The sequence below is a fragment of the Pseudomonas sp. UME65 genome (assembly GCF_014170225.1).
Taxonomy (GTDB): domain Bacteria; phylum Pseudomonadota; class Gammaproteobacteria; order Pseudomonadales; family Pseudomonadaceae; genus Aquipseudomonas; species Aquipseudomonas protegens.
On sequence record NZ_LZZQ01000016.1, the window covers coordinates 459391 to 573324 of the forward strand.

109 protein-coding genes and 1 pseudogene (1 of these 110 only partly in view) are annotated in these 113934 nt (G+C 64.6%); 77 read left to right on the plus strand and 33 right to left on the minus strand.

What is annotated here, in order from left to right:
- The first annotated feature begins 72 nt into the window (after window positions 1–72).
- The 4 genes from A9971_RS27180 (at window position 73) to A9971_RS27195 (ending at window position 4561) form a co-directional block, all read left to right on the plus strand.
- Entirely contained in the window at window positions 73–849 is a 777-nt protein-coding gene (locus A9971_RS27180) for a metalloregulator ArsR/SmtB family transcription factor (RefSeq protein WP_103290191.1), read from the plus strand.
- Window positions 849–2321 (plus strand): carboxylesterase, encoded by a 1473-nt coding sequence (locus A9971_RS27185; protein ID WP_202945056.1) that lies wholly within the window; start codon window positions 849–851, stop codon window positions 2319–2321. The genes A9971_RS27180 and A9971_RS27185 overlap by 1 nt, the downstream gene beginning before the upstream one ends.
- A 177-nt stretch (window positions 2322–2498) precedes the next feature.
- Window positions 2499–2933: a hypothetical protein gene (locus A9971_RS27190; RefSeq protein WP_041752756.1), complete on the plus strand. Its 435-nt coding sequence runs from the start codon at window positions 2499–2501 to the stop codon at window positions 2931–2933.
- A gap of 137 nt (window positions 2934–3070) precedes the next feature.
- The gene (locus A9971_RS27195) at window positions 3071–4561 is read left to right on the plus strand and encodes an aldehyde dehydrogenase (protein ID WP_041118221.1); all 1491 of its coding nucleotides are present in this window, start codon (window positions 3071–3073) and stop codon (window positions 4559–4561) included.
- A 44-nt stretch (window positions 4562–4605) separates the two neighbouring features.
- On the opposite strand, the gene A9971_RS27200 is transcribed toward A9971_RS27195, so the two are convergent.
- Window positions 4606–5076, minus strand: coding sequence for a hypothetical protein (locus tag A9971_RS27200; RefSeq protein WP_011061324.1), 471 nt, complete (start codon window positions 5074–5076; stop codon window positions 4606–4608).
- Window positions 5070–5525, minus strand: a complete 456-nt coding sequence (locus A9971_RS27205; RefSeq protein ID WP_015635634.1) for a glucosaminidase domain-containing protein — start codon at window positions 5523–5525, stop codon at window positions 5070–5072. The genes A9971_RS27200 and A9971_RS27205 overlap by 7 nt, the downstream gene beginning before the upstream one ends.
- 301 nt (window positions 5526–5826) lie before the next feature.
- Here A9971_RS27205 and A9971_RS27210 point away from each other — a divergent pair, with 301 nt between their 5' ends.
- The 4 genes from A9971_RS27210 to A9971_RS27225 all read left to right on the plus strand — a co-directional run bounded on the left by A9971_RS27210 (window position 5827) and on the right by A9971_RS27225 (window position 9838).
- Complete coding sequence (locus A9971_RS27210; protein ID WP_015635635.1) at window positions 5827–6840, plus strand: iron ABC transporter substrate-binding protein; 1014 nt, start codon at window positions 5827–5829, stop codon at window positions 6838–6840.
- A gap of 4 nt (window positions 6841–6844) precedes the next feature.
- Window positions 6845–8455 carry an iron ABC transporter permease gene (locus tag A9971_RS27215; RefSeq protein WP_183000204.1) on the plus strand — a complete coding sequence of 537 codons (1611 nt, stop codon included), beginning with the start codon at window positions 6845–6847 and terminating at the stop codon, window positions 8453–8455.
- Complete coding sequence (locus A9971_RS27220) at window positions 8452–9516, plus strand: ABC transporter ATP-binding protein (RefSeq protein WP_053158558.1); 1065 nt, start codon at window positions 8452–8454, stop codon at window positions 9514–9516. Before A9971_RS27215 ends, A9971_RS27220 begins: the two co-directional genes overlap by 4 nt.
- A gap of 109 nt (window positions 9517–9625) precedes the next feature.
- Window positions 9626–9838 carry a DUF4880 domain-containing protein gene (locus A9971_RS27225; protein WP_065364077.1) on the plus strand — a complete coding sequence of 71 codons (213 nt, stop codon included), beginning with the start codon at window positions 9626–9628 and terminating at the stop codon, window positions 9836–9838.
- 12 nt (window positions 9839–9850) lie between these two features.
- Here A9971_RS27225 and xerC read toward each other — a convergent pair whose 3' ends face one another.
- Entirely contained in the window at window positions 9851–10792 is a 942-nt protein-coding gene (gene xerC / locus A9971_RS27230) for a tyrosine recombinase XerC (protein WP_125063225.1), read from the minus strand.
- A 462-nt stretch (window positions 10793–11254) separates the two neighbouring features.
- On the opposite strand from xerC, the gene arnB reads away from it, so the two are divergent.
- The 11 genes from arnB (at window position 11255) to A9971_RS27285 (ending at window position 23241) form a co-directional block, all read left to right on the plus strand.
- Window positions 11255–12394 carry a UDP-4-amino-4-deoxy-L-arabinose aminotransferase gene (gene arnB, locus A9971_RS27235; RefSeq protein WP_011061331.1) on the plus strand — a complete coding sequence of 380 codons (1140 nt, stop codon included), beginning with the start codon at window positions 11255–11257 and terminating at the stop codon, window positions 12392–12394.
- Between the two features lie 5 nt (window positions 12395–12399).
- Window positions 12400–13419 (plus strand): undecaprenyl-phosphate 4-deoxy-4-formamido-L-arabinose transferase, encoded by a 1020-nt coding sequence (arnC, locus tag A9971_RS27240; protein WP_011061332.1) that lies wholly within the window; start codon window positions 12400–12402, stop codon window positions 13417–13419.
- Window positions 13416–15422, plus strand: a complete 2007-nt coding sequence (gene arnA / locus A9971_RS27245; RefSeq protein WP_011061333.1) for a bifunctional UDP-4-amino-4-deoxy-L-arabinose formyltransferase/UDP-glucuronic acid oxidase ArnA — start codon at window positions 13416–13418, stop codon at window positions 15420–15422. The genes arnC and arnA overlap by 4 nt, the downstream gene beginning before the upstream one ends.
- Entirely contained in the window at window positions 15422–16306 is an 885-nt protein-coding gene (arnD, locus tag A9971_RS27250; protein WP_015635642.1) for a 4-deoxy-4-formamido-L-arabinose-phosphoundecaprenol deformylase, read from the plus strand. Before arnA ends, arnD begins: the two co-directional genes overlap by 1 nt.
- Window positions 16303–17952 carry a lipid IV(A) 4-amino-4-deoxy-L-arabinosyltransferase gene (gene arnT / locus A9971_RS27255; RefSeq protein WP_183000205.1) on the plus strand — a complete coding sequence of 550 codons (1650 nt, stop codon included), beginning with the start codon at window positions 16303–16305 and terminating at the stop codon, window positions 17950–17952. Before arnD ends, arnT begins: the two co-directional genes overlap by 4 nt.
- Window positions 17949–18293, plus strand: a complete 345-nt coding sequence (arnE, locus tag A9971_RS27260; protein WP_011061336.1) for a 4-amino-4-deoxy-L-arabinose-phosphoundecaprenol flippase subunit ArnE — start codon at window positions 17949–17951, stop codon at window positions 18291–18293. The genes arnT and arnE overlap by 4 nt, the downstream gene beginning before the upstream one ends.
- A complete protein-coding gene (gene arnF, locus A9971_RS27265; protein ID WP_053151695.1) occupies window positions 18290–18703 on the plus strand; it encodes a 4-amino-4-deoxy-L-arabinose-phosphoundecaprenol flippase subunit ArnF in 414 nt (137 codons plus the stop codon). Before arnE ends, arnF begins: the two co-directional genes overlap by 4 nt.
- Window positions 18700–20064 (plus strand): UDP-glucose/GDP-mannose dehydrogenase family protein, encoded by a 1365-nt coding sequence (locus tag A9971_RS27270; RefSeq protein ID WP_183000206.1) that lies wholly within the window; start codon window positions 18700–18702, stop codon window positions 20062–20064. Before arnF ends, A9971_RS27270 begins: the two co-directional genes overlap by 4 nt.
- Window positions 20065–21690, plus strand: coding sequence for a glycosyltransferase family 39 protein (locus A9971_RS27275; protein ID WP_183000207.1), 1626 nt, complete (start codon window positions 20065–20067; stop codon window positions 21688–21690).
- Between the two features lie 41 nt (window positions 21691–21731).
- Window positions 21732–22247 carry a GNAT family N-acetyltransferase gene (locus tag A9971_RS27280; RefSeq protein ID WP_183000208.1) on the plus strand — a complete coding sequence of 172 codons (516 nt, stop codon included), beginning with the start codon at window positions 21732–21734 and terminating at the stop codon, window positions 22245–22247.
- 289 nt (window positions 22248–22536) lie between these two features.
- The gene (locus A9971_RS27285; RefSeq protein ID WP_015635647.1) at window positions 22537–23241 is read left to right on the plus strand and encodes an HPP family protein; all 705 of its coding nucleotides are present in this window, start codon (window positions 22537–22539) and stop codon (window positions 23239–23241) included.
- Between the two features lie 91 nt (window positions 23242–23332).
- Here the strand turns inward: A9971_RS27285 and A9971_RS27290 are convergent, their stop codons facing one another.
- The 8 genes from A9971_RS27290 to A9971_RS27325 all read right to left on the minus strand — a co-directional run bounded on the left by A9971_RS27290 (window position 23333) and on the right by A9971_RS27325 (window position 30085).
- On the minus strand, window positions 23333–24196 hold the full coding sequence (locus A9971_RS27290) for a LysR family transcriptional regulator (protein ID WP_015635648.1): 864 nt from the start codon (window positions 24194–24196) through the stop codon (window positions 23333–23335).
- 59 nt (window positions 24197–24255) lie between these two features.
- On the minus strand, window positions 24256–25290 hold the full coding sequence (astA, locus tag A9971_RS27295; RefSeq protein WP_015635649.1) for an arginine N-succinyltransferase: 1035 nt from the start codon (window positions 25288–25290) through the stop codon (window positions 24256–24258).
- Complete coding sequence (gene ctlX / locus A9971_RS27300) at window positions 25287–26225, minus strand: citrulline utilization hydrolase CtlX (RefSeq protein ID WP_011061343.1); 939 nt, start codon at window positions 26223–26225, stop codon at window positions 25287–25289. Before ctlX ends, astA begins: the two co-directional genes overlap by 4 nt.
- 257 nt (window positions 26226–26482) lie before the next feature.
- Complete coding sequence (locus A9971_RS27305; protein WP_011061344.1) at window positions 26483–26962, minus strand: Lrp/AsnC family transcriptional regulator; 480 nt, start codon at window positions 26960–26962, stop codon at window positions 26483–26485.
- Between the two features lie 12 nt (window positions 26963–26974).
- Window positions 26975–27736: an ABC transporter ATP-binding protein gene (locus A9971_RS27310; protein WP_123473411.1), complete on the minus strand. Its 762-nt coding sequence runs from the start codon at window positions 27734–27736 to the stop codon at window positions 26975–26977.
- 64 nt (window positions 27737–27800) lie between these two features.
- Entirely contained in the window at window positions 27801–28511 is a 711-nt protein-coding gene (locus tag A9971_RS27315; protein WP_011061346.1) for an ABC transporter permease, read from the minus strand.
- Window positions 28508–29233: an ABC transporter permease gene (locus A9971_RS27320; RefSeq protein WP_053151708.1), complete on the minus strand. Its 726-nt coding sequence runs from the start codon at window positions 29231–29233 to the stop codon at window positions 28508–28510. The genes A9971_RS27315 and A9971_RS27320 overlap by 4 nt, the downstream gene beginning before the upstream one ends.
- Before the next feature lie 72 nt (window positions 29234–29305).
- A complete protein-coding gene (locus A9971_RS27325; protein ID WP_011061348.1) occupies window positions 29306–30085 on the minus strand; it encodes a transporter substrate-binding domain-containing protein in 780 nt (259 codons plus the stop codon).
- A gap of 460 nt (window positions 30086–30545) precedes the next feature.
- Here A9971_RS27325 and A9971_RS27330 point away from each other — a divergent pair, with 460 nt between their 5' ends.
- Window positions 30546–31652: an enoyl-CoA hydratase/isomerase family protein gene (locus A9971_RS27330; protein ID WP_053158594.1), complete on the plus strand. Its 1107-nt coding sequence runs from the start codon at window positions 30546–30548 to the stop codon at window positions 31650–31652.
- 4 nt (window positions 31653–31656) lie between these two features.
- Entirely contained in the window at window positions 31657–32808 is a 1152-nt protein-coding gene (locus A9971_RS27335; protein ID WP_011061350.1) for an acyl-CoA dehydrogenase family protein, read from the plus strand.
- A gap of 161 nt (window positions 32809–32969) precedes the next feature.
- Here A9971_RS27335 and A9971_RS27340 read toward each other — a convergent pair whose 3' ends face one another.
- The 6 genes from A9971_RS27340 to A9971_RS27365 all read right to left on the minus strand — a co-directional run bounded on the left by A9971_RS27340 (window position 32970) and on the right by A9971_RS27365 (window position 39917).
- Entirely contained in the window at window positions 32970–33743 is a 774-nt protein-coding gene (locus tag A9971_RS27340) for an enoyl-CoA hydratase (protein WP_011061351.1), read from the minus strand.
- A gap of 20 nt (window positions 33744–33763) precedes the next feature.
- Window positions 33764–34891, minus strand: coding sequence for an acyl-CoA dehydrogenase (locus A9971_RS27345; protein ID WP_015635656.1), 1128 nt, complete (start codon window positions 34889–34891; stop codon window positions 33764–33766).
- Window positions 34892–34903: 12 nt separating this feature from the next.
- Complete coding sequence (locus A9971_RS27350; RefSeq protein ID WP_011061353.1) at window positions 34904–36094, minus strand: acetyl-CoA C-acyltransferase; 1191 nt, start codon at window positions 36092–36094, stop codon at window positions 34904–34906.
- Window positions 36095–36106: 12 nt separating this feature from the next.
- Complete coding sequence (locus A9971_RS27355; RefSeq protein ID WP_011061354.1) at window positions 36107–36868, minus strand: SDR family NAD(P)-dependent oxidoreductase; 762 nt, start codon at window positions 36866–36868, stop codon at window positions 36107–36109.
- A 14-nt stretch (window positions 36869–36882) separates the two neighbouring features.
- Complete coding sequence (locus tag A9971_RS27360; protein WP_183000209.1) at window positions 36883–38547, minus strand: AMP-binding protein; 1665 nt, start codon at window positions 38545–38547, stop codon at window positions 36883–36885.
- A 347-nt stretch (window positions 38548–38894) separates the two neighbouring features.
- Entirely contained in the window at window positions 38895–39917 is a 1023-nt protein-coding gene (locus A9971_RS27365; protein ID WP_041120647.1) for an AraC family transcriptional regulator, read from the minus strand.
- A gap of 385 nt (window positions 39918–40302) precedes the next feature.
- Between A9971_RS27365 and A9971_RS27370 the strand changes: the two genes are divergently transcribed.
- From A9971_RS27370 to A9971_RS27400, 7 genes are all read left to right on the plus strand, one after another.
- Window positions 40303–41574, plus strand: coding sequence for a sugar ABC transporter substrate-binding protein (locus A9971_RS27370; protein WP_259652304.1), 1272 nt, complete (start codon window positions 40303–40305; stop codon window positions 41572–41574).
- A gap of 157 nt (window positions 41575–41731) precedes the next feature.
- The gene (locus A9971_RS27375) at window positions 41732–42658 is read left to right on the plus strand and encodes a carbohydrate ABC transporter permease (protein ID WP_011061358.1); all 927 of its coding nucleotides are present in this window, start codon (window positions 41732–41734) and stop codon (window positions 42656–42658) included.
- A 10-nt stretch (window positions 42659–42668) separates the two neighbouring features.
- Window positions 42669–43499: a carbohydrate ABC transporter permease gene (locus tag A9971_RS27380; protein ID WP_011061359.1), complete on the plus strand. Its 831-nt coding sequence runs from the start codon at window positions 42669–42671 to the stop codon at window positions 43497–43499.
- 23 nt (window positions 43500–43522) lie between these two features.
- Window positions 43523–44626, plus strand: a complete 1104-nt coding sequence (locus A9971_RS27385; protein WP_093403273.1) for an ABC transporter ATP-binding protein — start codon at window positions 43523–43525, stop codon at window positions 44624–44626.
- A 16-nt stretch (window positions 44627–44642) separates the two neighbouring features.
- Window positions 44643–46124, plus strand: coding sequence for a mannitol dehydrogenase family protein (locus tag A9971_RS27390; protein ID WP_183000211.1), 1482 nt, complete (start codon window positions 44643–44645; stop codon window positions 46122–46124).
- A 181-nt stretch (window positions 46125–46305) separates the two neighbouring features.
- Window positions 46306–47802, plus strand: coding sequence for a xylulokinase (gene xylB, locus A9971_RS27395; RefSeq protein ID WP_065364091.1), 1497 nt, complete (start codon window positions 46306–46308; stop codon window positions 47800–47802).
- Window positions 47803–47815: 13 nt separating this feature from the next.
- Window positions 47816–48754 carry a carbohydrate kinase gene (locus A9971_RS27400; RefSeq protein ID WP_065364092.1) on the plus strand — a complete coding sequence of 313 codons (939 nt, stop codon included), beginning with the start codon at window positions 47816–47818 and terminating at the stop codon, window positions 48752–48754.
- A gap of 90 nt (window positions 48755–48844) precedes the next feature.
- Here the strand turns inward: A9971_RS27400 and A9971_RS27405 are convergent, their stop codons facing one another.
- Entirely contained in the window at window positions 48845–50146 is a 1302-nt protein-coding gene (locus A9971_RS27405) for an OprD family porin (protein ID WP_183000212.1), read from the minus strand.
- Between the two features lie 645 nt (window positions 50147–50791).
- Between A9971_RS27405 and A9971_RS27410 the strand changes: the two genes are divergently transcribed.
- The 17 genes from A9971_RS27410 to A9971_RS27490 all read left to right on the plus strand — a co-directional run bounded on the left by A9971_RS27410 (window position 50792) and on the right by A9971_RS27490 (window position 69222).
- A complete protein-coding gene (locus A9971_RS27410; protein WP_011061365.1) occupies window positions 50792–52144 on the plus strand; it encodes a UDP-glucose/GDP-mannose dehydrogenase family protein in 1353 nt (450 codons plus the stop codon).
- Complete coding sequence (locus tag A9971_RS27415) at window positions 52141–53160, plus strand: NAD-dependent epimerase (RefSeq protein WP_011061366.1); 1020 nt, start codon at window positions 52141–52143, stop codon at window positions 53158–53160. The genes A9971_RS27410 and A9971_RS27415 overlap by 4 nt, the downstream gene beginning before the upstream one ends.
- 57 nt (window positions 53161–53217) lie before the next feature.
- Window positions 53218–53970, plus strand: a complete 753-nt coding sequence (locus A9971_RS27420) for a sugar transferase (RefSeq protein WP_019093969.1) — start codon at window positions 53218–53220, stop codon at window positions 53968–53970.
- A gap of 1 nt (window position 53971) precedes the next feature.
- Window positions 53972–54616, plus strand: coding sequence for a CpsD/CapB family tyrosine-protein kinase (locus A9971_RS27425; protein WP_011061368.1), 645 nt, complete (start codon window positions 53972–53974; stop codon window positions 54614–54616).
- Window positions 54617–54638: 22 nt separating this feature from the next.
- Window positions 54639–55658 carry a polysaccharide biosynthesis/export family protein gene (locus A9971_RS27430; RefSeq protein WP_011061369.1) on the plus strand — a complete coding sequence of 340 codons (1020 nt, stop codon included), beginning with the start codon at window positions 54639–54641 and terminating at the stop codon, window positions 55656–55658.
- Between the two features lie 11 nt (window positions 55659–55669).
- Entirely contained in the window at window positions 55670–57262 is a 1593-nt protein-coding gene (locus tag A9971_RS27435; RefSeq protein ID WP_041118261.1) for an LPS biosynthesis protein, read from the plus strand.
- Between the two features lie 11 nt (window positions 57263–57273).
- A complete protein-coding gene (locus A9971_RS27440) occupies window positions 57274–58374 on the plus strand; it encodes a glycosyltransferase family 4 protein (RefSeq protein ID WP_169891601.1) in 1101 nt (366 codons plus the stop codon).
- The gene (locus A9971_RS27445) at window positions 58371–59741 is read left to right on the plus strand and encodes an O-antigen ligase (RefSeq protein WP_011061372.1); all 1371 of its coding nucleotides are present in this window, start codon (window positions 58371–58373) and stop codon (window positions 59739–59741) included. Before A9971_RS27440 ends, A9971_RS27445 begins: the two co-directional genes overlap by 4 nt.
- A gap of 144 nt (window positions 59742–59885) precedes the next feature.
- The gene (locus A9971_RS27450; RefSeq protein WP_183000214.1) at window positions 59886–60851 is read left to right on the plus strand and encodes a glycosyltransferase family 2 protein; all 966 of its coding nucleotides are present in this window, start codon (window positions 59886–59888) and stop codon (window positions 60849–60851) included.
- Window positions 60844–61980 carry a glycosyltransferase gene (locus tag A9971_RS27455; protein ID WP_015635674.1) on the plus strand — a complete coding sequence of 379 codons (1137 nt, stop codon included), beginning with the start codon at window positions 60844–60846 and terminating at the stop codon, window positions 61978–61980. Before A9971_RS27450 ends, A9971_RS27455 begins: the two co-directional genes overlap by 8 nt.
- Before the next feature lies 1 nt (window position 61981).
- Entirely contained in the window at window positions 61982–62980 is a 999-nt protein-coding gene (locus A9971_RS27460) for a polysaccharide deacetylase family protein (RefSeq protein WP_161467123.1), read from the plus strand.
- Window positions 62977–64287 (plus strand): lipopolysaccharide biosynthesis protein, encoded by a 1311-nt coding sequence (locus A9971_RS27465; RefSeq protein ID WP_125063365.1) that lies wholly within the window; start codon window positions 62977–62979, stop codon window positions 64285–64287. The genes A9971_RS27460 and A9971_RS27465 overlap by 4 nt, the downstream gene beginning before the upstream one ends.
- Complete coding sequence (locus A9971_RS27470; RefSeq protein WP_183000215.1) at window positions 64284–66212, plus strand: hypothetical protein; 1929 nt, start codon at window positions 64284–64286, stop codon at window positions 66210–66212. Before A9971_RS27465 ends, A9971_RS27470 begins: the two co-directional genes overlap by 4 nt.
- Entirely contained in the window at window positions 66209–66913 is a 705-nt protein-coding gene (locus tag A9971_RS27475; RefSeq protein ID WP_011061378.1) for a GNAT family N-acetyltransferase, read from the plus strand. Before A9971_RS27470 ends, A9971_RS27475 begins: the two co-directional genes overlap by 4 nt.
- Window positions 66910–68034, plus strand: coding sequence for a GNAT family N-acetyltransferase (locus A9971_RS27480; protein ID WP_183000216.1), 1125 nt, complete (start codon window positions 66910–66912; stop codon window positions 68032–68034). The genes A9971_RS27475 and A9971_RS27480 overlap by 4 nt, the downstream gene beginning before the upstream one ends.
- Entirely contained in the window at window positions 68031–68810 is a 780-nt protein-coding gene (locus A9971_RS27485; RefSeq protein ID WP_041118275.1) for a carbohydrate deacetylase, read from the plus strand. Before A9971_RS27480 ends, A9971_RS27485 begins: the two co-directional genes overlap by 4 nt.
- Window positions 68811–68964: 154 nt before the next feature.
- Window positions 68965–69222: a DUF2790 domain-containing protein gene (locus tag A9971_RS27490; protein WP_011061381.1), complete on the plus strand. Its 258-nt coding sequence runs from the start codon at window positions 68965–68967 to the stop codon at window positions 69220–69222.
- Between the two features lie 124 nt (window positions 69223–69346).
- Here the strand turns inward: A9971_RS27490 and A9971_RS27495 are convergent, their stop codons facing one another.
- Window positions 69347–69610 (minus strand): DUF1652 domain-containing protein, encoded by a 264-nt coding sequence (locus tag A9971_RS27495; RefSeq protein ID WP_183000217.1) that lies wholly within the window; start codon window positions 69608–69610, stop codon window positions 69347–69349.
- A 517-nt stretch (window positions 69611–70127) separates the two neighbouring features.
- On the opposite strand from A9971_RS27495, the gene eco reads away from it, so the two are divergent.
- Both eco and A9971_RS27505 read left to right on the plus strand, forming a co-directional pair.
- A complete protein-coding gene (gene eco, locus A9971_RS27500; protein WP_015635680.1) occupies window positions 70128–70604 on the plus strand; it encodes a serine protease inhibitor ecotin in 477 nt (158 codons plus the stop codon).
- Between the two features lie 27 nt (window positions 70605–70631).
- Window positions 70632–70937 carry an NIPSNAP family protein gene (locus A9971_RS27505; protein WP_011061384.1) on the plus strand — a complete coding sequence of 102 codons (306 nt, stop codon included), beginning with the start codon at window positions 70632–70634 and terminating at the stop codon, window positions 70935–70937.
- A 62-nt stretch (window positions 70938–70999) separates the two neighbouring features.
- Here the strand turns inward: A9971_RS27505 and ilvA are convergent, their stop codons facing one another.
- The gene (gene ilvA, locus A9971_RS27510) at window positions 71000–72037 is read right to left on the minus strand and encodes a threonine ammonia-lyase, biosynthetic (protein WP_077934158.1); all 1038 of its coding nucleotides are present in this window, start codon (window positions 72035–72037) and stop codon (window positions 71000–71002) included.
- A 295-nt stretch (window positions 72038–72332) separates the two neighbouring features.
- Here ilvA and A9971_RS27515 point away from each other — a divergent pair, with 295 nt between their 5' ends.
- Both A9971_RS27515 and map read left to right on the plus strand, forming a co-directional pair.
- Window positions 72333–72533, plus strand: a complete 201-nt coding sequence (locus A9971_RS27515) for a ParD-like family protein (RefSeq protein ID WP_011061386.1) — start codon at window positions 72333–72335, stop codon at window positions 72531–72533.
- Window positions 72530–73294 carry a type I methionyl aminopeptidase gene (gene map / locus A9971_RS27520; RefSeq protein ID WP_011061387.1) on the plus strand — a complete coding sequence of 255 codons (765 nt, stop codon included), beginning with the start codon at window positions 72530–72532 and terminating at the stop codon, window positions 73292–73294. Before A9971_RS27515 ends, map begins: the two co-directional genes overlap by 4 nt.
- Before the next feature lie 6 nt (window positions 73295–73300).
- Here the strand turns inward: map and A9971_RS27525 are convergent, their stop codons facing one another.
- Window positions 73301–74887: a RimK family alpha-L-glutamate ligase gene (locus A9971_RS27525; protein ID WP_015635682.1), complete on the minus strand. Its 1587-nt coding sequence runs from the start codon at window positions 74885–74887 to the stop codon at window positions 73301–73303.
- Window positions 74888–74980: 93 nt separating this feature from the next.
- On the opposite strand from A9971_RS27525, the gene A9971_RS27530 reads away from it, so the two are divergent.
- Window positions 74981–76087 (plus strand): GNAT family N-acetyltransferase/peptidase C39 family protein, encoded by a 1107-nt coding sequence (locus A9971_RS27530; RefSeq protein WP_019093958.1) that lies wholly within the window; start codon window positions 74981–74983, stop codon window positions 76085–76087.
- 296 nt (window positions 76088–76383) lie between these two features.
- Here the strand turns inward: A9971_RS27530 and A9971_RS27535 are convergent, their stop codons facing one another.
- From A9971_RS27535 to lpxO, 3 genes are all read right to left on the minus strand, one after another.
- Complete coding sequence (locus A9971_RS27535; protein WP_011061390.1) at window positions 76384–77535, minus strand: PQQ-dependent sugar dehydrogenase; 1152 nt, start codon at window positions 77533–77535, stop codon at window positions 76384–76386.
- 77 nt (window positions 77536–77612) lie between these two features.
- On the minus strand, window positions 77613–77981 hold the full coding sequence (locus A9971_RS27540; RefSeq protein ID WP_065364103.1) for a hypothetical protein: 369 nt from the start codon (window positions 77979–77981) through the stop codon (window positions 77613–77615).
- Window positions 77982–78203: 222 nt separating this feature from the next.
- A complete protein-coding gene (gene lpxO, locus A9971_RS27545) occupies window positions 78204–79103 on the minus strand; it encodes a lipid A hydroxylase LpxO (RefSeq protein WP_011061392.1) in 900 nt (299 codons plus the stop codon).
- 359 nt (window positions 79104–79462) lie between these two features.
- Between lpxO and A9971_RS27550 the strand changes: the two genes are divergently transcribed.
- From A9971_RS27550 to A9971_RS27560, 3 genes are all read left to right on the plus strand, one after another.
- Window positions 79463–80197: an alpha/beta fold hydrolase gene (locus tag A9971_RS27550; protein WP_183000218.1), complete on the plus strand. Its 735-nt coding sequence runs from the start codon at window positions 79463–79465 to the stop codon at window positions 80195–80197.
- A gap of 249 nt (window positions 80198–80446) precedes the next feature.
- Window positions 80447–82033, plus strand: coding sequence for an ABC-F family ATPase (locus tag A9971_RS27555; protein ID WP_011061394.1), 1587 nt, complete (start codon window positions 80447–80449; stop codon window positions 82031–82033).
- A 330-nt stretch (window positions 82034–82363) separates the two neighbouring features.
- Window positions 82364–83551 carry an MFS transporter gene (locus A9971_RS27560; protein ID WP_183000219.1) on the plus strand — a complete coding sequence of 396 codons (1188 nt, stop codon included), beginning with the start codon at window positions 82364–82366 and terminating at the stop codon, window positions 83549–83551.
- 1 nt (window position 83552) lies between these two features.
- Here A9971_RS27560 and A9971_RS27565 read toward each other — a convergent pair whose 3' ends face one another.
- Window positions 83553–84590, minus strand: coding sequence for a dienelactone hydrolase (locus A9971_RS27565; protein ID WP_011061396.1), 1038 nt, complete (start codon window positions 84588–84590; stop codon window positions 83553–83555).
- 254 nt (window positions 84591–84844) lie between these two features.
- Window positions 84845–85456: an FMN-dependent NADH-azoreductase gene (locus A9971_RS27570; RefSeq protein WP_011061397.1), complete on the minus strand. Its 612-nt coding sequence runs from the start codon at window positions 85454–85456 to the stop codon at window positions 84845–84847.
- Between the two features lie 133 nt (window positions 85457–85589).
- Here A9971_RS27570 and A9971_RS27575 point away from each other — a divergent pair, with 133 nt between their 5' ends.
- Window positions 85590–86498, plus strand: a complete 909-nt coding sequence (locus tag A9971_RS27575; RefSeq protein ID WP_152686225.1) for a LysR substrate-binding domain-containing protein — start codon at window positions 85590–85592, stop codon at window positions 86496–86498.
- 11 nt (window positions 86499–86509) lie between these two features.
- Window positions 86510–86854: an MmcQ/YjbR family DNA-binding protein gene (locus A9971_RS27580; protein ID WP_169891849.1), complete on the plus strand. Its 345-nt coding sequence runs from the start codon at window positions 86510–86512 to the stop codon at window positions 86852–86854.
- On the opposite strand, the gene A9971_RS27585 is transcribed toward A9971_RS27580, so the two are convergent.
- A complete protein-coding gene (locus A9971_RS27585; RefSeq protein ID WP_011061400.1) occupies window positions 86851–87273 on the minus strand; it encodes a DUF1294 domain-containing protein in 423 nt (140 codons plus the stop codon). The two genes, A9971_RS27580 and A9971_RS27585, sit on opposite strands and share 4 nt — an antisense overlap.
- Window positions 87270–88100, minus strand: coding sequence for an undecaprenyl-diphosphate phosphatase (locus A9971_RS27590; RefSeq protein ID WP_011061401.1), 831 nt, complete (start codon window positions 88098–88100; stop codon window positions 87270–87272). Before A9971_RS27590 ends, A9971_RS27585 begins: the two co-directional genes overlap by 4 nt.
- A gap of 384 nt (window positions 88101–88484) precedes the next feature.
- On the opposite strand from A9971_RS27590, the pseudogene A9971_RS33365 reads away from it, so the two are divergent.
- From A9971_RS33365 to A9971_RS27635, 10 genes and pseudogenes are all read left to right on the plus strand, one after another.
- Window positions 88485–89171: pseudogene (locus tag A9971_RS33365) on the plus strand (cache domain-containing protein); the annotation flags it as partial.
- 123 nt (window positions 89172–89294) lie between these two features.
- The gene (locus A9971_RS33370) at window positions 89295–90029 is read left to right on the plus strand and encodes a methyl-accepting chemotaxis protein (protein ID WP_370059502.1); all 735 of its coding nucleotides are present in this window, start codon (window positions 89295–89297) and stop codon (window positions 90027–90029) included.
- Between the two features lie 89 nt (window positions 90030–90118).
- Window positions 90119–90682, plus strand: a complete 564-nt coding sequence (gene pnuC / locus A9971_RS27600; RefSeq protein ID WP_011061403.1) for a nicotinamide riboside transporter PnuC — start codon at window positions 90119–90121, stop codon at window positions 90680–90682.
- Entirely contained in the window at window positions 90679–91203 is a 525-nt protein-coding gene (locus A9971_RS27605) for an AAA family ATPase (RefSeq protein ID WP_041752268.1), read from the plus strand. The genes pnuC and A9971_RS27605 overlap by 4 nt, the downstream gene beginning before the upstream one ends.
- Before the next feature lie 328 nt (window positions 91204–91531).
- Complete coding sequence (locus tag A9971_RS27610) at window positions 91532–91975, plus strand: hypothetical protein (RefSeq protein ID WP_183000220.1); 444 nt, start codon at window positions 91532–91534, stop codon at window positions 91973–91975.
- Window position 91976: 1 nt separating this feature from the next.
- Window positions 91977–92555 (plus strand): hypothetical protein, encoded by a 579-nt coding sequence (locus A9971_RS27615; protein ID WP_047286697.1) that lies wholly within the window; start codon window positions 91977–91979, stop codon window positions 92553–92555.
- Between the two features lie 63 nt (window positions 92556–92618).
- Entirely contained in the window at window positions 92619–93605 is a 987-nt protein-coding gene (locus A9971_RS27620) for a heme utilization protein (RefSeq protein WP_183000221.1), read from the plus strand.
- A gap of 63 nt (window positions 93606–93668) precedes the next feature.
- Entirely contained in the window at window positions 93669–94349 is a 681-nt protein-coding gene (locus A9971_RS27625; RefSeq protein WP_183000222.1) for a C39 family peptidase, read from the plus strand.
- A gap of 46 nt (window positions 94350–94395) precedes the next feature.
- Window positions 94396–95136 carry a hypothetical protein gene (locus tag A9971_RS27630; RefSeq protein WP_183000223.1) on the plus strand — a complete coding sequence of 247 codons (741 nt, stop codon included), beginning with the start codon at window positions 94396–94398 and terminating at the stop codon, window positions 95134–95136.
- Window positions 95137–95183: 47 nt separating this feature from the next.
- Window positions 95184–96479 carry a hypothetical protein gene (locus A9971_RS27635; protein ID WP_183000224.1) on the plus strand — a complete coding sequence of 432 codons (1296 nt, stop codon included), beginning with the start codon at window positions 95184–95186 and terminating at the stop codon, window positions 96477–96479.
- 70 nt (window positions 96480–96549) lie between these two features.
- On the opposite strand, the gene A9971_RS27640 is transcribed toward A9971_RS27635, so the two are convergent.
- Entirely contained in the window at window positions 96550–97875 is a 1326-nt protein-coding gene (locus A9971_RS27640; protein WP_053151755.1) for a sigma-54 dependent transcriptional regulator, read from the minus strand.
- Between the two features lie 353 nt (window positions 97876–98228).
- Here A9971_RS27640 and A9971_RS27645 point away from each other — a divergent pair, with 353 nt between their 5' ends.
- A complete protein-coding gene (locus A9971_RS27645; RefSeq protein WP_015635695.1) occupies window positions 98229–98495 on the plus strand; it encodes a hypothetical protein in 267 nt (88 codons plus the stop codon).
- Window positions 98496–98673: 178 nt separating this feature from the next.
- Here A9971_RS27645 and A9971_RS27650 read toward each other — a convergent pair whose 3' ends face one another.
- The 4 genes from A9971_RS27650 to paaY form a co-directional block, all read right to left on the minus strand.
- Window positions 98674–100821 carry a phosphocholine-specific phospholipase C gene (locus tag A9971_RS27650; RefSeq protein ID WP_011061413.1) on the minus strand — a complete coding sequence of 716 codons (2148 nt, stop codon included), beginning with the start codon at window positions 100819–100821 and terminating at the stop codon, window positions 98674–98676.
- 331 nt (window positions 100822–101152) lie between these two features.
- Window positions 101153–102163: an adenylate cyclase gene (locus A9971_RS27655; protein WP_183000225.1), complete on the minus strand. Its 1011-nt coding sequence runs from the start codon at window positions 102161–102163 to the stop codon at window positions 101153–101155.
- Between the two features lie 288 nt (window positions 102164–102451).
- Window positions 102452–103375 carry a phenylacetic acid degradation operon negative regulatory protein PaaX gene (gene paaX, locus A9971_RS27660; protein ID WP_011061415.1) on the minus strand — a complete coding sequence of 308 codons (924 nt, stop codon included), beginning with the start codon at window positions 103373–103375 and terminating at the stop codon, window positions 102452–102454.
- Between the two features lie 64 nt (window positions 103376–103439).
- Entirely contained in the window at window positions 103440–104033 is a 594-nt protein-coding gene (gene paaY / locus A9971_RS27665; protein WP_011061416.1) for a phenylacetic acid degradation protein PaaY, read from the minus strand.
- Window positions 104034–104459: 426 nt separating this feature from the next.
- Here paaY and paaG point away from each other — a divergent pair, with 426 nt between their 5' ends.
- The 11 genes from paaG to paaZ all read left to right on the plus strand — a co-directional run.
- Window positions 104460–105251 carry a 2-(1,2-epoxy-1,2-dihydrophenyl)acetyl-CoA isomerase PaaG gene (gene paaG / locus A9971_RS27670; RefSeq protein WP_123473423.1) on the plus strand — a complete coding sequence of 264 codons (792 nt, stop codon included), beginning with the start codon at window positions 104460–104462 and terminating at the stop codon, window positions 105249–105251.
- 27 nt (window positions 105252–105278) lie between these two features.
- Window positions 105279–105728, plus strand: a complete 450-nt coding sequence (gene paaI / locus A9971_RS27675; RefSeq protein ID WP_183000226.1) for a hydroxyphenylacetyl-CoA thioesterase PaaI — start codon at window positions 105279–105281, stop codon at window positions 105726–105728.
- 218 nt (window positions 105729–105946) lie between these two features.
- Window positions 105947–107269: a phenylacetate--CoA ligase PaaK gene (paaK, locus tag A9971_RS27680; protein WP_011061419.1), complete on the plus strand. Its 1323-nt coding sequence runs from the start codon at window positions 105947–105949 to the stop codon at window positions 107267–107269.
- A 177-nt stretch (window positions 107270–107446) separates the two neighbouring features.
- The gene (gene paaA, locus A9971_RS27685) at window positions 107447–108436 is read left to right on the plus strand and encodes a 1,2-phenylacetyl-CoA epoxidase subunit PaaA (protein ID WP_123473424.1); all 990 of its coding nucleotides are present in this window, start codon (window positions 107447–107449) and stop codon (window positions 108434–108436) included.
- Window positions 108437–108505: 69 nt separating this feature from the next.
- Window positions 108506–108787, plus strand: coding sequence for a 1,2-phenylacetyl-CoA epoxidase subunit PaaB (gene paaB, locus A9971_RS27690; protein WP_183000227.1), 282 nt, complete (start codon window positions 108506–108508; stop codon window positions 108785–108787).
- A gap of 8 nt (window positions 108788–108795) precedes the next feature.
- Window positions 108796–109557, plus strand: coding sequence for a 1,2-phenylacetyl-CoA epoxidase subunit PaaC (paaC, locus tag A9971_RS27695; RefSeq protein WP_183000228.1), 762 nt, complete (start codon window positions 108796–108798; stop codon window positions 109555–109557).
- Entirely contained in the window at window positions 109544–110074 is a 531-nt protein-coding gene (gene paaD / locus A9971_RS27700; protein WP_011061423.1) for a 1,2-phenylacetyl-CoA epoxidase subunit PaaD, read from the plus strand. Before paaC ends, paaD begins: the two co-directional genes overlap by 14 nt.
- A 29-nt stretch (window positions 110075–110103) precedes the next feature.
- On the plus strand, window positions 110104–111180 hold the full coding sequence (gene paaE, locus A9971_RS27705) for a 1,2-phenylacetyl-CoA epoxidase subunit PaaE (RefSeq protein WP_103290159.1): 1077 nt from the start codon (window positions 110104–110106) through the stop codon (window positions 111178–111180).
- 100 nt (window positions 111181–111280) lie between these two features.
- Complete coding sequence (locus tag A9971_RS27710) at window positions 111281–111589, plus strand: DUF485 domain-containing protein (RefSeq protein ID WP_011061425.1); 309 nt, start codon at window positions 111281–111283, stop codon at window positions 111587–111589.
- Complete coding sequence (locus A9971_RS27715; RefSeq protein WP_183000229.1) at window positions 111586–113232, plus strand: cation acetate symporter; 1647 nt, start codon at window positions 111586–111588, stop codon at window positions 113230–113232. The genes A9971_RS27710 and A9971_RS27715 overlap by 4 nt, the downstream gene beginning before the upstream one ends.
- Before the next feature lie 60 nt (window positions 113233–113292).
- Window positions 113293–113934, plus strand: the 5' portion of a protein-coding gene (paaZ, locus tag A9971_RS27720; RefSeq protein WP_183000230.1) for a phenylacetic acid degradation bifunctional protein PaaZ. The gene runs 1413 nt beyond the window's last position; only the first 642 of its 2055 coding nucleotides appear in the window; the start codon lies at window positions 113293–113295; its stop codon lies beyond the right edge, outside the window.

The window sequence follows — 113934 nt, forward strand, 5'->3', positions numbered from 1 at the left end:
TGTAATACACAAGCAAATACTTTGATAATTGTTTTTTCCAGCCGTTCCGGCAATTCCCCCCAGCAGCAGGCAATGGATCGACAAGCTGCGAGCCCCTGCGCCCGAGCCTGTTATGCTTGCGTGGTTGCCGGCGTCATGGACGCTCCTGATACCCCACCTGTGCATTGGTTAATGGCCCAGATGTCTTCGATTTCCCCCTCCACCGATAAGAAAAGCCCCGGGGCTACCGCCGAGCGGATCCTGTTTCTGCTGAAAACCCGCGGCCCGTTGAAAACCGCCGATCTGGCGCCGCTGCTCAAGGTGTCCCAGGAAGCCGCGCGCCAGCAATTGCAGAAGCTGGTGGACAGCGAACTGATCGTCGGCCAACTGATGCCGGCCCAGGGCGCCGGGCGGCCCTCACAGAAATGGGTGCTCACCGAGCTGGCCCAGGCGCGCTTTCCCGACACCCACGCCAACCTGACCCTGCAGTTGATCGATTCGATCCGCGCGGTGTATGGCGCCGACGGCGTGGAGCGCATCGTCAGCGATATGGAGCGGGCCAACAGCGCCGAGTACCTCAGCGTCTGCGCGCCGTTGCCGACCCTGGAGCAGCGGGTCCGGGCCCTGGCGCAGATCCGTGAAGTGGCCGGCTACATGGCCAGTGTCGAAGCCGACGGCGATGCCTGGCTGCTGATCGAGAGCCATTGCCCGATCTGCGTCGCGGCCCAGCAGTGCCAGGGCTTCTGCCGTTCCGAGTTGCAAGTGTTCCAGGCCGCCATCGGCGAGTTGGGCCAGGTACAGCGCGTGGAACACCTGATTACCGGCGATCGACGCTGCGTCTATCGCATCCGTGCCACCCCAGTGAGTTGATGCCCGTGCCCCTGCCAGTCCTGTCCCGCCTGCTCAAACAGGGCGCGCTGATCCTCGGCGTCGCCACCCTGACCCTGCTGGCCTGGCGGGCTTATGACAGCGAGCGCGGCCCGGCGCTGCAGCCCTGGCACCTGAAGGTGCCCCATGAACTGAGCGTGGAGCAGTTGGACCACGCCGACTGGGGCGCCTGGCTGCAGGCCGAGGACCGGGTATTCACCGAGGTCCGGCAGCAGGTCAGCGAGCGGCTGGACCCCGGGCAGGTACCGCCCTTCAACCGCTACCGCCAGGACAGCCGGGCCTACCCGCCACGCTTTGCCACGAACTGGAACCGTTCCTACCTGTTGCGCCCGGCGGGTACGCCCCGGGGCGTGGTGGTGCTGCTGCACGGCCTGACCGATTCGCCCTACAGCCTGCGGCATGTCGCCCAGCGCTACGTCGAGCACGGCTACCTGGCCATCGGCTTGCGCCTGCCCGGCCATGGCACGGTGCCGGCGGGGCTGACCGATGCCCAGTGGCAGGACTGGCTGGCCGCCACCCGCCTGGCCCTGCGTACCGCCCGGGCCGAAGTGCCGGCGCCGGCTCCGCTGCACCTGGTGGGCTACTCCAACGGCGCCGCACTGGCAGTCAAGTACACCCTGGATGCCTTGAGCGACCCGCAGTTGCCCCAGGCCCAGCGCCTGGTACTGATTTCCCCGATGATCGGCGTCGCCTCGTCCGCCCGTTTTGCCGGGCTGGCCGCCTTGCCTGCGGTGTTCCCGGCCTTCAGCAAGGCGGCGTGGCTCAACCTGCGGCCCGAATACAACCCGTTCAAGTACAACTCGTTTCCAGCCAATGCCGCGCGCCAGTCCTGGCTGCTGACCGACACCCTGCAAAAGCAGCTGCTGGCCCTGGTGGGCGATCCACGACTGGCCCGGTTGCCACCGATCCTCAGCTTCCAGTCGTTGACCGATGCCACCGTCAGCACCCCGGCCCTGGTCAGTGGGCTGTACCGGCAACTGCCGGCCAACGGCAGTGAACTGGTGATCTTCGACCTCAACCGCGAGCGCGATTTCGAAGGGCTGCTGGACCCGGCCAGCGTCACCTCCCTGGCCAGCCTGCTACCGCCCGCGCCACGCAACTACACCACCCGCATCCTCAGCAACGAAGGCACGGGCAGCGCGGCACTGGAAGAAGTGAGCACCCCCGCCCTGAGCCCGGACAGCAGCCGGCGGCCCCTTGGCCTGGCCTACCCGCCGGGGGTGTTTTCCCTGTCCCATGTGGCATTGCCCTTCCCCGTCGATGACGGCCTGTACGGCACCCAGCCCAGCCCCGATGAGGATTTTGGCGTGCACCTGGGCACCATTGCCGCCCGTGGCGAACGGGGTGTGCTGGTGGTGCCCATGGATGAGCTGATGCGCCTGAGCGCGAACCCGTTCTACCCCTACCTGATCCAGCGCATCGAGGCGCAGATAGATAAAGCAACAGTTCATTGATTGATCCCGTGAATGCCCGAGTGGTAGTTTCGCCGCCCCCTACCCTCCTTGATTTCCGAGGGGGCGCAACTGCCGCCATGGCAGGGAAAGCCCATGATCTACATGCTTCAATTTCCGGCCCTGGGCCTGCCAACGCCCAAGCACCGCACCCTGAAAGCCGCCGCTGTGGCCCTGCTGATGCTGGGCGCGGCCGCCAGTGCCCAGGCCGACCAGCAACAGGACTTCTGGTACGTACAGACCAGCGTGTACACCAACCACTGGAGCAACGACCCCGACCACAACAACCACCAGGACCTGATCGGCCTGGAGCGCAACTACGCCGACGGTGAACTGTGGGGCGTGAGCACCTTTCGCAACTCCTTCTCCCAGCGTTCCTACTACGCCTATGTCGGCAAGGCCTGGGAAAATGCCGACTGGCCGGTTTACGCCAAGCTCAGTGGCGGCCTGATCCAGGGCTACAAGGGCGACTACAAGGACAAGATCCCGCTGAACCACTTTGGCGTGGCGCCGGTGCTGATCCCGGCCATCGGCACCCATTACGGCCCGGTGGGCGCAGAGCTGGTGGTGCTGGGGGCCGCGGCGGTGATGGTCAACGTCGGCTACCGCCTCTGAGCACCCGGCCCTCGCACAATCGTACAAGACGCCTCTGCACTCCCCTTCCTAGACTCCCCGCTGAATGACCACCGCGCCGCGGTGGCCCGGCGTTGCCATCGTTGCCAGTCCCGGCACACTTGGAAAGGGATCTTCCAATGCACGGTTTTCAACCCTGGAACCCGCAGTTCTATATCAACCCGCTGTACCTGCCGGCTTCCGGCGATGCCCCGCACCAGGTGTTCAACCCGGACACCCGCGAGCCCATCGGGCTCAACCCCAGTTGTACCAAGGACGATGTGCACACCGCGGTGGCGGCGGCCAACGTTGCCCACACCCTGTGGCGCCTGCTGGATACGGATCAGCGTCAGGCGCTGTTGCTGCAACTGGCGGACAGCATGGCCGCCGACAGCGAACTGAACCGGCAGATCATCCGGCAGATGACTCGGGAACTGGCGCTTTGCGTGGCCGAAGCCCGGGCCGAGCTGGATCACTGCGCAGCCGTGTTCCGCTATTACGGGGCACTGGCCGACAGCGATGTCCCGGCCCCGAGCCCGAGCGGTGCAGCGCAGTGCCGGCTACGGTACGAGCCCTATGGCGTCAGCGTGCATATCCTGCCGTTCACCCTGGGCATTGCCCTGCTGGGGCGCACGTTGGCCGCGGCCCTGGCGGCCGGTAACAGTTGCCTGGTCAAGCCGGCGCAGAACGCCAGCCTGTCCACCCTGGCCTTCATGCAGCACTTCGCTGGCCTGCCGGCGGGGCTGGTCTCGTGCATTCCCGGGGACGCCGCCACCGGGCAATGGCTGCTGCAGTCCAGCGGCACCCATGCCGTAGCCTTCACCGGCAGTGTCGGCGCTGCCAGCGCGGTGGCGGTGACCTGCGCCGAACTGCTCAAGCCCTGTGCGATCGAGAGCACCGGCCGCGGCGCGATGATCGTTGCCCAGGACGCCGACGTCGCGCTCGCCGCCGCCTACGGAGCTCGCGCCGCCTTCAGCCGCGGTGGCCAGAGTTGCCTGTCGATCCAGCATTTTTTCGTCGAGGCGCAGGTTCATGACCAGTTCGTCCGGCACTTCATCGAGCACACCCGCCACCCGGGCCACGACTCCAGCAGCGCTGTGCGGCCGCTGATCAGCCAGGCCGCACGGCACAAAGTCCGGCGGCTGGTGCGTGACGCCCTGGCCAAGGGCGCCGCACTGCTGGCCGGAGAACAGGCACTCGAAAACCCGCTGCCCGGCAGCCTGCAACCGCCGGTGATCCTCACCGAGATCGACGACGACATGGTCATCACCCAGGAAGAGTGCCTGGGCCCGGTGGCGGTCATCCGACGGGTGAGTGACCTTGGCGCAGCCGCGCAACTGGCCAACGATTGCCCGGCAAGCTTTGAGGTGACCCTGTTCAGTAAAGATCCGGCGCACGCGGTGCAGCTGGCCCAACGCTTACTGAGCGCCCGGGTGCGGATCAACCCGCCGCCCGTGCCGAACCACCCCGACAGCGAGCACCACTGGACCCTGTCGCAATTGGCCGGCGACCTGTCTCCCAGGGCCCTGGATGCTTTCCGGCGGCCCAAGCGCCTATTGCTCGGTGCTGCAGCGGCCCCGGCCACGCAGCAGGCGCCGGTGCAAGCCTTTGCCGCAGGGCTGCCCGAGTGATGAGCCAAAGGTTGGAAGAGCACGCGGCGACGGTGCTCCTAGGCTTATTGTTGGTCTTCGCAGCCCAGGCCCTCGCGCTGGCTTTTTTCATCCGCCAGGCTCTTGCCGGTGCGGGCCATCACCCGCCGCTGCAAGGCTCGCAGCTCGGCGCCATCAAGGCGCTTGCAGCTGTTGATTTCCCAGGTATCGCCCGTGTTCAGGCTGACCGAGAACAGGCCCCAGTACTCGGTGGCCCCGGCCTTGGGATCGTTGTAGCCGAGGCTGAAGTCGTAGTACCCGGGATGGGGCGGCTTGCCGTTTTCGTCCTGCAGGTCGCCGTCGATGAACACCCCGGGGCGCTGCAACTGATAGTCCTGGTGCTTGAGGGCCACCCGCAGGACCTGCTCCGCCTGTTCGCGGGTCAGGCCGCTGTCCTTGATCCGCGCCGGCTGCAGGCTATCGGTGGCGCAGGCCACCAGTGTGGTGCAGGCCAGGGACAGGCCAAGCACCCAGGAAGGGCTCTTTAGTTTCAGCACGCCATGCGCCCTCTGACCGCGATGATGATGTCCGCCAGGTAGCGGGCGAAGCCATCCCGGCCGCCGGTCTTGGCGTTGCCGGTGTTGTAGCCGCTGCGTACCAGCGCCTGGGCGAATGCCATGGGGTCACGCTGGCCACGTACTGCCGTGCCAAAGCTCGAAGCAAAGGACTGGGCGGACTTCTGGAAGGAGTCGAACTTGGCCACCTTGATGCTGGCGTTGCCCAGGGGCGCCTCGGCGCCGATCTGCAGGGGGGCCGGTGCGTGCATGGAAAAGTAGTTGTTCAGTTCCCGGGCAATGCGCCCGGTGCCGTACTGGCTTTCCTGGGCGGCCAGGCCCAGCAGGTTTTCCACCGGCAGGTCCAGCTGGTCGGCAATCGGCTGGCACACCGCCTTGTACTTGCTGACAAAGGTCACGGCACTGATGTTGTTGCAGAGTCTGGCGCTCACGTTTGTTCCCTCGGTTGACCGGTCAATTCCATTTACTGCGGTTTTCGCCGCGTGATTATAAAGCAACCCGGGGCCCACGCTGTCGAGTGCGTCACAGCCTCAAGGCAGACGCGTGACCGGCTACCGCGAGAACCTCCGGGCATCACGGGAATTCACCATAAATTTGACGATTTTTTCTTGTTTGCCGCTCTACATTGCGCGCAGTTTTCATTTGCAAATGATTCCTATTGTTCGGGCTGCCCGACGGCTCGATTCTTCCGGCTTGATGCATCCAAAAACCACCGCAGGAGCTGCCTTCTCCATGACCCCACGTATCCCCTCACGCTTGAAAGCCGGCCTGCTGGTCGGTGCCTTGCTGACTGCCGGCCATGCCTATGCGGCCGATGCCGACGGCCTGCTGGTGTACAACGCCCAGCACGAAGGCCTGACCAAGGCCTGGGTCGAAGGCTTCACCCGGGACACCGGGATCAAGGTCACCCTGCGTAACGGTGATGACAGCGAAATGGGCAACCAGCTGGTGCAGGAAGGCCAGGCTTCGCCGGCGGACGTGTTCCTCACCGAGAACTCACCGGCCATGGCCCTGGTGGACAACGCCGGGCTATTCGCCAAAGTGGCTCCGACCACCCTGGAGCAAGTGGCCGCTGCCTATCGTCCAACCCATGGCAACTGGGTGGGCATCGCCGCGCGCTCCACGGTGTTCGTCTACAACCCCGCCAAGCTGCAGCAGGCCGACCTGCCCAAGTCCCTGCTCGACCTGGCGAACCCAGCCTGGAAAGGCCGCTGGGCCGCGTCCCCTGCCGGAGCCGACTTCCAGGCCATTGTCAGCGCGGTGCTGGAACTCAAGGGCGAAGCCGCCACCCTGGAATGGCTCAAGGGGATGAAGAGCAATGCCAGCCTCTACCGGGGCAACAGCGCGGTGCTCAAGGCGGTCAACGCCGGTCAGGTGGACAGTGGTGTGATCTATCACTACTACAGCTTCGTCGACCAGGCCAAGACGGGGGAAAACAGCAAGAACACCGCCCTGCACTACTTCAAGCACCAGGATCCAGGGGCGTTTGTCAGCCTTTCCGGCGGTGCGGTTCTGGCTTCCAGCAAGCACCAGGAGCAGGCCCAGGCTTTCCTCAAGTGGATCACCAGCGCCAAGGGCCAGGCAGTGCTCGGCAGCGGCAAGTCGTTCGAATACGCGGTCGGCCTGGGCGCGCAGTCCAATCCCAAGCTGGTTCCCCTGGCCGAGCTGGACGCGCCCAAGGTTGACGCCGCCAGGCTCAACAGCAAGAAAGCCGTGGACCTGATGACCCAGGCCGGCCTCCTGTAAACCCATGGCCGACGACCTCTCACGCTTGCCCGCCGGGGATACGACCCGGGTCGCTGCCGCGACCCACACTGGCTTTCGCCGCCACGGGCCGGGACGGCGGGCCGCCCCCTGGCTGTTGGGCGCGGCGCTGCTGGTGTCGCTGGGGGCGCTGCTGCCCCTGGGATTTGTCGTCGGCATCTCGATCCAGACCGGTTGGGCGACCATCGCCGAGCTGGTGCTGCGCCCGCGAGTCGCGCAGCTGCTGGGCAATACCCTGTTGCTGCTGGTGCTGACCCTGCCGCTGTGCGTGCTGCTGGGGATTGCGCTGGCCTGGCTGACCGAACGCAGCGACCTGCCCGGGCGGCGCATCTGGTCGCTGCTGGCCGTGGCGCCCCTGGCCGTGCCGGCGTTCGTCCACAGCTATGCCTGGGTCAGCCTGGCGCCCGCGCTGCACGGCTTGCCGGCGGCGGTGCTGGTGTCGGTGATTGCTTACTTCCCCTTTGTCTACCTGCCGGCGGCGGCCACCCTGCGCCGGCTGGATCCGGCCCTGGAAGACGTGGCCGAGGCCCTGGGGCTCGAACCCTGGGCCCTGTTCCTGCGGGTGGTACTGCCACAGTTGCGCCTGGCCGTGGGCGGCGGTGCCTTGCTAGTGGGCCTGCATTTGCTGGCCGAGTACGGCCTGTACGCAATGATCCGCTTCGACACCTTCACCACCGCCATCTACGACCAGTTCCAATCCACCTACAACGGCCCGGCGGCGAACATGCTGGCGGGCATCCTGGTGCTGTGCTGCCTGGTGCTGCTGGGGGTGGAGTCCGCCAGCCGTGGCCAGGCGCGCTATGCCCGGGTCGGCTCGGGCAGCCCGCGGCCCCAGCGCATCCAGGCCTTGCGCCGCGTGGCCCGGGCCGCCGGGCTGTTGCTGGCGGCGCTGACCAGTGCTCTGGCCCTGGGCGTGCCCCTGCTGACCCTGGGCAACTGGCTGCTGGCCGGCGGCCTTGAGGTCTGGCAGGTGCCGGAGCTGCTGCCCAGCCTGCGCCAGACCCTGATGCTGGCCAGCCTGGGGGCGCTGTTGACCACCTGTGCGGCGATCCCCGTGGCCTGGCTGTCGATCCGTGCCCCGGGGCGCCTGCTGCGGCTACTGGAAAGCTGCAACTACCTCACCAGTTCCCTGCCCGGCATCGTGGTGGCCCTGGCCCTGGTGACGGTCACGGTGAAATTCGCCAGGCCGATCTACCAGACCAGCTTCACCGTGCTCCTGGCCTACCTGCTGATGTTCCTGCCCCGGGCCCTGGTCAGCCTGCGGGCGGGTATCGCCCAGGCACCGGTGGAGCTGGAAAACATCGCCCGCAGCCTGGGCCGCTCGCCGCTCCAGGCGCTGTGGCGGGTCACCCTGCGCCTGGCGGCACCGGGAGCGGCAGCCGGCGCGGCGCTGGTATTCCTGGCCATCAGCAATGAACTGACCGCGACCCTGCTGCTGGCGCCCAACGGCACCCGCACCCTGGCCACCGGCTTCTGGGCCAGGACCAGCGAGATCGACTACGTCGCCGCGGCGCCCTATGCCCTGATCATGATCCTGCTGTCCCTGCCGTTGACCGGCCTCCTCTACCATCAATCCAGACGTACGGCGGGCCGATGAACGCTCTCGAACTCCACGCAGTGCACAAATCCTTCGGCGGCGTGCCGGCGGTGCAGGACATCAGCCTCAGCATGCCCGCCGGCAGCCGCACGGCTATCGTCGGCCCTTCGGGCTCGGGCAAGACCACCTTGCTGCGAATGATCGCCGGCTTCGAGTTTCCCGATCGCGGGCGCATCAGCCTCAATGGCCAGGTGCTGGCGGACGCTCAGGGCGCGGTGCCGGCCCATCAGCGCCTGATCGGCTATGTACCCCAGGATGGCGCGCTGTTTCCGCACCTCAACGTGGCGGCTAATATCGGCTTCGGCCTGACGGGCAAGAATCCGCAGAGGCAGCAGCGCATTGCCGAGCTGCTGGACATGGTGGCTCTGGATAGCAGCCTGGCCGCCCGTTGGCCCCACGAGCTTTCCGGCGGCCAGCAGCAGCGGGTTGCCCTGGCCCGGGCCCTGGCGCAGCGCCCGCGGCTGATGCTCCTGGACGAACCCTTTTCCGCCCTCGATACCGGCCTGCGGGCCTCGATGCGCAAGGCCGTGGCACGGCTCCTGGCTGAGGCCGGGGTGACCACCATTCTGGTCACCCATGACCAGGCCGAGGCCTTGTCCTTTGCCGACCAGTTGGCGGTGATGCGCCAGGGCCGGCTGGTGCAGGCCGGTGCGCCGCTGGAGCTGTACCAGCACCCGCGGGATGCCCAGACTGCGCTGTTTCTCGGCGAGGCGGTGCTGCTGCCGGCGCAGCTGGACCAGGGGCTGGCCCAATGTGACCTGGGGCAGGTGCCGATCCGCGAGCGCTCGCTCAAGGGCCCGGCGCGGATCATGCTGCGCCCCGAGCAACTGCAGGTGCTGGCGGACGACGGCGATGGCGCCGGCAGTTGCCCGGGAGTGGTCAGGGACTGCGACTTTGCCGGCAACACCTGCACCCTGAGCATCGGCGTGGCCGGTGCCGGGGGCCATGAACAACTGGTGCCGGTCCGCAGTTCCGGCCTGCATGCGCTACCGGTCGGCAGCCGGGTGCGCATCCGCACCCTGGGGCATGCCCATGTGCTGGGGGCGGCCCCCGGTGCTTGAGTGAAGGATGCTGCCCTTGATCATGGTCACGCGCGGCAATCGCTCCGATACTTCAGCCATGCCGCTGTACAGCGTGGCTACCGGCTCCACCTTGAACAAGGAATGAACCATGACTGATTCTGCCAGCCAAGCAGAGGAATACCTGATGATGCAGGCCGCGCACTGGTGCATACGCCTGCGCGAGGCCGATTGCAGCCTGGCCGAGCGCCGGGCATTCGAGGACTGGCTGCAGAGCGACCCGAGCCATGCCTTCGAGTACGCGAAGATGCTGGAAGCCTGGGACCTCACCGGGCAGTTGTCGCCCACCCTGCCCTCGCTCTGACCCTGCCACGGCCTACAGATCGAAGCGGTCGATGGCCCGGCGCCGCTCGTTGTCATCGCGCAGGTCATAGCTGGCGGTGGTCTGGATGTTGCTGTGGTGAGCCAGTTTCTGCGCCAGCGACAGGTCGTGTTCCTCGATCACCCGGGTGATGAACGAGCGCCGGAAATCATGGGGCATGATCCGCACGCCCACCTCGGCCCCGCGTTGCCGGGCAATGTAGTAGATGGCGTGCTTGGTGATGCGCTCGCGAGTGATGTGCCCGCCCCGGCGGATGCGGTTGAACAGGAACGGGTCGTCTACCAGGCCCGCGGGCAGATGCCGGCGGCGCAGCTCCAGCCAGGCCTGCAGCTTGTCGAAAGCCCAGGTGGGTGCGTACTTGATCAACTGACGATTGCCCTTGGCCAGCACCTGCAGACTGCGCTCGCTGAAATCCACCTGGGCCAGGTCCAGGTTGACCGACTCGGACTTGCGCATGCCCGAGCCATAGAGCAGCGCAATCAGCGCTGCATCGCGCACGCCCTGGGGGCGCGGGTCGGAAGCGCACACGGCCATCAGTTCATGGATCAGGCCGCGCTTGAGGTTGCGCCCGCGGGCCAGGCGCGTGCCGCTGATGGCCTTGACCGAACGCATCTTCAGCAGGTGGTCCTGGCTGATCAGGCTGGCCCGCCACGCCTCGTTCATCACCCCACGCAGGGCGTTGACGTACAGCGATGAGGTATTGGGCGCATAGCCGTCCTCGCGCAAGGTGGCCACCAGGGCCGTGACATGCTCGGGTTGCAGCAGGTGCCAGGGGATTTCTTCCAGGTTCTGTTCGGCGTAGCCCAGGCGGTCGGCGGCGTCCTGCAGCACATAACGCAGGGTCGACTGGCTGGAGGGGGCCAGGCGCTTCAGGTACAGGCTCAAGGGGTTGGGCGCGTCAAGGCCGGCGGCGCGGTCATGGCCCGGCGGGTTCATGGATGCTCCGCTGGGCAAGGTTGTACCGGGTAGCACCTTGGCGAGGTGAAAAAAATACTCCCGGTGGCCCCTTCAATACCCATTGAAAACTGGTTACAAAAGCCGCCAGGCCTGCGCACTTCGATAACTTTGGAAACAAACTGAACACTAGCTGTCTGGCTCGCAGAAAAACGGACTTTTACCTTATTTTTCATATTCGTTTCACAATTTTCGGCTTAATCTCAGCCCCCGACAGACAACCGTCCGAGTGCAGTTTGTTCTCAGGTTGTAAAGATAACACCTTGATCCACCTTTACTTTTCACAAACCTAGTCTTTACTGATTCGCTGCATGGAATGCCCTGTTGGCTCAATAACTGGATGCGCCTTGATGACTGCAAGACCTCCCCGCTTTCCATGAACTGTCCGTTCACCCGCAGCAACCCGTATTCCAGTAATTCGCATTGTGTAAACCCGAGGTAACCATGAACCAGGCTTTCCTTCCTTTCTCGCGCCCGAGTATTGGCGAAGAAGAGATTGCTGCAGTGGAGCAGGTTCTGCGCTCCGGCTGGATCACCACCGGCCCGAAAAACCAGGAACTGGAACAGCAGTTCGCCGAACGCGTCGGCGCCCGCCACGCCGTGGCACTGTCCTCCGCCACCGGCGCCATGCACATCACCCTGCTGGCCCTGGGCATCGGCCCCGGGGACGAAGTGATCACCCCGTCGCAGACCTGGGTCTCCACCGCCAACATGATCTGCCTGCTGGGCGCCACCCCGGTGTTCGTCGATGTCGACCCCGACACCCTGATGAGCGACGCCGCCACCATCGAAGCCGCCATCACCCCGCGGACCAAGGCGATCATCCCGGTGCACTACGCCGGCGCAGCCTTCGACCTCGACCCGCTCTATGCCCTGGCCGACAAGCACGGCATCGCGGTGATCGAAGACGCCGCCCACGCCGCCGGTACCACCTACCGCGGCCGCGCCATCGGCGCCCGGGGCACGGCGATCTTTTCCTTCCACGCGATCAAGAACATGACGTGCGCCGAAGGCGCGATGTTCGTCAGCGATGACGAAGCCCTGGCCAACCGCGTGCGCATGCTCAAGTTCCACGGCCTGGGAGTGGACGCCTACGACCGCCTGACCCATGGCCGCAAGCCACAGGCCCAGGTCATCGAGCCCGGCTTCAAGTACAACCTGGCGGACATGAACGCGGCCATTGCCCTGGTGCAACTGCAACGCCTGGACGAGATCAACGCCAAGCGTGAAGTGCTGGCCAAGGCCTACCTGCAGCGCCTGGAAGGCTTGCCGGTACAGCCCCTGCTCCTGCCCCAGTACCCGCAGCAGCATGCCTGGCACCTGTTCATCCTGCGCATCGACGCCGAACGCTGCGGCCTGGACCGCGAAGCCTTCATGAAAGGCCTGCAGGAACAGAACATCGGCACCGGTATCCACTTCATTGCGACGCACCTGCATACCTATTACCGACAGCGCTTCCCTGAAGTGCAGCTGCCCCATACCGAATGGAATTCGGCGCGGCTATGCTCGATTCCACTGTTTCCGGACATGACCCTCGACGATGTCGAGCGGGTGACCGGTGCCATTGCAAACCTTTTGGACTGAAGCCTTTGAAACCTTATCCGATTCAGTTCGTGTCGATCGTGATCCCGGTCTACAACGAAGAACAGAGCCTCCCCGAGCTGTTGCGGCGTACCGAAGCGGCCTGCCGCCAGCTCAAGCACGAGTTTGAAATCGTCCTGGTGGACGACGGCAGCCGCGACGAGTCGGCGAACATCCTGCAAGCTGCCGCCGAGCGCGAAGACAGCCCGGTAGTGGCGGTGATCCTCAACCGCAACTACGGCCAGCATGCGGCGATCATGGCCGGCTTCGAGCAGTGCCGTGGCGATGTGGTGATCACCCTCGACGCCGACCTGCAGAACCCGCCCGAGGAAATCCCGCGCCTGGTGGCTCAGGCCGAACTGGGCTACGACGTGGTCGGCACCGTGCGCAACAACCGGCAGGACTCGGCGTTCCGCCGCTGGCCCTCGAAGCTGATCAACCTGGCCGTGCAGCGTTCCACCGGTGTGGCCATGAGCGACTACGGCTGCATGCTGCGGGCCTATCGCCGCACCATCATCGACGCGATGCTGGCCTGCACCGAGCGCAGCACCTTTATCCCGATCCTGGCCAACAGCTTTGCCCGGCACACCACCGAGGTGCTGGTGGAGCACGCCGAGCGCGAGCACGGCGACTCCAAGTACAGCCCGATGCGCCTGATCAACCTGATGTTCGACTTGATCACCTGCATGACCACCACGCCCCTGCGGCTGTTGAGCATCATCGGTTTCGGCATGGCCGGCCTCGGCGCGCTGTTTGCCCTGATGCTGATCGTGCTGCGCCTGATCTTCGGCGCCACCTGGGCCGGCGACGGCACCTTCGTGCTGTTCGCGGTGCTGTTCGTGTTCACCGGTGGCCAGTTCATCGGCATGGGTCTTTTGGGTGAATACCTGGGACGCATGTACAGCGACGTGCGGGCCCGCCCGCGTTTCTTCATCGAAAAAGTCTTGCGCAGCCAGCCTGCGGCCCCGGCCCCTGCTGTGACTGTCGACGGTTTAACTTCCACTCATACTGATCAGGTTTCGCCATGAGCAATAAAGCTGTTGTCTTCGCCTACCACGATATTGGCTGTGCTGGCATCGAAGCCCTGCTCAACGCAGGTTACGAGATCGCCGCCGTGTTCACCCACGCCGATGACCCCAAGGAAAACACCTTCTACGGCTCGGTGGCCCAGCTCTGCGCCCGCAAGGGCATTGCCGTGCATGCCCCGGAAGATGCCAACCACCCGCTGTGGATCGAGCGCATCGCCAAGCTCAACCCCGACTACCTGTTCTCCTTCTATTACCGCAACCTGCTGAGCGAGCCGCTGCTGGCCACTGCCAGCAAGGGCGCGTTCAACCTGCACGGCTCGCTGCTGCCGCGCTACCGTGGCCGCGCACCGGCCAACTGGGTGCTGGTCAAGGGCGAAACCGAAACCGGCGTGACCCTGCACCGCATGGTCAAGCGTGCCGATGCCGGCGCCATCATTGCCCAGGAGCGTGTGGCCATCGAGCGCAGCGACACCGCGCTGAGCCTGCACCACAAACTGCGTGACGCCGCCGCCAGCCTGCTGCGCGACACCCTGCCGGCACTGGCCCAGGGCAAGATCACCGAAACCGCCCAGGACGAGTCCAAGGCCAGCTACTTCGGTCGTCGCACCGCGGCGGACGGCAAGATCGACTGGCAGCGTCCGGCCGAAGAGCTGTTCAACCTGGTGCGCGCCGTGACTCAACCCTACCCGGGCGCCTTCTGCGCCGTGGGCGAGCACAAGCTGATCGTCTGGAGCGCCGAAGTCGCCAAGGGCAACGAAGGCCAGGCCCCGGGCCGGGTCATCAGCGTCGACCCGCTGCGCATTGCCTGTGGCCAGGACTCCCTGGTGATCACCTCCGGCCAGCGCAACGCCAACGGCCTGTTCCTGGGTGGCCCGCAACTGGCCAACGAACTGGGCCTGGTGGACGGTTCCCTGCTGCGCGGCGCCGAGTCGGGGCGCAAGCCACGTCGCACCCGCGTACTGATCCTGGGCGTCAACGGCTTTATCGGTAACCACCTGTCCGAGCGCCTGTTGCGTGACGACAAGTACGACGTCTATGGCCTGGACATCGGCTCCGACGCCATCGAGCGCCTGCGCAGCCATCCGAACTTCCACTTCGTCGAAGGCGATATCAGCATTCACTCCGAGTGGATCGAATATCACATCAAGAAGTGCGACGTGGTCCTGCCACTGGTGGCCATCGCCACCCCGATCGAGTACACCCGCAACCCGCTGCGCGTGTTCGAGCTGGACTTCGAAGAGAACCTCAAGCTGGTTCGCTACTGCGTCAAGTACAACAAGCGCGTGATCTTCCCGTCGACTTCGGAAGTCTATGGCATGTGCCAGGACAAGAACTTCGACGAAGACACCTCCAACCTGATCGTCGGCCCGATCAACAAGCAGCGCTGGATCTACTCGGTCTCCAAGCAGCTGCTGGACCGGGTGATCTGGGCCTACGGCGCCAAGGGCCTGAACTTCACCCTGTTCCGTCCCTTCAACTGGATGGGCCCGCGCCTGGACCGCCTGGACTCGGCACGCATCGGCAGCTCCCGGGCCATCACCCAGTTGATCCTCAACCTGGTGGAAGGCACCCCGATCCGTCTGTTCGACGGTGGCGAGCAGAAGCGCTGCTTCACCGACATCGCCGACGGCATCGAAGCCCTGGCACGCATCGTCGACAACGAAAACGACTGCTGCAACGGCCAGATCATCAACATCGGCAACCCGGACAACGAAGCCAGCATCCGTCAGCTGGGCGAAGAGCTGCTGCGCCAGTTCGAAGCTCACCCGCTGCGCGGCAACTTCCCGCCGTTCGCCGGTTTCCGCGATGTGGAGAGCAAGGCGTTCTACGGTGCCGGCTACCAGGACGTGGAACACCGCAAGCCAAGCATCGACAACGCCAAGCGCCTGCTGAACTGGGAGCCGACCGTGGAAATGAGCGAAACCATCGGCAATACCCTGGACTTCTTCCTGCGTGAAGCGATGCTGGAAATCGCCGACCGCGCCAAGCAAGAAGCACGCTGATGCAGGCAGGTCTGCGCATTGATGTCGATACCTACCGCGGCACCCGGGAGGGGGTGCCACGGCTGCTCGAATCGCTGGATGAAGCCGGGGTCAAGGCCACCTTCTTCTTCAGCGTCGGGCCGGACAACATGGGGCGCCACCTGTGGCGCCTGATCCGTCCGCAGTTCCTCTGGAAAATGCTGCGGTCCAATGCCGCGGGCCTGTACGGCTGGGACATCCTCCTGGCCGGCACGGCCTGGCCGGGTAAACCCATTGGCCGGGACCTGGGGCACTTGATGCGCCAGACCCTGGCCGCCGGTCATGAAGTCGGCCTGCACGCCTGGGATCACCACGGCTGGCAGGCCAATACCGGGCGCTGGAGCCAGGCACAGCTGGTCGAACAGATCCGCCGTGGCGTCGACAGCCTCAACGATATTCTCGGGCAAGCGGTGAGCTGCTCGGCGTCCGCCGGTTGGCGCGCCGACGAACGCGTCATCGAAGCCAAACAGCAATTCGGCTTTCGCTACAACAGCGACTGCCGCGGCCAGAGCCTGTTCCTGCCACGCCTGGCGGACGGCAGCCTGGGCGCACCACAGATTCCGGTGGACCTGCCGACCTTCGACGAAGTGGTCGGGCCGGTGGTGGCCGCCAAGGATTTCAACAGTTACATCCTCGACCGGTTCAGCCCGGACAAACTCAACGTCTATACCGTGCATGCAGAAGTAGAAGGGATTCTCATGGCCAACGATTTTCGCCAGCTGCTGGCCAGCGCCAGGCAGCGCGACATCCACTTCCAACCCCTGGGCGACATGCTCCCGGCGGATCTGGCCAGCCTGCCCGCGGGCAAGGTGGTGCGCGGTGCGCTGGAAGGCCGTGAAGGCTGGCTGGGAGTGCAAGGCGCATGACCAGACGTTGGGCTCTGCCGCTGCTGCTGATCGCGTTCGGCCTGTTCTACCTGCTGCCCCTGGCCACCCACGGCCTGTGGATTCCCGATGAAACCCGCTACGCGCAGATCAGCCAGGAAATGCTCCTGACCGGCAAATGGGCGTCGCCGCACTTCATGGGCATCCGCTATTTTGAGAAACCGGTGGCCGGCTACTGGATGATCGCCATCGGCCAGGCGCTGTTTGGCGACAACCTGTTCGGCGTGCGCGTGGCCTCGGCCCTGAGCACCGGCCTGAGCGTGGTCCTGGCCTACCTGCTGGCCCGGCGCCTGTGGAACGATCCGCGCAAGAGCCTGGCCAGCGCCCTGCTCTACATGAGCTTTACCGTGGTCGCGCTGCAGGCCGGCTACGCCAACCTCGATCCGCAATTCACCTTCTGGGTCAACCTGAGCCTGGTGGCGCTGTGGTTCACCTTCGACTGCCGGACAACCCGCGGCCAGGTGCTGGCCTGGGTGGCGCTGGGCCTGGCCTGCGGCATGGGCTTCATGACCAAGGGCTTTCTGGCCTGGCTGCTGCCGGTGCTGGTGGCCCTGCCCTACGCCATCTGGCAGAAGCGCCTGCGCTCGCTGCTGATCTATGGCGGCATCGGTGTGCTGGTGGCCATTCTCATCAGCCTGCCCTGGGCCCTGGCGGCGCACTCCCAGGAACCGGACTACTGGCGTTTCTTCTTCTGGCACGAGCACATCCGCCGTTTTGCCGGTGATGATGCCCAGCACGCCTCGCCCTGGTGGTACTACCTGCCGTTGCTGGTGGGGTTCAGCGTGCCCTGGGTGCTGCTGCTGCCGGCCGGCCTGAAGCAGGCCTGGCAACAGCGGCGCCAGAACAGCAGCGGCTTCCTGCTGCTGTGGCTGGTGCTGCCCCTGGCCTTCTTCAGCCTGAGCAAGGGCAAGCTGCCGGCCTATATCCTGCCGTGCCTGTTGCCCCTGGCGCTGTTGATGGGCAACACCCTGGTGGACCGCCTGGCTGCCGGCAAGACCCGGCTGCTGGCATTCAACGGCGTGCTCAACCTGGTGGCCGGCCTGCTGGGGCTGCTGGCCCTGGTGTACTTCCAGATGAAAAAGCCGGTGTATGTGGACGAGCCGCAGCACCTGGTGCTGGTGTATGTGTTGCTGCTGGGCTGGATCCTCAGCAACCTGCTGCAAGCCATGCGCCCCCTGACCCTGTGGGCGGCGCCGGCCCTGGGCAGCTTCCTGCTGGTGGCCCTGGCCCCGGCAGCGCTGCCCAACTCGGTGGTCTACAACAAGATCCCCGACCAGTTCATCATCGATCACGTGGCCGAGCTGGGCCAGGCCAAGGCCCTGCTGAGCAACGACCTGGGAGCTGCTTCCGCCCTGGCCTGGCGCCTGCGGCGCCCTGACGTGACCCTGTACAACACCGAAGGCGAAGTGAAATACGGCCTGGGCTACGAAGACACTGCCGCGCGCAAGGTCGACCTCAATCAGGTCCAGCCGTGGATCGCCGAGGCCCGCAAGCAGGGCTCGATCGGCGTGGTGATGCGGGTCAAGAGCAGCGACGAGGAACATGAAGTCGAGCTGCTGCCCAAGGATGCCAAGCGCTATGAGCAAGGCAATATCGTGATCTTCATCATTCCCCAGAGCCAGCCATGAGCCTGCTGCTTTTGTTGCTGGCCTGCGGGCTGACCTGCCTGGGCCAGGTGGCGCAGAAGTTCGCCGTGGAAAGCTGGCGCGGCCAGCCTTCCAGCGCCCTGCAGAAACTGCGCTCGGGCTGGCTGTGGCTGGCTCTGTTCAGCCTCGGCCTGGGCCTGCTGGTGTGGCTCCTGGTGCTGCAACGCATGGAGGTGGGCGTGGCCTACCCGATGCTCAGCCTGAACTTCGTCTTCATCACCCTGATTGCCCACTTCGTATTCCGTGAGCACATCGACCGGCGCCACTGGTTCGGCGTGGCCCTGGTGATCGGCGGCGTGCTGCTGTTGAGTCGCCACGCATGAGCCGGGTCAAGGGATTTGCCTTCGCCCTGGGCAGCGTGGCCCTGGTCAGCGGCGCCCAGTTGGGCATGCGCTGGAGCATGACCCGCCTGCCCGCCCCGGATCAGTGGTTGCCGGCGTTGAGTGCCGGCAGCGTCGACCTGGCCGCCCTGGCGGTGGTGGCCGCGGCCATCGCTGCCTATGCGCTGTCGATGCTCTGTTGGCTGCTGGCCTTGCGCGACCTGCCGCTGGGCCGGGCCTATTCGCTGCTCAGCATCAGCTACGCCCTGGTCTACCTGCTGGCCGCCAGCCTGCCGTTGTTCAACGAACCCTTCACGCTTTCCAAAACCCTCGGGGTGGCCCTGGTCATCCTCGGGGTCATCACCATCAACTCTCGATCTGCACCCGCGACAAGTCCCAGGAATACCCCATGAAAATCAGTGTATTTGGAAGTGGTTACGTCGGCCTCGTACAGGCTGCCGTGTTGGCTGAAGTCGGCCACGATGTCATCTGCATGGACATCGACGAGCAAAAGGTCAAACAGCTGCAACAGGGACACGTGAGCATCTTCGAGCCGGGGCTGGCCAGCCTGGTCAAGGAAAACCTCGAAGCCAAGCGCCTGCACTTCACCCACGATGAAAAACTCGCGGTGCAGCATGGCCAGGTGCTGTTCATCGCCGTGGGCACGCCCTCCAGCGAAGACGGTTCGGCGGACCTGCGCTACGTGCTGTCAGTGGGCGACGCGGTGGCCCGCCACCGTGAGCAGCCGGTAATCCTGGTGGAAAAATCCACCGTACCGGTGGGCACGGGCGACACCTTAAAGGCCCACATCGAGAAGGTCCTGGATGGCCGTGCGCTGCAATTCGATATCGTCTCTAACCCGGAATTCCTCAAGGAAGGCTCGGCGGTCACCGACTGCCGCCGGCCGGACCGGATCATCATCGGCTGCGAGCGCGAAGAAGTGCGCGATGTGATGCGCGACCTGTACGCACCGTTCAACCGCAACCATGACCGCATCATGTTCATGGACCTGCGCAGCGCCGAGCTGACCAAGTACGCCGCCAACTGCATGCTGGCGACCAAGATCAGCTTCATCAACCAGATCGCCGAGCTGGCCGAACACCTGGGCGCCGACATCGAATCGGTGCGCCTGGGGATCGGCGCCGACACCCGCATCGGCTACCACTTCATCTATCCGGGCTGCGGCTACGGCGGTTCGTGCTTCCCCAAGGACATGCGCGCGCTGATTCACAGCGCCCAGGAAGCCCATTGCTCCAGCGACCTTTTGCAAGCGGTGGAAGCCATCAACGAGCGGCAGAAGCACAAGCTGTTCGAACGCATCAAGGCGTTCTACAAGGGCGACCTCAAAGGCAAGACCTTTGCCTTGTGGGGCCTGGCGTTCAAGCCCAACACCGACGACATGCGCGACGCCCCGAGCCGGGTGCTGCTCGATGCGCTGTTCGCCGCCGGTGCCCAGGTGCGGGCCTTCGACCCGGAAGCCATGCAGGAAACCCAGCGCCTGTACCCGGACGAGTCGCGCCTGATGCTCATGGGCACCCCGGAATCAGTACTGGTGGGCGCCGACGCCCTGGTCATCTGCACCGAGTGGCAGCAGTTCAAGGCACCGGATTTCGACCTGATCCAGCAGCGTCTCAAGGCGCCGGTGATCTTCGACGGGCGCAACCTGTACGACGCCGAGCGCCTGGCGCGCAACGGCTTCACCTACTTCCCGATTGGCCGCGGTGAATCGCGCAACCTGCCGATCCCCCACCAGCAGTGGTCTGCTGAGGCCTGAATGAACACCAGTCACTCCTCCCCTTCGAACACTCTTCTTTGGCAATCGTTGGGGCTGGGGTTGCTGGCCCTGCTGCTGTTCTGCGCCGGCGCCGACCACCAGTCGGCGATCGGCTTCGATTCGCGCTTCGTGCTGTTTGCCAAGGAAATGCTGCGCCACGCGCCGGGGTTCTTCCCCACCACCTACGGCCAGCCCTACGCCGACTACTCCAGCGCCTCGACCCTGCTGGTCTGGCTGTTCTCCCTGCCAGGGGGGCAAGTCACCAGCCTTACCGCCTGGTTGCCCACGGCCATCGCCTCGGCCTTGATCGTCAGCCTGATCTATCGCCTATTGGCGCCCTATTCCCGCACCTGGGCCCTGCTCAGCGTTGCCCTGCTGTTGCTCAGCAACACCTTTATCAGTGAAACCCGCGCCGTGTCCCTGGACCAGATGCTGGCTGCGGTGTCCCTTGCCGTGTTCTACCTGGGCTACGCCCATGACCATTTCGGTACCCGCCGGCGCCTGGGCTGGATCTTCCTCCTGCTGGTGCTGGGCTTTGCCATTCGCGGGCCCATCGGCCTGGTGATTCCCACCGGCATGCTATGCAGCTACTACCTGCTCAATGGCCAGTGGCGGCGGCTGTTCAGCGTCGGTTTCAGCGCCCTGGCGCTGCTGGTGGCCTGCGTCGGCCTGCTGCTGTGGCTGGCCAAGCTCAGTGGCGGCCAGGCCTTCGTCGACGATGTGATCCGCATGCAGTTCATGGGGCGCATGGACGGCAGCGAAGGCTCCAGCGATGTCTTCTATTACTTCACCAGTTCCCTGGGCAACTACGCCCTGGCCTACCCCCTGGCGATCCTGGCGTGGCTGGCCGTGCTGCTGACCCGCGCCACGGAACAGGGCCCGGGCCTGAAACTGTTGCGCCTGTGCACCGCGGCCGGGTTGATCGTGATGATCGGCCTGTCGATTCCCCAGGCGAAAAAGGCCCGCTACCTGCTGCCGATGCTGCCCATGGCGGCGATCATTGCCGCCTATCCGTTCCAGGCCGGCCGCGGGCGGCTGCTGGCCTGGCTGCGCGGGGCGATCCAGGGCCTGTGGCTGCTGCTGCCGGGGTTGCTGATCATCGGCTTGCTGGTGCTACGGCGCAAATTCCCCGAGCAACTCGACTCGTTGATGCCGATGCTGCTGGTGCTCGGCCTGTTGCAGCTGTTGTCGCTGGGGCTGCTGTTCAAGCGCCAGTGGCGCGCCGTGGGCCTGGCCTACAGCGCAGTGCTGGCAGTCTGGGCCTGCTACATCGGAGTCTTCGAGCCGGTGGAGCACCGTCTCTATGACACGCGCACCTTCAGCCACAGCGCCATGCAACTGATCGAGGCCGACCCGGCACCGGTGGTCCTGCACCGCATGGGCAAGGACGCCAAGGCCATCAAGTTCATGGTCAACCTGGACCGGGATCTGCAACCGCAGTTCACCGAAAGCCCAGACGCCCTGGCTCAGGTAGCCGGCCCGGCCTGGGTCATCCTCGATCAGAGCGACCTGGCCAGCCTGCAGAATACGCCGCTGGCCGACCTGAAGCCGGTGTTGAGCGGGCGTTTCGACAAGAACGACTTCGTCCTCCTGCACCTGCCCGGGCCAACCGCCGCGCAACCCTGAAAGCGTTGCACGGCCCCTGCCCGCTGCCTACACTCGCGCCCATGACTATTGAGATCCGCCGGGCGCGGGTGACCGACGCCGACTTTCTTCCCGCCATTGAAACCTGCGCTGCCGAACTGTTTCGCTCCGATGCGCAACTGGCCTGGCTGGCAGACGCCGCAGTGGCCGACGCACCGAGCCACCGCGCCAATATCCAGCGCCACCCGGTCTGGGTGGCGGTGACGGCGGATGACATCCCTTGCGCCTTTCTCAACGCCGAAGCCTGCAACCGGGAACTGCATGTGTGGGAGATTTCCGTCGCCCGCGCTCACCAGGGCCATGGCATCGGCAAGCGCCTGCTGCAGGCGGCGCGGCAATACGCTCTGGAGCAGCAGCTTGAAGCCCTGACCCTGAGCACCTTCCGCGAACTGCCCTGGAACGAACCCTTCTACCAGCGCCAGGGCTTTGTCACCCTCGAACAGGCGCAACTGGGCCCACGGCTGTGCCAGGTGCTGGCCAATGAAGCCCGGTACGGCCTGCCCGCGGCGCGCCGCTGCGCCATGCGCCTTACGCTGTAGAAACCGGTGAGAAATTGGCTGCCTTCGCGGGCTTCCCAGCGAAGGCGTCCGCCAGGGCTACACCACACTCAAAGGCCTCTTCGCCGGCAAGCCGGCTCCTACAGGGGCTGTCGTATTTAAGTGCAAAATAAATGCACTGAAGCAGCATTATTATGAATTTGTCAGGCGCAAGATTCCTCGGCACACTGTGCCGGTTCCTCCCCCAAATGTTGGAACGTTCAAGGGCTTTCTGGTCATCCAGGCAAGCCCTTCTTTTTGCCTGTCGTTCTGGATTGGAAAGCGTTTACCGATGTTCGCCCGCTGGAAACCCGCCGCCATCAATACCCGCCCACTGGAATGGAGCCGCGCCGCCATCGGCATGGCCCTGGGCACCCTGTTCAGTGTCTGGCTCTGTGCCCAGGTCTTCGGCATGCCGGTGGCCCTGCACCTGATCGGCCCTCTGGGCGCGTCGGCGGTGCTGCTGTTCGCGGTGTCTTCAGGCGCCCTGGCCCAGCCCTGGTCGATTCTTGGCGGCTACCTCTGTGCCGCCGTCATGGCCTTGGCGGTGGCCCATGTACTGGGCCGTACCTTGGGCAGTGCCTGCCTGGCGGCGGGCATGGCCCTGGTGCTGATGTGCTGGTTGCGCTGCCTGCACCCGCCGGCCGGCGCCCTGGCCCTGACCCTGGTACTGGCGGACCCGGCCAGCGTGGCCCTGGACTGGTACGAGCTGGGGCCGGTGATGCTGGCCGCCGCCAGCCTGTTGCTCAGCGCCCTGGCCTACAACAACCTGACGCGCACCCGTTACCCCAAGGGCCCCAGCGAAGCTCCGGCGCTCCTGCCAGCAACCGCTGCCAGCGACAGCCTGGCGATCACGGCCCAGGACCTGAAACTGGCCCTGGCGGAGATGGAGGAGTTCTTCGACGTCACCCCCGAAGACCTCGAACAGCTGATTCATGCCAGCGAAGCCCACGCCCGGCGCCGCAGCATCGGCCAGGTGCTCGCCTCACGCCGCTGACAGCCAGCGCCAGGAGCCGGCTTGCCCGCCAAGGCGCCCTCAAGGACAACCCATCACTCAAGGGCCTCCTCGCCTGCCAGGTTGCCGGGTTTCAGACCATCGGCGACCAGCGCTGGGACCAGTCGGTGTCGCTTTCTATCACTTCCCGCAGTACCGCGAACGCCTGTTGCAGCTCTGGGGTATCGCGCTCGCGGGCGTACAGCAGGTAGGTGGGGAAGTTGAACTCCGGGGCTTTTTCCACCCGCTCCAGCACACCGCTGTCCAGGTAGCTCTGCACCACGCGTGTGCGGAAATAGCCGCTGCCACCGGCATCGAGGATGAATTGCAGGGCCAGCGGCCCGAGGTTGAAGCCCACTGCCGCCTTGGCCTGCGCAGGTAGCGCGGCGTCGTGCTGGCGGCGAAAGTCCTCGCCCCAATCGATGTACACATAGGGCTCGGGGCGCCCCGCCAAGCGCACCTGGATCAGTTTTTCCTCCAGTAACTGCTCCACCTGCAAGCCCGGCGAGTACAGCGGCTGGAACACCAGCGCGGCGTCCAGCACGCCCAGCTCCAGTTGCCGCTGCAAGCTGGCGCCTTCGCCGATCTGAGTGCGCACGGCGTGATTGGGCAACGCCTGGCGCAGGCGCCGCACCCAGTTGAGCATCAGCGGGTTGCACAGGCTCAGCTCGCCGCCGATGTGCAGCACATTGCGGTAGCCGGCCAGCAGCGGCAGGTCGCGCTGGGCTGCTTCCCAGGTCTGCACCAGTTGGTTGGCGTAGCTGATGAAGGCCTCGCCGTCGGCGGTGGGCCGGGCGCCGGCGCGGTTGCGCACCAGCAGCTTGCAATTGAGCTGGCCTTCCAGGTTCTGCACCCTGGCGCTGATGGCGGTCTGGGTCAGGTGCAGGCGCTCGGCAGCAGCGATCAGGCTGCCGCTGCGGACGATTTCCAGGAAGGTGCGGGCCAGATCGATGTCCATGGTGCCTCGCCGGCAGAAAATTCGAGCGCCATTGTAGCGGCGCTCGCGCCACGACGCTTCTAGGCTGCGGACATTTGCCGCGCCGGCACCGCCAGGCTCACCGCCCGCACCGAGGCCCCGGCCGGCAACCCCAGGGCCCGGGCGCTGTCACGGCTGACAATCAGGGTGCCGGCGGCGACCCGCGCCGCCGCCACGCTGATCCGGCAGTCGGCGAACTGGCGGTTGTGGACCAGGTAGGGCTGGGCCTGCTCCCCCGGGGTGCCGATGCTCAGTTGCAGCACCTGGCTGTCGCGCACTGCGCGGATGTCGCCGGTGGCGCATTCGATCAGGGGCCCGCCGTCGAAGATGTCGATGTAGTCCTTGAAGGCAAAACCTTCGGCCTTGAGCATGCCCAGGGCCGGTTCGGTATTGGGGTGCACCCGGCCGATCACTGCCCGTGCCGGCTCCGGCAGCAGGCAGGTGGGCAAGGGAAACTTGGGCATCAGCTCGGCGATGAAGGTCTTGTTGCCAAGGCCGGTGAGGTAGTCGGCGTCGGCGAAATCCATCTTGAAAAAGTGCCGGCCCAGGCCTTCCCAGAACGGCGACACACCCTGCTCGTCGGAATAGCCACGCATCTCGGCGATCACCTTGTCGCCGAAAAGCTCGCGGAACTCGGCCAGGAACAGGAAGCGCGCCTTGGACAGCAGGCGCCCGTTGAGCCCCTGGCGGTGGTCGGCATGCAGGAACAGCGAGCACAGTTCCGAATGGCCGGTCATGTCGTTGCCCAGGAACAGGGTCGGCAGTTGCTGGTTGATCCCCAGGTTTTTCGAGGCCGCGACAAACAGCCCGACCCGGTAGTTGTACCAGGGCTCGCGCAGGCCCACAGCGCCGGCCAGGGCGCAGATGCCGACCACTTCGCCCTGCGCGCTTTGCAGCACGAACAGGTAGTCGGCATCGGCCCGCGAGGCCTGGCCGGCGAAGGTTTGCTCGGCCCATTGCAGGCGTGACCGCAGGCGCCCGGCGTCGGCGGGCAAGGTGGTCAGGCCGGCACCGGCACTGTGGGCCAGGGCCAGCAGCGCCGGCAAATCGGCCAGGGTGGCGGGACGGACGATCATCGCGAGAGCTCCAGCTGAGGTTGACGTTCGGGCAGGTAGATTTCCGCCAGCATGCAGCGGGCGCTGCCGCCGCCGATGCGTTCAATGGTGTCGATGTTCACCGGCACCGGCTGCACATGGCGCTCGATCAGCCGGCGCTGCTCGGCATCCAGGGAGCGCCAGGCACTGCGGGACATCACCAGCAGCGGCTCGCCGGCACTGTTGTGGACTTCCAGCATATTGCCGGCGAAGGATTCCAGCTGGGCCCAGGTCAAGGGCAGCAGCTGTTTGCCGCTGCTTTCCAGGCGCTGGCGCAGGGCCGCCCGCTCCTGTGCATCGTCCAGGGCCAGCAGGCAGGCCACCGCCAGCTGGCTGCCGACGCTCATCATCACGTTGGTGTGATAGATCGGCTCACCCTGGCGGTCCCGGGCATGAAAGGCACACAGCTCGTAACCCAGGTGCGCCACCAGCTGGTCCAGGGCCCGGGCGTGGGTGCGGGTCGAGTAGCCGGCGTAGCAGATGCGCTGCTGGCGATCCAGGACCATGCTGCCGGTGCCTTCGAGGAACAGTTCCTCCTGCTCCAGGGAGGTGAGATCCAGGGTGCGGTTCACCTGGTACTGCTCGTGCAGGTGCGCCAGTACCCCCTTGTAGCGCTCCAGGCGGCGGTTGCGGCCCTGCATCGGGTACAGCACCAGGGTGCCGTCGGGGTGGCTGCTCCAGCAGTTGTTGGGAAAGATCGAATCCGGGGTATGGGGTGCGGCGCCGTCTTCATGGACCAGCACCCGGACCCCATGCTCACGCAGCGTCGCGACGTAGCCGTCGAACTCCTGCAGGGCCTTGGCCTGCACGTCTTCGGCGGCACCGGGGGGGCGCTGGAAATGGTTGTTGCCGGCAGTGTCCTGGTTGAACGAAAAACGCGTGGGGCGAATCATCAAAACGCTATGGGTAGTCTGCATGGGGCACGCAATCAATGAGGTTTCAGAGGGGCCCATTGTGTTTTTTTGTCGGGACAAAACCCGGCTGAACGGCGGGCCTGCACGGCAGGAAATGGCTGAAAGCACGGGTTGCCCCAGCCGATTTCGCACCTCCTGAAAACATCGATATGCGACCTGCAGGAGCAGGCTTGCCAGCGAAGGCGATCTTGCGAGCGGTGCAAGGCTTGCGGGCCTGTTCGCCGGCAAGCCGGCTCCTGCGGCGAGGGGCGTACAGGGGGTTATTCCATGCCGGTCTTGACCATCGCCAGTTCAGGGTGGCTGACCAGTTTGTCGATGTGCAGATCCGGGTCGTCGAACCAGACTTCGGTCAGCACCCGGTAGTGCTCCATGTCCCGGCAGCGCATGCGCAGGCTGTAGTCGAAGGCGCCGCTGATCAGCCGGCATTCCAGCACCTGGGGGCAGGCGCGGACCTTGGCCTCGAAGGCTTTCTGCGCCGCCCGCCCGCTCTGGTTGGACAAGGCCACCAGCACCAGCAGCGACAGCCCCGGGGTGAGTTTCTTTTCGTCGAGGATCGCCCCGTAGCCACGGATGACCCCGAGCTGCTCCAGCTTGCGCACCCGTTCCAGGCACGGCCTGGGGGTCAGGTGCACGCGCTCGGAAAGTTTCTGGTAGGTGATGCGCCCTTCGTGGCGCAGAACCTCGATGATCGCCTGGTCGATTCGATCAAGCACGATCGACAGGTCGCGGATGTCCGCCATGGATGTCTTCCCTCACTTCAAACGGCCGGATAGAAACTGCTGCAAACGTTCACTCTGCGGCTGGTCGAGAATCGCCGGGCTACCCTGCTCCTCGACCCGCCCTTGATGCAAGAACAACACCTGGCTCGACACTTGTCGGGCAAAGCTCATTTCATGGGTGACCATGAGCATGGTCCGCCCCTCTTCGGCCAGGGCCTGGATCACCTTCAGCACCTCCCCCACCAGTTCCGGGTCCAGCGCCGAGGTCGGCTCGTCGAACAGCAGGATCTGCGGCTCCACCGCCAGGGCCCGGGCGATCGCCACCCGCTGTTGCTGGCCACCGGACAGGAACGCCGGGTACTGCTCGGCCACCCGTTGCTCCAAGCCCACCTTGTCCAGGTAGGCGCGGGCACTGGCTTCGGCCTCCTTGCGGCCAATGCCCAGCACCCGGCACGGCGCCAGCATGATGTTCTCCAGCACGCTGAGGTGGCTCCACAGGTTGAAGTGCTGGAACACCATGGCCAGGCGCGTGCGCAGGCGCTGCAACTGGGCCGGGCTGGCCACCTGCATGCCGCCTGGGGCATCGCGGGTGACAATCGCCTCGCCGTCCAGGGCAATGGCCCCGGCATCGGCCCGCTCCAGGAAGTTGATGCAGCGCAGCATGGTGCTCTTGCCCGAGCCACTGGCGCCGATCATGCTCACCACGTCTCCGGCCCGGGCCTTCAACGAGACGCCCTTGAGCACCTCGTTGTCACCAAAACGCTTGTAGAGATTTTCAACGGTCAATTTGTACATCGCAGACTCCTGGAACCCCGCCGCTGGCAGCAAGGTTCTGGATAGGAAAAAGAGGAAAGGAGCGTCAGTGAGCCGGGCCGAGGAAGCTCAGCCAGCGCCGCTCCGCCAGGCGGAAGGCCGCCACCAGGCCGAAGGACAGCCCCAGGTACAACAGGCCGGCGATGCCGAAGGCCTGGAAGGTCATGAAGGTGGCGGCATTGGCGTCCCGGGCCACCTTGAGGATGTCCGGGATGGTGGCGGTGAAGGCCACCGAGGTGGCGTGCAGCATGAGGATCACCTCGTTGCTGTAGTACGGCAGCGCCCGGCGCAGGGCCGAAGGCAGGATCAGCCGCCAGTACAGGCGCCAGCCGCTCAGGCCATAGGCGTGGGCTGCCTCGATCTCGCCATAGGGAATGCTGCGGATGGCCCCGGCGAAGATCTCCACGGTGTAGGCGCAGGTGTTCAGAGTGAAGGCCAGCAAGGTGCAGTTCATGGCATCGCGGAAGAAGGCTTCGAGCAACGGCTGCTGGCGTATCGCGGCAATGCCGTACAGGCCGCTGTAGCAGATCAGCAGCTGGATGTACAAAGGCGTGCCGCGAAACACATAGGTGAACAGCTGCACCGGCCAGCGCAGCAGCGCCCAGTGCGAGGTGCGCAGAATGGCCAGGGGCAGCGACAGGACAAAACCCATGGCCAGGCTGGCCACCAGCAGCCACAGGGTCATGGCCAGCCCGGTAAGGCTCTCGCCGTCAGTGAACAGAAACGGCCGCCAGTATTCCTGGATCAGTTCGATCATCGCGACAGCCCTCGCACGCCCTGGTTGTAGTGCCGTTCCAGGCGCCGCAGCAGCTGGTTCGAAGCGCTGGTGATCAGCAGGTACAGGGCCGCCGCCAGGAGCAGGAAATCCAGCATGTTGAAGGTGCTCTTGCCGGCTTCCTGGGCCACCTTGACCAGGTCGGTGAGGCCGATGATCGACACCAGCGCCGTAGCCTTGAGCAGCACCAGCCAGTTATTGCCCAGGCTCGGCAAGGCGAAGCGCATCATCTGCGGGAACACCACGTGGCGAAAGCGCTGCATGCGGCTCAGGCCGAAGGCCGCCGCGGCTTCCTGCTGGCCCCGGGGCACGCTGAGGATTGCCCCGCGAAAGGTCTCGGTGAAATAGGCGCCGTAGATGAAGCCCAGGGTCACGATCCCGGCCACGAAGGGGTCGATCTCCATATAGGGCCAGTCCAGCAGTTCGGTCAGGGCCGTGAGCCAGCCCTGCAGGCTGTAGAAGATCAGCAGCATCAGCACCAGGTCCGGTACGCCGCGGATCAAGGTGGTGTAGCAGGTCGCCAGGATCTGCAGCAGGCGCAGCGGCGAAAGCTTGGCCGCCGCCCCCAGCAACCCCAGGAGCATGCTCACCAGCAGCGCCAGGGCGGAGAGCTTCAGGGTCATCCAGGCGCCGTGCAGCAACAGCGGCCCATAGCCTTGCAGGACCTCGAGGTCCAGGCCTAACAGAGTCAGAAAGGTATTCACGCCAATCACCTTGCTCGGGCCACGGCCGGGCCCGGGATACTGGGTAACAGTCCCGGGGCCCGCCGTGGGCGATCAGTTGTTGTAGAGGTCGAGGTCGCCGAAGTACTTGCGCTGGATCTGGGCGTAGATGCCCTTCTCATGCAGCGCCTGGATGGCGCCATTGAGCATGGCCTTGAGCTCGTCCTGGTCCTTGCGCAGGCCAATGGCGATCTCCGACGGCACCAGAGGGTCGCTGATGCCGACGCTGTTCTCGAAGTCGGCGCCCTGGGGTGATGCGAGGAAGCTCATCTGCGCTTGCAGCTTGTCCTGGATCGAGGCGTCCAGCCGGCCGTAGACCAGGTCGGCATAGACCTGGTCCTGGTTCTGGTAGGCCCGCAGCTTGACCCCCGCCGGGCCCAGCTTGGCCCTGGCGTAGGTTTCCTGGACGGTGCCCTGCATGTAGCCCAGGGTCTTGCCCTTCAGCGATTCACCGGTGGGTTCGAGGCCCGAGCCCTTGCGCGTGACGATGGCCGTGGGGCCGGCGTACAGCCGGTCGCTGAAGTCGATCTGCTTGCGCCGCGCATCGGTAACGGTCATGGAGGACTCGATGGCGTCGAACTTGCCGGCCTTGAGTGCCGGGATCAGGCCGTCGAAGTCGTTGCTGACCCACACGCACTTGAGCTTGAGCTCGGCGCAGATGGCGTTGCCCAGGTCGACACCGAAGCCCTGCACGCCGCCGCCTGCCGTGGTGGATTCAAAGGGCGGATAGCTCGGGTTGACGCCAAAGCGCAGTTCTTTCCATTCCTTGGCGCTGGCGCCCATGGAAACGCACGCAATTGCCAGTAACGGCACAGCCAGCCAGTGTTTAGTCATCTTCAGAGTCCCGGATTATTTGGATTTATAGCGGCCCGGCAGCAATGCCAGGCCCCACTTGTGACAGGGGCAGAGAGTGGATGCGGGGTCGCCGCAGTCGGGTTCTTGTTGTTATTGGCCGGGTTTGGCGCGCAGAGCCGAACCCGTTCCTGGTTGCCGCGGTCTACGCTGCAACGGAGCGCCAGAATGCCAACTGCCGAAGTGGCCCAGGTGTCGTAAGGGGCGCCTGAAACAGCCGGGATCGGCTGATCACGGCTATTTCACAGCCGATTCTGTCGTCAAGGCTCTACACCTTGGTCCAGAGCGGTTGCGCAAGGCCAGGGCGTGTTTTTTTGTCATGCAAAAATGCACAGTCGACCTGCAGCTTTCCGGGTTGTAATTGGCAAATTTGCACTGCTACGATCCGCCGATGCTCGCGCGCGAGCCTCATATAAAAAACAATAAAAGCAGGGAGTTAGTGATGACTGCTCAGGTTTCATCCCAGGCGAGCCGGGCCCCCGACGCCACCCCGGACGAAGTGTTGGTCGAGGTGCGCAACCACATCGGCTACCTGACCCTAAACCGCCCCGCCGGCCTCAACGCCATCACCCTGTCGATGGTCCGCACCTTGCAGCAGCACCTGGACCACTGGGCCCAGGATCCGTTGATCCACGCCGTCGTCCTGCGTGGCGCGGGGGACAAGGCTTTCTGCGCCGGCGGCGATATCCGCTCGCTGTACGACAGCTACCACAGCGGCGACAGCCTGCACCAAGACTTCTTCGTCGAGGAATATGCCCTTGACCTGACCATCCACCACTACCGCAAGCCGGTGCTGGCGCTGATGGACGGTTTTGTCCTGGGTGGCGGCATGGGCCTGGTGCAAGGCGCCGACCTGCGGGTAGTCACCGAGCGCAGCCGCCTGGCGATGCCGGAGGTGGCCATCGGTTACTTCCCGGATGTTGGCGGCAGTTACTTCCTGTCGCGCATACCCGGTGAGCTGGGGATCTATCTCGGAGTCAGCGGCGTGCAGATCCGCGCCGCCGATGCCCTGTACTGCGGCCTGGCCGACTGGCACCTGGACAGCAGCAAGCTGGACCTGCTGAACCAGCGCCTGGACCGCCTGCACTGGAGCGACTCGCCCCTCAAGGACCTGCAAGGCCTGCTGGCCAGGCTCGCGGTGCAGACCCTGCCCGATGCGCCCCTGCAAGCCTTGCGCCCGGTCATCGACCACTTCTTCGCCCAGGCGGACGTACCCAGCATCGTCGAGCAACTGCGTACCGTCACCATTGCCGACAGCCATGAATGGGCGCGCAGCACCGCCGACCTGCTGGAAACCCGTTCTCCCCTGGCCATGGCCGTGACCCTGGAAATGCTGCGCCACGGCCGCCAGTTGAGCCTGGAACAATGCTTCGCCCTGGAACTGCACCTGGACCGGCAGTGGTTCGAGCGTGGCGACCTGATGGAAGGCGTACGCGCCCTGATCATCGACAAAGACAAGACTCCGCACTGGAATCCGCCCACCCTGGCGGCCCTCGACGCCGATCGGGTGGCGAGCTTCTTCAGCGGTTTTGACGGCAGCGGGAGCTGAACTCATGCACGACATTGAACTGACCGAAGAGCAAGTGATGATCCGCGACATGGCCCGGGACTTCGCCCGAGGCGAGATCGCCCCCCATGCCCAGGCCTGGGAAAAAGCCGGCTGGATCGACGATGGCCTGGTGCGCAAGATGGGCGAACTGGGCCTGCTGGGCATGGTGGTTCCCGAGGAATGGGGCGGCAGCTACCTGGACTACGTGGCCTATGCCCTGGCAGTGGAAGAAATCGCCGCCGGCGACGGCGCCACCGGTGCCCTGATGAGCATCCACAACTCGGTGGGCTGCGGGCCGATCCTCAACTACGGCAGCCAGGAACAAAAGCAGCAATGGCTGCCGCGCCTGGCCGCTGGCGAAGCCATCGGCTGCTTCTGCCTGACCGAACCCCAGGCCGGCTCCGAAGCCCACAACCTGCGCACCCGCGCCGAACTGCGGGACGGCCAGTGGGTAATCAACGGCGCAAAGCAGTTCGTCAGCAACGGCAAGCGCGCCCAGCTAGCCATCGTTTTTGCAGTGACCGACCCGGAACTGGGCAAGAAAGGCCTGTCGGCGTTCCTGGTGCCCACCGACACCCCGGGCTTCATCGTCGACCGCACCGAACACAAGATGGGCATCCGCGCCTCCGACACCTGCGCCGTGACCCTCAACCAATGCACCATCCCCGAGGCCAACCTGCTGGGTGAACGGGGCAAGGGCCTGGCCATCGCCCTGTCCAACCTCGAAGGCGGGCGCATCGGCATCGCCGCCCAGGCCCTGGGCATCGCCCGCGCCGCCTTTGAAGCAGCCCTGGCCTACGCCCGGGAGCGGGTGCAGTTCGACAAGCCGATCATCGAACACCAGAGCATCGCCAACCTGCTGGCCGACATGCACACCCGCCTGAATGCCGCCCGCCTGCTGATCCTCCACGCCGCGCGCCTGCGCAGCGCGGGCCAGCCGTGCCTGTCGGAGGCTTCCCAGGCCAAGCTGTTCGCCTCGGAAATGGCCGAGAAGGTCTGCTCCTCGGCCATGCAGATCCATGGTGGTTATGGGTATCTGGAGGACTATCCGGTGGAGCGCTACTACCGTGACGCACGGATTACCCAGATCTACGAAGGCTCCAGCGAGATCCAGCGCCTGCTGATCGCTCGCGAGTTGAAGCATTACCAGCTGTAGGCATTGACGCCGAAAACAAAAAATCGCAGCCCCGGCTGCGATTTTTTTTGGCTGTTCCCTCGTAGGAGCCGGCTTGCCGGCGAGCAGGCCCCTGAGTCATGCGCTGCCCTCGGGGACGCCTTCGCTGGCAAGCCAGCTCCTACGTGGCTAGGACGCTGCGGTTACTGGTCCTTGAACTGCGGGTCACGCTTGGCGATGAAGGCGGCCATGCCTTCTTTCTGGTCCTGGGTGGCGAAGGCGGCGTGGAATACCCGGCGCTCGAAGCGCACGCCCTCGGACAGGCTGACTTCAAAGGCGCGGTTCACGCTTTCCTTGATCATCATGCTCACCGGGATCGATTTGCCGGCAATCACCGCTGCCACTTTCAGGGCTTCTTCCACCAGTTCATCGGCCGGCACGATGCGTGCGACGATGCCGCAACGCTCAGCTTCCACGGCGTCGATAAAACGCCCGGTCAGGCACATTTCCATGGCCTTGGCCTTGCCGACCGCGCGGGTCAGGCGCTGGGTGCCGCCCATGCCCGGCAGCACGCCGAGGTTGATTTCCGGTTGGCCGAACTTGGCGTTGTCGCCGGCCAGGATGAAGTCGCACATCAGCGCCAGTTCGCAACCGCCGCCCAGGGCGAAGCCGTTGACCGCGGCGATGATCGGCTTGCGCCGGTTGGCCACGCGGTCGCTGTCGCTGAACAGGTCGTCGAGGTAGATCTGCGGGTAGCTCAGCTCGGCCATTTCCTTGATGTCGGCACCGGCGGCGAAGGCTTTCTTGGAACCGGTGATGACGATGCAGCCGATCTGCGGGTCGGCTTCCAGGCGATCCAGGGCCTGGTTCACCTCGCCGACGATCTGTGCATTGAGGGCGTTCAGCGCCTGGGGGCGGTTGAGAGTGATCAGGCCGACCCGGCCCTTGATGTCCAACAGAATGGTTTCGTAGCTCATGAATCAGCTCCTGCTAAAAGTCAGAGATTGCGCGAAATGACCATGCGCTGAATGTCGCTGGTGCCTTCATAGATCTGGCAGATGCGCACATCGCGGTAGATCCGCTCCACCGGGAAGTCGCTCAAATAGCCATAGCCGCCCAGGGTTTGCAAGGCCGCGGAACAGACCTTTTCGGCCATTTCCGAGGCGAACAGCTTGGCCATCGAGGCCTCCACCAGCGCCGGCTTGCCACTGTCGCGCAGGGCCGCGGCGTAGTGCACCATCTGCCGCGCCACGGCGATCTGGGTGGCCATGTCCGCCAGGCGGAAGGCCACGGCCTGGTGCTCGATGATCGGCTTGCCGAAGGTTTCGCGCTCGCGGGCGTAATCCCGTGCCGCTTCGAATGCGGCCCGGGCCATGCCCACCGATTGCGAGGCAATGCCCACGCGCCCGCCTTCAAGGTTGGCCAGGGCGATCTTGTAGCCCTCGCCCTCCTCGCCCAGGCGGTTGGCTAGCGGCACCTTCACATCCTCGAAGAGGATCTGGCAGGTGTCGGAGGCGTGCTGGCCGAGCTTGTCCTCGACGCGCGCGACCTTATAGCCCGGCGAGTCGGTGGGCACGATAAAGGCACTGATGCCGCGCTTGCCGGCCGCCGGGTCGGTGACAGCGAACACGATCACCACCCCGGCGTTCTGCCCGGAGGTGATGAACTGCTTGCAGCCGTTGAGCACATAGTGGTCGCCGTCGCGGCGGGCCCGGGTCTTCAGGCTGCTGGCATCGGAGCCGGCCTGGGGTTCGGTCAGGGCGAAGGCGCCGAGCATGGCGCCACTGGCCAGGGGCTTGAGGAAGCGTTCCTTCTGGTCATCGTTGCCGAACTTGAGGATCGGCACGCAGCCCACCGAGTTGTGCACGCTCATGATGGTGGAACAGGCGCCATCACCGGCGGCGACTTCCTCCAGGGCCATGACATAGGCCAGGTAGCCGGTGTCGCACCCGCCCCACTGCTCGGGCACCAGCATGCCGAAGAAACCCAGCTCGGCCATCTCGGCAATGGCTTCCTTGGGAAAGCGGTGCTCGCGGTCCCAGTCGGCGGCGAAAGGCTTGAGGCGCTCCTGGGCGAATTGCCGGGCCGCGTCGCTGATCTGCAGTTGTTCGTCATTGGGCAACATCGGGATTCCTCGTTACAGGCATTCAACGGCCATGGCCGTGGCTTCACCACCGCCGATGCAGATCGCGGCCACGCCACGCTTGAGGCCTTTCTGGCGCAGGGCCGACAGCAGGGTCACCAGGATCCGCGCACCGGAAGCGCCGATCGGGTGGCCCAGGGCGCAAGCGCCGCCGTGCACGTTGACCTTGGCGTGGGGGATTTCCAGCTTGCTCATGGTGACCAGGCTGACCACGGCGAAGGCTTCGTTGATCTCGAACAGGTCGACCTCGTTCAACGACCAGCCGGTCTTCTTCATCAGCCGCTCGATGGCACCCACCGGGGCCACCGGGAACAGCCCGGGGGTATCGGCGAAGGCCGCGTGGCCGTGGATCACTGCCAGGGGCTTGAGGCCGCGCTTGTCAGCTTCGGAGCGGCGCATCAGCACCAGGGCCGCGGCGCCGTCGGAGATCGAGCTGGAGTTGGCCGCAGTCACGGTGCCACCGTCGCGGAACGCCGGTTTCAAGGTGGGGATCTTGTCCAGCTTGGCCTTGGGCGGCTGCTCGTCGTCGCTGATCAGCTTCGACTCCTTGCCGACCATCACCTGCAGGGGAACGATCTCGTCCTTGAACAGGCCATCCTTGATCGCCTGTTGGGCACGGGTCAGGGAAGCCACGGCGAAATCGTCCTGGGCCTGACGGGTAAAGCCGTTGGCCTCGGCGCAATCCTCGGCGAAGGTGCCCATCAGGCGGCCCTTGTCGTAGGCGTCTTCCAGACCGTCGAGGAACATGTGGTCCAGCACCTTGCCGTGGCCCATGCGGTAGCCGCTGCGAGCGCGGTCCAGCAGGTACGGGGCGTTGGACATGCTTTCCATGCCACCGGCGATCACCACCTCGGCACTGCCGGCCAACAGCATGTCGTGGGCCAGGATGGTGGCCTCCATGCCGGAACCGCACATCTTGTTCAGGGTGGTGCAGCGGGTGCCCTTGTCCAGGCCGGCGCCCAGGGCGGCCTGACGGGCCGGGGCCTGGCCGAGGCCGGCGGACAGCACGCAGCCGAACAGCACTTCTTCGACCGCCTGCGGTGCAATGCCGGCGCGCTGGACTGCGGCGCGAATGGCTTCGCTCCCCAGTTGCGGCGCGCTGAGGCCTTTGAGGTCCCCCTGGAAACCGCCCATGGGGGTACGGACGGCGCTGACGATGACAATCGGATCTTGGGCAATGGACATGATGAATCCTCCTTACTTGGCGGCCATGCGCAAGGCGCCGTCGAGACGGATCACCTCGCCGTTGAGCATGCTGTTTTCAATGATGTGCCGCACCAGCGCGGCGTACTCGGCGGGCTTGCCCAGGCGTGGCGGGAATGGCACGCCGGCGGCCAGGCCGGCCCGCACTTCGTCGCTCATGCCGGCCATCATCGGGGTTTCGAAAATACCCGGGGCGATGGTCATCACCCGGATGCCGAAGCGTGCCAGCTCCCGGGCCACCGGCAGGGTCAGGCTGGCGATGGCGCCCTTGGAGGCGGCGTAGGCCGCCTGGCCGATCTGCCCGTCGAAGGCGGCGATGGACGCCGTGTTGATGATCACCCCGCGCTCGCCGTCGGCATTGGCCGGGCTTTCGGCAATGGCTGCTGCTGCCAGGCGCAGCAGGTTGAAGCTGCCGATCAGGTTGACGTTGATCACCTGGCTGAAGCTGGCCAGGGCGTGGGGGCCGTTCTTGCCGAGGATTTTCTCGCCACGCACGATGCCGGCGCAGTTGACCAGGCCGTTGAGCCCGCCAAAGGCCTTGACCGTGGCCTGCACCGCCGCTTCGGCCGCGGCTTCCTGGCTGATGTCGGCCACCACGCTCTGGCAGCCCAGCTGCTGGGCCTTGGCCGCCACGGCCTCGGCATTGAGGTCCACCAGCATCACCCTGGCGCCGGCGGCGACCAGCATTTCGGCGCTGGCGGCTCCCAGGCCGGAAGCGCCGCCACTGACGAGAAACACCTGGTTTGCAATGTCCATCATTCAAATCCTGTTCATGCGGTAGCTGTTGACGCCGCGGCCTCTTGAGCCTTGGCGATTTCCTGGTTGCGCAAGATAAAGCGCTGCAATTTGCCGCTTGGGGTCTTCGGCAATTCGCTGACAAATTCGATTTCACGGGGGTAGGAATGAGCCGCCAGGCGCTTGCGCACGTGCTGGCGCAACTCCTCTGCCAGCTCATCGGTGGCGCGGTACTGCTCGCTGAGCACCACGAAGGCCTTGACCAGTTCGGTGCGCTCCGGATCGGGCTTGCCCACCACCGCCGCTTCCACCACGGCCGGGTGTTCGATCAGCGCGCTTTCCACGTCGAACGGGCCGACCCGGTAGCCGGAGGTGGTGATGACATCGTCGCTGCGGCCCACGAAGCTGATGCTGCCGTCCTGGTTCAACTCCACGGTATCGCCGCTTAAGTAGTAGTTGCCGACAAAGGCCTTGGTCGGCACCCCGGCGTAACCGGCGAACCAGCACATGGGTGACTGGCTGCGGTCGATGGCCAGAATCCCCGGCTGGCCGACGCCCAGTTCCTGGTAGTGCTCATCCAGCACCACGATGCGGTGGCCCGGCGAGGCGAAACCGGCGGCGCCGACATGCACCGGGTGCTCCAGGCCGTGGTGGTTGCACAGAACCATGCCCAGCTCGGTCTGGCCGTAGTGGTCGTGGATCACCACGCCCAGCTGTTCGGCGAACCAGCGGATGACTTCGGGGTTGAGCGGCTCGCCGGCGCTGCTGACGATACGCAGGCGGCCCTTGATCGAACGGGCGAACTGGTCGCCGCCAGCGATCAGCAGGCGGTAGGCAGTGGGCGAACCGGTGAGGTTGGTGATGCCGTACTTGTTGATCACCCGGCAGGTGCTTTCCAGGGTGAAGGGGCCATCGTAGAAGGTGATCGGGTGGCCCAGGCCCAAGGGGCCGGTGACGCCGAAGTAGATGCCGTAGGCCCAGCCCGGGTCGGCGACGTTCCAGAAGGCGTCTTCCGGGCGCAGGTCCACCGCGTCGCGGGTGTAGGCCTGGAACGCGACAATCGCTTTGAGCGGTACTTCCAGGGCTTTCGAGGGGCCGGTGGTGCCCGAGGTGAACATCAGCAGGAATGGGTCTTCGCCGGTCAGCAGCACGGGCTCGCACTGGGCCGGGTACTGTTCCAGCTCGGCCCAGAAGCTGAAGTCACCGCGCACGATGCCCTGGCCCTTGGCGCCTGCGACCGTGACGGTGGTCGGGCATTCGGCGACTTCCGCCAGCTTGGGCCGGTTCACCGCGTCGCTGACCACCAGCTTGGCCTTGGAGCTGTTGAGACGGTGCTCGATGGCCTTGGGGCCGAAGGCGGTGAACAGCGGCTGGTACACCGCGCCAATGCGCCAGGTGGCCAGCACCGTGATCAAGAGTTCGACATTGCGTGGCAGCAGCCCGGCGACCTTATCGCCCTTGCCGACCCCCTGGGCCAGGAAGAAGTTGGCCAGGCGCCCGGCCTTGTCCTGCAGTTCAGTGAAGGTGTAGCTGGCGCTGCTGCCGTCCCGGCCTTCCCAGAACAGCGCGATGCGCCCGGGCAAGGCATGCCGGTCGCAGCACTCGACACAGGCATTGAGGGCTGAGAGCGAGCCCGCCAGGGCCGACTCCATGGTGTGCTGATAATCGAATTCCTTGATAGCAGACAGGTAGTTGCGCATTGCCAGAATCCCTCACTGTTCTTATTAGGATGGGAACCTCATGAAAATCAGGGAAATACTGGCGCCAGAGCCCTCGCGGAACAATGGTCAAAGCTATCAAGTTGCGTGACCGGTTTGGCCAAGAGCACGCCCCGCCACGGTTGGCGGCGGCACCTGAAATTGCCGTAGAAGCTGGCTTGCCAGCGAAGGCGTCGGCGCGAGCGGTGCAAGCTTTGCTGGCCTCTTCGCCGGCAAGCCGGCTCCTACGGGGGATGGGGGTTACCGCCTGTGTAGGAGCTGGCTTGCCAGCGAAGGCGTCGTCTCGGGCGGTACAAGGCTTGCGGGCCTCTTCGCCGGCAAGCCGGCGCCTACGAGAGGTGCGGGTCGTTGAGGATCAGGCTGCGGTAATGCCCGGGGTTGGAACCGGACCATTTGCGAAAGGCCTTGTAGAACGAGCTGGTGTCGGCAAACCCCAGGCGCCCGGCAATCTCGGCAAAGCTGATCTGCGGCTCGGCCAGCCAGACAATCGCCAGTTCCTTGCGCACGCTGTCCTTGAGCGCCTGGTAGCTCTGGCCTTCTTCGGCCAGGCGCCGGCGCAGGGTCGAGGCGGACATGCACAGGCTCTGGGCCAGGCTTTCGCTCTCGGGCCACTGCTCCCCTGGCAGTTGCCGCAACTGCTGTTTGATGCGGCTGGCCAGGCTCTCGGGGTCGCGGTACTTGACCAGGATGTTGGCCGGGGCATGGGCCAGGAAGCGCTTGAGCTCTTCCTCGCTGCGCTTGATCGGCAGGTCCAGGCAGTCGGCGGCGATGATCATCCGCGTGCGCGGCCGCTCGAAACGCAGGTTGTCGGAGAACATCACCCGGTAGTCGTCACAGAAATCCGGCTGCGGGCCGCGCAGCTCGATGGCCAGGATCGGAATGCGCCGGCCCGCCAGCCAGCAGGCCACGCCGTGGACAATCATCCAGTAGGTGAAGTAGGTAAAGGCCCGCCGCGGCTCGTGTTCATCCTCCAGCAGGACGATTTCCGCCAGGCTCTGCTGATGCACCAGCTGCGCCGGCATGCGCTCGAACATCAGCGTCAGAAAGCCCAGCACCGAGTCCAACCCGCTGGCCAGGGTCGGCTGGGCCATGGCCGAGCGGCAGAGAAAGGCCAGGCTGCCGGACTTCAGGCGGCGCGGGTCCATGCCGAAGAACTCATCGTCCAGGCGCCGCGCCAGCAGGCGCCAGAGCCGTGCATAGGCACTGGCCGGTACCCGCGCCGTGCCCTGCTGCAGGCCCGCCGGGTCGATCCCGACCTTGTGCAGCACTTCATCGGTGGCGGCGCCCGGGGCGCAGCTTTGCAGCAGCGCCTCGCGCACCAGTTGCATGGAGATGGTGTCTTTTTCCGACATCGCGGCCAACGGTTTACTCAATCCTGGGATGGCCATCTTAGGCAGTGACCGGGAAAAAGCCAGTGGGCTTTGGGCTAAGTGGTAGCCCCTCCTGCCGGCCAAAACCAATACGCATCTGCAAGGCCGCGAACAGGCCCAAGCGCTAGCGAGTCCCGCAGAACGTCTGCCCAAGCCAATGGCCCTTTGGCGGGCCAGTGCAAAAAAGTATCAATTCAAGTGTCAGGGATGATTTGTCAGCACCGCGTTTGAGGGCTGTAATCAGCCCACCTTCTTCCTCGGCAGAGGAAGACATAACAACAATAACCGTCCTTCTGCAGCCCTCACCGGCGCAGGACAGGAGTGAACGATGAAACCCTGCAGCAAAGCCCTGCTCCTCACCACCTGCATGACCCTCAGCAGCGTCACCCTTGGCGCCCAGACCCTGACCATCGCCACCGTCAACAACAGCGACATGATCCGCATGCAACGCCTGTCCAAGACCTTCGAGGCCGAGCACCCGGACATCAAGCTGAACTGGGTGGTGCTGGAAGAGAACGTGCTGCGCCAGCGCCTGACCACCGACATCGCCACCCAGGGCGGGCAATTCGACGTGCTCACCATCGGCATGTACGAAGCCGCACTCTGGGGCGCCAAGGGCTGGCTGCAACCGATGCAGGACCTGCCGGCCAGCTATGAGCTGGACGATGTCTTCCCTTCGGTGCGCGAGGGCCTGTCGGTCAAGGGCACTCTCTACGCCCTGCCGTTCTACGCCGAAAGCTCCATGACCTACTACCGCACCGACCTGTTCAAGGAGGCCGGGCTGAGCATGCCCGAGCGGCCGACCTGGGAGCAGATCGGCGAATTCGCCGCCAAGCTCAACAAGCCCGACCAGGAACAGTACGGCCTGTGCCTGCGGGGCAAGGCCGGCTGGGGCGAAAACATGGCCCTGATCACCACCCTGGCCAACAGCTATGGCGCACGCTGGTTCGATGAACAATGGCAGCCCGAGTTCACCGGGCCGGAATGGAAGAACGCCCTGACCTTCTATGTCGACAACATGAAGAAGTCCGGCCCGCCCGGGGCTTCGAGCAACGGTTTCAACGAAAACCTGGCGCTGTTCAACAGCGGCAAGTGCGCGATCTGGGTCGACGCCAGCGTGGCCGGCTCTTTCGTCACCGACAAGAGCCAGAGCAAGGTCGCCGACCATGTGGGCTTCACCTACGCGCCGCACCAGGTCACTGACAAGGGCAGCGCCTGGCTGTACTCATGGTCCCTGGCGATCCCCGCCAGTTCCAAGGCCAAGGACGCCGCCAAGACCTTCAGTGCCTGGGCCACTTCCAAGCAGTACGCGGCCCTGGTGGCCGAGAAGGATGGCATCGCCAATGTGCCGCCGGGCACCCGCGCCTCCACCTACAGCGAGGCCTACATGCAGGCCGCGCCGTTCGCCAGGGTCACCCTGGAATCGCTGAAGGTCGCCGACCCGAGCAAGCCCACTCTAAAGCCGGTGCCCTACGTCGGCATCCAACTGGTGACCATCCCCGAGTTCCAGGCCATTGGCACCCAGGTCGGCAAGTTGTTTTCCGCCGCCCTGATCGGCCAGACCACGGTGGACCAGGCCCTGGCGGCCGCGCAGCAGAGCACCGAACGGGAAATGAAACGCGCCGGCTACCCGAAATAACCCGGCTCTCCCTGTAGGAGCCGGCTTGCCGGCGAAGAAGCCCTTGAGTCTTGCGCAGTGTTCAAGGGCGCCTTCGCTGGCAAGCCAGCACCTACGGGCAGCCCGGCCGTGCCAGCGCCGTGTCGCGCCCCCTTGTACCCAACTGGTTGTGACCCTTATGAATACCTCGACTGCCAAGCTGCATGTGCAACCGCAGGCGGCGCCTCGCAAAAGCCGCCTGGCCAACCCCGGCTGGTTCCTGGTCAGCCCCTCGGTGGCGCTGTTGCTGCTGTGGATGATCGTGCCCCTGGGCATGACCCTGTACTTTTCAGTGATCCGCTACAACCTGCTGTACCCCGGCGAGAACCAGTTCGTCGGCCTGGAGAACTTCAGCTACTTCCTCAGTGATTCGGGCTTTGTGCCCGGGGCCACCAACACCCTGTTGCTGGTGGGCAGCGTACTGCTGATCAGCGTGGTGTTCGGGGTACTGATCAGCGCCCTGCTGGAGGCCAGCGAGTTCCTCGGCCGGGGCATCGTCCGGGTGCTGCTGATCTCGCCGTTCTTCATCATGCCCACGGTGGGCGCGCTGATCTGGAAGAACCTGATCTTCCACCCGGTGTCGGGGATCCTCGCCGCGCTGTGGAAACTGTTCGGCGCCCAGCCGGTGGACTGGCTGGCGCACTACCCGCTGCTGTCGATCATCGTCATCGTTTCCTGGCAGTGGCTGCCGTTCGCCATCCTGATCCTGATGACCGCCATGCAGTCCCTGGACCAGGAACAAAAGGAAGCCGCGCGCCTCGATGGTGCCGGGCCCATCGCCATCTTCTGGCACCTGACCCTGCCGCACCTGGCCCGGCCGATTGCCGTGGTGGTGATGATCGAGACCATCTTCCTGCTGTCGGTGTTCGCCGAGATCTTCACCACCACCAACGGTGGCCCGGGCTACGCCTCCACCAACCTGGCGTACCTGATCTACAACCAGGCCCTGGTGCAGTTCGACGTCGGCATGGCTTCGGCCGGCGGGCTGATCGCCGTGGTCATCGCCAACATCGCCGCGATCATCCTGGTGCGGATGATCGGCAAAAACCTGACTGACCAGAGCTGAGGTGGCCGCCATGACCCTGCAACAATCCCGACGCCTGCAAAGCCTGCTACTGGGCACCCTGGCCTGGGCCATCGCGATCCTGATCTTCTTCCCGATCTTCTGGATGGTGCTGACCAGCTTCAAGAGCGAGATCGACGCCTTTGCCACGCCGCCGCAATTCATCTTCACGCCAACGCTCGAGAACTACCTGCACATCAACGAGCGCAGCAACTACCTGGCCTTCGCCTGGAACTCGGTGGTGATTTCCTTCAGCGCGACCGCCCTGTGCCTGCTGATCGCGGTGCCGGCGGCCTACTCCATGGCCTTCTTTGAAACCCGCAACACCAAGCGCACCCTGCTGTGGATGCTCTCCACCAAGATGCTGCCGCCGGTGGGCGTGCTGATGCCCATCTACCTGCTGGCCAAGAGCTTCGGCCTGCTGGATACGCGCATCGCGCTGATCGTGATCTACACCCTGATCAACCTGCCGATCGTGGTGTGGATGGTTTACACCTACTTCAAGGACATCCCCCGGGACATCCTCGAAGCCGCCCGCCTGGACGGCGCCACCCTGGCCCAGGAGATGCTGCGGGTACTCATGCCCATTGCCAAGGGCGGCCTGGCCTCCACCGCGCTGTTGTCACTGATCCTGTGCTGGAACGAAGCCTTCTGGTCGCTGAACCTGACCTCTTCCAACGCCGCCCCGCTGACCGCGCTGATCGCCTCCTACTCCAGCCCCGAAGGGCTGTTCTGGGCCAAGCTCTCGGCGGTCTCGACCCTGGCCTGCGCGCCGATCCTGATCTTCGGCTGGATCAGCCAGAAGCAGTTGGTGCGCGGCCTGTCCTTTGGCGCGGTGAAGTAACTCTGAAATTGCGGAGACATCCCATGGCTCACCTGAAAATCAACAACCTGCAAAAAGGCTTCGAAGGCTTCGACATCATCAAGGGCATCGACCTTGAGGTGAACGACAAGGAGTTCGTGGTCTTCGTCGGCCCCTCGGGCTGCGGCAAGTCCACCCTGCTGCGGCTGATCGCCGGGCTGGAGGAAGTCAGCGGCGGCAGCATCGAGCTGGACGGTCGCGACATCACCGAAGTCAGCCCGGCCAAGCGCGACCTGGCCATGGTGTTCCAGACCTACGCCCTGTACCCGCACATGAGCGTGCGCAAGAACATGTCCTTCGCCCTGGACCTGGCGGGGGTCGACAAGGCCCTGGTGCAGCAGAAGGTCGACGAAGCGGCGCGCATCCTGGAACTGGGGCCGATGCTTGAACGCAAGCCCAAGCAGCTGTCCGGCGGCCAGCGCCAGCGCGTGGCCATTGGCCGGGCCATTGTGCGCAACCCGAAGATCTTCCTGTTCGACGAACCGCTGTCCAACCTCGATGCCGCCCTGCGGGTACAGATGCGCCTGGAACTGGCGCGCCTGCACAAGGAACTGCAGGCCACCATGATCTACGTGACCCACGACCAGGTGGAAGCCATGACCCTGGCAGACAAGGTGGTGGTGCTCAATGGTGGCCGGGTGGAACAGGTGGGCTCGCCCCTGGAACTCTACCATCGCCCGGCCAACCTGTTTGTCGCAGGCTTTCTCGGCACGCCGAAGATGGGCTTTCTCAAGGGCCGCATCAGCCACGTCGACGGCCAGGGCTGCGAGGTCCAGCTGGATGCCGGGGCACGCCTGCGCCTGGAGCAGAGCGGTGCGCAACTGAGCCTGGGCAGTGAGGTGACCCTGGGCATCCGCCCCGAGCATCTGGAGCTGGGCGAGCCCGGCCCGGGCAGCCTGGCAGTCACCAGCGACGTGGCCGAGCGCCTGGGCAGCGACACCTTCTGCCATGTCCGCAGCAGTTGCGGTGAAGCCCTGACCCTGCGTATCCGCGGTGACCTGGCGAGCCGCTACGGCGAACAGCTGCACCTGCACCTGGCCCCCCAGCACTGCCATCTATTCGATGCCCAGGGGGTCGCCGTGTCCCGCCCCCTGCGCGCCGCCGCCTGATCCCAGAGAGCCCTGCATGAAACTCAAACGCTTGAACCTCAGCCAACTGCCGCCCCAGGTGCGGGTACCCGCCTACACCGTCACCGCCACCCGCCAGGGCATCGCGCACATTGGCGTCGGCGGCTTTCACCGGGCCCACCAGGCCTATTACACCGATGCCCTGATGAACCTGGGCCAGGGCCTGGACTGGAGCATCTGCGGGGTCGGCCTGCGCTCCGAAGACCGCCGCGCGCGGGACGATCTGGCCGGCCAGGACTACCTCTACACCCTGTACGAGCTGGGCGATGGCGACGGCCACGAGGTGCGGGTGATCGGCGCCATCAGCCAGATGCTGCTGGCCGAGGACGACGCCCAGGCGCTGATCGACAAGCTGGCCAGCCCGGAGATCCGCATCGTCTCCCTGACCATCACCGAGGGCGGCTACTGCATCGACGACAGCACGGGCGAGTTCATGCTGCACCTGCCGCAGATCCAGCACGACCTGGCCCATCCGCAACAGCCGCGCACGGTATTCGGCTTTCTCTGCGCGGCCCTGGCCCTGCGCCGGGCCGCGGGGATCCCGGCCTTTACCCTGATGTCCTGTGACAACCTGCCCCACAACGGCGCGGTGACCCGCAAGGCGCTGCTGGCCTTCGCCGCCCGCCGCGACGCCGACCTGCATGACTGGATCGAGCGCCACGTGAGCTTTCCCAACGCCATGGTCGACCGCATCACCCCCATGACCAGCACCGCCCACCGCCTGCAACTGCACGATGAGCACGGCATCGACGATGCCTGGCCGGTCGTCTGCGAGCCCTTTGTGCAGTGGGTCCTGGAAGACAAGTTCTGCAATGGCCGGCCGGCCTGGGAACAGGTCGGCGTGCAGTTCACCGACGACGTCACGCCCTATGAAGAGATGAAGATCAAGCTGCTCAACGGCAGCCACCTGGCCCTGACCTACCTGGGCTTTCTCAAGGGCTACCGCTTCGTCCACGAAACCATGAACGACCCGCTGTTCGTCGCCTACATGCGCGCCTACATGAACCTGGACGTAACCCCGCAACTGGCGCCGGTACCGGGCATCGACCTGGCGGCCTACAAGGACACCCTGGTCCAGCGCTTCTCCAACCAGGCGATCGCCGACCAGCTAGAGCGGGTGTGCAGCGACGGTTCGTCGAAGTTTCCCAAGTTCACCGTGCCTACCATCAACCGGCTGATCGCCGATGGCCGTGATACCGAGCGTGCGGCCCTGGTGGTGGCGGCCTGGGCCCTGTACCTCAAGGGCGTGGACGAGAATGGCCTGAGCTACCGGGTTCCCGACCCGCGGGCCGAGTTCTGCCAGGCCCTGGTGGCCGACGATACCTTGCTGACCCAGCGTTTGCTGGCGGTGGAAGAAATCTTCGGCTCGGCGATTCCCCATTCCAGCGCGTTTGTCGATGCTTTCGAGCGCTGCTTCAACAGCTTGCGCGAACATGGCGTGAGCAAGACGCTGGAGCGATTGTTGGCCAGGCCCGTGTAGCCGCTGCCGCAGGCTGCGAACGGCCTGGGCGGCACTGCGTCGAAGGAGATGCAGCGATTACAAGGACGCTGCAGGTTCGGCTGCAGATCGCCAGGCAAGGACCTGCGGGCCTTAGCGCAGCCTCGCCTCAGGCTCGGCAGCGGCTACAGCTCGACAATAATCACCCACACCAGGAGCGACGATGACTCAACCCGCGCTTTTTCTCGGCCTCGACTGCGGCACCCAGGGCACCAAGGCGCTGATCCTCGACAGCCGGAGCGGCACCGTCCTGGGCCGGGGCGCTGCGCCCCACAGCCTGATCAGCGGCGCCAATGGCTGCCGCGAACAGGATCCCGCGCAGTGGCTGCAAGCCTGCACCAGCGCCACTCGGCAGGCCTTGCAGGCGGCCGGGGTGGATGGCCGGCAGGTGCTCGGTGTCGGGGTTTGCGGCCAGCAGCACGGTCTGGTGCTGCTGGATGACCAGGGCCAGGTGCTGCGCCCGGCCAAGCTGTGGTGCGATACCCAAAGCAGCGCCGAAAACCAGCGCCTGCTGGACTGGCTGGGGGGCACCCAGGGCTCCCTGGAGCGCCTGGGGCTGGCCATTGCCCCGGGCTACACGGTGTCGAAACTGCTCTGGACCCGGGAGCAGCATCCGGAGCTGTTCCAGCGCATTGCGCATATCCTGCTGCCCCACGACTACCTCAATTTCTGGCTGACCGGGCGCTGCTGCAGCGAGTACGGCGATGCCTCGGGCAGCGGCTATTTCGATGTGCGCAGGCGCGACTGGGACCGCGCCCTGCTGGCCCATATCGACCCCAGCGGGCGCCTGGAGCGGGCCTTGCCGCCGTTGCTCGAAGCGCACCAGCCTGTGGGCCGGATCCTTGCGCCGGTCGCCCGGCAACTGGGGATCAGCGCGGATGCCTGGGTGGCCAGCGGCGGTGGCGACAACATGCTGGGGGCCATCGGCACCGGCAATATCCAGCCCGGAATCATCACCATGAGCCTGGGCTCCTCCGGCACCGTGTATGCCTACGCCGAGCGCCCGCTGATCAGCCCCGAGCCTTCGGTGGCGACCTTCTGTTCGTCCAGCGGTGGCTGGCTGCCGCTGATCTGCACCATGAACCTGACCAACGCCACCACCCTGGTGCGCGAACTGCTGGGCCTGGACCTTGCCGCTTTCAACCAGCGGCTGGAGCAGGCCCCCATCGGGGCCGAGGGGCTGTGCCTGCTGCCGTTCTTCAACGGCGAGCGAGTGCCCGCCCTGCCCCAGGCCCAGGGCAGCCTGCACGGCATGACCCTGGACAACCTGACCCCGGCCAACCTGTGCCGCGCGGTGGTGGAAGGCACCACCTTCGGTTTGCGCTACGGCCTCGACCTGTTGCGCGCAGCGGGCCTGCACAGCCAGAGCATCCGACTGATCGGCGGCGGTGCGAAAAGTCTGCTGTGGCGGCAGATGGTCGCCGATATCATGCATGCCCCGGTGATCTGCCCCCGCGAGGCCGAAGCCGCCGCATTGGGCGCGGCGATCCAGGCAGCCTGGTGCCATGGCCGGCAGGACGATCCGGACCTGGACCTGCAACAACTCTGCGAGCGCTGCGTGCGCCTCGACCCGGGCAGCGAAACCCAGCCCCGGGCCGAACACGTGGCGGCCTACGAACCGGTGTACCAGCGCTATCGACAGCAACTGGCAAGCCTTTGAAGAGCGAATGACTATGTATCTGGTGTGTGGCGAAGCGCTGTTCGACTTTTTCAGCGCGGATGAGGCCGGGGCCCCGGCCAGTAAAGTGGCGTTCCAGGCGATCGCCGGGGGCTCGCCGTTCAACGTGGCAGTGGGCCTGCGCCGCCTGGGCGTCGATGTCGCCCTGCTGGCCGGGCTGTCCCGGGACTACCTGGGCCAGCGCCTGCGGCGGGTGCTGGAAAACGAAGGCGTGGATACCCGCTACCTGCGGGAATTCGACGCCCCCACCACCCTGGCCATGGTGGCCGTGGGCGCCGATGGCTCGCCCCACTACAGCTTTCGCGGCGAGGGCTGTGCCGATCGCCAGTTGCAAGAAGAGCACCTGCCGCAGCTCGACGCACAGGTGCGCGGGCTGCATATCGGCTCGTTTGCCCTGGTGGTGCAGCCGATTGCCGATACCTTGCTGGCCCTGGTGCGCCGTGAGCGGGGGCAGCGGCTGATCAGCCTGGACCCCAACGTACGGCTCAACCCGCAGCCGGATATCCAGCTGTGGCGCCAGCGCATCGCCGAACTGGCCGGCCATGCCGACCTGATCAAGGTCAGCGACGAAGACCTGGCCCAGCTGTACCCCGGGCAGGCGCCCGAGACGCTGATCCGGGGTTGGCTGCAAGGCAACGCCCGGCTGGTGTTCCTGACCCGTGGCAGCCAGGGCGCGACGGTGTTCAGCCGTGGGCATGGCAGCTGGTCGGTGGACGCGCCCCGGGTGGAGGTTGCCGACACCGTGGGCGCCGGAGATACCTTCCAGGCCGCGCTGATCACCTGGCTGACCGAGCAGGGCCTGGATTCCCCCCAGGGCCTTGAACAGCTCGATCGCGAACAGACCGACGCCCTGCTGCGTTTCGCCGTCAACGCCGCGGCCCAGACCTGCACCCGCACCGGCCCGGACCTGCCGTACCGGCATCAACTCCCGTAGCCGCCGGCTTGCCGGCGAAGAGGCCCGCAAGCCTTGCGCAATTGCGGCTACCGCCTTCGCTGGCCAGCCAGCTTCTACCAGAGTCGTCGGTCAGAGCAGCGAGAAGTTGTAGCTGACGATCAGGCGGGTTTCGTCCATGTCGCGGGCGATCTTCTGGTAGTTGCTGCGGTAGGTGGCGTTGCGCAGGCGCAGGCTCACGTCCTTGAAGGTGCCGCTCTGCACCACGTACTTGAGCTCGCTGTCGCGCTCCCATTCGCGGCCTTCGCGCAGGCTGCCCGGGACCTTGATGTGGTCGCCGCTGACGTAGCGGGTCAGGAAGCTCAAGCCATTGAGGCCAATGGCCTTGAAGTCATAGTCATAGCGCAGTTGCCAGGAACGCTCCTGGATCGCAGCGAAGTCGTTGACCTGCACATAGTTCACCAGGTACGGGTTGCTGCCATCCAGGTAAGGCATGGAGTTGTCGCCGTACATGCGCTGCCAGCCGGCACTGAACACGTGCCCGGCCACGCTGTAGCCGAGCATGGTGCTCAGGGCGCGGTTGTCGATGCCGCCGGCGCGCTCGGCGCCGGTGTCGGCACTCTTGAGCAGGCGCAGGTCGCCTTTGAGCACGCCGGGCCCCAGGGGCTGGTTGGCCAGCAGGCCGACAAAATGCTGACGGTAGATGTCTTCCAGCTCGGCGTAGTGGTACTGGCCGGTCAGGCGATCGTTGAACTTGTAGTCCACCCCATAGGTGTCGAAGTGATCCGCCGTGGTGTTGCAGGCGTAGCGCTTGTTCTTGCAGTGCACGCGGATGTCCTGGGCATCGCTGGAGTCCCGCGCGGTGTAGCGGTTCAAGCGGGCCGCGGTCAGGGTCAGGTCCTTGACCTCCCGGGAAGTCAGCACCGCGCCGTTGAACATGGTGGGCAGCAGGCGCCCGTCGTTGTACTTGAGCAGTGGCAGGTCCGGCAACTGGGCGCCGTACTTGAATACCGTCTGCGAGACCCGGACCTTGGCGGTCAACCCCAGCTTGGCGTACTGGTCCGCCGAGCCCCGCGGGTCGTGACCGCTGGAGGGCAGCAGGCCGCTGTTGCTGCGGTCGGGGCTGGAGTCGAGCTTGATCCCCAGCATGCCCAGGGCGTCCAGGCCGAAACCCACGGTGCCCTCGGTGTAGCCCGATTGCAGGTTGAGAATAAAGCCTTGGGCCGATTCTTCACGCTTGGATGCGCCCTGGTTGGTGCTGGTGTGGCCGTCGCGAAAGTCCCGGTTGAAGTAGATCGTGCGCGATTCCAGCTTGGCGCTGCTGTCTTCGAAAAAACCCGCGGCATTGGCCAGAGGGGCAAAACCCGCGCACAGCACGGCAGCGCCGAGACCCAGCAATGGGCACGGATTGAGTAAAGGGAAAGGGGGACGCATGAACAGGCTCCAGCAGCAAATCAGTGACGCGAGGTAAAGAAAAAAGACCCAGGTGAAATTCACCCAGCGAATCTGTAATCGCCAGCTAAATTGATTGAATCAATGAAGACCGGCAATGATGGCAGATAGCCCCCACCCTCCCAACCCGACTTTAGTCTGACGCCCGCCTGGTCATAACCGGCGCTACCCGTCCCGCCTTGCCAGCCATATCTTTGAAAAAAACGATCAATTTCAACAGTTTTCAAGCTGCAGAAAAGCGTCAAAAAAACTGTCCGACTGCTCAGCTTCGCCTTCGGAACCCAGGATGCCGTAGCAGGTAATGTCAAAAAGGCATTAGCTTTTCGTCTCACCGAACTACCGTTCGTCGGTTTTTTCAGTCATTTATTAACAAAAACCAACTATTTGACGCTTTCCATGATGACCATCATGAAGACGCTTAACTAATTGTTTTTAAACATTATTTTATTCATCGAAAAATAAACAAAACACAGCTGTCATTTATGTAACACGGCAAAACGTCAATTAAACGTCTCTACGTTATGGTAGTGTCAAAAAAAGAGCGTGATAGCGGCAATGTGCCATACGCCTTTTCAGAAGGTGAGAACCACCCTCACCCCAACACTCATCATGGACGAGGTCGTTCCCTTGGAAGTCAGCGTTTTTGGTACTGGCTATGTTGGCCTGGTGCAAGCAGTTGCCCTGGCCGATGTCGGGCATAACGTGGTCTGTGTCGATATCGACAGCCACAAGATCGCCCAGCTGCAACGTTCTATTCCGCCGATTCACGAGCCGGGCCTGGCGACCCTGATCGAAGAGAATCAAAAGGCCGGCCGATTGCACTTCACCACCCAGGCCAGCGATGCAGTGGGCCACGGCAAGGTGATTTTCATCGCGGTCGGCACTCCCTCCAACGAAGACGGCTCCGCCGACCTCGACCATGTCCTGGCGGTGGCGCGCAACATTGCCTGCCTGATGTTCAGCGACAAGACCCTGGTGATCAAATCCACGGTGCCGGTGGGCACCGCCGATCTGGTGATCGAGACCGTCGCCGAACAACTGGCAGACCTGGGCAAATCCGAACTGCGGGTGCACGTGGTCTCCAACCCGGAGTTCCTCAAGGAAGGCTCGGCCGTGGCCGACTGCATGCGCCCGGACCGGATCATCGTCGGTTGCGCCGACGACCTGCCCCGCCAGCAGTTGAGCGAGCTATACGCGCCCTTCAACCACAACCATGACCGCCTGATGTTCATGGACAACCGCAGCGCCGAGCTGGTCAAGTACGCGGCCAACGCGATGCTCGCCACCCGCATCAGCTTCATGAACGAGATGGCCAACCTGGCGGAACGCCTGGGGGTGGACATCAATGCCGTGCGCAAGGGCATCGGTGCCGACCCGCGCATTGGCTACCACTTCATCTACCCCGGCGCCGGCTTCGGCGGCTCGTGCTTCCCCAAGGACCTGCGGGCGCTGATCCACACCGCAGAAAGCCACGGGCTGGAACCGCACATGCTCAAGACCGTGCGCGACGTCAATGAGCAGCAGCGCCATGTGCTGTTTCGCAAGCTCAAGGCGCACCTGGGGGACAACCTGCAGGGCAAGGTCATCGCGCTCTGGGGCCTGGCCTTCAAGCCCAACACCGACGACATGCGCGAAGCCACCAGCCGCTACCTGATGCAGGCACTGTGGGAGGCCGGGGCCAAGGTCCAGGCCTACGACCCGGAAGCCATGACCGAATGCCGGCGCCTGTACGGCTACCGCGATGACCTGCAACTGTGCGCCACCCGTGACGACACCCTGCAAGGCGCCGACGCGCTGGTGATCTGCACCGAATGGAAGGCCTTTCGCGTGGTGGACTTCACGCTGCTGCGCGAGACCCTCAGGGATCGCCTGGTGGTCGACGGCCGCAACCTCTACAACCCGCAACAGGCAGCGGATGCCGGCCTGCATTACCTGAGCATCGGCCTGCCCTACCGTGTACCGGAGGCATTGCGCGCATGAATATCCTGATCACCGGGGCCGCCGGATTCATCGGCGCCCATACCGCACTGCGTTTGCTCAAGGATGGGCACCAGGTCACCGGGCTGGATAATTTCAACGACTACTACGACCCCCAGCTAAAGCGCGACCGGGTGCGCTGGGTGGAACGCCAGGTAGGGCACTTTCCCCTGCAGCGCCTGGACCTGGCCGACAGCGAGGGCCTGGAACGGCTGTTCGCCGAAGTACGGCCCCAGGTGGTGATCAACCTCGCCGCCCAGGCCGGGGTGCGCTATTCCCTGGAAAACCCCAAGGCCTACCTGGACAGCAACCTCAGCGGTTTCCTCAACCTGCTGGAGATGTGCCGGCGCTACCCGGTGCAACACCTGATCTACGCCTCGTCCAGTTCGGTGTACGGGGCCAACCAGCAGACCCCGTACAAGGTCAGTGACAACGTCGACCACCCGCTGTCGCTGTATGCGGCCAGCAAGAAAGCCAACGAGCTGATGGCCCACAGCTACAGCCACCTGTTCGGCGTGCCCGCCACCGGCCTGCGCTTCTTCACGGTGTACGGCCCCTGGGGCCGGCCGGACATGTCGCCGATCCTGTTCGCCGACGCCATCAGCCAGGGCCGGCCGCTGAAACTGTTCAACTACGGCATGCACCAGCGCGACTTCACCTACATCGACGACATCGTCGAATCCCTGGTGCGCTTGCTGGGCAAGCCGCCAGTGCGCGATCCGCTGTGGGACCGGGAACAGCCGGACCCGTCCACCAGCATGGCGCCCTGGCGCCTGTTCAACATCGGCGGCCAGCGCCCGGTGGAGCTCAAGGACTACGTGGCGACCCTGGAAAAACTCCTCGGCCACAAGGCCCAGGTGGAATACCTGCCGCTGCAGCCCGGCGATGTGCTCAACACCTGCGCGGATGTCAGCGCCCTGGAAAACCTCACCGGTTTCGGCCCCCAGGTGCCCCTGGAGGAAGGCCTGCGCGAGTTCGTCCAGTGGTACCTGAGCTACTACCCGGGCGCGGCGTCCTGAGCCGCGACAGCCGAACGTTTTTACCCAACCCCTGCAATGGAAGTATTCCCGGTGGATATGGATAGACCTCTCTCATCGCCCGCAACCGAGGTGCCCGCCCCGCTGCACATCGACCGGCGCAACGATCCGTTCCGGCGCAAGGTCCAGGCCGCCATCGACCTGCAACAGCACGGCTGGATCACCGGCCGCGACGGCGGGCGGCCCTGGACCCTGTCGCGCAGCAAGCGCCTGACCTCGGCGCTTTTGGCCGCGGTGCTGCTGGTGCTGCTGTCGCCGGTGCTGCTGGTCGTGGCCTTGCTGATCAAGCTCACCAGCCCCGGCCCGGTGTTCTTCGTGCAGTTGCGCACCGGTTTTCGCGGCCGGCGCTTCGGCATGTACAAGTTCCGCACCATGGTGGTCAACGCCGAGGCCCTGAAGGATTCGGTGCGCCACCTGAACAAGCACGGCGCCGACTCGGTGGATTTCAAGATCGACCGCGACCCGCGGATCACTGGAATCGGCGGTTTCCTGCGCCGTACCAGCCTCGACGAGCTGCCCAATCTGATCAACGTGGTGCTCGGCCAGATGCGCATCGTCGGCCCGCGCCCCACCTCGTTCCATGCCCAGACCTACAAGGAACACCACCTCGGCCGCCTGAGCATCTACCCGGGGATCACCGGCCTGTGGCAGGTATCCGGGCGCAGCGACGTGGATTTCGACGGCCGCGTGACCCTCGACATGACCTACATCTTCCAGCAGAGCCCCTGGCTCGACCTGAAGATCCTGATCAAAACCCCTTTCAAGGTCCTCAATGGCCACGGAGCAAGTTGAAATGGCGGCAGCAACCTTTGCCAGTCTGAAGATCCAGAGCCCCAGCGAAAGCAACCTGGCGGTGACCGTACTCGACCAGGAACTGCGGGTCATCCTGCTGACCGCGGCCAACCGCAACAGCGGCGTCACCAGCAGCAGCCTGAGCATGGCCAACGAACTGGCGCGCACCAGCCGCGGCCGGGTGCTGGTGGTGGACACCAGCCTCTCGGACAGCAGCCTGACCCGGCGCCTGGCCCTGGATGAGCGGCCCGGCTTCCTCGACCTGGCACTGGCCGAAACCCCGCCGCCCCTGGCCTCGTGCATCGAGAGCAGCGACGCGGTGAATTTCGACTTCCTGCCCCTGGGCCGCCGCCAGCAGTACAGCGAGCGCCTGACCCCGGAACTGCTGCGCGAACTGCTGCAGGCCCTGGCCGAGGAATACCGCTTCGTGATCATCGACGGCGACCCGGTCTACAGCAGCGGCGACATCCTCACCCTGGCCACCCAGGTCGACGGCGTGGTGCTGGTGGTGCGCAGCGAGGAAACCCGCTGGGAAGTGGCCCAGGCCGCCGCCCAGCGCCTGATCCAGGCCGAGGCCAAGTTGATCGGCAGCGTGTTCAACGCCCGCAAGTACTACATGCCCAAGTGGGTTTATGACCGTCTCTGACCGGCACAAGGACCGTGTAACCATGAACAAGCCAAGACTTTCCCTGCTGAGCCTGTCACTGCTGCTGGCCCTGGGCGGCTGCGTCAATCGCGAGCCGCAGCAGATGCCGGTGCAGATCCTCAGCGCCCCGGCCGACCAGGCACAGCTCACCGAGGTGGTGCCCATCGAGCAGGTGCTGCGGCCCCAGGACGTGCTGGACGTGATCTTCCATATCGGCACCACCAGCCAGCAGCGCTACCTCGTGCAGCCTGGCGACCAGGTGGATGTGACCTTCCTCACCGCTCCGGAACTGGGCGGCAGCAAACTGGTGCTGCCCGACGGCAGCATCGACATGCCCTACGTGGGCAATATCCAGGTCGCCGGGCTCTCCGCCGAACAGGCGCGCCAGGTCCTGGAAACCCAATACGCCAAGGTGCTGAAGAAGCCGCAGATCAACTTTTCGATCTCCCACGCCATGGCCCAGCTGGACAACCTGCGCACCAGCCTGACCAACCCGGCCACCGGGCTTAGCCGCGAGATCGTCGTGGGCTCCGACGGCCGCGCCAGTTTCCCGCTTCTGGGCAGCCTGTCGTTGCAGGGCAAGAGCCTCAGCGAGCTGCAGACCCTGGTCAACCAGCGCTATGCCAAGGAGGTGGGTTCGGTGAGCGTCGATGTGCTGCTCAAGACCACCGCCTCCAACGAGGTGTTCGTCATGGGCGAAGTCGGCCAGCCCGGAGCCTACCCGATCCGCCGGCCGATCTCGGTGCTTGAGGCCCTGACCCTGGCCAAGGGGGCCGGCCCCACTGCACGCCTGGATTCGGTGGTGATCATGCGGCGCAAGGGCAACCAGGTCGAAGCCCGGGTCTACGACGCCGACGCGGCGCTGGACGGCAAGGCCCTGCAATTCGCCTACCTGCAGCCCGACGACATGCTCTATGTGCCCAAGACCCGCCTGGCCAAGGCCGGCGCCCTGAGCAAGCAGCTGGCGGACGTGATCATGTTCCAGGGTGTCGGGTTCAGCTTCGGCTACCGCGTCGACAACAAAGAAACGAACAACAACTGAGTTCCCTCTTGATGACCAAGATCGAAAACTACCTGCACGAGTTCCTGCTCGTGTTCTTTGTCAATCGGCGCCTGATCAAACGGGTGTTCCTGGGTTTCGCGGTGATCGCCCTGCTGCTGCCCCTGGTGCTCAAGCAGAGCTTCGAGATCACTGCCGAAGTCATCGTGCAGTCCAAGAAACTCTCGCAGACCGACGCCAACACCGTGCTCGCCCCGGACTCCGACAAGTTCATCCCGCCGTCGCTGGCGGACATGGAGACCGAGAGCAACATCCTGCGTTCACCCACGCTGATCCGCGACACCATCGACCAGTTGCGCCGCGAAGGCCAGTTCGGCGGCAGCGAGGGCCTGTTGACCCGGCTGATCGTCAAGCCGATCCGCAATGGCCTGATCGACCCCCTGCGCAACCATGTGATCAACCCGGTACGCGGTTTCTTCGGCCTGGCCGTGGACCCGGTGCGCGATACCAGCCTGGATGCCTTCACCGACCAGGCGGTCAAGGACCTGAAGATCGGCACCCTGCCCGGCTCCAACGTGATCTCCATCGTCTACGCCAGCCCCAACGCCGCCGAAGGCACGCGCTTTGTCGAGCGCCTGCTGGCCAACTACCTGAAGAACCGCCAGGACCTGCAATCCAACGAACTGCCCGAAGCCTTCTACGAACAGAAGAAGGCCCAGTACCAGTCGCGCCTGGATGACCTGGAAGGCAAGCGCCAGGCCCTGCTGGAAGCGGCCCACGCCTCCGACCCCAAGGAAGAGATCACCTTCCGCCTGAACGCCATCAACACCGAAGAGCAATCGCTCAACGGCTACCGCGACCAGGCCCTGGAGAACCAGCGCCGCCTGGATTACCTGCAGAAGAACCTGGCTGCCGCGCGCAAGGCCGGCCTCACCGACTACACCTTCCCCTTCGCCTTCGCCAACACCGTGGACAACGTTGCCTACGAAGATCGCGAGATCAAGCAACTGGGCGAACAGCTGACCAACCTGGTGAGCCAGTACGGCACCACCGCCGACACCTACCGCGCCGACAGCGTGCCCATGCAGCAGCAGCGCGAGCAGATCGTGCGGGCCCGGGCGCAGTTCCTCAAGGTGGTGGAAAACCGCGTGCGCGAGCGCAGCAGCGACTTGCAGATCACCCAGTCGGTGATCGCCCAGAAGACCGCGCGGATCAACGACTACAAGGCGCGGGTGCGCGACCTGCAAGAGGTCCTGAGCAAACTGCGCCAGCTGGACACTGAAATCGATGCCTTGCACAAAGCCTTCTTCACCTACACCCAGCGCTACGAAGAGAGCCGTGGCGAGCGCCTGATCAGTGGCGAGCTGTCCAACGCGCGGGTCCTGAGCCAGCCTTACGAACCCAGCGAAGCGGCGTTCCCCAAGCCGATGCTGATCATTCCCCTGGGCCTGCTCACCGGCCTGCTGCTGGCCATTGCCCTGGGCTATGTCTACGAGTTCTTCGACCATCGCTTCAAGCACCCGGCCCAGGTCAGTGATCACCTCGGCCTGCCGGTGCTGATGGTGCTCAACGCGGTCGAGCAGCCCCAGGTCAACCCGTACCCGCGCTGGACCTGGCGCTGGGCCTGGCATTGGGCCAAACAGTGAGCGACCTGAGCATGGCCGCGCAGCCTATCGTGCACCTGATCCACAGCGGCGGTTTCTACGGTGCCGAGCGCATGCTGCTGGATCATTGCCTGGGCACCCCGGGGCAGCATCGGGTGGTGTTCATCAATGCCCCCGACACGTTGCTGCAGCGTTTCGCCGAGGCCGGCGTGGCGAGCCACAACTGCCACTGCCTGCAGGAACTGCTGGCGCACCTGCGGCAACAGCCTGGGCTGCTCAACGCACACAACTTCAAGGCCCAGGTGTTTGCCTGGGTCTGCGCCCGGCGTCTGCGCCTGCCCCTGGTCATGACCCAGCACGGCTTCACCCCGCGCAGCCTGAAACAGAAGCTCTACACCTGGCTCAGCCTGCGCCTGTGCCGCAGCCGCCGGGTGCGCCGGGTAGCCTGCGTGGCCCAGAGCATTGCCCTGCTGCACCTGGAGGCGGGGGTCGCCGAGGGCAAGCTGCGGGTGATCCCCAACGGCCTGCCGGAACCGGCCCTGGAACTGCCGGCGAGCCTGGACGGGCCGCCGCTGCGCGAGCCCGAAGTACGCCGCGACGAAATGGAACCCTTGGTGGGTTTCGTCGGGCGCCTGAGCGCGGAAAAAGGCCCGGACCTGTTTCTCGATGCGCTGATCGGCCTGTGCCAGCAGCGCCCTGCGCTCAAGGCCGTGCTGCTGGGCGATGGTGAACAGAACCAGGCCCTGCGCGAGCGCATTAACGAAGCCGGGCTGGCCACGCGCATCCTGCTGCCGGGCTATCAGAACGACATGCAGCCCTGGCTCAAGCGCCTGAATGTGCTGGTACTGAGTTCACGCACCGAAGGCACACCGATGATCCTGCTCGAAGCCATGCAGGCCGGCACCCCGGTGGTGGCCTTTGCCGTGGGCGGGATTCCCGATGTGCTGCAGCACCGGCACAACGGCCTGCTGGCCAAGCCCCTGGACAGTGCCGGGCTGGGGCGCTGCATCGGCCAGTTGCTGGACGACCCGGTACTGGCCGGGGAGCTGGCCAAGGCCGCCCAGGTCACCCAGCGCAAGCACTATCACTTGCCCACCCTGGCTCGCCGCTGGGATGAGCTGTACCGCGTCGCCAGAGAGAGCTCCCGAGTATGATCGCCGCTCCGTTCCTGGGTTTGCTGCTGGGCCTGGCCGCACTGTTGCTGCTGGCCAGCCCCTGGCCGTTTCTTGCGCCGCTGGTGGTGGTCGGGCTGTTCGGCCTGGCGCTGCTGTACCGGCGCCCGGGCTGGGGCCTGCTGGGGATCTGCGCCCTGGTGCCCTTCGAAGGCCTGTTCAAGGACAGCGCGTTCTCCGGGGCCAAGCTGCTGGGCGCCTCGCTGATCCTGATCATGCTGTTCAAGCTGCTGCTGCGGCAGATCCCCGACAGCCGCCTGCGCAGCAACCTGTGGCGGGCCCTGGGGCCATTCCTGCTGTGCCTGCTGCTGAGCATGCTGTACAGCGAGAACCTGCTGGTGTCCCTGGACAGCCTGCGGGAGCTGGCAGTGGGCCTGGTGCTGTTCTTCGTCACCCTGCTGATTGCCCGGGAAGTCAACCTGCTGATGCTCTGCCGCCTGCTGGCGGTGAGCGTGGCCATCACCTGTGTGATCGCCCTGGTATCGGCCAAGTACCAGGTGGGCGGCCGGGCCATCGGCCTGTTGCAGGATGCCAACTACTTCGCCCTGCTGATCGCCATGGCGGTGCCGCCGGCGATCTTCCTCGCCCTGCGTTCGCCCCATTGGCCGGTGCGGCTGTTCTGGGTCGGCATCAGCCTGACCCTGATGGCCGGGATGACCAAGACCGACTCGCGCTCGGGCCTGCTGGTGGTGCTGTTCACCATTGCCATCGGCGTCTGGCACTACCGCGACCGGCTCAAGGGCCTGCGGCCCAAGCACCTGGGCTTCGCCATGTTCGCCGTGGCCATCGTCATTCCCCTGGGCATTGCCGTGCTGCCGGCGGAGTACGTGGCGCGGATCCAGTCCCTGAGCATGCTCAAGTCCGGCGCGCACTCGGCGGACACCTCCCTGGGCCGGCGCACCTCCTACCTGGTGGTGGGCGGCCAGATGATCCGCCAGAACCCGCTGCTGGGCTCGGGCCTGGGGACCTTCCCGATCCACTACGCGCAGACCGGCTTTGCCAGCAGCTTCTCGGAAAACATGAACGAGCCGGACCTGTTCCGCCGGGCCCACAACACCTACCTGGAGCTGTTCAGCGAGCTGGGCATTCCCGGCGGCCTGAGCTTCGTGGCGCTGATGCTGATGGGCCTGCGCAACTTCGAACGGGCGCGCCAGGGCTTTCTTGCCCGGGGCCAGCGCGAACAGGCCGATATCGCCACCCACCTGGGCCTGAGCCTGTTGGCCATGGCGGTGTTCCTGCTGTTTCTCAGCGCGCCGAACCACAAGTACCTGTGGATCTTCCTGGCCCTGTCCAGCGTCCTGCGCCTGCAGGCAGAAGACGCTCCCGTACCGCGCCCGGCCCCGGCCTGACAACGCCGCGTGTAGCCACTGCCCCAGGCTGCGACAAGGCCCGAAGGGCCTTCTGGCCCCCAGGAGCAGCACCGACAGAACAGCAACACCGCGCCCTCACCCGGCGCCCACGACAACAACGCAATCTGGCCAAGGGAGGCAAAGATGCAAAGGATCAGCGTGATCGTGCCCATGTACAACGAGGCGCGTCACATCACCCGCACCCTGGACAGCGTGCTGCGCGCCGCCCGGGCGGCGACCCTGGACTGCGAACTGATAGTGGTGGACAACGGCTCCACCGATCAGGGGCCGCAACGGGCCCGGGAGCTGGGCGCGCGGGTGCTGCTGTGCCCGGGCATCGGCATCGGCGCCCTGCGTAACCGCGGTGCGGCGGTGGCCACCGGCGATAGCCTGGCGTTCCTCGACGCCGACATCGAAGTGCCCGGCAATTGGCTGCAGCTCTGGCAGCAGGCCCAGGCCGAGCAGCGTGTCGAGGTCTTCGCCCTGGACTGCGCGGCACCCGCCAGCGCCCCCTGGTTCGCCCGGGCCTGGCAGCGCCGCAGCCTGGCCGGCGACCCGCAACCCCGGCTACTGCCGTGGATGCCCACCCCCAACCTGTGCCTGCAGCGGGCCTGGTTCGAACGGGTCGGCGGCTTCAACGAACAGCTGCGCACCGGCGAGGACAAGGATTTCGGCCTGCGCCTGCACGCTGCCGGCGCCCGCCAGTTGAGCCTGCCCCAGCCCCAGGTGCTGCATTGGGGCTACGAGGCCAGCTGGGCCGAATGGGCCGGCAAGGAACGCTGGCGCCAGGGCAGCCACGTGCAACTGCTAAAGGGCAGCGGCCTCAGCCTGCGCCTGTTGCGCTTTCCCCTGTTGTGCCTGGCCTGCGCCCTGCTCAGCCTCGTGGCGTTGCTGTGCCTGCTCGCGGGCCTGCCCGGCGCCGCGGGCCTGTGCCTGCTGCTGGGGGCGCTGGCGCCCCTGGCCCTGGCCGTGCGCCAGGGCCTGCGCCAACGCGACCCGCTGTTCGTCCTGCAACTCTGGCTGCTGCACTGGGTGCGCCTGCACCTGGGCGCCCTGGCCCTGGTGCAGGCCCTGTTCAACCGTTCTGCCGAGAGACCTGACCGTGGCTAAAATACTTTTCTGGCTGTGCCTGCTACTGCCTTTCTATGCCTGGGTCGGCTACCCCCTGCTGCTGGCCCTGCTCAGCCTGTTCGTCAGGCCGCGGCCGGTGCAGGAAGGCGCGCCGCTGTCGGTCAGCGTGATCATCGCCGCGCACAACGAAGGCCCGCACATCGAGCACAAGCTGCGCACCCTGTTGCAGCAGGACTACCCGGCCACCGACTTGCAGATCATCCTCGCCAGCGACGGTTCCAGCGACGACACCGTGGCCACGGCCCTGGGCGTGCGCGACTCACGGATCGTGGTCCTGGACCTGCCCCGGGTGGGCAAGGCCGGGGCGCTGAACGCCGCGGTGGAACTGGCGCGCAACGATATCCTGGTGTTCACCGACGCCGATAACCAGTGGTCCCACGACACCCTGGGCAAGCTGCTGGCGCCCTTGTCCGACCCGCAGGTAGGGGCCTGTGGCGGGCACATGATCATCCCCGACCCCGGGCACAACCTGAGCCTGGGAGACAGCCTGTACCGGCACTACGAGGCCTGGTTGCGCCAGGCGGAAAACCGCACCGGCTGCATGGTCTCCGCCGACGGCGCGCTGCTGGCCCTGCGCCGCGAACTGTTCCAGCGGGTTCCGGCCGAGGTCAACGATGACTTCTTCATCAGCACCTGCGCCCCGGTGGCCGGCAAGCGGATCGTCTATGTCGAGGAGGCCCAGGTGCTGGACCAGGGCGTGGACGAAGCCGGCAAGCAGTACCGGCGGCGCCTGCGGGTCACCGTCGGCGGCCTGCAGAGCCTGGCCCAGCGCCGCGAGCTGATGAACCCACTGCGCCACGGCGCCTACGCCATCGCCCTGATCAGCCACAAGCTGATCCGCCGCCTGGCCCCGGTGCTGTTGCTGCCACTGCTGGTCAGCAGCCTGCTGCTGTGGAATGCCGGCGCCTTCTACAGCCTGGCCCTGCTGGCCCAGGTGCTGGGTTACGGCGCCGGGATCATGGGCCTGCTGGACCGCCGCGGGCGCCTGCCCAAGGTGTTTCGCCTGGCCGGTTTCGTACTGGTGACAATGGCCGGCATGAGCATGGGCCTCTGGCAATTTCTCCGCGGGCAGCGCTATGCCCTGTGGAACCCACAACAGAACCGCTGACATGAACCTCAAACTCAACCTCAAGCGCCTGCTGGGCAGCGTCTACTTGCACAGCGTCGGCCGCGCCCGCCTCAGCGAAGCCGGGGTGGTGCTGATGCTGCACCGGGTGCTGGCCGACGAGCAGGCCGCCCGCCGGCCGCACCGGGCGCCACTGTGCGTCGGCCAGCGCCAGTTCGAGCACCTGCTGCGCTGGCTGCGGCGGCATTTCGACTGTGTGCCGCTCAATCACCTGCTGCAATACCCCGGCGGTGACCGGCCGCGCCTGGCCCTGACCTTCGATGACGGCTGGCGCGACAACGCCGAGGTGGCCTACCCGCTGCTGGAGCGCTACGAGATGCCGGCGAGCATCTTCCTCTCCACCGACTTCATCGGCAGCGCCCAGGGCTTCTGGTGGGAGTCCATCGGCGAAACGCTCTGGCTGCGGCCCGCAAGCGCCGCGGCCAGGCCGCTGCTGGAACAGTTGCAGGCGCTGCAACTGGCACCTGCGGCCGAGCTGTTGCAGCCGGGCGATGGCGACGCCCGCAGCCGGCTCCTTGGGCGCTACCTGCAACGCTTGAAGACCCTGCCCGGGCCCACCCTCCAGGCCCTGGCCGACAGTTGCCCCAACGAGCACGGCCCCCACAGCCTGGACTGGGCCCAAGTGCAGCGCCTGGAGCGTTCGGCACTGGTGCGCTTTGGGCCCCACGGCGCCAGCCATGCCATTCTCACCGGCCTTGACGAGGCCGCGCTGAAAGCGGATCTGCAACGCTCCCATCAGGCGTTGCAGAACCATTGCCAGGCGCCGCTGGGGGTCTATTGCTACCCCAATGGCGACCACAATGCCCAGGTGCGCGCCGCCGTCGCCGGGCTGGGTTATCGTTACGCCCTGGGCACCCGCCCCGGGCTGATCGAGGCCAGTGGCAACCCGCTCCTGGCCTTGCCACGCATCGACGTCAGCCACGCCAGCGCCGCCCGCCCCGGCTTGCTGGCCTGGCGCCTGCTGCAGGGAGCCCGGGCATGAAGCGCGGCGGCTACCTCTGGCACCTGGCCCTGAGCATGGGCACGCGCCTGGCGATGATCGGCCTGCGGCTGCTGCGCAACGTGCTGCTGGCTCGCTTGCTGGGCCCGGCGGATCGCGGCCTGTTCGCCCTGCTCAGCACCCTGCCGGACCTGATTGCCGCCCTGACCAGCGGCGGGCTGAACACCGCGGTCGGCTATGAAGCCGCGCGCCAGCGGCCCATGGGCCTGCTACTGACCCAGGTGCTGGTGTACGGCTGCCTGCTGGCCAGCCTGCTGACCCTGGCCGGGCTGGCACTGATGAACACCCTGGGCAGCCAGTGGGAACTGAGCCTGCAACTGGGGGACCTGGCCTGGCTGTTGTTGCTGGCGGTGCCCATCACCGTGCTCAAGAGCGGCCTGCTGACCCTGCACAACGCCGATGGCCGGGTCGAAGCCTTCAATGCACTGCGCCTGCTGGAATCCCTGGTGCCGCTGCTGCTGTTCGTCGGCCTGTGGTGGATCTGGCGCGACCAGCCGCTGTCGGCGGCCCTGGTCAGCTGGCTGGGGGGCACCTTGCTGGTGGTGGTGGTTGGCTGGTGCTGGTTGCGACGCTTCCACGACCTGGGCCTGCGCTGGCAGGCCGGGGAACAGGGCAAGCTGCTGCGCTACAGCGCCCAGAGCCACCCCGGGGTGCTGTCGCAACAATTGATGCTGCGTTCGGACTACCTGTTCATCGGTGCCCTGCTCGACCCCGCGGCCCTGGGCTGGTACGCCATGGCCAGCGCCGCCGCCGAGCTGCTGCTGATCATTCCCGAGGCGGTGACCACGCCACTGATGAAGCGCCTGCTGCAACAGGGGTCGGGCATCGAGCAACTGACCGCCCTGGCCCTGCGCCTGACCGCCACGGTGATGCTCGGCGCCTGCCTGTGCATGGCGCTGATCGGCCAGTGGCTGATTGTCACCCTGTTCGGCGCCGACTACGCCCCGGCCTACGGTGCCCTGCTGGCCTTGCTGCCCGGGCTGTTCGGCCTGTGCTACGCGAGCATCCTGCGCCTGGACCTCTTGGGCAAGCAGCGCCCCGGCACGCTGTCGCTGCTGCTGGCCGGTGGCGCCCTGCTGAACCTGGCGCTCAATGCGCTGCTGATCCCGTCGCTGGGCATCGTCGGCGCCGGCCTGGCCTCATCCATCGCCTACCTCGCGGTGAGCCTGGCCATGCTCGGCCTGTATTGCCACCTCAGCGGTGTGGCCTGGTACCGCACCCTGATCCTGTTACCTGGAGACATCGTCTACGTGCGCCAGTTATTGCGCCCTAAGGAAAGGCTTCAATGAAACCCTGTTCCCTGCTCGCCCTGATGCTGATCTCGGCGGCCACTGCCCTGCACGCCGCGCCCCTGCAATGGGGCGATATCCGCGACGGCAGCCTGTACCTGCAAGCCGAGGCCGGCGACACCCTGCACCTGCGCTGGAGCCCGGCCTGGCAGAGCGACGCCAACCAGGAGCAGCTGTACCTGCTGCGCCCGGACGGCCAGTTGCTGCAACAGCTGGAGATTCGCGCCGACCAACCCTACGGCCAGCGGGAAGTCCAACTGCCCGCGGCCCAGGGCGACTACCGGCTGCAGGTACCGGGCTACAGCTTTCGCAACTTCAAGGTCAGCCACGACAGCGCCACCCGGGCCCAGTTCGAACCGGCCAAGGTGCATTTCAGCGCCGACGTGCCCAGTGGCGTGGAGCTGTATTTTCGCGTGGCCGCCGGAGAGCAGGCGGTACTGGCGGGCAAGTATTACGGTGGGGTCAGCGTGCTCCAGGCCACGCGCCTGAGTGACCACCAGTTGCTGCGCCTGAAGCTGGTGGAGCACCCGCAGTACGGTCAGTTCGACCAGATCCCGCTGCCGGTGGCCCAGCAGGACGAGGTCTGGCGCCTGTCCCTGGGCGGCTCGGGCAAGGTGGCGTTCTGGCTCGACGGCACCGCCAACCTGTTCGCCCAGGACCTGCGCCAGTTGCACCCGCTGCAATGGACACCGGGCCGGGTCGAGCTGAGCCTCAAGCCGCAGATGCGCGGCCCGAGCCCGCACCTGGGGATCGCCCTGCCCTATGCCCAGCCGCCGCAGTCGACCTTTGAACTGCTGCGGGCCCTGGGGCCGCGGGCGGCCAACTTCTACAGCTTCGTCGATGTGATCCAGCAGGAACCCCAGCGCGAGCTGGGCTTTCGCCGGCTGTACCGCGAAACGTTCAAGATCGACCGCGACATCACCCTGCTGGCGGGCACCGGGCGCCGTGCGGTGCTGGCAGCCGACAGCCAGAGCTTCGCCGGCCTCGACGCCTGGCTGGCGGACAGCGTGCGCCTGGGCAACCAGGGCCTGCACTACCTGGCGTTCGCCGACGAACCCAACCTCAACTACCCCAGCTACGCCGTGTTCGCCAGCTACTTCGGGCGCATGCTGGAGCACGTCAAGGCCAACCCCGAGGCCCGGGCCGCAGGTGTGCGCATTGCCATGCCGGTCAGTTCGCGGCTGCTGGACGGGCCGTTTCGCATCGGTGCCGGGCAGCGCCGCGGCATCGACTGGGCGCGCCAGTTGCTGGAGGCCCACGGCGCCGATATCGACGCCATGGCCTGGCACGAGTGGATGGTCCGCGACCTGCTGGCCACCCGCCACTACCGCGCCAGCGTGCGCGCCGCCGCCGACCTGGTGGGCCTGGATGACCTGGGCCGGCCGCGCAAGGCGCTGTTGCTGAGCCAGACCAATATCTCCAGCGGCCCGGACCTGAGCCCCTATCAGCAGGACACTCACTACGCCGCCCTGTGGTGGATGTCGGTGGTGGCCAATGCCTCCCAGGACGGCCTGCTGGACATGCTCAACTGGTTCCAGGCCGCCGATGAGCCCGAGTACCCCAAGGGCATGCTGGCCCAGCACGACGCCCAGCGCTTCAGCCTGAAGCCGGTGGCCGTGGCCCAGCAATTCATCCAGCAGCACTGGCTGGGGCAGGTCCAGGCGCTGGACAACCCGGCCTTCGAGGTGGATGCCCTGGCACTGCGCGATGGCCCGCGCCACAGCCTGCTGGGCGTGACCAAGACCCCGCGCGCACAAACCATCGACCTGGACGGCGCCGAGCAGATCTGCCAGGCCGGCCCGAGCCTGGAGCTGCTCGGCGCCGACGGGCACAGCCGCTCCGCCGCCGTGCAGTGCAGCAATGGCCGGGCCCAGTTGCAGGTGCCCGGTGAAACCCTTTTTGCCTTGACCTGGAAAACCCTATGAGTCGCTTGACCGGCCTGTTGGCCAGAATCCGCCGCAAGGGCCTGCGTGGCAGCTTGCGGGTGCTGCGTGAACGCTTCTTCTATTACCACTGGGAACTGCTGACCCTGGAACGTTCCCTGGCCTTGCCGGTGCCCTGCCCCATCAACCCCGGCCGCTGGCCCCAGGTGCCCATCACCCGCGAGCTGCTGCCGGCCTTCGACAAGTACTTCAAGGCGCAACTGCCGGCCATTCGCGGCCTGCTGGACAAAGGCAGCCGCGGCAGCGCACACCTGGATGAAGACGGCAACGTGATGATGATGGTGTGGATCAGCGAGCGCGATTACTACGACGACCAGTTGTACCGCTGCTGGATGCGCATCCCGCCGGGCTGCCTGTATCAGTTCGCCGGAGAGTGCGCGGTGCCGTATCGCGGCTCGGGGGTGGTGATCCTGGCGCAGAAGCTGCTTTGGGACGAATACCGCGAGCGCGGTTTCAAGGCCACCCGGGCCCTGGTCAACGTGCGCAACGAGCCGGCGCTGAAGATGCACATGCGCCTGGGGTTCCAGGAAGTGGGTGAATCCCTGCATGTCTACTGCCTGTTGCGCTGCCTGCACTTCCACCGCCGCCGGCCCTACCACCAGACACGCCTGCACCACCTGCGCCGCGGGCGCCTGGCACAGCAGCCCAGCGGTTCCAGCCCTATCGACAAGGAACGTTCGTGAGCCTGCGTTGGCAATGGTGCGCCAGCCTCTGCACCCAGGACTTTCCCGTGGCGGCCTATGAGCAACTGCGCCAGCAAGTGCCACAGGCCACGCCGTTCAATCGCTTGAGCTGGCTGCAGGGGGCGGAACGGGCCCTGGATCACCGGCACTTGCAGATCCTCCTGGGCTGGCACGGCCAGCGCCTGGTGCTCTGCCTGCCGCTGACCCTGGGCCGCGAAACCCGGGCCGGCCTGCGCCTGCAGGTGGTACGCCACCTGGGGCATCCGCTGAGCGACCGCCTGGCGCTGCTGGTCGCGGACCCGGCGCAAGGCGCCATGCCCGAGGTGCTGGAGCAGATCCGCCGGCAACTGCCCCATGACCTGCTGCAACTTCATGAACTGGTGGATGCAGAGGGCCTGCTGGCGCCCTGGCGCCGGGCCAGCTGGTACAGCGAACAGGCCCTGAGCTGCCGGGCGCCGGAACACCTGATTGTCGACAGCGACCGCGAGGAAGCCACCGGCACCTTGCGCTACGAGCTGCGCCGGGCGACGAAACGCTGCGCGGAAATCGACGCTCGGGTGATCCGCATGGCGCCCCAGGCCGACGGCATGGACGGGGTGCTGGAGATGCTCCGCGAGGTGGAACAGGCCAGTTGGAAAGGCGTAGACGGGCTGGGGATCTTCTCCGGGGAGCTGCGCTGGCAATGGATGGCCAGCGCCCTGCGCGGCCTGGCCGCCGAAGGTTGTGTGCGGGTGGTGATGCTGGAACACCAGGGCCGTTGCATCAGCTATCGCCTCGGCCTGCTGGAGCGCGGCCGCCTGTACGACTACAACATCGCCTTCCTGGCGCAATACAAGAACCTGGGTAGCGGCCGGCTGCTGCTGGATGAGTGGATCCGCTGGGGGCTGGACGAAGGCTGGCAGTGGGTCGATGCCTCGCGGGTCAGCCTCAGCCGCTCCAGCCATCAGTTGCATGAACGCATGAGCGGCCTGGTGGAACACCAGCGCTGGAGCTTCTATTCCTGGCGCCCGCGAGCGCTGCTGGCCGGTACCGCCGAACGCATCTGGCAGTGGCTCAAGCCGCGCCTCAAGGCCTGGCGCGAACGGCGCCAGGCCAACACCGTACAAGGATCCCGCCCATGAACCGCCCCCTGACTGCCGCCCGGGCCCACCGGGTCATCGTCAATGCCGACGACTTCGGTCTCGACCTGGACTACAACCAGCTGACCCTGCGCGCCTTCAAGCGAGGGGTGATCAGCTCGGCGACCCTGATGGCCAACATGCCGGCGTTCAACGACGCCTGTGAACTGACCCAGCAGCACGGTTTGCTGGGACGCATCGGCCTGCATTTCAACCTCACCTACGGCGCGCCACTGAGCCCGGCGATGCGCCACCAGCCGTTGTTCTGTGACCCTCAGGGGCAGTTCGACCTGAACCTGCGGCGCTCGGCCCTGCGCCTGCCGGCCGCGGCGGCCGAGGCGGTGCGCGAGGAGTTGCAGGCCCAGTGGCAGCGCTGTGTCGATCAGGGTGTGCGGCCCAGCCATATCGACTCCCACCAGCACGTGCACAACCTGTGGCCGGTGGCAGCCATCGTCGCTCGCTTCGCTGCGCAGCAAGGGGTGCCGGTGCGCCTAGCGCGCAATGTGGGGGGCAACATCGGGCCCCTCAAGCGGTTGTTCAAGAGCGCGCTCAACCTGCGTATCCGCTGGTTGTGCGGGGCCGGGGCCCAGAGCGTGTGCACGCCCAGGGACCTGCTGGAAGGTTTTCGCCCGCCCGGCGTGATTGAAGTGGTGGCCCACCCGACCCAGCTGGCCGAGGGTGATTTCGGTGACGATTACCTGCCGGCGCAGCAGTCTCTGGAACAACTGCTGCAACAGGCATTGCCCGGGTATCAACGCATTGCCTACAGCGAGCTGTAAAAACATTAGCTCCCTATGCAATTTAATCGGCAATTAATCCGTCAGGCTAAAAGTGTCATTGACCGCGCTAGTTCAGAACAATCTGAAGCGCTGCGCGGCAAGTTCTAACGCCTGATTGGCGCGGAACTGACGTAGCCTGCATCGGAGAATTGCCATGAACCTGCGTATCGGTTTGACTGCCACCGCCCTGCTGTTGAGTGCCCTCAGTGGCCTGGCCCAGGCAGACAGCACCACCGCCGTGCCCTACCACTATGGAATGCCGCTGCATGTGGGCAAAGTGATCTCGATGACCGAACCTGCGACCCAGGAGTGCAAAGTGATCACCGCCGACATGAAGTTCATCGACAACCAGGGCAAGCCCGAGGAAATCACCTACAGAAAGATGTCGGATGCGTGCACCACCGATAATTGAGGCTGTGCAACACGCTCACACGGGGCCGCGCTGCGGCCCCTCATCACGCCCGGTGCCGATCGGCAAGCCGGGTTTCGCGGCGGCCTGGCGGCCCCCCTGTTGAATTCCCTACTCCCGAAGGCGCCTAGAATGCACGCCGCAGAGGGGCAACCTGGCGAGGGTTGTGCGCCAGGTCGTAGCGCAATTCGGCAATCAGCTCGTTGATTTCCCGACAGCCGTTGAGCTGCGAGGCATCGATGCCGGTAACCACCAGATCGACCCGGTCGGTTTGATGGTCGCGGAAGACCTTCACGGTCATCGACAGGTCGGGGCTTAGGGTGCATTGGCAGCGTTTGGGCAGAAAGCTGCTTTCAATGATATTTCGCAGTTCAAGGGCAGATAGAAACATGGCGACTCTCTCCTTTGTTCGAGACGGCCAATCAATAGGCAAACAACCTGACAACAATGACGTCCGTGTTCGGTAGTGATCCGGGCCCGGTCTTGATCCTTGCAGACGGAGCCAAGCTACAGACTAAGCCGCTTTCCCGAGGCTGCTAAATTCGATTTCGCTCTGAGCACCGGGGTTTTTCGCTGGGTTGGCTGCCAGCCCATACCGGCCGCCGGCCTATCCCTCCATTTGCGTGCAACTGGTCTTGTTTCAAGGTTTTGCTCAATCGCGGGCCTGATTGATAAAGCAGCAGGAAACGTGCCTGGCCGGCAGCGCCACAGGGCCCTGCGAAATCGGCATGCGGCGCACGAGCAGCCGTGCAAAGTGCAAGAAAGCAGGCAGTTGGCCTTGCAAAATGCCCTGCTACCCAGGACGTTTGCATTGCGCCTCGGGCGCCGGTCAGAATGCCCGGGCCGGACTTTCCCCAAGGCGCCCACTCAAACGGGTGTATCGCGCTTTCAATCAGCCAGGAGGCTTCATGCGTCTGCTCCCCCTTGCCAGCGTCACCCTGCTTTCGGCTCTCTGCGCCCAGGCCTTTGCCGCCAAGCTCGAAGACACCGCACCCTACCCCAAGGCCGAAGACGGCTTCACCCGCCAGGTCATCCACCTGCCCAAGCAACAGCACGAAGACCGCTACAAGGTCGAGATCCTCGCCGGCAAGACCCTCACCGTGGACTGCAACCTGCAGCGCCTGGGCGGCAAACTGCTAGAGAAGAACCTCGAAGGCTGGGGTTATCCCTACTACCGCCTGGACCAGGTCAGCGGCCCGATAAGTACGCGGATGGCCTGCCCCGACGGCAAGACCCGCGAGGATTTCGTCCCGGTGACCGGTGACGGCTTCGTCTTGCGCTACAACAGCAAGCTGCCGATCGTGATCTACGCGCCCAAGGACGTGGAAGTGCGCTACCGCCTGTGGAGCGCCGCGGACAAGACAGAAAACGCCCGCCAGGAATAAGCCATCCCCCCAGCCGGAGTGCCTCCCTTGATTACCTGCCATGTCAAATACGTGATCGACCCCTACCAACTGGCCGAGTTCGAAGCCTACTCCAAGGCCTGGATCGCGGTGGTGAGGCGGCTGGGCGGCACCCACCACGGCTATTTCCTGCCCTCCGAAGGTGCCAGCAACATCGCCTACTGCCTGTTCAGCTTTCCTTCCCTGGCGGACTACGAAGCCTACCGCCAGAGCGCCCTCAGTGACCCGGAAAGCGTGGCCCTGGTAGCGGCGGTGGTGCAAAAGCGCTTCATCCTCAGCTACGAACGCAGCTTCATGCGCCCTCTGCTGTCGTAGGAGCCGGCTTGCCGGTGAAGCTTGCATCGCTGTGCCGGACGCCTTCGCTGGCAGGTCTGTTCCTACAAGGCGGCGTTGCTCAGGGCGGCGCGTTCGGCGACGTGGCGCAGGCTGTCAAAGTTGATGTTGGCGCCCGAGTCGATCGCCACCAGGGTCTGGCCGCGGACGCCGCTTTGCGCCACGTATTCCTTGATGCCCGCCACCGCCAGGGCGCCCGAGGGTTCGGTGATGGAGCGGGTATCGTCGTAGATGTCCTTGATCGCCGCACACAGCTGGTCGTTGCTGACGCTGATCACTTGATCCACGTGATGCCGGCAGATCTGGAAACCATGCTCACCGATCTGCGCCACCGCAACGCCGTCGGCAAAGGTTCCCACTTCAGGCAGCACCACCCGCTGCCCTGCCGCCAGGGCCTGTTGCAGACAGTTGGAATGTTCGGACTCGACGCCAACGATGCGGATCTGTGGCCGTAGGTATTTGACATAGGCGGCGATCCCGGCGATCAGCCCGCCACCGCCGACCGGGACGAAGATCGCGTCCAGTTCGCCCTGCTGCTGGCGCAGGATCTCCATGGCCACGGTGCCTTGCCCGGCAATCACATGGGGATCATCAAAGGGTGAAACAAAGGTACTGCCGGTGCGTTGGGCCAGATCCAGGGCATGCTCCAGGGCGAAGGGAAAGCTCTGGCCATGCAGGATCGCCTCGGCGCCGCGGCTGCGCACCCCCAGCACCTTGAGTTCCGGGGTGCTGGCGGGCATCACGATGCTTGCCTTGATCCCCAGTTCCCGCGCCGCCAGCGCCACGCCCTGGGCATGATTGCCGGCGGACGCGGTGACCACTCCGCGCAGCTTCTGCTCCGGGGTGAGGTGCGCCAGGCGGTTGTAGGCGCCACGGATCTTGAAGGAAAAGGTCGGTTGCAGGTCTTCGCGCTTGAGCAGGATCTGATTGCCCAGCCGCTCGGACAGCGCCGGCGCCGCCTGCAACGGCGTACGGATCGCCAGGTCGTAGACCGGCGCCGCAAGAATCATCTTCACGTAGCGCTCCAGCAACGCCATGTCGGCACTGGACTGGGGGGTGGCAGAACGGCTGGGGCGACTCATGGTGGATCTCCTGGCTGTGTACGAAGCCCGGGAGACAGAGAGAAAAAACCCGCCTCCAGGGCGGGTTGGGTGCAGTCGTCAGCAAGCCCGCCAATAAGGAATGGCGGTAATAATGCTTGGCTGGGAACGATATGCAGGGAAAGTCATGGGCTGGAAATTACTCGCGCCAGCAGGCTCCGGTCAACGCTTTTTTCCCGGCCTCCTTGAACGACGACGTCTGCCATTGGGCACCGTGGCTTGAAGCCAAATATACGAAACATATATGATTCGTATATTTCCTCAAGGGAGGCCCCCCATGGGCATCGTCAAGATCTCCGATGAACTGCACGAGCAGATCCGCGTGGCCAGCGCCGCCATGGACCGCTCGATCAATGCCCAGGCCGAGTTCTGGATGAAGATCGGCCTGCTGGCCGAACTCAACCCTCACCTGGCCTACAACGACCTGATCAACAAGCTGTTGCTGAACAAACCCGACCTGCTCAGGGGGCGCGCATGACCCAGGCCCTGATCAAGACCCCGGAACAACTGGCGCTGATGCGCGAAGCCGGGCGGCTGCTGGCCCAGGTGTTCACCTATCTCGACGGTTTTGTCGCCCCCGGCCTGTCCACCCTGGAGCTGGACGCCGCGGTGGAACACCTGATCCGCCATGAACTCAAGGCGCGCCCGGCCAGCAAGGGCCAGTACAACTACCCCTACTGCATCAACACCTCGATCAACGAGGTGGTGTGCCACGGCATGCCCCACCCCAAGGCCGTGCTCAAGGACGGTGACATCATCAATATCGACATCACCCTGGAGAAGAACGGCTACATCGCCGACTCCAGCAAGATGTACCTGATCGGCACTGTCGGGCCCAAGGCCCGGCGCCTGGTGGACACCACGTTCGAGGCCATGTGGGCGGCGATCAAGGTGGTGCGCCCCGGCGCCCGGCTGGGCGATATCGGCCATGCCATCCAGGCCCATGCCGAAGCCAAGGGCTACAGCGTGGTCCGTGAATACTGCGGCCATGGCATCGGCCGGCAGATGCACGAAGAGCCGCAAATCCTCCACTTCGGTCGCCCCGGTACCGGCCTGGAGCTGCGCGAGGGCATGGTCTTCACCATCGAGCCGATGCTCAACCAGGGCAGCGCCCGGGTCCGCGGGCTCAAGGATGGCTGGACCGTGGTCACCCGCGACAACGGCCTCTCGGCCCAGTGGGAACACACGGTGGCGGTGACCCGGGACGGCTTCGAGGTGCTGACCCTGCAACCGCAATGAAGGCCCCTACCAGGCCTGGCCGCGCCGCTTGAGCTCCAGGCGGCGGACAAACTCCTCCAGCACCAGGGCATAGAGATCGTCCTGCAGGTAGGCATCCTCGATGCCGGCGTCGAGGTTGGGGTTGTCGTTGACCTCGATCACCACCACCTTGTCGCCGGACTGCTTGAGATCGACGCCATACAGGCCGTCGCCGATCAGGTTGGCGGTCTTCACCGCCAGATCCACCACCGCCCGGGGCGCTTCGTGGATCGCCAGGGTGCGGCACTCGCCGTTGATGTCCTGGCCCTTGGCCTTGTGGTTGTAGATCTGCCAATGGCCCTTGGACATGAAGTACTGGCAGGCAAAGATCGGTTTGCGGTTGAGCACGCCGATGCGCCAGTCGTACTCGGTGTAGAAGAACTCCTGGGCCAGCAGCAGTACCGAGTGTTCGAACAGCTCGGCGGTGGCTTCCATCAAGGCCTGCTGGCTCTCGACCTTGATCACTCCGCGGGAAAAACAGCCGTCGGGGATCTTCAGCACCAGGGGAAAACCCAGGCGCTCGCCGACCCGCTCGAAATCCTGCGGTCGCTCCTTGTAGAGAATCTCGGTGGCGGGCATGCCCAGTTGATGGCCCTTGAGCAGGTCGCTGAGGTAGACCTTGTTGGTGCAGCGCAGGATCGACGCCGGGTCGTCCATCACCACCAGCCCTTCGCTCTCGGCCTTCTTGGCAAAACGGTAGGTGTGGTTGTCGACGCTGGTGGTCTCGCGGATCAGCAGCGCGTCATATTCGGCCAGCCGCGAATAGTCCTTCTTCTCGATCAGTTCCACATCGATGCCCAGGCCCTTGCCCACGCGAATGAAACTCTCCAGCGCCCGAGGGTTGGAAGGCGGCAGCAGTTCCTGGGGATCATGGAGAATGGCCAAGTCATAACGGGCCACTTGCCGGGAGCGCGGAACCCGCCAGACCTTACGGCTGAAACTGTCCAGGGAGTTGGCGAACTGATCTTCCTGATCTTCGCGCAACTTATGCAGCGCCCCCGACTTGACGCCTTCGATGTGCCAACTGTTAGTTCGCTTGAAATCAACTAACAGGATCGGACAAGGGAAGAGTTCAAACAATTGCCGAGCCAGTTCCTGCAAGGGCTCTATATGAGTTCGACCGAAGTAGAGGGTCAGCGTAAAGCCTTCGGTATCGCGGTAAAGATGATTGCTCAGGGCCTTTTCCAGGCTCTTGTCGAGATCATCCAGGGCCAACCCGTAAAGCGCCTTGCGGGTCAGTTCGCTGATGGTGCGCACCGAGGGAATCACCCGGTGGCCGCGGGCTTCAGCCAATAGCGAGCAATAGTAGCCATGCCCCAGGTACTTGTAGCTGCGGCACAGGTTGATCACCTGGACGCGCTTGCCGGGCGCGCTTTCGCGGCTGTGTTCGAGGTACTCCTGGGCCGTGAGGATGTCGTCGCTGGGAAAGTACGAGGCCCAGTCTTCCTTGCGTTCGACAATAATGATTACCTGGCTTGAGGTTTTGTCCAGCCGGGCAATATTAGTTGAGGAAGTGATTGTCGCCGGCAAACTTTGCCCGGATACTTCTCGCCAATGACCTTGTACCGCTGACATAAAGTTCGCTCTCGCTGAAGAACCTGACCCTTTCTATTAAGCACGAACTTTTTTTGAAGTCTCGTTTCATTACGCAACTTTTACGGCGGTCATATGGATCTTGTCTTTCGCACTGCAACCCTCGAGGACTTGCCGGCGCTGGTGGCGCTGGAAGAACAATGTTTCACCAGCGACCGGCTGACCCCGCGCAGCTTCCAGTGGATGATCAGCCGCGCCCATGGGCAGCTGCTGGTGGCCGAACAGCAGGCGCAGGTGCTCGGGTATGCCCTGGTGCTGTTTCATCGCGGCACCTCCCTGGCGCGCCTGTATTCCCTGGCCATCGCCGAAAGCGCCCGGGGCCTGGGGCTGGGCAAGCGCCTGCTGCAACGCATGGAGGCCTGTGCCCTGGCCCATGACTGCGCCTACCTGCGCCTGGAGGTACGCACCGACAACCCTGCGGCCATCGCCTTGTACGAGCGCAACGGCTACCGGCGCTTCGCCCTGGTCCCCGACTATTACCAGGACCACGCCGACGCCCTGCGCCTGGAAAAACGCATCCTCCAGCACCGCGAGACCCGCAGCATCCGCGTGCCCTATTACCAGCAGACCACCGACTTCACCTGCGGCCCCGCCTGCCTGCTGATGGCCATGGGCGCCCTGCAACCTTCACGGCCCCTGGAGCGTCGGGAGGAACTGCAGATCTGGCGTGAAGCCACCACCGTCTTCATGACCTCGGGCCATGGTGGCTGCAGCCCCCAGGGCCTGGCCCTGGCGGCCTGGCGCCGCGGTTTTGCCGTGCGCTTGCAGGTCAACAGCAGCGGGCCGCTGTTTCTCAACGGCGTGCGCGACGAACATAAAAAGGACGTCATGCGCCTGGTCCACGATGAGTTCTGCAAGGAACTGGATGCCAGCGAAGTGCAGCAGGTGCTCGGCGGGCCGCTGGACCTGCCCGGCCTGTTGCGTGAAGGCGGCCAGCCCCTGGTGCTGATCAGCAGCTATCGCCTGACCCGCTCCAAGGCGCCGCACTGGGTGATAGTCACCGACTGCGACCAGGACTTCGTCTACCTCCACGACCCGGATGTCGACCACAGCCAGCACCGCCAGCCCCTGGACTGCCAGCACCTGCCGGTGAGTCACGGCGAGTTCGCCAAGATGTGCAGCTTCGGCAGCAGCAAACTGCGCGCCGCGGTGATCCTCTTCCCCCCGCGAGCCCACCCGTAGGAGCCGGCTTGCCGGCGAAAAGGCCCGCAGCCTTGCGCGCCCCCTGCCAGCGCCTTCGCTGGCAAGCCAGCTCCTACAGCAGCCAGATACGCCTCGCAGCCGCCCCCCGTAGGAGCCGGCTTGCCGGCGAAAAGGCCCGCAGCCTTGCGCGGCCCCTGTCGGCTCCTTCGCTGGCAAGCCAGCTCCTACAGCAGCCAGATACGCCTCGCAGCCGCCCCCCATAGGAGCCGGCTTGCCGGCGAAAAGGCCCGCAAGCCTTGCGCGGCCCCTGTCGGCGCCTGCAAGGGAGCCCGGGGCTATTGCAGGCCGACTTTGTACAGCGTGCCCTGGTCCTCGTCGGTGAGGATGTAGAGGTAGCCGTCCGGGCCCTGGCGCACATCACGAATACGCGCCTTGAGCCCGCCCAGCAGGCGTTCCTCGTGCTCGACCCGATCACCGTTGAACTGCAGCCTGATCAGCTCCTGGCTGGCCAGGGCGCCAATGAACACGTTGTGCTGCCAGGGCTTGAAGCGGTCGCTGTCATAGAAGGCCATGCCGCTGATGCCGGGGGACTTCTCCCACACATGGTGCGGCGCCACAGTGCCGGGCGCGGTCTGGCCCACGGCCTCGGGGATCGGCTGGCCGGAATAGTTGATGCCGTGGGTCGCCAGAGGCCAGCCGTAGTTCTTGCCGCGCTCGATGATATTGATCTCGTCGCCACCCTTGGGCCCGTGTTCGTTCTCCCAGAGGGTGCCGCTCCAGGGGTTGAGCGCCGCCCCCTGGGGGTTGCGGTGGCCGTAGCTCCAGATCTCCGGGCGCACCCCGGCCTGGCCGACGAAAGGGTTGTCATCCGGCACCCGACCATCCGGGTACAGGCGCACGATCTTGCCCTGGAGCTTGTCCAGGTCCTGGGCGGTGGGCCGGTCGTTGTTTTCACCCAGGGTCACGAACAGGTAGCCGTCGCGGTCGAACACCAGCCGCGAACCGAAGTGATTGCCCGTGGACAGCTTGGGTTCCTGCCGGAAGATCACCTGGAAATCCTTGAGCCCGCTCAGGTCATCGCTCAAACGGCCACGGCCCACGGCGGTGCCGGCAGTCCCGCCCTCGCCGCCACCTTCGGCATAGGACAGATACACCATGCGGTCCTGCTTGAAGTCCGGCGACAGCGCCACATCCAGCAAGCCGCCCTGGCCCTTGGCCCAGACCTTGGGTACCCCGCTCAGGGGCGCCGAAAGCTTGCCGTCCGCGCCGACCAGCCGCAGGTTGCCCGGGCGCTCGGTCACCAGAATGCCCTGGCGGTCCGGCAGGAATGCCAGGGCCCAGGGATGGTCAAGGCCGGCGGCCACCGGAGTCAGGTTCAGCGTGCCCTGCTCACTGGGAAAAGCCTGGGGTGTGGCGGCCATGGCGGGCACGGCACTGCCCAGCAAGACGCTGGAGCACAAGGTGGCGATAAGGGTTTTACGCAACATGCTCGCTTCCTTTTGTCGATCGAGAAAATCCTCGGTAGCAGGTTTCGCACCTGCCGCCGGGGTGGCAGGACAGTGCTTCAGCGCCGGTTGCCGGGATCGCTGTCGCGGGGGCTTTGCACCCGGGGATCAGGGTTGGGTCGCTGCACCCCGCCACGCGGGTAGCCATTGCCGATGCCGCCGTTCTCAAGGGTTGGCGGGCGACCGGTCGGAGCGGTGCTGGGGCCGCGCACGGGCGGGCTGCTGGGCTGGGTGCCCTGCATGCTGTTGGGGTTGGCGCGACGGATGGGGTTGCTGTAGGGGTCGTTGTTGCCGCTGCTGGGCAGGTTCTGCGCCAATTGCAGGGGGTGTTGATGGGGGGGAGGTGCTTCAGGGGCGCCAGCCCAGGCGGCGCCGCTGGTCCAGACCAGCGCGATGAGTGCGGCAAACCCGCGAGCCAGACCGTTCATGAAAAGCCTCCTGAGGAGCGACAAGGTATCGAATTCGATTCCACGCTACGCCCAGGGTTCGGCTTTGTTAACTAAATAATCCTTCAGAACATGTAACACCCGGTATCCACGGTGCCTTCATCTGCAAGCGCTGGCTGGCCTGCGAACGGGCCCTTTGGCCATGCCTCTGGCTCAAGGATGCGTTCGCCGGCAAGCCCGCTCCTACACCGCGGGGGAGCAACGTCAGATGTAGATGAACAGCAACAGCAGTGCAGCGAAGATCGCCCACTTTTCCAGGTAGTAGCGCGTGCGGTTGCGCTTTTTCAGTTCTTTGCCCCGCAGGCGGATCTTGTACAGCTTGTTGAAGGCACGGTTCAGGCCACCCGTCTTGTCACCGGCATCGTTGGGCGCGCCGGCGGCGGACATCACGGTACGGCTGAACCAGCCATTGAACGCAGCGGCCCAGCGGTACTTCATCGGCCGCTCGACATCGCAGAACAGAATGATGCGGTTCTGCTCGGTGGTGTTTTCCGCGTAGTGAATGTAGGTCTCGTCGAACATCACCGCTTCGCCGTCGCGCCAGTGATAACGCTCACCGTCGACCTCGATGAAGCAGCCTTCGTTGTTCGGCGTGGAAAGACCCAGGTGGTAGCGATAGGAACCGGCATAAGGGTCGCGGTGACGAACCAGGCGCGAACCAGGCGGCAGCTCGGCGAACATCGCAGCCTTGATCGAACCGATACTCTGCACCAGCTCGGTGGTGCGTGGGCACAGCTTCATCGCCGAAGGGTGACTGTCGCCGTACCACTTCAGGTAGAAGCGTTTCCAGCCGGTCTTGAAGAAGGAGTTGAAACCCACATCGTTGTACTGGTCCGAGCGCTTGATCTCGCCGGCCTGCAGCAGGCTCTGGCCTTCGGCACGGATCTCTTCCCAGTGTTCCTGCAGCTTGTTCATCTCCGGGAAGTCGGCCGGGTCCAGGTACGGCCGGTTGGGGTACTTGGAGAACAGATAGAGGAAGCAGTTGATGGGCGCCAGGAAGGTCGAGTGATCGCTGAGCTGGCGGCCCAGTTTATGGCGCACGCGCCCCCGCAGGTGTACGTACGCAATGGATAAAACGTATACAGCGGCAATGATGAGTTTCACGGAAATCGTCACACGTCAGAAGAGAACATGCTGCGCCTCTGAAAGCCCGGAAGGCCAAAGGCAAATTGCAGCGTCTGAGTTGAAAAAAGCGTAACCGGCGACACTCTTCGTCGCAGGTTCGACCCTCGGCATCTGGCCGTCGGCTGGCATTTTAGCCACAGTTTGTAACCAATGGTTAACTCATATTTGTTAAAAGCTGCGCTCCTTTCGTTGAAAGATGCGGGTATTGCGCCGGCTGTTGATTCAGCTCAACAAAAGCCGCTCGGTGCCGGTAGCGACCCGCAAGGGACTGTGTTGCCGGGCCTTGCCGAGGTATCCTGCGCGCCGCTGCCCTCTCCTCTTCGGCAAGGATTCCCGACTTGATCGACCCCAATCTCCCGCCAACCCTGGTGCTGCTGCCGGGCATGGATGGCACCGGCACCCTGTTCGAGCCGCTGCTCCAGGCCTTTGGCCAGCATTGGCCGGTACAGGTCTTGCATTATCCCGGCGATCAGCCCCTGGGCTACCCGGCCCTGGTGGAGCGGGTGATGGCGCAACTCCCAACGAACCGGCGATTCATCCTGCTGGGCGAGTCCTTTTCCGGCCCGGTGGCGGTGAGCGTGGCCGCCCGCAATCCCGAAGGGCTGATGGGCTTGGTGCTGTGCAGCAGCTTTGTGCGCAATCCGCGCCCGCGCCTTGCGCCTTTGCAGCCCCTGCTCAAGGTACTGCCGGTGCAGCGCCTGCCGTTCTGGCCCATGGATGCCCTGCTGCTGGGCGGCTTTTCCACCCCGGCACTGCGTCAGGCACTGGCGGCGGCGATCGCCCAAGTGGCGCCGCAGGTACTGCAGGCCCGGTTGCAGGCGGTGATCGCCGTGGATGTACGCCAGGCCCTGGCTGCCAGCCGGGTGCCGCTGCTGTACCTGCGGGCCCGCCAGGATCGCTTGGTGCCCCCATCGGCTTCGGCCCTGGTCCGGCAACTGCGCAGCGACGCCCGGCTGGTGGAGATCGAGGCGCCCCACTGCCTGCTCCAGGCCGCGCCGGCCGCGGCAGCGGCGCAATTGCAGCACTTCCTGAACGACCTGCTGGAAGCGGCTGCCATGCCCGGCAGGGGTTGAGCATCGGCTGCCCGCGCTAAAATCCCTGCCCCTGTGTCATACAACTGCTCGTTTACATATGCGACAATGCGCGCAAATTTCAACATGCACCCCGCACTCTTCGCTCAGCAACCTGGCCTCTTGGCCGGAATGTTGCGCTCGACGTACGCCCGCTGGCTCAGTTCCACACCCATACCGGTCCGACCTGGAAGGCTCCAGATCGCGCCCTGTGGATTTAAGGTCGGCGCTAAAACATTGGTAGGTAAGTAATTGATCTCCACAGCTAACATCACCATGCAGTTCGGCGCCAAGCCGCTGTTCGAGAACGTTTCGGTCAAGTTCAACGGCGGCAACCGCTACGGTCTGATCGGCGCCAACGGTTGCGGCAAGTCGACCTTCATGAAAATCCTCGGTGGCGACCTCGAGCCGTCCGGCGGCCAGGTCATGCTGGAACCGAACGTGCGCCTGGGCAAGCTGCGCCAGGACCAGTTCGCCTACGAAGAATTCACCGTGATCGACACCGTGATCATGGGCCACGAGGAGCTGTGGAAGGTCAAGGCCGAGCGCGATCGCATCTACTCGCTGCCGGAAATGACCGAAGAAGACGGCATGGCCGTGGCCGAGCTGGAAACCGAATTCGCCGAGATGGACGGCTACACCGCCGAGTCCCGCGCCGGTGAGCTGCTGCTGGGCCTGGGCATTCCCCTGGAACAGCATTTCGGCCCGATGACCGAAGTCGCGCCAGGCTGGAAACTGCGAGTTCTGCTGGCCCAGGCGCTGTTCTCCGATCCGGAAGTGCTGCTGCTGGATGAACCGACCAACCACCTGGACATCAACACCATCCGCTGGCTGGAAAACATCCTCACGGCGCGTAACAGCACCATGATCATCATTTCCCACGACCGGCACTTCCTCAACAGTGTCTGCACCCACATGGCCGACCTGGACTACGGCGAGCTGCGCCTGTTCCCGGGCAACTACGACGAATACATGATCGCCGCGACCCAGTCCCGCGAGCAGCTGCTGTCGGACAACGCCAAGAAGAAAGCGCAGATCGCCGAACTGCAGACCTTCGTCAGCCGCTTCTCGGCCAACGCCTCGAAAGCCAAGCAGGCCACGTCCCGGGCCAAGCAGATCGACAAGATCCAGCTGGCCGAAGTCAAGCCGTCGAGCCGCGTCAGCCCGTTCATCCGCTTCGAACAGACCAAGAAACTGCACCGCCAGGCGGTGACCCTGGAGCGCATGTCCAAGGGTTTCGACGGCAAGACCCTGTTCCAGAACTTCAGCTTCACCGTCGAGGCCGGCGAGCGCGTAGCGATCATCGGCCCCAACGGCATCGGCAAGACCACTCTGCTGCGCACCCTGGTGGGCGAGCTGACCCCGGACGCCGGCACAGTGAAGTGGACCGAAAGCGCGGAGCTGGGCTACTACGCCCAGGACCACGCCCATGACTTCGAAGACGACGTCAGCCTGTTCGACTGGATGGGCCAGTGGACCCAGGGCGAACAGATGATCCGCGGCACCCTGGGCCGGATGCTGTTCTCCAACGACGAGATCCTCAAGTCGGTGAAGGTGATTTCCGGTGGTGAGCAAGGCCGCATGCTGTTCGGCAAGCTGATCCTGCAAAAGCCCAACGTGCTGGTGATGGACGAACCGACCAACCACCTGGACATGGAATCCATCGAGGCGCTGAACCTGGCCCTGGAAAACTACCCGGGCACCCTGATCTTCGTCAGCCACGACCGTGAATTCGTATCGTCCCTGGCCACCCGCATCATCGAGTTGAGCCCAAGCGGCGTGACCGACTTCAGCGGCACCTACGACGACTACCTGCGCAGCCAGGGCGTGATGTTCTAAAGACAGCGGCAAGCGGTAAGCGACAACAAAAAAGCCCCGTCCAGTGTGACGGGGCTTTTTTGTATGCCCCTCGCTCGCAGGTGCCGGCTTGCCGACGAAAAGGCCCGCCAGCCTTGCATCACCCGGCGGGCGCCTTCGCTGGCAAGCCAGTTCCGGCACGAACCCACAGGCCTCTGTAGGAGCCGGCTTGCCGGCGAACAGGCCCGCAAGACTTGCACCGCTCCTGCCAGCGCCTACCGGGTGCGGGGAATAGATAGTTAGCCTGCTTTCTTTTATGTTCACGGCACGCGATGATGCAGGCCTCTAACCGCCGCCCGCGAACGAGCCTTCATGCCCGAGCCACAAACGCCCGCTCAAAGCTCCATGGCGATCACCCTGCAGATCGTCTCCATCGTCTTCTATACCTTTATCGCCTTCCTTTGCATCGGCCTGCCGATCGCGGTGTTGCCAGGTTATGTCCACGAACAGCTGGGCTTCAGCGCGGTGGTCGCCGGGCTGACCATTGGCGCGCAATACCTGGCCACCCTGCTCAGCCGGCCCATGGCCGGGCGCATGTCGGACACCGTGGGCACCAAGCGTTCGATCATCTACGGCTTGCTGGGGATTCTGCTCAGCGGGGTGCTGACCCTGGTTTCGGTGCTGCTCGTCCAGTGGCCACTGCTGAGCCTCGCCGTGCTGCTGGGCGGGCGCCTGCTGCTGGGGGTGGCCCAGGGCCTGATCGGGGTCGGCACCATCAGTTGGTGCATGGGCCAGGTCGGCGCGGAGCACACCGCGCGGTCTATCTCCTGGAATGGCATTGCCTCCTACGGCGCTATCGCCATTGGTGCACCGTTGGGGGTGCTGATGGTCCAGCAATACGGTTTCGCCAGCCTGGGGGTCGCCCTGTCGATCCTGGCGATCCTGGCGTTGCTGCTGATCCGCAACAAGCCTTCGGTGCCGGTGATTCGCGGCGAGCGCCTGCCGTTCTGGGCCGTGTTCGGGCGCATTGCGCCCTTTGGCGCCAGCCTGAGCCTGGCCTCCATCGGCTACGGCACCCTGACCACCTTCATCACCTTGTTCTACCTCAGCCGCGGCTGGACCGGCGCGGCCTATTGCCTGACGGTGTTCGGCGTGTGCTTTATCTTTTCGCGGCTGCTGTTCATCTCCTGCATCAGCCGTTTCGGCGGCTTTCGTTCGGCCATCGCCTGCATGTGCGTCGAAACCCTGGGCCTGGCCCTGCTGTGGCTGGCGCCCTCCACCGGCTGGGCCCTGGTGGGGGCCGGGTTGACCGGCTTCGGCCTGTCGCTGGTGTACCCGGCCCTGGGAGTGGAGGCCATCAAGCAAGTGCCCAACAGCAGCCGTGGCGCAGGCTTGAGCGCCTATGCGGTGTTTTTCGACCTGGCACTGGCCATCGCCGGGCCGTTGATGGGCGCGGTGGCGTTGAACCTGGGGTATTCGTGGATTTTCTTCTGCGCCGCCCTGCTCTCGCTGACCGGCCTGGGCCTGACCCTGATGCTCAAGCGCCGGGCCGGCGCCTGAGTCATTGATCGGCGGTCTGCATCCCGGCCCGGCTTGGCCGACCCAGCGTATGGGCGAAGAAGTTGCCGGCTTCGAGAATCAGGTTGCGGTGGATGTCTTCACGGTCGACGCCGTCGGCATCGGTGCACAGCGCCGGCATCGCGGCCATCTGCTGTGCGGAACAAGGCGCCATGAACACGAAATGCCCGGCGCCGGCCAGCAGCTTGAAGTCCGGGGCCACCGGCAGTTTGCGCGCCAGCGCCGCGGCGTTCTTGTCCAGCGCCACCAACTGGTCGCCATCACCACTGTAGAGCAGCACCGGCACATGCACCCCGGCCAGGGTCTGGCGGCCGAACTTGAGGCTCAGGGGGGCCAGCAGCATCAAGGCATGCACCCGGGGGTCGGCCACCGGTTGCAGGTCGTCGCGGTCGACGATCAGTTCGCCCTGGGTGTTGCAGGCATCCCGGTCATTGGGGCGCTCCTGGCAGTAGCGCCGCAAGCGGTCCAGGTCCGGCGTGGCGCCGGAGAGAATCAACGCAGTCTCGCCACCGGCGGAATAGCCGATCACCCCCACCTGGTCGGCATTGACGAAGGGCGACAGCATCGGGTCGCCGAGGGTTGCGGTGATGGCTTCGGAAATCTGGATCGGCCGCCCGTACAGATTGCTCAGGGTACCCAGACGGCTGTGGTCCTTGGAGTTGTCGCCGGGGTGAATCACCGCCACCACGACAAAGCCCTTGCGTGCCAGAGAGGTGGCCAGGTCATGCAGGGCCAGAGGGGTGCCGGTGTTACCGTGGGACAGCATCAGCATCGGGAAGCGGCCGATGGCGATCTTGGCATCCCGTGAGGCAGCGATCTGATAGCCCTCAAGCTGGCTGCCGTGCTCGATACCGGTGGATGGGTAGAAGGCGATGGCGCGCATCGGTTGCCGGTCCAGGGGGTCGAGAAAACTCATCTCGTGAAAGCCCACGCTCCAGTGCGGATGCGGCCCAGGGGCGGCCTGCACCGAAAGCAGGCTGCTGAGCAGGCAGATCAGTAACATTGCACAAAGACGTTTCATCGCACGCCCACCTTTGCCGCCGGATCGAGAAAGCCGTTCTCCCCTGCCATCCCTTGCCGCCAAGGCCTTGCAGCTGTACCACGCCGTAGCCAGGGATGCACAAGCCGGGAGCATTGCTCCGTGTGTTGCATAACCCGGGCCAGAAACCCTGAACACCACAATAAAAAAACTCCGCACCCTGCCCACTTCATGCGGTGAGCAGAATACAGAGTTTAGTGGCCCTTGCCGTGCAGCAAAGGCTCTTTACACAAGCCTTACGCGGCAGCGAAGAGTTGCTGGCTGATCTGCGCCTGGGCGTCGCTCATGGCTTTGCTGCGTACTTCCTCGCCGTAGGCCAGGCCATGGGCGCGAACGAATTCGACATCGGTGATGCCGAAGAAGCCGAACAGCACTTTCAGGTAGTCCTCGTGAGCCACCCCAGTGGCCTGGCCCACGTGCAGGCCGCCGGAAGTGGAGACCACAATCACTTTCTTGCCGCCGCACAGGCCTTGCGGGCCGGCTTCGGTGTAGCGAAAGGTCTCGCCAGCCACGGCGATGCGGTCGATCCAGGCCTTGAGTTGGGTGGGAATGGTGAAGTTGTACATCGGCGCGGCGACTACCACGGTATCGGCAGCCTTGAATTCGGCCAGGGCCTGAGCGCTGAGCTGGGCCTCATGCTTCTGCGCGGCGTCACGCAGCTCCGCGGCGGTACCGGCAGCCACCAGGGTGGCGGCGGAGAAGTGGCTGATGGCGTCATTGGCCAGGTCGCGGTAGGTCACCACGGTGGCCGGATGAGCGGCTTTCCAGGCCTCGACCACACTGTGGCTGAGCTGACGGGAGGCCGAGTTGTCACCAAGAATGCTGGAATCGATATGCAAGAGTTTCATCTGGGATCTCCAAGTGAGGACCGCCACTGGGCGATCGGATGTGGGCAATCCTACAGATGAAACCAATAGCTGATTAGCCGGTATAAATGCGATAGTTCGTCCCATCAGCAGGACAGTCGAGCGAAAAATCATCATGCAAGACCTCAACGACCTCTATTACTTCGCCAAGGTGGTGGAAGCCGGTGGCTTCGCCGCCGCCGGACGCCTGCTGGGCATTCCCAAATCGCGGCTGTCACGGCGTATCGCCGAGCTTGAAGAACGCCTCAACGCCCGGCTGCTGCAACGCACCACCCGGCAACTGAGCCTGACTGCCGTGGGCGAGCGTTACCTGCGTCACTGCCAGGCCATGCTGCTGGAAGCGGAGATGGCCGACGAAGCCGTGGCCAGCATGGCCAGCGAACCCCGCGGGCGCCTGCGGGTGTCGAGCCCGGTGGGCCTGGCCCACGAACTGCTGACACCGCTGGTCAGCAGCTTTCTGGAGAAGTACCCCCAGGTGCAGCTGGAAATGCTCCTGCTCAACCGCCGTGTCGACCTGATCAACGAGGGTGTGGACGTCGCCCTGCGGGTGCGCGAGCTGGGCGACGAAGACCCGCTGCTGGTGACCCGGCGCCTGCGCCGGGCCCAGACGGCGATCGTGGCGACCCCAGACTTCCTCCGGCAATACCCGGTGGAGCATCCGGAAGACCTGCGGCGCGTGCCGATTCTCGGCGCCCTGGAGGCCGACCGCCTGGTGCACCTGCGCCTGCTGGACCAGCAAGGCCAGGCCTGCGACCTGGCCCTGGAGGCTCGCCTGGGCATCGACGACTTCATCGTGCGCCGTGCCTGTGCCCTCGCTGGCCAGGGCTGTACCGTGCTGCCCATGCTGTATTGCGAGGAGGAACTGGCCAGCGGCCAGTTGGTGCAGATGCTGCCGCAATGGGCATTGCCCGGCGGCTGGCTGCAGGCCGTGTATCCTCACCGCCGGGGTGTGATGCCGGCCGTGCGCGCCTGGATCGAGCACTTGAGTGAATCCTTCGAACGCTGCGGAGAACGACTGCTGTGAAAGCCCGAACCTTGAATGAAGAGCAAGTGGCGCAATTCTGCCTGGGCCTGCCGGGTGCGCGGGAAGACTACAAGTGGGGCGGTGTGCGGGTGTTCTCGATTGCCGGCAACAAGATGTTCGCCGTGCAGCACCTGCGGGGCGACTCGCTGGCCTTCAAGGTCGATCAGGAGCTGTTTCTCGGCCATGTCGACCGCCCGGGCATTGCGCCGGCGCCCTACCTGGCCCGGGCGCACTGGATCATCATGAACACCCCCTACCCCCTGGGCGCCTCGGAGCTCGAGGCGCTGCTGCAGCGCTCTCACCAGTTGGTGGTGAGCAAGCTGCCCAAGCGGGTTCAGGTGGGTTTGCTGCTCTAGAACAGGCTCAGCAGGCTGCTTTCCAGGAACAGCCGGTCGATCCAGAACACCTGGTGCAAGGCCACGATCAGCCAGAACACCAACTGGTAGGAGACCTTGCGGGTCTTGTGGCGCAACAGCTGCTGGGCCAGCAAGGCCCCGGGCCAGCCACCGGCCAGTTCCAGGGCATGCAGGACGTTCTCCGGGGTACGCCGGCCCTCGGCCTGGGCCCGGCGCTTGTCGTGCCAGTAGACCAGGAAGGCCAGCAGGCTGACCGCGCCATAGGCGATCAGGGGAATGAGCGAAATCCCCTTCCACCACAGCGACAGCGAACCGAACAGCGGCAACCCGCACAGCAGTACGAACGCCAGCAGCTTGGCCCGGGGATGCTGGAGCCGCGCAGCACTGGCCGAGGACGCCGGGCGCCGGGCCGTACTCATGGCTTGGCCGCCGTCCAGTCGACCCAGCCGAACTGCCAGGTCGCCAGGATCAACAGGCCGAAGGCAATGCGATACCAGGCGAAGGCCGCGTAGCTGTGGCTGGCGATGAACTTCAGCAGGCCCTTGACCGCGATCATGGCGAAGACAAAGGCGGTGACGAAGCCGATGGCGAACACCGGGAAGTCATCGGGCTGGAACAGATGGCGGTACTTGTAGCCTGAATACACCGCGGCGCCGACCATGGTGGGCATGGCCAGGAAGAACGAAAACTCGGTGGCGGTCTTGCGCGACAGGCCGAACAGCAGACCGCCGATGATGGTGGAGCCCGAGCGCGAGGTGCCCGGGATCATCGCCAGGCACTGGGCGCAGCCGACCTTGAGCGCGTCCTTCCAGGTGATGTCGTCCACTGTCTCGGCATGCACCTGGTGCTGCCGGCGCTCGGCCCACAGCATGATCAGGCCGCCGACCACCAGGGCCGTGGCCACGGTAATGGGGTTGAACAGGTAGGCATGGATCAGGTCGGCGAAGATCACCCCCAGCACCACCGCCGGCAGGAAGGCGATCAACAGGTTGATCGTGAAGCGCTGGGCCTTGGGCTGGGTCGGCAGGCCGATCACCACATCGAGGATCTTGCGGCGAAATTCCCAGACAACCGCAAGGATCGCCCCCAACTGGATAATGATGTTGAAGGCCATCGCCCGCTCGCCGCCAAAGTCGAGCAAGTCGGCCACAATGATCTGGTGCCCGGTGCTGCTGATGGGTAAAAACTCGGTCAGGCCTTCGACAATCCCGAGTATCAATGCCTGTGCGGCGGTCCAAAGATCCATCAATTCCCCCATGAGGCGATGCTCGTGGCATGCCTCTTTTTAATTGGTCAAAGCATTTGCTGCGTCGAGCGTAGCCGAGAAATCGGCGCTCGTAAGATCAACACAAGCCCATGAAAATTATGTGAAAAGTTCAGAAAGGTTCAGGTTTTCGGCAAAGGCGCCGAAATCCTAGCAGACAGGCGCAAAACACGCCGCGATGTTATTGGACTTCCGTAGGGTTGGCGTTGGAAGACCAGCGTGCTTGGATGCTCCGGGCCTTTTATGACAAGAACAAGAATCTGGAGTGACCGGATGATGAATAGCTTACGCAAGATGTCCATCAGTCAGCGCCTGTGGCTGATCCTGATCGTGGCGGTGCTGACCCTGGTGACCCTGGGCGTGATGATGCTCAAGCAGATTCATGGGGACCTGTACCTGGCCAAGGCGCAGAAGACCCAGCACGTGGTGCAGACCGCCGCCGGCGTACTGAATTACTACCAGGGCCTGGAAGCCGCCGGCAGCCTGACCCGCGACCAGGCGCAGAAGCAGGCGCTGCAGGTGATTCGCGGGCTGCGCTACAACCAGAATGACTACTTCTGGATCAACGACCTGACGCCGGTGATGATCATGCACCCGGCCAACCCCAAGCTCGACGGGCAGAACCTGGCCGCGGTCAAGGACCCGGACGGTTTCGAGGTGTTCAACGAGATGGTGACCCTGGCCAAGGCCAAGGGCGGCGGCATGGTGGACTACCGCTGGCCCAAGCCCGGCGCCGAACAACCGGTACAGAAGACCTCCTACATCCAGCTGTTCCAGCCCTGGGGCTGGATCATCGGCTCCGGAGTCTATATCGACGACCTGCAGGACGAGTTCTACGCCCAGGTACTGCGCGCCTCCTCCATCGGCCTGGTGATTGCCCTGCTGATGGCCGCCCTGGTGGTGCTGATCGTGCGCAGCATTGTCAGCCCGCTGCGCGAAACGGTGCACGCCATGGCCAACATCGCCAGCGGCGAAAGCGACCTGACCCGCAGCCTCGACACCCACGGCCAGGACGAGGTCACCGAACTGGCCCGGCACTTCAACGGCTTTACCGCCAAGTTGCGCGGTGTGGTGATGCAGCTGCAATCCAGCGCCGCAGCCCTGGAACAGTCCTCCAGCGAACTGGGTAGCAACGCCAACGACGCCCAGGAGCGCAGCCAGCAGCAATCCCAACAGATGGAACAGGTGGCGGCCGCCATCAGCCAGGTCACCAGCGCAGTCCAGGATGTGGCGCGCAACGCCGAGCACGCCGCCACCGAGGTGCGCGAGGCCGAGGCCCAGGCCCAGCAGGGCCAGGTCAACATCGACGGCAGCTTGCAGCAGATCGACCAGCTTTCGGTGACCATCGACCAGGCGGTGGAAGTGATCCGCACCCTGGCGGCGGAAAGCACCCAGATCGGCACGGTGCTGGAGGTGATCCGCTCGATTGCCGAACAGACCAACCTGCTGGCCCTGAACGCTGCCATTGAGGCGGCCCGGGCTGGGGAGCAAGGGCGCGGCTTTGCCGTGGTGGCCGACGAAGTGCGCCTGCTGGCCCAGCGTACCCAGCAGTCCACCGCGGAAATCCAGGGCATGATCGAGCGCCTGCAAAACCACTCCGAAGCGGCGGTCAAGGTCATCGGCGATAGCAGCCGGGCCTCGCAACTGACCATCGAGCAGGCCGGGCTGGCCGGCGCCAGCCTCAACGCCATCGGCCAGGCACTGCGCAACCTCAACGGCCTGAACGCGACGATTGCCAGCGCCACCCTGGAACAGGCCCATGTGGTGGAAGACATCAACCACAACGTCGGCCAGGCAGCCGGCCTGTCCCAGGGCACGGCCCTGGCGGCCCAGCACTCCAGCGCCGCCAGCCGCCACCTCAAGGAGCTGTCGGAGCAGCTCAACGGCCTGTTGCGCCAGTTCCGCGTCTGACCCCTCGCTGAACCCAAGGCCCCGGACTGACGCCCGGGGCCGACTCTGGGTACAATCGCCCCCCTCCTCCATTTCCCCAAGGAACCGCCATGTCCGGGCTTGAACTGTTTGCCGCCGCCCTCGGCGTGATCGCCGTCTGGCTGACGGTCAAACAGAACCCCTGGTGCTGGCCCATCGGCCTGGTCATGGTGCTGCTGTACAGCTGGATCTTCTACGAGGTCAAGCTCTATTCCGACATGCTCCTGCAGGTGGTCTACGCGGTGCTGCAGCTCTATGGCTGGTGGCAGTGGACCCGGGGCGGCGAACAGCACCAGGGGCGGCCGGTCAGCCAGTTGCAGTCCAGCGGACTGCTACAGGGGCTGGCCCTGGGCGCAATGGGCAGCCTGCTGCTGGGGGCTGCCATGGCCCACTGGACCGACGCCGCGCAGCCCTGGCTGGACGCCGCCTTGACCGCCTTCAGCCTGGTGGCGCAGTGGTGGATGGCGCAGAAGCGCGTGCAATGCTGGCCGCTGTGGATTGCCGTGGATGTGATTTTCGTCGGGCTGTTCGTCTACAAGGAGCTCTACCTGACGGCGGCGCTGTATGCCCTGTTCACCCTGCTGGCCGTCCAGGGCTGGCGAGCCTGGCGCGCCGACCCGGCCTTGCAGTCGTGAAGGTCCTGGTACTGACCGGCCCCGAGTCCAGCGGCAAGAGCTGGCTGGCGAGCGAGCTGCAAGCCCACTTCGGTGGCATCCAGGTGGGCGAATACGTGCGCCACTTCATCGAGCAGCAGGGCCGCGACACCTGCCTGGCGGACATTCCCGAGATCGCCCGGGGCCAGCTCGCCTGGGAGGATCAGGCACGCGCCCAGCAACCTGGACTGCTGATTCTCGATACCCACCTGTTAAGCAACCAACTCTGGAGCCAGACCCTGTTCGGCGACTGCCCGCCGTGGCTGGAACCCCAACTGCTGGCCCGCCACTACGACCTGCACCTGCTGCTGTCGCCGGAAGATGTGGCCTGGAGCGACGACGGCCAGCGCTGCCAGCCACAACTGGCAGAACGGTTGGCCTTCTTCGAGGCTACCCGCCATTGGCTGGAGCAACACCGCCAGCCGTACCGCATCATTGGCGGCGACTGGCAAGCCCGCCGGCAACAGGCCTTCGAGCAGGTCCGGCAACTGCTGCAAGCGTGATCGGTGCAGTGCCGCAGGGCCACAAGTGTCCATCCCTGAAACACCTGCCTGGCCATCAGGCCGCCATTTTCCGCGGTGGCGCCCACGGCCGGGCAAACTGTTAAGCCCCTGATACACCCCCGCAGCAACCCCTGTTCCAGAGCGTTGCCCCGGTTATGGCCAATGGCCGTCGGGGGTAGGTGTCTCATCCCTGAAACAGTCCCGAAAGCCGACGCCCCGCAGCGTTCGCAAGCCGTTGAATCTTAAAAAGAAACAAAAAGCGGCACGGCTTCTGCTCTCTTCCTCCCAACGCCGGCTAGGGCCAGCACTGAGAAGAAGGAATACCGCCGTGGGGACGCTGAATAAAAGTTTCACCCGCCTACTGCTGATCGGCTGCGCCGTCAGCGCGGTGTACAGCCTTCCGGTGATGGCTGCGGGGAATGGCGAAATCGTTCTTGAACGCCAGGTGCACCCCACGCCCATTGGTCGTGCCCTGAATCGCGACCCCAACCCCACCACTGTCAACGCCAATCCTTCCGCTCTAGTCACCGGGACGCTCGATAACGAAATGAGCGACAGCGAATTCGCCGGGATCAACAGCGGTTCGCTGGTCCGCGGTGCAGTGATGCCCAACGGCACTGGCGTCGCCGGCCTCAACGTCGTGACCAATCCCGATGGCCTGCCAGGCATGACCACCGGCCACGGTGGCGGCTCGGGCGCGTCGATCTCCAACTCCATCAATCGCTCCATCAGTTCCGGCATGGCGCCCTTGAACAACATTGGAGGCCGTTGAGATGAAGCATTCATTGCTCTTTCTTGGCCTGCTCGCATGCACGTCGGCCATGGCCGATAACGCCAGCCAGGTCCAGGACACAGCAACACTGGTCAATTCCGGCTCCAGCTATAACGGCAACCTCAACATCAACCAGGCCGCAGGCGATCAACAGCAGCAAACCAACGTACGGGCCATCGCCATCGGCACCAACGCCAAGGCCAGTACCAGCGTGACCCAGAAACTCACCACGCCCGCCGACCGCTCGGTCAATGCCAGCAGCACGATCGGCGGCAACTCGTTCAGCAATGGCAGCGGCGCACTGGGCGTGAACCAGTCGTCCGGGGCCAACAACCAGATGGTCAATGCCCTGCGGATCAGCATCAGTGCCAACCCGCAAAGCATCGACGACAGCGCCCTGTCGCAGCAGAACGTGGCGCTGTTACCAAGCTCGGGAGCATCCGACGCTCAACAAGGCAGCCGCCAGGTCGTTACCAGCGACCAGGCCTTCACCGGCAGCCGTGGAGTGATTCAGGTGAACCAGAGTGCCGGGGTGGGGAACCGAATGGCTAACACCCTGAGCATCCGGGTCGCTGATTGACCCGTCGTAGTGCGATTAGAAAGTACCAACACTTAACCAACTAATAAGCACCGGAGAAACACCATGAAACCTACAATGGCTCTCAAACCACTGGTTTTCGCACTGGCCGCCGTCATGGCAATGGCTGCCCAGGCAGGTGGTAACGATCATGGTAACAACGGCGGTCATGGCAACGATCATGGCGATCAGGGCCCGGACCTAAGCACTCTGCTGCAAATCACCGCCGGCGCAGGCGCTGCCGTCCTGGATGTACAGAACAGCAACACCAACGTGGTGAAAAACCAGGGCACCAACAACAACGCCAAGATTGAAGGCTCCCTCAACAGCTCCAACGGCAACATGGGTGCCAACGCCGCCGCCGGCGACGGCAACCAACAAGACAACGCCGCCGCCCTGGCCACCGCCGATGAAAACTTCATCTTCGGTAGCGCAGTAGCCGCCTCCAGCGCGACTCAGGTCAACAACAACAACTATGTGAAAAACTCTTCGACCCAAAACAATGCCGTGCTCAACAACTCCGGCAACAACGGTTCCGGCAACATCGGCATGAACGTCACTTCCGGCGACTTCAACCAACAGAAAAACAACCTGGCCATTGCCGTATCCGGCGGTCGCGTAGCCACTGCCGCGGCGTCGGCCAACCAGACTTCGACCAACCTGGTGGTCGAAAACAAAGGTGTTCAAGCCTACAAAAAAGACACCCTCACTGGCGGCTTCGTAGCCTCTGGCACCTACAAAGGCACCGGCAGCGGCAAAATCGAAGGTGGCGACGATCATGGCAGCGGCCATGGCTATGGCGACAACAAAGGCCACGGCAACGACGATCAGAAACTCACCTTCAAAGAACAAGGCACTATCGAACTGGCTGGCTACTGGACCCAGCAAGTGCTGACCAAAGACGGCTGGAAAAACCCAGTGGTCAACAACGCCAGCATGACCAACTCGATGAACGGCTTCTCCGGCAACGGCGGCGCCAACGTCTCGGCCGGTGTGGGCAACCAACAAAGCAACTCGCTGTCCATCGCCGCTGGCTGCAAAGCCTGCATGTAGTCGCGATCGTAACGAAAGCCCCGGAAACGGGGCTTTTCCACAGTCCTGCCAGGCGTAACGATCATGCGTACTGCGATCATCCTTCTACTGCTGAGCCTTTGCGGCCCCGTGCACGCAGCACAGATGGCAGTCGCCGGGCTTCCCGGTGGCGGCCTGATCTTCAAGAAAGTGCAGAGTGTGCGTGAGCGCAGATTCAGCGACATCGTCGAACAAAAGACCGACTTCAGCTGCGGCGCCGCCGCCCTGGCGACCATTCTGCGCCAGGCCTACTGGCTGGACGTCGATGAGGAACAGGTCATCAAGGGCATGTTGATGAACTCGGACCAGAAGCTGGTCCAGACCCAGGGTTTCTCGATGCTCGACATGAAACGCTACGCGGAAAGCATCGGCATGCGCGCCAGGGGCTACCGGATTCCTCCGGAAAAGCTCGAGGCGGTGACCATTCCGGTGGTCGTACTGATGGAAATTCGCGGCTACAAGCACTTCGTGGTGATGCAGCGGGCCCAGAAAGACTGGGTCTACATCGGTGATCCGGTGCTAGGCCACAAGCGCTACACCCATGAGGACTTCGTCAAGGGGTGGAATGGCATCGTCTTCGCCATCATCGGCCCCGGCTACGACAAGGCCAATGCCTTGCTTGACCCACCTGCCCCGCTGACCGCGAAAAACAAGCTCGACAACTTCTACCCGGTCAAAGACGCGGAACTGATGGATTTCGGTTTCATCCAAAGCGACTTCTTCTAGAAGCCTCCACACGATAAAGGGGAGCAGGACGCTCCGGGAGCAGCAGATGAAGACTCCATACTGGCTGGCTGTCGCCTGCCTGGCAGCAGCTCTTCCAGCCCATGCTGGTTTCAAACCCATAGAAGTTCAGGACCAGGAATTATCACAGATGCGGGGCCGTTATGTGATGCCAGGACGGATCATCAGCTTCGGCATCGTCATGAGCAGTACCTGGCGTAATGCCAGCGGTGACCTGATCGGCGCCACCAGTACCCTGCAGATCCAGCAGTCCACGGTCACGCCACAGTTCTACGTCACCACCATCAACCAGAGCGGCAACGGAAGCTCCCCTTCACAAGGTACGGGCAACGTGATCGGCGGTGCCGGGCTCGGTACCGGCCAGGGCGTGACCCAGGTCGTTCGGGCCGCAGGCGACGGCAACAGCGCCTATAACAACGTCAGTATCAATGTCAGCGAAGCCAACCAGGCACCCGGCCTGAGCAACAGCCCCGGCCAGGCCCTGCTGAGTGGCCAGACCATCACCGGAAGCAATGCTGCAGGCAGTGTGGCGGTATCGGCGGTCAATGGCGGAATCCAGATGGCTATTCTGGCCAATGGCAATCAGGGCAACACCTTGCAGCAAGTGGCACAGGGCAATGTCATGCAAAACACCCGACTGCTGGGCAACAGCAACCTGGTCAACAACCTGACCCAGCTCAACGTAGTACTGAAAAACAACGGCCCCAGCAGCGGTGCGCTGGACTGCAACCTGACTACGCTCAATGGACTACGCAGTTTGAAATTCTGAACTACGCTCCTTTCGACCATTGGGGTTCACAAGGGACGGTTTATTTCATGTATCGATCGGTTTCACTGCGCGCTGTGGTTTGTTTGAGCACTCTATTTCCGATGGCATTGCAAGCCGCGCCTGACGCGGACGTAGAGACCTTGAAACGGGAACTCCTGGAACTGAAGCAACGTTACGAAGTGCAGCAGAAGGCTCTCGCGGTTCTGGAACAGCGGGTTCGCCAGGTCGAGGACCAGCCCGTGGCACCACCGCCCAAGCGCCTGGCGAAGTCGCCGGCCGACTTGAAAGGCAACCAGCAGGTCGCCGGTAGAGGGGCCGCTACAGCGTCCGGGGGCGCTGCAGGTGGTGCGAGCTATGGCCAGTCACTCAAGGATGATTCGACGCCGGCACAAAGTGTGACCAACCTCTATGACGAAGCCAGCGGTTTCTTTGGCGGCGGCAAGTTCAGCGTGGAAACAGGCATCACTTACGCCCGCTACGACACTCGCCAACTGACCCTCAACGGGTTCCTGGCCCTGGATTCGATCCTGCTGGGCAATGTCAACCTGGATCGGATCAAGTCCGATACCTGGACCCTGGACCTGACGGCCCGCTACAACCTCAATAACCGCTGGCAATTCGATATAAACGCACCAGTGATCTACCGCGAGTCAACTTATCAGTCAGGGGGCGGCAATGGCGGCAGCGCCCAGGCAACCGTCGAAGAGTCAGTCACTCGTGACCCTACGCTGGGTGATGTGAACTTCGGAGTTGCCTACAAGTTCCTGGACGAATCGGACAGCCTGCCTGATGCGGTGGTCAGCCTGCGAGTCAAGGCTCCCACGGGCAAGGACCCGTTCGGTATCAAGTTCGTCCAGTCCCCCAAGAGCAACAGCCTGGTGGTGCCTGAAAGCCTGCCAACCGGTAATGGCGTCTGGTCGATCACCCCCGGCATCTCCCTGGTCAAGACTTTCGACCCGGCAGTGTTGTTCGGCAGCCTGTCCTACACCCACAACCTGGAAGAGTCGTTCGGCGATATCAGCTCCAATGCCGGCGAGAAAGTCCCCGGCAAGGTGCAACTGGGTGACAGTTTCCAGGTCGGCGCCGGTGTAGCCTTTGCCCTGAACGAAAAGATGAGTATGGCCTTCTCGGTGTCTGATCAGATTCAACGCAAGAGCAAGCTCAAGTACAGCGGTCAGGACTGGCAATCGGTGACATCCAGCGATGCCAACGCAGCCTATTTCAACGTCGGCATGACCATTGCCGCCACCGACCATCTGACCATCGTGCCCAACCTGTCCCTGGGCATGACCCAGGACGCACCGGACTTCACCTTCAGCCTGAAATTCCCCTACTACTTCTGACCCACCGGCAAAGACGCCAAGGCCCGCTGCGATTCCCCAATCGCAGCGGGCCTTGGCGTTTCTCCCCGCCCTAGCGGATCTGGTGCTTGTGCAGCAAACGGTAGAAGGTCGGGCGCGAGATCCCCAGGACCCGCGCCGCCACGCTGAGGTTGTCGCTGTGCCGGTTCAACACGTCGCACAGTGCCTGGCGCTCGGCGCGGTGCTTGTAGTCTTCGAGGGTGCCCATGGGCAGGTCCTGGGCCTGCAGGCTGAGCAGGCCCAGGTCGCTGGCCTGGATCTGCCGCCCCTCGGCCAGCACCAGGCCGCGCCGCACCCGGTTGGCCAGTTCGCGGACATTGCCCGGCCAATCATGCTTGCCCATGGCCACCAGGGCATCCTCACTGAAACTGCGGGGCCGGCGCCCGGTTTCCTGGCTATAGAAGTGGGCAAAATGGCTGGCCAGCATGCCCAGGTCTCCATGGCGCTCGCGCAACGGCGCGGTGATCACTTGCAGCACATTCAGGCGGTAGTAGAGGTCCTCACGGAAGCGCCCGCTGGTGATGGCCGCTTCCAGGTCGACGTGGGTGGCCGCCAGAACCCGAACATCCACCGGAATCGGCTGGCTGCCCCCTACCCGTTCGATGTGCTTTTCCTGCAGGAAGCGCAGCAGATTGGCCTGCAGCTCCAGCGGCAGGTCGCCGATCTCGTCAAGAAACAAGGTGCCGCCATGGGCCGCCTCGATGCGCCCGACCTTGCGTTGATGGGCGCCGGTAAAGGCGCCCTTCTCGTGCCCGAACAGTTCGGACTGGATCAGGTGTTCGGGAATCGCCCCGCAATTGATGGCGACAAAGGGCTTGTCGTGGCGCTGGGACTGACGATGCAGGGTACGCGCCACCAGCTCCTTGCCGGTGCCGCTTTCGCCTCGGATCAGCACGGGCGACTCGGTGGGCGCCAGCTTGCCCAGCAGCTTGCGCAAGTCGCGGATCGGCCGGCTATCGCCCAGCAACTCATGCTCGGGCTGGTCCACATGGATCGAGCCCTGGCCCCGCAGGCGCGCCATGCCGAACGCCCGGCCGAGGGTCACCTGGACCCGCGACACGTCGAACGGCAGGGTGTGGAAGTCGAAAAACCACTCGCAGACGAAATCCCCGACCTTCTGCAGGCGCAGCACTTCCTGGCTCAATACTGCGATCCACTCGGTGCCGCTGCGGCTGATCAGGTCCTTGACCGCCTCCGGGCGCTCCAGGTGAAAAGGCTGCAGGCGCAGCAGGCCGACATCGCAGGAGCGTTCGCGAGCGGACTCCAGGTCACAGCTGTCGACATCCCAGCCAATGGTGCGCAAACCGGGTAACAGGCGATGGCAATCGTCACAGGGATCGACCACCAGCAAACGGCGCTGCACAGGGGCTTCGAGCATGACTGTTCCTTGGCGCCAGGGTATGGAAAAGTTATTAGAAACAGTGATTTGGAAAACCTGGCTGTAACATTAGCAAGAACTTGACGGTGGAATGTATCAATTGCTTATAGCGCTGATTACCAAAGGAACTAACGTGGGACTCCAAGCTGTTCACGAGCGACTGATTGTCGCAGTTGTTTTATCCAGCCCCCGCAACTAAGGGCCCGGCCACAAGGCCTGTGCACGAAAGTTGTAAAAACTTGTTTTTCAGTGTGACCCGAGTGCTACCTCGGTGCATCAGTACAAATGACCAGCCGAACGGTAAGCCCAACCGACGGCACATCATTTGATTGGGCACACAGAGAGAAGACCCCATGAACGCCCCGCTCCGTATCAACGAAGCACTTTTGATCGCCGACCGCGCATTCCAGCCTTTTCAATGCGTGGCCTGGGCTCCACAGGACGGTAATGGCGAACTCAGCCTGACCGTCATCGACCGCACCAGCACCCGTATTGGCCACACCCAGATTCCCAGCAGTGCCTACTCCGATCCAGCCCAGCTGGAAGACCTGCTCAAACAGGCCCGCGCCGAACTGAGCCAGGACGGTTATACCTTGCAGTCCTGGGCCATGCCCAAGTAAGCGATGCTGTTAACGGATCACCCGAAGGGGTGATCCGTTATTTAAAGCAAACAACTAAGCACCCTATCTATCCTGCCCTCCTCTACAACTTCTACCTTCCGGGTATTAGTTGCTCTTGTCGTTATCCAGCCCGGCTTTCGGTTTCACTTCGAAAGCGCCCTCATTTTTGCCAAGGACTTCATGCCCGGCCCATCAAGGGGTCGCTGATGCTGTGTGCTCCGGTTTCCAGGCGCCCGGCGATCCGGCGCAGCCAGCCGCCGTCGCTGCGCAGCGTCAGGTCGTACCAGCCGCCACTGCCCTCGCAGGCAAACACTTGGCGCACCTCGCCCCGGGCCGGTACCGCCAAGGTCCATGGGCCCTGCTGGGTGTAGGGGCAGCGATCGATACTGATGACCACCCCGTGTTCCCCCGGATTGCTCAGGGTCAGTTGCAACTGGCTGTTGCTGGTGGTCACCAGCAGTTCGGGCTGCAGGGTTTTCAGGTCGCCGTGGAAACTGCGGTGAAACCCGTTGGGGCCCAGGACCCAGAGCTGATAGCGCTCCACCACCGGCCAGCTGTCCTGCAGGGCCTTGCCGGCTTCCACGGTATAGCGGCGGGGAATCTCGCTCAGGTGCAGGCCATCGTAGACATGCAATACCGCCCCTTGCTCCCCAGTGTTCTGCAGGCTCAGCGACAAGGTGCGAGCCTTGGGATCGGCCTGGCTGTCCACATGCAGCCGATAGGGCAAGGCCCGGGAAGGCCGGGCCAGGCGCTGCTGCTGCGGCGCCAGTTGCTGGCCGGCCGAGGGCAGCGGTACCGGCAGCAGTTTTTCCTGGCGCTGGCGCAGGCTGTCGGCGGCCTGGCGGGTAGTGGTCTGCAGTGCGGGAAGGGTTTCATGGTTAGGGTCGGCAAAGTTGAACGCCGAGGTCAGGTCGCCGCAGACTGCCCGCCGCCAGGCGCTGATGTTCGGCTCTCGCACGCCAAAGCGTTTCTCGAGAAATTGCAGCACCGAGGTATGGTCGAACACTTGCGAGTTGACCCAGCCACCACGGCTCCAGGGCGACAGCACCAGCATCGGCACCCGCGGCCCCGGCCCGTATACGCCGCCATCGGGCAAGGGTTGCTGGGTCGAGCCCGCCGGGGCCGGGTGGGTGAACAGTTCGCTGTCGAAACCCAGGGTGGACTTGCCGGCAAAGCTGCCGTCCTTGCGCCGCGAAGGCGCCGAGGGCGACGGCATATGGTCGAAGAAACCGTCGTTTTCATCGTAGGTCACCAGCAGTACCGTCTTGCTCCAGACCTCGGGGTTGCTGGTCAAGGCCAGGAGAATTTCCTGGGTGAACCAGCCGCCCTGCACCGGGCTCGAAGGCCCGGGATGCTCGGAATAGGCTGCCGGCGCGACAATCCAGCTGACCTGGGGCAGCTTGCCGGCCTGCACGTCGTTGCGAAACCCGCCAATGATGGTCTCCAGGTTGCTGCCGCTGCTGGCCGGCAGGGTGTTGCCATTGCCCTTGTACAGCGGCGCCACGGCGTTGAGCCCGTCGCTGTAGGGCACGAAGGCATTGAAATCCTTCGGCGGCTGGGCCGGGTTGCCGACCTGCACGCTGGCGGCCCGGTACTGCCGGAACCCCGCCAGCGGGTTGTCGCCGAAGTTGTCCGGCAGGTGCTGGTACACCTTCCAGCTCACGCCCTGCTCTTCCAGGCGCTCGGGGTAGGTCTTCCAGCTGTAGCCGACATTCACCGGCCCCGGGCCGTCCCATTCGTTGACCACCGCCGCCACCTTGGCTGCGCTCGCGCCATTGCTGCCAGTCCAGAGGAACAGCCGGTTGGGGTTGGTGCCGGCGTGCACCGAGCAGTGGTAGGCGTCACACAGGGTGAAGGTGTTGGCCAGGGCGAACTGGAAAGGCAGTTCCTGCTCGCGGTAGTAGCCCATGGAGGTATTGGTCTTGTAGGTCGGCCAGGCGCTGATACGCCCCTCGCCCCAGGCCGAGTGGGCGTCCGCCCAGGAATGCGGGGTGCCGCTGACGCGCTGGGCGTTGCCCTTGCTGCTGTCCAGGTGATAAGGCATCACCAGCCGGCCCTTGCCCTGTTGCTCCCACACTTCCCGTTGACCGGTCTGGGGGATGGTGAAGCGGTCACTGAAGCCGCGTACCCCGGGAAAGGTGCCGAAGTAGTGGTCGAACGAACGGTTTTCCTGCATCAGGATCACCACGTGCTCGACGTCCTTGATGGTCCCGGTCCGGTTGTTCGCCGGTATCGCCAGGGCCTGGCGGATGGATGCCGGCAATGAGGAAAAGAAAGTACCGATGGCGGCCGCTTGCAAGAGCTTCCTGCGTGTAAGACTGGGCATGGGTTATTGAGTCCTTATGGTTGCAGCGCGATATATAACGCTGCCCCCAAGGTATTGGGCGCAAATAACAATGCAGTGACATTGCCATTTCAGTTGGTTCATGAAGCGTACAACTACCCGGCACTGTCCTGCCTTGCCAGTTCGGCAATAACGCATTGCCAGGTAACGCAGGAAGAATATTTCATGAATAAAACACCCGAGTTCAAGAAACGCCCGGTACATTTCGCCGGCGCCTTAACTTTGCGCTGGCGAAATGCACTATTGAGCGGGCCAGAAAACAGGCTTCGCACACTCCCTGGGCTGTATCCGTTTTACCGGAGAAAGCACAGTGCTATTGAAGGCTATCGGCTACTTCATTGCGCTGGACCCGCAGCGGGTTGAATAGCAGGCGAATGAACTGCGGATCTCGGGCCAGTTTGTAATCTTCACCGACAAAGTATTCTTTGGCGGCCGGGTCATTCTTGCCGATATATAAGATCCAGGCCGTGGTAATACCGGCAAACTCATCTTCCCTGACGCTTCTGACCGGGCTGAAATGGGTGGCGTTATGGGCGGTTGCGCTCCAGCCCGGCACGGCTTTGATCAGCCCGCCCTGCCACAGCCTTGGCCAGGCCCAGGCCGGGACCACTACGTCCGCTGCGCCGGTGAGCACCAGGGTCGGTGTCTTTACCGTGGAGCCAAGGCCGATCGGCCCGGGTTCGATCGGCAGCGAGCCGATATAGCGCAACTGCGGGTCGATGCCCTTCAAGGTCTCTGGCAAGAGGCTTGCCGATAGAATCGATGCACCTCCTCCCGCCGAATGCCCCGCCACAATGGTGCGCGACAGGTCGACCTTGCCGAACAATGGCGAGGTCGGGTCCTGGTTGAGCTTGCTCAGTTCCAGGGCGCCGAGCACATGCATGGTGGGGGCGGTGTTGATGAAGTCCGAGGAGATGATCACGATGAAGCCGTAGCTCGCCCACAGCCGCAGCAGATCTGTGTACTGCCCCTGGTTGGAAAGAATGCCACCAACAAAGTTGACCACTGGCAACTTTTCCAATTGCTTGATATTGGACGGGTAATAGACACTGGTGGAGATCGGATTGGAGAATCCGTAAGGAAAGGACTGATTGCATTGCAGGCTGTTATCCAACAGCATGATCCGCGCCAATACCCCCAACAACCCACGGCAATCACTTAGAACAGCATTGGTGCTGACTGCATAGGGCCCCGGAGACTTGGCATATTGATCATTGGCCAGCCCAAATGCCGGAACCAGTTGCGAAGCAATAGCCAACTTGCCCCAAATAACCAACATCATGGCCAGGCCGAACTTTGTAGCCAGGTTGCGAATCCACTTCATCGATAATTCCTTTATCTGTCTGCTTTCCCTGCAGGACCGAATACCTGTACCTGGCCATGCTCCCTATATTGCAAATATCTTCAAACTTGCAGTGCACGTCATTCAACTGCAATAGCGCTGAAACATTCTCTGCTTAGTTGCATTGAATACGTTCGCGACCCTAGATCAGGACAAATTCGCAGGTCAATGACTATTTAACATCCGGGCCGTGATAAACCCGGGCTGCAACGCCCGGGGCCGCCCCCCCTGGCCTCAGGCATCACAGCTGGCACCCCTTGGATGAGCGGGCTAGACCAGCCCGCCAAAACGCCGGTAGTAGCTTTCGCCGACATCCGGCAACGGGCCATCGGCGTTCTCCAGGGCAGTGGCCAGCCATTCTTCGGCCCGGGCCTGGATCAGGCGATAGATGTTGCGACACAACTGGCGCGCCGCGCGGCCTTCCCAATCCCCGGGCAGCAGTTCGTCGGGCAGTTGCGGATCGCGCAGCAGCAGCTTGCGGTACTCATGAATCAGCAGCAGCCGGGCCAGGAAGCAATCCTGGGGCTGCAACTGCTCCTGCTCGCGCAGGGCCTGCCAGAGCGGGCGGAACAGCTGGATGAACTCGCTGTAGTGGGCTGCCAGTTCATCGATGTTCCAGCTTTCCCGCACTTGCAGGCGCAGGGCCCTGGAACCCAGGACATCCTGGGGCGTGGTCTCGAAGACGATGGTGTCTTCCTGGGCACCAAGCTCCGCCAGGGTGGCGTTGATATCGGCCCGATCACTGCGCGGGCAGGCCAGCAATACCGGCGACATGGCGCCGAACCCCTGCCATTCCAGCTCTTCGCGCACCTGCTTGCGCAACTCGACAGACAGTTGCGAGAGCATCACCAGGCACCAGGCGCCGTCCCAGGCCGGTACTCCGGCGCTGTACACGCGCTTGAAGGCTTTGTCGAAGCGCCGGCGCCCGGTCAGGGTCAGGCTGTAGTAACTGCGCCGGCCGACCTTTTCAGCGCTCAGCCAGCCCTCTTTGCTCAGGCGGAAGATCGAGGTGCGGATCAAGCGCTCGTTGATCCCCATGGGCTCCAGCAACTGAATCAGGCTGCCCAGCCACACCGTGCCGCCGTGGGGCTCGATGGCATCGCCGTACAGGGTGATGATCAGCGAACTGGCGCGGATCGGAGTCTGCTCCTGGAAACGTTTGATCAGGTGGTTCAGTGGCGCTAGGGACGACATGGATGTACCGGTAAAAAAGGAAGGAATATAGCGGGTTTCAGGCAGCTATAGCGCCCGGGCAGGTTCATGGGCGAGCCTTGGGGCGCAGCGCACTGTTGCCGATTCGCGGGCGTCCGGGCTCTGCCTCCCGCAGCGGCTCGCAAGGCCGCATCTGCTCCAGGCAACGCCTGGCCAGCTGTTGGTATTCGCGGGTCCCCGCCTGCTTCCAGGCCAGCTCCGCATCACTGAGCGGGCGGCTGACCCGGGCCGGCGTACCCATGATCAGCGACTGTGGCGCACACTCGAAGCCGGCCTTGACGAAGGCTGCCGCGGAAACGATGCAACGGGGCGCGATATGCGCGTTGTCCATCACCACCGCATTCATGCCCACCAGGGCGTCGGCGCCAATTCGACAGCCATGCAGGACAGCGCCATGACCTATATGGCCGTTGCGCTCGACCACCGTATCGCTGTCGGGAAAACCATGCATCACACACGTATCCTGCAGGTTTGCCCCCTCCTCCAGAACGATCCGCCCAAAATCGCCCCGCAAGCTGGCCAACGGGCCGACGTAACAATGGGCGCCGACAATCACATCACCAATCAGCACCGCTGAAGGGTGCACATAAGCGCTGGGGTCGACCACCGGGGTCAATCCATCGAGGCTGTAACAGGTCATGGAGAGGTTCCTTGAAGAACACGTCATCTGAAAGCAGGAAATACGATGAACTGCGGATGGCAGTTTGTATCAGATTATTGGCCACGCACAAGACCGGCGCCGCCGCAGTCAGCCAGCCTGGCTGCTCCACAAAGACTTGTCAGTCCCGTATTTATCAACGCTTTAGGCAGCCTGGAGGCTTTTGTCGTGAGCCTGGGGCCACAAAAAAAGCTGGACCGACACTCAAAATCAAGACACATTAAATTCACATCGCTATTGTTTTTATGTATCACATTGGCGATATACTCGACGAAAACCGGCCAACCGGCCGACCCGACAATCGAGCCGACCACCGGCCACCCCGAGGACATTCACCATGCCTCAACGCCTTGCCTCCACGCCTGTCGGTGGTGTTCGCCTGATCGCCCAGCACAGAGCGCCCCGCCCATGAACTTCACCACCATCCTGTTCTCCATCAGCGAGGGCGTGGCCCTTCTCAGCCTCAACCGCCCCGAACAGCTCAACAGCTTCAACCCGACGATGCACCGCGAGGTTCAGGCAGCCCTGGACCTGGTGCGCAATGACCCGCAGGTGCGGGTCCTGCTGCTGACCGGGGAAGGCCGGGGCTTCTGTGCCGGGCAAGACCTGGGCGAGCGCACCGTGGCACCCGGCGGCGCCGCGCCGGACCTGGGGGCCTCCATCGAAACCTTCTACAACCCCCTGGTGCGGGCCCTGCGGGACCTGCCGCTGCCGGTGATCTGCGCGGTCAACGGGGTGGCCGCCGGGGCCGGGGCCAACCTGCCCCTGGCCTGCGATCTGGTACTGGCCGCACGCTCGGCAAGCTTTATCCAGGCCTTCTGCAAGCTCGGGCTGGTTCCCGATTCCGGCGGTACCTGGCTGCTGCCGCGCCTGGTGGGCATGGCCCGGGCCAAGGCCCTGGCCCTGCTCGGCAACCGCCTGAGTGCCGAACAGGCCGAGCAGTGGGGCCTGATCTACCAGTGCGTGGATGATGCCCAACTGCGGGACCAGGCCCTGAGCCTGGCCCGGCACCTGGCTACCCAACCCACCTACGGCCTGGGCCTGATCAAGCGCAGCCTCAATGCCAGCCTGCACAACAGCTTCGATGAGCAACTGGACCTGGAGCGCGACCTGCAACGCCTGGCCGGTTGCAGCGAGGACTACCGCGAAGGCGTCAGCGCCTTCATGGATAAACGCAGCCCCGTGTTCAAGGGCTGCTGACCACGGCGACTCCAAGGAGGCCCCTGCATGACTGAACATGACGCCATGGAACTGGCCCGGCGCTGCGCCCGGACCCTGTTCGAACGTGACCCGGCAAGCAACGCCCTGGGCATGCGCCTGTTGTCGGTGGCGCCCGGTGCGGCGCGCCTGGGCATGAGCGTTCGGGCCGACATGCTGCAGGGCCACGGCACCTGCCACGGCGGCCTGATCTTCACCCTCGCCGACTCGGCCTTCGCCATTGCCTGCAACAGCCATGACCGGGCCACAGTGGCCCTGGGTTGCAGCATCGAGTACATCGCCCCGGCGCAGTTGGGCGACACCCTGACCGCCGACTGCCATGAACAGAACCGCACCGGCCGCACCGGCCACTACGCGGTGCGCGTGGAAAACCAGCAGGGCCGGCTCATCGCCCTGCTCCAAGGCAAATCCTACCAAGTGCACGGCCCGGTGCTGACACAGGAGACCTCCCATGAATGACCCACTGCTCATCGATGCCGTCCGTATCCTCATTCGCAGCGCCGGGGCCGCTACGCGCTGTGCACCATGTGCATCGGTGTCGACCCGGGCATCGCGCTGATCAGCGAGCGGCTGCAAGCACAGTAAAAAGACTCCCCCGGGGCTGCCTGCGCCCCGGGGCATGCACTCAGAGCCCGCCCGCCGGCGGGCTACAAGACAACAACAATTCGAGTGACACCATGAACATGCCGATTGCCGGAACCGTGCCCGACGCGCTGCTGGACCCGATGGAAACCGCCAGCATCGACCACCTGCGCCAGCACCAGCTGGAACGCCTGCGCTGGAGCCTGAACCACGCCTACGACAGGGTCCCGCTGTACCGCCAGCGCTTCGACCAGCTCGGGGTGCACCCCCAGGACATCAAGCGCCTGGAAGACCTGGCGCACCTGCCCTTCACGACCAAGGCCGATCTGCGCGACCACTACCCCTATGGCATGTTCGCCGTGCCCATGGACCAGGTGGTACGCCTGCACGCCTCCAGCGGCACCACCGGCAAGCCCACGGTGGTCGGCTACACCCGCAATGACATCGACACCTGGGCGCAGGTGGTGGCGCGCTCGATCCGCGCCGCCGGCGGCCGGCCCGGGGACAAGGTGCATATTTCCTATGGCTACGGCCTGTTCACCGGCGGCTTGGGGGCGCACTACGGCGCCGAACGCCTGGGCTGCACGGTGATCCCCATGTCCGGCGGCCAGACCGAGAAGCAGGTGCAACTGATCAAGGATTTCCAGCCGGACATCATCATGGTCACCCCCTCCTACATGCTCAACATCGCCGACGAGATCGAGCGCCAGGGCCTGGACCCGCACCAGCTGGCGCTGCGCCTGGGAATCTTCGGTGCCGAACCCTGGACCGACGAACTGCGCAGTGCCATCGAACAGCGCCTGGGCATCACTGCCCTGGACATCTACGGGCTGTCGGAAATCATCGGCCCCGGGGTGGCCATGGAATGCGCGCAGACCCGCGACGGCCCTACCCTCTGGGAGGATCACTTCTACCCGGAAATCATCGACCCGATCACCGGCCAGGTACTGGCCGATGGCGAACTGGGCGAGCTGGTGCTCACCTCCCTGACCAAGGAAGCGCTGCCGATGATCCGCTATCGCACCCGCGACCTGACCCGGCTGTTGCCGGGCACGGCGCGGCCCATGCGGCGCATCGACAAGATCACCGGGCGCAGCGACGACATGCTGATCATCCGCGGGGTCAACGTGTTCCCCACCCAGGTCGAAGAACAGGTGCTGAAGGTCGGGCAACTGGCCCCCTGCTACGAGATCCACCTGTACCGCCACGGCAACCTCGACAGCGTTGATATCCACGTCGAGCTCAAGCCTGAGCACCAGCAACTGGGGGACGAGCAGCAGCGGGCCCTCTGCGGCGATCTCAGCCGCCACATAAAGACCCATATTGGCATCAGCTCACGTATCGTTTTGCAGCCGGCATTCAGCATCAAGCGCTCCGAAGGCAAGGCCTGCCGGGTAATCGATAAACGCAACCGCTAATCCATCCTTCCTGGAAGCCCCGCTGATGCGGGGCTTTTTTTTGCCTTGGCAAAGGCCCAGGGGCGCAATGCGATACCAAAATCAAACATGACACGTTATTTTATGTTTGATATTAATTTGCGTATCACATATAAACATTCCCATGCCCAGCCACACCTTCACACCGGGAGACGCCACATGTACGCACAGCTGGTAGAAACGGGGGTCAAGCGCGTCACGCCACTGGCCGAGATGTCCGAACAGGAACGCAGCTTCCAGCAAAGGATCGACGGCGAGATCAAGATCGAAGCCAAGAACTGGATGCCCGAGGCCTACCGCCAGACCCTGATCCGGCAGATCTCCCAGCACGCCCATTCGGAAATCGTCGGCATGCTGCCCGAAGGCAACTGGGTCACCCGCGCCCCGACCTTCAAGCGCAAGCTGCAACTGATGGCCAAGATCCAGGACGAAGCCGGCCACGGCCTGTACCTGTACAGCGCCATGGAAACCCTGGGGGCCGACCGCGACGAAGAAGTGGCCCGGCTGCACAGCGGCAAGGCCAAGTATTCGAGCATCTTCAACTACCCGACCCTGAACTGGGCCGACATGGGCGCCGTGGGCTGGCTGGTAGATGGCGCGGCCATCGTCAACCAGGTGGTGCTGCAACGCACCTCCTACGGCCCCTACTCCCGGGCCATGGTGCGCATCTGCAAGGAAGAGAGCTTCCACCAGCGCCAGGGCTACGAAATCCTCCTGACCATGATGCGCGAGGGCAACCAGGCGCAGCGGGACATGGTCCAGGACGCCATCAACCGTCTCTGGTGGCCGGCCCTGATGATGTTCGGCCCCAGCGACGAACACTCCCCCAACAGTGCCCAGTCCATGGCCTGGAAGATCAAGCGTCAGAGCAACGACGAACTGCGGCAGCGCTTCATCGACCAGACCATCCCGCAACTGGAGTTGCTGGGCTGCACCTGCCCCGACCCGGAGCTTGCGTGGAACGCCGAGCGCGGCCATTACGACTTTGGCGAAATCCAGTGGGAAGAATTCTACGAAGTGCTCAAGGGCAACGGCCCGTGCAACCAGGAACGCCTGGACACCCGCCGCCAGGCCATCGAGGACGGCGCCTGGGTGCGGGCTGCCGCCGTGGCCCACGCCGCCCGGAAGGCCGCTCGCGACGCCGCCTGAGAGCCCGTTCACCCCCGGCCATTGCCCCCAGGGGCAATGGCCCTCCAGCCCTGATGTGGAGTCACTGCAATGTCTGAATGGACCCTCTACGAGGTTTTCGTGCGCAGCAAGCACGGCCTCAACCACAAGCATGTCGGCAGCGTGCACGCCGCCGATGCCCCGATGGCCATGGCCAACGCCCGCGACCTCTACACCCGGCGCAGCGAAGGCGTGAGCCTGTGGGTGGTGCTGTCGGCGCAGATCGTCGCCTCCTCGCCGGACGAAAAGGAGCCGCTGTTCGACCCGGCGGACGACAAGGTCTACCGCCACGCCAGCTTCTACCAGTTGCCCCCCGAAGTCGGACACATGTGAGGCCGGCCATGAACCCTGCAAACGATCTGCTCAACCATCTGCTGCGCCTGGGCGACAGTGCCCTGGTCCAGAGCCAGCGCCTGTGCGAATGGTGCGGTCGGGCCCCGGCCCTGGAAGAAGAACTGGCACTGATGAACGTCGGTCTCGACCTGGTGGGCCAGGCCCGCAACTGGCTGGACTATGCCGCCGAACTGCTGGCGGACGGGCGGGATGCCGACCATCTGGCCTTTCGCCGCGACGAACGCGCCTACCGCAACCTGCTGCTGGTGGAACAACCCAATGGCGACTTCGCGGTGACCATGCTCAAGCAGTTCTTCTACGACGCCTGGCACCTGGAAACCCTCCGTGGCCTGTGCCTGTCCAGCGATCCACGCATCGCCGGGGTCGCCGCCAAGGCGTTCAAGGAAGTCACCTACCACCTGCGTCGCTCCAGCGAATGGGTCGAGCGCCTGGGGGATGGCACCGAGGAAAGCCACCGGCGCATGCTCCAGGCCCTGCCGCGGCTGTGGCGCTTTACCGGGGAACTGATCGCCACCGATCCTGCGGAGAACGCGTTGCACCAGGCCGGGCTGCTGGCAGACCCGGCTCAGGTCGCCACCGCTTGGCAGGACAGGGTCGCCGCGGTGTTCGCCCGGGCCACCCTGCCTGTGCCCGAAGCGCCCAGCCACTTCTACCTGGATGCGCGAAAAGGCCTGCATACCGAACACCTGGGCCTGCTGCTGGCCCAGATGCAATCACTGCCGCGAGCCTATCCCGATGCGGTCTGGTGAGCTGATCGGCAGCGACCTGGGGGCACGCGACCCGTTGCCCGGGGACCTGGACACCGCCTGGGCCACCCTCGACCGGGTCATGGACCCGGAAGTGCCGGTGGTCAGCGTGCTCGACCTGGGCATCGTGCGCCACCTCGACTGGCACCAGGGGCACCTGCAGGTGGCGGTCACCCCGACCTACTCCGGCTGCCCGGCCACCGAGGTGATCGAAAGCGACATCCGCCAGGCCCTGGAGCGCGCCGGCTTCAAGGCACCCAGGCTGCTGCGCCAGCTGACCCCGGCCTGGACCACCGACTGGATCACCGAGCGCGGGCGCCAGCGTCTGCAGGCCTACGGCATTGCACCGCCATCGGGCAGCAGCAAGCGCAGCCTGCTGGGAGAAACGCCCCAGGTGCTCTGCCCGCAATGCGGCAGCGCCCACAGCGAGCGCCTCAGCGAGTTCGGCTCCACCGCCTGCAAGGCCCTGTATCGCTGCCGTGATTGCCTGGAACCCTTCGACTACTTCAAGTGCATCTGAGCGGCCCGGCGCCGCAGTGGAGAACCACCATGAGCCAGTTCCACCGCCTCACCATCAAGGACCTGCGCAATGAAACCCGCGACGCGGTGTCCATCGCCTTCGAGGTTCCCCCGCACCTGCAGCAGCAGTTCCACTTCACCCAGGGCCAGCACCTGGTGCTGCGCACCGAGCTTGAAGGCGAGGAAGTGCGCCGCTCCTATTCGATCTGCACCGGGGTCAACGACGGTGAACTGCGCATAGCGGTCAAGCGCGTGGCCGGCGGGCGTTTCTCGGCCTTCGCCAATGAACGATTGCAGCCCGGCCACAGCCTGGACGTGATGCCCCCGGCCGGGCGTTTCCATGTGGAGCTGGACCCGGCGCGGCGCGGCCATTACCTGGCGGTGGCGGCCGGCAGCGGCATCACGCCGATCCTGTCGATCATCAAGAGCACCCTGCAAACCGAGCCCCACAGCCGGGTCACCCTGCTCTACGGCAACCGCTCCAGCAACTCGGCGCTGTTTCGCGAACAGCTTGAGGACCTGAAGAACCGCTACCTACAGCGGCTGAACCTGATGTTCGTGTTCAGCCGCGAACGGCAGGACATCGACCTGTACAACGGGCGCATCGACCAGGACAAGTGCCAGCAGCTGTTTTCCCGCTGGCTCGACGTCCAGCAACTGGAGGCCGCGTTCATCTGCGGCCCCCAGGCCATGACCGAAACCGTGCGCGACAGCCTCAAGGCTGCCGGCATGCCGGCCGAGCGCATCCACTTCGAGCTGTTCCACGCCGGCAGCGACGGGCACAAGCGCCAGGCCCGGGAAACCGCCAGCGCCCTGGATGCCCGGCACAGCCGGGTCACCGTCATCAGCGACGGCCGCGCCCTGGCCTTCGACCTGCCGCGCAACAGCCAGAGCATTCTCGACGCCGGCAACGCCCAGGGCGCCGAACTGCCCTACTCGTGCAAGGCCGGAGTCTGCTCCACCTGCAAATGCAAGGTCATCGAAGGCGAAGTGGAAATGGACAGCAACCACGCCCTGGAAGACTACGAAGTCGCGGCCGGCTACGTCCTCTCCTGCCAATCGTTCCCGCTCAGCGACAAGGTGGTACTGGACTTCGACCAGCTCTGACTCCGGCGCTCCCCGCAGCCGCTGCCGAGCACCAGCGAAGCTGCGAAAGGCCGCGCAGCGCCTTCACGTGCCAGCAACAACAAAAACAAGAGAACGCGCCATGACCCCACAACAGATCGCCCGCATCACCCGCCATCCGGACTTCATCCAGCTGGTGCGGCGCAAGCAGCGCCTCTACTGGTCGCTGACCCTGATCATGCTCCTGGCCTACTACGGCTTCGTACTGCTGGTGGCTTTCCACCCCGGGCTGCTGGGGCGCTCGTTGGCCGGCGGAGCCACCAGCGTCGGCATGCCGGTGGGCGTGGCTATGATCGGCCTGGCCTTTGCCCTCACCGGCTTCTACGTCTACCGCAGCAACCGCCTGCTGGACCCGCTGAACGACAAGCTCAAGCGCGAGTGCCAGCCATGAAGCGCCCGCTCGCTCTATTCCTGCTGCCCTGCCTGCTGGCCACCGACCTGGCCCTGGCGGCCGACACGCCGGCGCGGCCATTGAACTGGAACGCCATCGGCATGTTCCTGGTGTTTGTCCTGATGACCCTCGGCATCACCCGCTGGGCCGCCCGGCGCACCCGCTCCGCCAGCGACTTCTATACCGCCGGTGGCGGCATGAGCGGCTTGCAGAATGGCCTGGCGATCGCCGGTGACATGATTTCCGCGGCGTCCTTCCTCGGCATCTCGGCAATGATGTTCCTCAATGGCTACGACGCTCTGTTGTACGCACTGGGGGTGCTGGCCGGCTGGCCGATCATCCTGTTCCTGATCGCCGAACGCCTGCGCAACCTGGGCAAGTACACCTTCGCCGACGTGGTGTCCTATCGCCTGGCCCAGACGCCGGTGCGCCTGACCTCAGCCTTCGGCACCCTGAGCGTGGCGCTGATGTACCTGGTGGCGCAGATGGTCGGCGCCGGCAAGCTGATCGAGCTGCTGTTCGGCATCAGCTACCTCTATGCGGTGATGCTGGTGGGCCTGCTGATGGTCTGCTACGTGACCTTCGGCGGCATGCTGGCCACCACCTGGGTACAGATCATCAAGGCGCTGATGCTGCTCTCGGGCACCAGCTTCATGGCCTTCATGGTGCTCAAGCACTTCGGCTTCAGCAGCGAAGCGCTGTTCGCCCAGGCCAGCGCGGTGCACGCCAAGGGCAGCGCGATCATGGCCCCGGGTGGGTTGCTGTCGAACCCCATCGATGCCATTTCCCTGGGGCTGGGCATGATGTTCGGCACCGCCGGCCTGCCGCACATCCTCATGCGCTTCTTCACCGTCAGCGATGCCCGGGAAGCGCGCAAGAGCGTGTTCTACGCCACCGGTTTCATCGGCTACTTCTACCTGCTGCTGATCATTGTCGGCTTCGGCGCCATCGTCATGGTCGGTACCGAGCCCCAGTACCGCGATGCCGGCGGCGCGATCATCGGCGGCGCCAACATGGTTGCCGTGCACCTGGCCCAGGCGGTGGGCGGCAACCTGTTCCTGGGCTTCATCTCGGCCGTGGCCTTCGCCACCATCCTGGCGGTGGTGGCCGGGCTGGCGCTGTCCGGCGCCTCGGCGGTCTCCCACGACCTGTACGCCTGCGTGCTGCGCAAGGGCCAGGCCAGCACCCGGCAGGAAATGCGCGTCTCGCGGATCGCCACCCTGTGCATCGGGGTGCTGGCGGTGCTGCTGGGGCTGTTGTTCGAATCGCAGAACATTGCCTTTCTCTCGGGGCTGGTGCTGGCCATCGCCGCTTCGGTGAATTTCCCGGTGCTGTTTCTTTCCATGTTCTGGAAAGGCCTCACCACTCGCGGCGCGGTGGGCGGCAGCCTCGCTGGCCTGGTCTCGGCGATTGTGCTGCTGATGCTCAGCCCGGCGGTCTGGGTCAATGTGCTGCATCACCCCCAGGCGCTGTTTCCCTATGCCAACCCGGCGCTGTTTTCCATGAGCCTGGCGTTCTTCTGTGCCTGGGCCTTCTCCGTCAGCGACCGCTCGCCCCGGGCCGAACTGGAGCGCGGGCGCTACCTGGCGCAGTTCATCCGTTCCATGACCGGCATTGGCGAATCCGGCGCCACTCATCATTGACCCCATCCATGAGTGCGGGCTGCCGCGCTCGAACCCGGTTCACCCTCTGGAGGAATCCCCATGCCACAGGCTCCTACCCTGCAAAGCTTCATCGCCGGCCGCTGGTTCGGCCAGCATCCGGCCCAGTCACTGCGCAGCGCCATCGATGGGCATGAAGTAGCGCACACCCACGAGGAGGCCCCGGACTTCGCCGAGGCCCTGGCCTTTGGTCGTCATCAGGGCGGCAAGGCCTTGCTGGCCCTGGATTTCCAGCAGCGGGCCCAGCGCCTCAAGGCCCTGGCGCTGTATCTGAGCGAGCGCAAGGAGCAGCTCTATGCCCTGTCCCATCACAGCGGCGCGACGCGGGCCGACAGCTGGATCGATATCGAGGGCGGCAACAGCACCCTGTTCAGCTACGCCGGCCTCGGCGCCCGGGAACTGCCGTCGGGCAACCTGTTGCACGAAGGCCCGGCGCAATCCCTGAGCAAGCTCGGCAGCTTTGCCGGCAGCCACATCCTGGTGCCCCGGGGTGGCGTGGCGGTGCACATCAATGCCTTCAACTTTCCGATCTGGGGCATGCTGGAAAAATTCGCCCCATGCTTCCTCGCCGGCATGCCCTGCATCGTCAAGCCGGCCAGCGCCACCAGCTACCTGACCGAAGCCGCAGTGCGGCTGATGCATGAATCCGGGCTGCTGCCCGAAGGCAGCCTGCAATTGGTGATA

Coding starts and splice junctions, on each gene's coding strand:
- A9971_RS27180 (WP_103290191.1), top strand. CDS start 73: ATGGATCGACAAGCTGCGAGCCCCTGCGCCCGAGCCTGTTATGCTTGC.
- A9971_RS27185 (WP_202945056.1), top strand. CDS start 849: ATGCCCGTGCCCCTGCCAGTCCTGTCCCGCCTGCTCAAACAGGGCGCG.
- A9971_RS27190 (WP_041752756.1), top strand. CDS start 2,499: ATGCTGGGCGCGGCCGCCAGTGCCCAGGCCGACCAGCAACAGGACTTC.
- A9971_RS27195 (WP_041118221.1), top strand. CDS start 3,071: ATGCACGGTTTTCAACCCTGGAACCCGCAGTTCTATATCAACCCGCTG.
- A9971_RS27210 (WP_015635635.1), top strand. CDS start 5,827: ATGACCCCACGTATCCCCTCACGCTTGAAAGCCGGCCTGCTGGTCGGT.
- A9971_RS27215 (WP_183000204.1), top strand. CDS start 6,845: ATGGCCGACGACCTCTCACGCTTGCCCGCCGGGGATACGACCCGGGTC.
- A9971_RS27220 (WP_053158558.1), top strand. CDS start 8,452: ATGAACGCTCTCGAACTCCACGCAGTGCACAAATCCTTCGGCGGCGTG.
- A9971_RS27225 (WP_065364077.1), top strand. CDS start 9,626: ATGACTGATTCTGCCAGCCAAGCAGAGGAATACCTGATGATGCAGGCC.
- xerC (WP_125063225.1), bottom strand. CDS start 10,792: ATGAACCCGCCGGGCCATGACCGCGCCGCCGGCCTTGACGCGCCCAAC.
- arnB (WP_011061331.1), top strand. CDS start 11,255: ATGAACCAGGCTTTCCTTCCTTTCTCGCGCCCGAGTATTGGCGAAGAA.
- arnA (WP_011061333.1), top strand. CDS start 13,416: ATGAGCAATAAAGCTGTTGTCTTCGCCTACCACGATATTGGCTGTGCT.
- arnD (WP_015635642.1), top strand. CDS start 15,422: ATGCAGGCAGGTCTGCGCATTGATGTCGATACCTACCGCGGCACCCGG.
- arnT (WP_183000205.1), top strand. CDS start 16,303: ATGACCAGACGTTGGGCTCTGCCGCTGCTGCTGATCGCGTTCGGCCTG.
- arnE (WP_011061336.1), top strand. CDS start 17,949: ATGAGCCTGCTGCTTTTGTTGCTGGCCTGCGGGCTGACCTGCCTGGGC.
- arnF (WP_053151695.1), top strand. CDS start 18,290: ATGAGCCGGGTCAAGGGATTTGCCTTCGCCCTGGGCAGCGTGGCCCTG.
- A9971_RS27270 (WP_183000206.1), top strand. CDS start 18,700: ATGAAAATCAGTGTATTTGGAAGTGGTTACGTCGGCCTCGTACAGGCT.
- A9971_RS27275 (WP_183000207.1), top strand. CDS start 20,065: ATGAACACCAGTCACTCCTCCCCTTCGAACACTCTTCTTTGGCAATCG.
- A9971_RS27280 (WP_183000208.1), top strand. CDS start 21,732: ATGACTATTGAGATCCGCCGGGCGCGGGTGACCGACGCCGACTTTCTT.
- A9971_RS27285 (WP_015635647.1), top strand. CDS start 22,537: ATGTTCGCCCGCTGGAAACCCGCCGCCATCAATACCCGCCCACTGGAA.
- A9971_RS27290 (WP_015635648.1), bottom strand. CDS start 24,196: ATGGACATCGATCTGGCCCGCACCTTCCTGGAAATCGTCCGCAGCGGC.
- astA (WP_015635649.1), bottom strand. CDS start 25,290: ATGATCGTCCGTCCCGCCACCCTGGCCGATTTGCCGGCGCTGCTGGCC.
- ctlX (WP_011061343.1), bottom strand. CDS start 26,225: ATGCAGACTACCCATAGCGTTTTGATGATTCGCCCCACGCGTTTTTCG.
- A9971_RS27305 (WP_011061344.1), bottom strand. CDS start 26,962: ATGGCGGACATCCGCGACCTGTCGATCGTGCTTGATCGAATCGACCAG.
- A9971_RS27310 (WP_123473411.1), bottom strand. CDS start 27,736: ATGTACAAATTGACCGTTGAAAATCTCTACAAGCGTTTTGGTGACAAC.
- A9971_RS27315 (WP_011061346.1), bottom strand. CDS start 28,511: ATGATCGAACTGATCCAGGAATACTGGCGGCCGTTTCTGTTCACTGAC.
- A9971_RS27325 (WP_011061348.1), bottom strand. CDS start 30,085: ATGACTAAACACTGGCTGGCTGTGCCGTTACTGGCAATTGCGTGCGTT.
- A9971_RS27330 (WP_053158594.1), top strand. CDS start 30,546: ATGACTGCTCAGGTTTCATCCCAGGCGAGCCGGGCCCCCGACGCCACC.
- A9971_RS27335 (WP_011061350.1), top strand. CDS start 31,657: ATGCACGACATTGAACTGACCGAAGAGCAAGTGATGATCCGCGACATG.
- A9971_RS27340 (WP_011061351.1), bottom strand. CDS start 33,743: ATGAGCTACGAAACCATTCTGTTGGACATCAAGGGCCGGGTCGGCCTG.
- A9971_RS27345 (WP_015635656.1), bottom strand. CDS start 34,891: ATGTTGCCCAATGACGAACAACTGCAGATCAGCGACGCGGCCCGGCAA.
- A9971_RS27350 (WP_011061353.1), bottom strand. CDS start 36,094: ATGTCCATTGCCCAAGATCCGATTGTCATCGTCAGCGCCGTCCGTACC.
- A9971_RS27355 (WP_011061354.1), bottom strand. CDS start 36,868: ATGGACATTGCAAACCAGGTGTTTCTCGTCAGTGGCGGCGCTTCCGGC.
- A9971_RS27360 (WP_183000209.1), bottom strand. CDS start 38,547: ATGCGCAACTACCTGTCTGCTATCAAGGAATTCGATTATCAGCACACC.
- A9971_RS27365 (WP_041120647.1), bottom strand. CDS start 39,917: ATGTCGGAAAAAGACACCATCTCCATGCAACTGGTGCGCGAGGCGCTG.
- A9971_RS27370 (WP_259652304.1), top strand. CDS start 40,303: ATGACCCTCAGCAGCGTCACCCTTGGCGCCCAGACCCTGACCATCGCC.
- A9971_RS27375 (WP_011061358.1), top strand. CDS start 41,732: ATGAATACCTCGACTGCCAAGCTGCATGTGCAACCGCAGGCGGCGCCT.
- A9971_RS27380 (WP_011061359.1), top strand. CDS start 42,669: ATGACCCTGCAACAATCCCGACGCCTGCAAAGCCTGCTACTGGGCACC.
- A9971_RS27385 (WP_093403273.1), top strand. CDS start 43,523: ATGGCTCACCTGAAAATCAACAACCTGCAAAAAGGCTTCGAAGGCTTC.
- A9971_RS27390 (WP_183000211.1), top strand. CDS start 44,643: ATGAAACTCAAACGCTTGAACCTCAGCCAACTGCCGCCCCAGGTGCGG.
- xylB (WP_065364091.1), top strand. CDS start 46,306: ATGACTCAACCCGCGCTTTTTCTCGGCCTCGACTGCGGCACCCAGGGC.
- A9971_RS27400 (WP_065364092.1), top strand. CDS start 47,816: ATGTATCTGGTGTGTGGCGAAGCGCTGTTCGACTTTTTCAGCGCGGAT.
- A9971_RS27405 (WP_183000212.1), bottom strand. CDS start 50,146: ATGCGTCCCCCTTTCCCTTTACTCAATCCGTGCCCATTGCTGGGTCTC.
- A9971_RS27415 (WP_011061366.1), top strand. CDS start 52,141: ATGAATATCCTGATCACCGGGGCCGCCGGATTCATCGGCGCCCATACC.
- A9971_RS27420 (WP_019093969.1), top strand. CDS start 53,218: ATGGATAGACCTCTCTCATCGCCCGCAACCGAGGTGCCCGCCCCGCTG.
- A9971_RS27425 (WP_011061368.1), top strand. CDS start 53,972: ATGGCGGCAGCAACCTTTGCCAGTCTGAAGATCCAGAGCCCCAGCGAA.
- A9971_RS27430 (WP_011061369.1), top strand. CDS start 54,639: ATGAACAAGCCAAGACTTTCCCTGCTGAGCCTGTCACTGCTGCTGGCC.
- A9971_RS27435 (WP_041118261.1), top strand. CDS start 55,670: ATGACCAAGATCGAAAACTACCTGCACGAGTTCCTGCTCGTGTTCTTT.
- A9971_RS27440 (WP_169891601.1), top strand. CDS start 57,274: ATGGCCGCGCAGCCTATCGTGCACCTGATCCACAGCGGCGGTTTCTAC.
- A9971_RS27445 (WP_011061372.1), top strand. CDS start 58,371: ATGATCGCCGCTCCGTTCCTGGGTTTGCTGCTGGGCCTGGCCGCACTG.
- A9971_RS27450 (WP_183000214.1), top strand. CDS start 59,886: ATGCAAAGGATCAGCGTGATCGTGCCCATGTACAACGAGGCGCGTCAC.
- A9971_RS27460 (WP_161467123.1), top strand. CDS start 61,982: ATGAACCTCAAACTCAACCTCAAGCGCCTGCTGGGCAGCGTCTACTTG.
- A9971_RS27465 (WP_125063365.1), top strand. CDS start 62,977: ATGAAGCGCGGCGGCTACCTCTGGCACCTGGCCCTGAGCATGGGCACG.
- A9971_RS27470 (WP_183000215.1), top strand. CDS start 64,284: ATGAAACCCTGTTCCCTGCTCGCCCTGATGCTGATCTCGGCGGCCACT.
- A9971_RS27475 (WP_011061378.1), top strand. CDS start 66,209: ATGAGTCGCTTGACCGGCCTGTTGGCCAGAATCCGCCGCAAGGGCCTG.
- A9971_RS27485 (WP_041118275.1), top strand. CDS start 68,031: ATGAACCGCCCCCTGACTGCCGCCCGGGCCCACCGGGTCATCGTCAAT.
- A9971_RS27490 (WP_011061381.1), top strand. CDS start 68,965: ATGAACCTGCGTATCGGTTTGACTGCCACCGCCCTGCTGTTGAGTGCC.
- A9971_RS27495 (WP_183000217.1), bottom strand. CDS start 69,610: ATGTTTCTATCTGCCCTTGAACTGCGAAATATCATTGAAAGCAGCTTT.
- eco (WP_015635680.1), top strand. CDS start 70,128: ATGCGTCTGCTCCCCCTTGCCAGCGTCACCCTGCTTTCGGCTCTCTGC.
- ilvA (WP_077934158.1), bottom strand. CDS start 72,037: ATGAGTCGCCCCAGCCGTTCTGCCACCCCCCAGTCCAGTGCCGACATG.
- A9971_RS27515 (WP_011061386.1), top strand. CDS start 72,333: ATGGGCATCGTCAAGATCTCCGATGAACTGCACGAGCAGATCCGCGTG.
- map (WP_011061387.1), top strand. CDS start 72,530: ATGACCCAGGCCCTGATCAAGACCCCGGAACAACTGGCGCTGATGCGC.
- A9971_RS27525 (WP_015635682.1), bottom strand. CDS start 74,887: ATGTCAGCGGTACAAGGTCATTGGCGAGAAGTATCCGGGCAAAGTTTG.
- A9971_RS27530 (WP_019093958.1), top strand. CDS start 74,981: ATGGATCTTGTCTTTCGCACTGCAACCCTCGAGGACTTGCCGGCGCTG.
- A9971_RS27535 (WP_011061390.1), bottom strand. CDS start 77,535: ATGTTGCGTAAAACCCTTATCGCCACCTTGTGCTCCAGCGTCTTGCTG.
- A9971_RS27540 (WP_065364103.1), bottom strand. CDS start 77,981: ATGAACGGTCTGGCTCGCGGGTTTGCCGCACTCATCGCGCTGGTCTGG.
- A9971_RS27560 (WP_183000219.1), top strand. CDS start 82,364: ATGCCCGAGCCACAAACGCCCGCTCAAAGCTCCATGGCGATCACCCTG.
- A9971_RS27565 (WP_011061396.1), bottom strand. CDS start 84,590: ATGAAACGTCTTTGTGCAATGTTACTGATCTGCCTGCTCAGCAGCCTG.
- A9971_RS27570 (WP_011061397.1), bottom strand. CDS start 85,456: ATGAAACTCTTGCATATCGATTCCAGCATTCTTGGTGACAACTCGGCC.
- A9971_RS27575 (WP_152686225.1), top strand. CDS start 85,590: ATGCAAGACCTCAACGACCTCTATTACTTCGCCAAGGTGGTGGAAGCC.
- A9971_RS27585 (WP_011061400.1), bottom strand. CDS start 87,273: ATGAGTACGGCCCGGCGCCCGGCGTCCTCGGCCAGTGCTGCGCGGCTC.
- A9971_RS27590 (WP_011061401.1), bottom strand. CDS start 88,100: ATGGATCTTTGGACCGCCGCACAGGCATTGATACTCGGGATTGTCGAA.
- A9971_RS33370 (WP_370059502.1), top strand. CDS start 89,295: ATGGAACAGGTGGCGGCCGCCATCAGCCAGGTCACCAGCGCAGTCCAG.
- pnuC (WP_011061403.1), top strand. CDS start 90,119: ATGTCCGGGCTTGAACTGTTTGCCGCCGCCCTCGGCGTGATCGCCGTC.
- A9971_RS27615 (WP_047286697.1), top strand. CDS start 91,977: ATGAAGCATTCATTGCTCTTTCTTGGCCTGCTCGCATGCACGTCGGCC.
- A9971_RS27620 (WP_183000221.1), top strand. CDS start 92,619: ATGAAACCTACAATGGCTCTCAAACCACTGGTTTTCGCACTGGCCGCC.
- A9971_RS27625 (WP_183000222.1), top strand. CDS start 93,669: ATGCGTACTGCGATCATCCTTCTACTGCTGAGCCTTTGCGGCCCCGTG.
- A9971_RS27630 (WP_183000223.1), top strand. CDS start 94,396: ATGAAGACTCCATACTGGCTGGCTGTCGCCTGCCTGGCAGCAGCTCTT.
- A9971_RS27635 (WP_183000224.1), top strand. CDS start 95,184: ATGTATCGATCGGTTTCACTGCGCGCTGTGGTTTGTTTGAGCACTCTA.
- A9971_RS27640 (WP_053151755.1), bottom strand. CDS start 97,875: ATGCTCGAAGCCCCTGTGCAGCGCCGTTTGCTGGTGGTCGATCCCTGT.
- A9971_RS27645 (WP_015635695.1), top strand. CDS start 98,229: ATGAACGCCCCGCTCCGTATCAACGAAGCACTTTTGATCGCCGACCGC.
- A9971_RS27650 (WP_011061413.1), bottom strand. CDS start 100,821: ATGCCCAGTCTTACACGCAGGAAGCTCTTGCAAGCGGCCGCCATCGGT.
- A9971_RS27655 (WP_183000225.1), bottom strand. CDS start 102,163: ATGAAGTGGATTCGCAACCTGGCTACAAAGTTCGGCCTGGCCATGATG.
- paaX (WP_011061415.1), bottom strand. CDS start 103,375: ATGTCGTCCCTAGCGCCACTGAACCACCTGATCAAACGTTTCCAGGAG.
- paaY (WP_011061416.1), bottom strand. CDS start 104,033: ATGACCTGTTACAGCCTCGATGGATTGACCCCGGTGGTCGACCCCAGC.
- paaG (WP_123473423.1), top strand. CDS start 104,460: ATGAACTTCACCACCATCCTGTTCTCCATCAGCGAGGGCGTGGCCCTT.
- paaI (WP_183000226.1), top strand. CDS start 105,279: ATGACTGAACATGACGCCATGGAACTGGCCCGGCGCTGCGCCCGGACC.
- paaK (WP_011061419.1), top strand. CDS start 105,947: ATGAACATGCCGATTGCCGGAACCGTGCCCGACGCGCTGCTGGACCCG.
- paaA (WP_123473424.1), top strand. CDS start 107,447: ATGTACGCACAGCTGGTAGAAACGGGGGTCAAGCGCGTCACGCCACTG.
- paaB (WP_183000227.1), top strand. CDS start 108,506: ATGTCTGAATGGACCCTCTACGAGGTTTTCGTGCGCAGCAAGCACGGC.
- paaC (WP_183000228.1), top strand. CDS start 108,796: ATGAACCCTGCAAACGATCTGCTCAACCATCTGCTGCGCCTGGGCGAC.
- paaD (WP_011061423.1), top strand. CDS start 109,544: ATGCGGTCTGGTGAGCTGATCGGCAGCGACCTGGGGGCACGCGACCCG.
- paaE (WP_103290159.1), top strand. CDS start 110,104: ATGAGCCAGTTCCACCGCCTCACCATCAAGGACCTGCGCAATGAAACC.
- A9971_RS27710 (WP_011061425.1), top strand. CDS start 111,281: ATGACCCCACAACAGATCGCCCGCATCACCCGCCATCCGGACTTCATC.
- A9971_RS27715 (WP_183000229.1), top strand. CDS start 111,586: ATGAAGCGCCCGCTCGCTCTATTCCTGCTGCCCTGCCTGCTGGCCACC.